This is a genomic window from Noviluteimonas gilva (genome assembly GCF_009740395.1).
Lineage (GTDB): Bacteria > Pseudomonadota > Gammaproteobacteria > Xanthomonadales > Xanthomonadaceae > Noviluteimonas > Noviluteimonas gilva.
In genome coordinates this window covers 54,663-167,906 of sequence record NZ_WOXT01000002.1, presented here as the reverse complement: position 1 = coordinate 167,906, position 113,244 = coordinate 54,663, and the positions used below count along the sequence as shown (strand labels likewise).

Genomic DNA, 113,244 nt, shown 5'->3' with positions numbered 1-113,244 from the left:
GAACAGATGGCGCGGCACGGCGCGGATCGCGTTGAGCACGCGGTCGTCGGAGATGCCGGTGGTCTGCAGGCGTTCGATCAGGCGATCGCGCACGCGCTGCGAGGTCATGCCCATGCCGATCGCTTCGGGCTGCAGGCGAATGCGCGTGGTCACGAGCGATCCTCCTGCAACGACGCCGCGAGGCCACCGACCCAACTGGCGACCTGTTCCAGCGCCTGGTAGCGCGTGAGGTCGACGTGGATCGGCGTGATCGAGATATGGCCGGTGCGCACGGCGTGGAAATCGGTGCCGGGGCCGGCGTCCTGTTCGGGGCCGGCGGCGCCGATCCACCACCACGTGCGGCCGCGCGGGTCCTTCTGCGGCACGCACGGTTCGGCGCGATGGCGGTTGCCCAGGCGCGTGACTTCGAAGCCGCGCACGTCTTCCCAGGGAAGGTCGGGCACGTTTACGTTGAGGATCGTGTCGGCCGGCAGCGGATCGGTCGCCAGGCGCGCGATGATCTCGACCGCCGCGCGCGCGGCGGTTTCGTAATGCTTGCCGTCGTGGTCGAGCGCGGCGAGCGACACCGCGACCGCGGGCAGGCCCAGGAAGCGGCCTTCCATCGCGGCGGCGACGGTGCCGGAATAAATGACGTCGTCGCCCATGTTCGCCGTGGTGTTGATGCCGGAGGCGACGATGTCGGGCTCTTGTTCGAGCATGCCGGTAATCGCGACGTGCACGCAGTCGGTGGGCGTGCCGTACACCCTCCAGCGCTCGATTGAAGCCGGTCCGTCTTCCATCTTCAGCACGCGCACGGGCCCGTCGAGGGTGAGCGAATTGCTCGCGCCGCTGCGGTCGCGGTCGGGCGCGACCACGGTGACGGCATGCCCCGCATCGCGCAGCCCCTGGGCGAGGATCCGGATGCCGGGGGCGTCGACACCATCGTCGTTGCTGACCAATACGCGCAAAGCAGTTGTCCTTCCGGTGTCGTCCGCATCATAGCCGATGACTCGCGCTAGGCTTACGGCATGGCACGCAAGCCACATCCCGAGCCGCCGCCTGAACCCGTCGACGACGCCGCGCTGTTCCGCGACGCGATCGGCCCCGTGCGCGAGTTGCCCACGGAGCCCACGCCGCCGTCGAAGCCGCGGCCCCGCCCTGCCGCGAGGATGGCCGCACGCGACGAGGCCGAGGCGATGAGCGAATTCCGCCGCGCGATGTCCGCCGACGCGCTGGAGGCGGGCGATGCGCTGTCGTATCGCCGGGAATCGGTGCCGCCGCGCACCTTGCAACGCTTGCGTCGTGGCGAGTTCGCGGCGCAGGAGGAGCTGGACCTGCACTGGACCGATGCGAAGCACGCCGAAGCGATGCTGCGCGAGTTCCTCGTGCATGCACGGCAGCACGGGCTCGGGTGCGTGAAGGTGATCCACGGCAAGGGCCTGAACAGCGACAGCAAGACGCCGGCGCTGAAGAACCTGGTCGACCGCATGCTGCGGCATCGCTCGGAAGTGGTGGCGTTCGCATCGGCGCCGACGAACCAGGGCGGCACCGGCGCAGTACTCGTGCTACTCGCCCCCAAGCGCTGACCTCCATCCCCCTTCCAAGGGGGATCGATCGCGCAAAGCGCGATCGAGGGGGATCGGTCTCGCACTGCGAGATCGGGCGCGCGCGCTACTGAATATCCCCCATCTGCCCAACCACCGTCGTCGCATAACTCCCCGGCGGCAATTCGAACATCACCCGCAACACATCATGCGCCGGCCATTCCCACGCCATCGCCTGCGGTCGCAGTCGCAAACCGCGGCGTTCCTGCTTCAACCCCGAGGCTTCCAGTCCCGCGCGCACGGCGCGTGATTCCGCGTCGTCGAGCGCGGCTTCTTCCAACGCGCGCGCCGCAGCGGCGGAACGCAAGTCCCCCGCGCCCCACAGCGGTCCGGTCGGATGAATGTCGAACGCGGCCAGGCGCGCCGCCAGCGCATCGTCGAACGGCTCCGGCCCGAACACGCTGCGCGAGCCATCGAGCATCCACACTTCGCCGTCGATCGCGCGATCCCACGTGTCGTCCGCCACGCGCCGTTCGAGCACGCGATTGAATAGCGACGAACGCGCCGCCGACAGCAACATCGTGCGCTGATCGCGTTTCACGCGACGCCCCGCGAACATCTGCAGGGCCTGCGCCACGTTGTCGCCTTCGCGGCCGAAGCGTTGTTCGCCGAAGAAGTTCGGCACGCCGCGCGCCTGGATCGCACGCAGGCGGTCTTCGATCGCGTGGCGTTCGCCTTCGACATCGCGCAAGGTCAGCACGAAGCGATTGCCCGCCAGCGCGCCGCGCGGCAACTTGCGCGAATGCCACGTCGAATGCAGCACGTGCATGTCGTCGGATTCCAGCGCCGCCAGATCCGGGGCGATCTTCTTCGGCAGGTGCACGCTGAAACGCTGCGTCGTCACCGCGTGGCGATCCTTCAGCCCCGCGTAACTCACGCCGAGTTCCGCGATGCCCGCCCATTGCGCGAGGCGCTTGGCGGCGAAGGCGGTGTTCATGCCGCGCTTCTCGATCGTCAGCAGCAGGTGTTCGCCTGCCCCGCTCGCTTCGAAGGCATCGAGTTCGTCGACGCGGAAGTCTTCGGGCGTCGCCCGCATCCGCGCCCGCAGCACGGGCGCGCCGAACGCATGCACGCTCACTCGCGCACGAGCAGGCACACCGCCTGCGCGGCGATGCCTTCCCCGCGGCCGGTGAAGCCGAGCGTTTCGGTCGTCGTCGCCTTGATCGAGATCGCATCGACCGCGACACCGAGGTCGGCGGCGATCAATCCGCGCATCGCGCCCGCGTGCGGACCGATGCGCGGGCGCTCGCAGATCACGGTGATGTCCGCATTGCCGAGCGTCCAGCGATGTTCGGCGAGCAAGGAACGGCAATGGCGGAGGAACAGGCGACTGTCCGCATCTTTCCAGCGCGGATCGCTCGGCGGGAAATGCTTGCCGATGTCGCCGAGCGCCATCGCACCGAGCATCGCGTCGCACAGCGCGTGCAGCACGACGTCGCCGTCGGAATGCGCGATCACGCCGCGATCGTGCGGCACGCGCACGCCACCGAGCATCACGTGATCGCCCGGGCCGAAGGCGTGGACGTCGAATCCGCTGCCGATGCGGCAATTCATGGGGAGTTTCCGGGCATGGTGCGTTCGCGCGCGAGGCGCAGGAGGAATTCGGCGAGCGGCAAATCGGCCGGCGTCGTGACTTTCAAATTGTCGTCGCTGCCTTCGACCAACAACGGCCGATGGCCCTGGCGTTCCATCGCCATCGATTCGTCGGTGACGACCAGGCCCGCGTTGCGCGCCGCTTCGAGCGCGCGCGTGAGTTGCAGGCGGCGGAACAACTGCGGCGTCAGCGCGCGCCACAAGCCATCGCGCGATTCGGTCGTATCGATGCCGCCATCGTTGCCCGCACGCTTGAGCGTGTCGCGCACGGGTGCGGCGAGGATCGCGCCGACGGGATCGCCGCGGCCCAGGTCGAGCAGACGTTCGAGATCGGAAGCACGCAGGTGCGGGCGCGCGGCATCGTGCACGAGGACGAAATCATCGGGGCGCACGTCGTCGGGCAATGCCGCCAACCCCGCGAGCACCGAATCGCAGCGTTCCGCACCGCCCAGGCACGTGTGCACAGGCTTGCCGTCGATCTGCGTCCAACCCGGCCACGACGTATCGTCTTCCGACAACACCACCATCGCGCCGCCGACCGACGGATGCGACAACACCGCGCTGAGCGAATACGCGATCAGCGGAACACCGGCGATGTCGAGGTATTGCTTGGGGACGGCGCCGCCGTAACGCGTGCCGCGCCCGGCGGCGGGCACGATGGCCCAGATCACCGTGCGCCCTCGTCTTGTTCGGGCACTTCGGTCGTGGCGGGCGATGCAGGCGCGCTCGACGCCGACGTCGGTTCCACCACGCGATAGAACGTTTCGCCCGGCTTGATCATGCCCAGCTCGCTGCGCGCGCGTTCTTCCACCGCGGCTTCGCCCGACTTGAGGTCTTCGACTTCCGCGGCGACTTCGGCATTGCGCTGGCGCAGGCCCGTGTTGTCGCGCGCCTGGTGTTCGACCTGCGTGGACAGCGCCTGCACCTGGCCTGCGCCGCCCTGCCCGAACCACAGCTTGTACTGCAGCCACGCGAGCAGCGCGGCCAGCAGCACGATCAGCGCCGCGATCACACGTGAGGTTGCGCCCACGCGCATCAAGGCCTCAGCGCCTCAGCGACACGAACGCGTTGCGGCCGGCGTAACGCGCGGCGCTGCCGAGCTGTTCTTCGATGCGCAGCAGCTGGTTGTACTTGGCCACGCGGTCGGAACGGCACAGCGAACCGGTCTTGATCTGCGTCGCCGTGGTGGCGACCGCGATGTCGGCGATCGTCGTGTCCTCGGTTTCGCCCGAACGATGCGAGACGATCGCCGCGTAGCGCGCGTGGTCGGCCATCGCGATCGCTTCGAGCGTTTCGGTCAGCGTGCCGATCTGGTTGACCTTGATCAGGATCGCGTTGGCGACGCCCTGCTCGATGCCGTCCTTGAAGATGCGCGGGTTGGTGACGAACAGATCGTCGCCGACCAACTGCACCTTCTCGCCCAGGCGCTGCGTGAGCTGCTTCCAGCCGGCCCAGTCGTGTTCGCCCATGCCGTCTTCGATCGTGATGATCGGGTACTGCGCGCACCAGCCGGCGAGGAAATCGACGAACTGTTCCGACGTCAGGCGCTTGCCTTCGCCGGTGAGGTTGTACTTGCCGTTCTCGAAGAACTCGCTGGACGCCACGTCCAGGCCGAGCAGCACGTCTTCGCCCGCGCGGTAACCGGCCTTGCCGATCGCTTCGAGGATGGTTTCCAGCGCTTCTTCGTTCGAACGCAGGTCGGGTGCGAACCCGCCTTCGTCGCCGACGGCCGTGCTCAGGCCGCGGCCCTTCAGCACCGACTTGAGCGCGTGGAAGATCTCGGTGCCGGCGCGCAGCGATTCGGCGAACGAATCGAAGCCGACGGGCAGCACCATGAATTCCTGCAGGTCGACGTTGTTGTCGGCATGCGCGCCGCCGTTGACGATGTTCATCATCGGCACCGGCAGTTCGACCGCATTGCCGTTCGACAACCACTTCCACAGCGGCATCTTGTGCGAGGCGGCGACCGCATGCGCGTTCGCCATCGACACGCCGAGCAGCGCATTCGCGCCCAGGCGGCCCTTGTTCTCGGTGCCGTCGAGGTCGATCAGGCGGCGATCGAGCGCTTCCTGGTCGCCGTCGAACCCGTGCAATGCGTTCGCGATCGTCGTGTTGACGTTGGCGACGGCGGTTTTCACGCCCTTGCCGAGGTAACGCGTCTTGTCGCCGTCGCGCAGTTCGACGGCTTCCTTCGTGCCGGTCGACGCGCCCGAGGGCACCATCGCGCGGCCGAAGCTGCCGTCGGTGAGCGTGACTTCCGCTTCGAGGGTGGGATTGCCGCGGCTGTCGAGGATTTCGCGCGCGTGGATCTTCGCAATGGTGGTCATTGGGTCAGGGTGTTTTCCAGGAATCCGTTCTTCTTCGTGATCCGGTCGATCTCGAGCAGCGTCTCGAGCAGCGCGCGCATCTTCGGCAGCGGCCACGCGTTGGGACCGTCGCTGAGCGCCTTGTCCGGATCGGGGTGCGTTTCCATGAAGATGCCGGCGATGCCCACGGCCATCGCGGCACGCGCGAGCACGGGCACGAACTCGCGCTGGCCGCCGCTCTTGCCGTCCGCGCCGCCGGGCAACTGCACCGAATGCGTGGCGTCGAACACCACCGGGCAATGGGTGTCGCGCATCACCGACAGCGAACGCATGTCGCTGACCAGGTTGTTGTAGCCGAAGCTCGCGCCGCGCTCGCAGACCATGATCTGCTCGTTGCCGGTTTCCTTCGCCTTGTTCGCCACGTGCTTCATTTCCCACGGCGACAGGAACTGGCCCTTCTTGATGTTCACCGGCTTGCCGGCGTTGGCGACGTTGCGGATGAAATCGGTCTGCCGGCACAGGAACGCCGGCGTCTGCAGCACGTCGACCACGCTCGCCACTTCATTCATCGGCGTGTATTCGTGCACGTCGGTGAGCGTGGGCACGCCGAGTTGGCGCTTCACTTCCGCCAATACCTTGAGGCCTTCTTCCAGGCCGGGGCCGCGGAAGCTCGTGCCGGAGGTGCGATTGGCCTTGTCGAAACTCGACTTGAAGATGAAGGGAATGCCGAGCTCGCTGGTGATTTCCTTCAGCTTGCCGGCCGTCTCCATCTGCAGTTCCATCGACTCGATGACGCAGGGACCGGCGATGAGGAAGAACGGCTTGTCGAGGCCGACCTCGAAATGCGCGAGCTTCATGCGCTCGCCTCCTTCAGCAGGCGGCCGCCGGCCTTGTGCTCACGTGCGGCGCGAATGAAGCCGACGAACAGCGGATGGCCATCGCGCGGCGTGGACAGGAATTCCGGATGCGCCTGGCACGCCAGGAACCACGGGTGCGTGGACTGCGGCAGTTCGACCATCTCGACGAGCAGGTCGTCCATCGACTTCGCGCTGATGACCAGGCCGGCGTCTTCCAGCTGCGTGCGATAGCGATTGTTGAACTCGTAACGATGGCGATGGCGCTCGCCGACGACATCCTTGCCGTACAACTTGTGCGCGAGCGTACCGGGCTTGACGCGCTGGTCCTGCAGGCCCAGGCGCATGGTGCCGCCGAGGTCGCTTTCTTCGCTGCGGCGTTCGACATCGCCGGTCGCCGTGCGCCATTCGGTGATCAGGCCGATCACCGGGTGTTCGCTGCGCTTGTCGTTTTCGGTGGAGTTGGCGTCGGGCAGGTTGAGCACGTGGCGCGCGTAATCGACCACCGCCGCCTGCATGCCGTAGCAGATGCCGAAGTACGGCACCTGGTGTTCGCGCGCGTAACGCGCGGTCATCACCTTGCCTTCGAAACCACGGTCGCCGAATCCGCCGGGCACGAGGATGCCGTCCACGCCTTCGAGCGCCTTGCCGCCGTCCTTTTCGACGTCGGAGGATTCCATCCACTTCAGGCGCACGCGCGTGCGCTGGCGCAGGCCGCCGTGCTTGAGCGCTTCGGCGAGCGACTTGTATGCGTCCTGGTGGTCGACGTACTTGCCGACGACCGCGATGGTGACGTCGTCGACCGGATGCTCGGCGGCATCGACGACGGCTTCCCATTCGGACAGGTCGGCTTCGGCCTTCGCCTTGCCCGACAGGCCCAGGCGCTCGACGACGATCTTGTCCAGGCCCTGCGCGTGCAGCCACATGGGGATCTTGTAGATGTTGTCCAGGTCGATGGCGGAGATGACCGCCTTCTCCGGCACGTTGGTGAACAACGCGATCTTGCGGCGCTCGCCGTCGGGCAGCGGCTGCTCGCTGCGGCACAGCAGGATGTCGGGCTGGATACCGATGGAGCGCAGTTCCTTCACCGAATGCTGCGTCGGCTTGGTCTTCAGCTCGCCGGCCGCGGCGATGAAGGGCACCAGGGTGAGGTGCATGAACTGTGCGTTCTCGGGGCCGCGCTCGGTGCGGATCTGGCGGATCGCTTCGAGGAAGGGCAGCGACTCGATGTCGCCCACCGTGCCGCCGATTTCGACCAGGCCCACGTCCGCGCCGGCGGTGGCATCGTCGATGCAGCGCCGGATTTCGTCCGTGATGTGCGGGATGACCTGCACGGTGCCGCCGAGGTAGTCGCCGCGGCGCTCCTTGCGGATCACGTTCTCGTAGATGCGGCCGGTGGTGACCGAGTGCCGGCGCGACAGGCGAACGCGGATGAAGCGTTCGTAGTGGCCGAGGTCGAGGTCGGTTTCGGCGCCGTCGTCGGTGACGTACACCTCACCGTGCTGGAACGGGCTCATGGTGCCCGGATCGACGTTGATGTAGGGATCGAGCTTCATCATCGTCACGCGCAGACCGCGCGCTTCGAGGATGGCGGCCAACGAGGCCGCGGCGATGCCCTTGCCGAGCGAGGACACCACGCCGCCGGTGACGAACACGAGCGGCGTCCTGGAAACTGGAGGCGTCATGGAAAAGGGGGCTTCCGGAAAGCCGTAGTCTACCGGTAGCGGGCCCCAGCCGCGACCCCGGCCTGCGCCGGGCCGTTCACGCTATCCTGCGCGCTGAACGACCCGGACGACCCCGCACGCGATGAATTCCCGCTACAACGCCGCCGACATCGAAGTCCTCTCCGGGCTCGATCCGGTCAAACGCCGCCCCGGCATGTACACCGACACGGCGCGCCCGAACCACCTCGCCCAGGAAGTGATCGACAACGCGGTCGACGAGGCCCTCGCCGGCCATGCCGACACGATCGAAGTGGTGCTCTACGCCGACGGCAGCGCCGAGGTGGCCGACAACGGCCGCGGCATGCCGGTGGACATCCACCCGGAAGAGAAGATCCCCGGCGTCGAACTCATCCTCACGCGCCTCCACGCGGGCGGCAAGTTCAACAACAAGAACTACACCTTCTCCGGCGGCCTGCACGGCGTGGGCGTGAGCGTGGTCAACGCGCTGTCGAAGAAGGTCGAAGTCTTCATCAAGCGCGAAGGCAACGAATACAAGATGGCCTTCGCCAATGGCGACCGGACTTCGAAGCTCGAAGTCGTCGGCACCGTCGGCAAGAAGAACACCGGCACGCGCCTGCGCTTCTGGCCCGACGCGAAGTATTTCGACACCAACAAGTTCAACCTGCGCTCGCTCAAGCACTTGCTGCGCGCCAAGGCGGTGCTCTGCCCCGGCTTGTCGGTCAGCCTGTTCGACGAAGCGACCGGCGAACGCGCGCAATGGCATTACGAGGATGGCCTGCGCGATTACCTGCGCGGTGAGCTCAATGCCGAAGGCCAGCGCGAAATCCTGCCGCCCGAGTTGTTCGTCGGTTCGCTGAAGAAGGACACCGAAGTCGTCGATTGGGCCGTGGCGTGGGTGCCCGAAGGCGAGCTCGTGCAGGAAAGCTACGTCAACCTGATTCCCACCGCGCAGCACGGCACGCACGTCAACGGCCTGCGCACCGGCTTCACCGATGCGCTGCGTGAATTCTGCGATTTCCGCAACCTGCTGCCGCGCGGCGTGAAGCTCGCGCCGGAAGACGTGTGGGATCGCGTGGCGTTCGTGCTGTCGGTGAAGATGACCGACCCGCAGTTCAGCGGGCAGACCAAGGAACGCCTGTCCTCGCGCCAGGCCGCCGGCTTCGTCGAAGGCGCCGCGCACGATGCGTTCTCGCTGTGGCTGAACCAGCACACCGAAATGGGCACGCGCATCGCGCAGCTCGCGATCGAACGCGCCAGCGCGCGCCTGAAGACCGAAAAGCAGATCGTCCGCAAGAAGGTCACGCAGGGCCCCGCCCTGCCCGGCAAGCTCGCCGACTGCATCTCGCAGGATCTCTCGCGCACCGAGTTGTTCCTGGTCGAAGGCGATTCGGCGGGCGGCAGCGCGCGCCAGGCCCGCGACAAGGACTTCCAGGCGATCCTCCCGCTGCGCGGCAAGATCCTCAACACCTGGGAAGTCGCGTCCGGCAGCGTGCTGGCCTCCACCGAAGTGCACGACCTCGCGGTCGCCATCGGCTGCGACCCGGGCAAGGACGACATCACGGGCCTGCGCTACGGCAAGGTCATCATCCTCGCGGATGCCGACTCCGACGGCCTGCACATCGCCACCCTGCTCACCGCGTTGTTCCTCAAGCATTTCCCGTCGCTGGTGGCGGCCGGCCACGTGTTCGTGGCGATGCCGCCGCTGTTCCGCGTCGACGTGGGCAAGCAGGTGTTCTACGCGCTGGACGAAGAGGAAAAGCGGCTGCTGCTGGAGCGCATCGAACGCGAGAAGCTCAAGGGCGCGGTGCACACCACCCGCTTCAAGGGCCTGGGCGAGATGAACCCGCAGCAGCTGCGCGAGTCGACGATCCACCCCGACACGCGCCGCCTGGTGCAGCTGACGGTCGACGACGACGGCGAAACGCGGTCGCTCATGGACATGCTGCTGGCGAAAAAGCGTGCGGGCGATCGCAAGATCTGGCTCGAAGCCAAGGGCGACCTCGCCACCCTCGAAGTCTGATCCGCCACCGGAAGCGCACAACCCGCCGCATCGGGCCAATTTCCGCCTGAAAAACGACGTCCGGCACGTGGTGCGCGGCCTGCCGCTTCTGTAACCTGCGCACGCCTCGGGGAGAGGCTCAGCACAGGAAGTCGCAATGCAATCGAACACACTCGCGCGCTGGCTCGGCGCGTTCGCCCTCGTCGCCGCGCCGGCGATGGCCCAACAGATTTCGGTCGAGGACTTCGCCAAGTACCCCGACATCGACGAAGTCACGCTCTCGCCCACGGGCGAGTACCTGGCCCTCGCCATTCCCTCGCCCGACGGCAAGGAAACCAACCTGCAGGTCGTGCGCCTGTCGGACAACTCGACGGTCAAGACGCTGCGCTTCGGCCAGAACTCGCACGTGATGGACGTGACCTGGACCGACGACGACCAGATCACCGTGCAGCGCGCCAAGCGCTTCCCGCTCGAGCAGTTCAAGAGCAACCTCGGCGAGCTGATGTCGACCAACATCACCGGCGACAAGCAGCGCACGCTGTTCGCCTACGTCCCGGACGACGGCACGCAGCGCGGTCGCAACAAGGACATGGGCTGGGCATTCATGGCCGGCCCGCTCGACAAGGAGCCGGGCAAGGCGATCGTGACGTACTACTGCTGGCCCTCCGAATGCGGCGAAGACGGCGACACCGTCGTGTTCAAGGTGGACACGCGCACCGGTTCGCGCCAGGAAATCGAACGCATCAAGGACGGCGACGTCTCCAGCTCGCTGATCTGGGACCACGACGGCATCGCCCGCGTGGCGTACTCCGAAGCCAAGGACGGAACGCCGAAGACGCTGTACCGCCCGACGCCGACCTCGCCCTGGACGCCGATTCCCAAGACGATCGCCGGTTACGAAGTCGCAGGCGGCTACATCGCCGAAGACAACAACACGCTGTATGCGCGCATCTCCGACAACCAGGAAGCCACGACGCTGTACAAGGTCGACCTGGCCGCCGGCACGCGCACGAAGGTCGTGGGCCGTGACGGCGTCAACGTCGGCACGATCATGACCGGCGGCCGCAAGGACGTGCCCTTCGGCGTGACGTTCACCACGCCGGGCCCGGCGGTGCAGTACTTCGACCCGACCAGCGAATGGGCGAAGTTGCATGCCGGCCTGATGCAGAAGTTCAAGGGCCAGATGGTCTACTTCCTGTCGTTCACGCGCGACGACCAGAAGGTGCTGTTCTGGACCTCCAGCGACCGCGTGCCGGGCAACTACTACCTGCTCGACCGTGCGAACGGAAACAAGATCGTGCAGATCGGTGCCCGCATGCCGTGGTTCGAAGGCAAGCAGGTCGCGCAGATGAAGCCGATCGAGTTCACCACGCGCGACGGCGCGAAGATCTACGGCTACTACACCGCGCCCATCGGCGCTGCACCCGGCCCGAAGCCGCTGGTGGTGATGCCGCATGGCGGCCCGTACGGCCCCTCCGATACCTGGGGTTGGGACGACGACGTGCAGTTCCTCGCCAGCCGCGGCTATGGCGTGCTGCAGGTGAACTACCGCGGTTCCGGCGGTCGTGGCGACAAGTTCACGAACCAGGCCTTCAAGCAGTGGGGCGTGATGATCCAGAACGACATCACCGACGGCGTGAAGTACGCCATCGACCAGAAGCTCGCCGATCCCGACCGCATCTGCATGTACGGCGCGTCGTTCGGCGGCTACTCGGCGCTGATGCAGCCGATCCTCAACCCCGGCATGTACAAGTGCGCGATCGGCTACGTCGGCGTGTACGACCTGCCGCTGCTCAGCAAGAGCAAGGAATCGGAGTCCGAGGAAGTCGAACGCTGGTACGAGCGTTCGCTCGGCACCGACATGGCGGCGCTGTCGCAGCAGTCGCCGGCCAAGCGCGCGAAGGAAATCAAGGTGCCGGTGATGCTGGTGCACGGCAAGGCGGACGACAACGTCGGCATGAACCAGTTCCGTGCGATGGACGGCGCGCTGAAGGACATCGGCCAGCCGCCGGAAGTGATGCTCGGCGCGGGCGAAGGCCACGGGTTCGCCAATCCGCAGAACGTCGCGGAGCTCTATCGCCGCATGCAGCAGTTCCTGGACAAGTACATCGGTCCGAACGCGAAGGTCGCGACCTCGCCGTAATTCGGTACGAACGCAACAAGAAAAAAGGGCGGCCTTCGGGCCGCCCTTTTTGTTTCAGCCGATCGCCGCTTCGAGCAATCGCCGGATCACCGCCTGCGCGCGCGGTGCTTTCACCGCGTCGTATTCGAACGAATCCTCGTCCATGTACAGGCGCTGGCTCATTTCGAGTTGCACCGCATCGATGCCGTTGTCGGGCGCCGCGTAATGGCGCGTGATGTAGCCGCCCTTGAAGCGCCCGTTCGCCACCCAGTCGAATTCGGATTGCGCGGCGAGCACGCCTTCGAGCTTCGCCTGCAATGGGGGCGAACAACTCGCGCCGCTCGATGTTCCGAGATTCAAATCCGGCAGCCGACCTTCGAACAGGAACGGCAAGTCGCTGCCGCGAATCGTGTGGCCTTCCCACAACACCACGCGACCGTGCGCATCGCGCAGGCGCTGCAATTCGCCTTGCAGCGCTGCGTGATACGGGCGCCAGTACGTGTCCACGCGTTGCGCGACTTCGTCTTCGTCGGGCGCCTGCCCTTCCAGATACACCGGCGCTCCGGTGAATTGCACGGCCGGGCACAGGCCCGTCGTGTTCTGGCCCGGATACAGCGAGGTGTCGTCGGGCGGGCGATTGAGGTCGACGACGTAGCGCGAGTAACGCGGCCGCAGGATCGACGCACCGAGTGCGCGCGCGACGTCATACAACCGCGACACGTGCCAATCGGTGTCGGGCGCGCTGCGCGCGCGTTCGACCATGCGCGCCTGGAGCGCGGCGGGAATCTCGCTGCCGTCGTGCGGAACGCTGACCAGCAACGGCGCGGTGCCGCGGTGGAGTTCGAAGATGCCGTCCATGGCGCCGAGTTTAGGCGAAGCGCGACGGCGCGTAGGGCGCCGGATCGATCGCCGGCGTACGGCCGGTGACCAGGTCTGCGATCAGTTGCCCCGTGCCGGTGCTCATGCCGATGCCCATCATTCCGTGGCCCGTGGCGAGCCAGATGCCGTCGCGGCGCGGCACCGGGCCGATGATCGGGATGTCGTCGCAGGTCATCGGGCGCCAGCCGAACCAACGCTCGCGCACGACCGGGCCGACGGGCTCATGCAGATACTCGGCCGCACCGCGTTCGAGTGCCGCGAGGCGCCGCGCATTGAGCGTGTCGTCGAAGCCTGAGAATTCCATCGTGCTGCCGAGGCGATAGCCGCTCGGCCATGCGGTCACGCAGACCTGGCGTTCGCGCAACACGAGCGGATGCTTCGGCACGCGCGACGGCGGATCGTAGGTGATCGAATAGCCCTTGCCCGGCTGCATCGCACCGCGCAAACCGGTGAGTCCGATCGCATCGGCAAGCCGCGGCGTCCAGGCGCCGAGCGCGCACACCACATCGCGCGCGCGATAGGTGCCGGTGGTCGTGCGCACGCGCCACGCATCGCCGTCGCGTTCGATCGATTGCAGCGCGCAGCCTTCGACGATCTCCCCGCCCTTTTCGCGGAACACGCGCGCGAGTTCGTCCACGTAGCGATCGGGGCGCAGCGCAGCATCGCCGGCGAAACGGATCGCGCCGGCGACACCGGGTTTCAACGCCGGTTCCAGTGCTTCGTATTCGGGGCCGTCGAATACCTCGACCTGCACGCCGAGATCGCGCAGCAACGGCGCCTCGGTGTAGTCGTGCGCCATGCGCGCCGCATCGCGGAAGACATAGTCCTCGCCGGATTCGACGAACTCGCACGACAGCGCGAGATCGCGGATCCATTCGGCCAGGCGCACGCGCGAGTCGTTGAGCAGCGCGCCTTTCGCGCGCGCGCTGTGTTCGAAGTCGCGCAGGTTGCAGCGCGCGGCGAATCGCAACAGCCATTGCCAGAGCACGGGATCGACGCGCGGACGGATGTAGAGCGGCGCATCGGGCTGCAACATCATGCGCAGCGCGGTCTGGATCATCCCCGGCTGCGCGAGCGGGCCGGCGTGGCTGGGCGTGATGGTGCCGCAGTTGCCGTGCGAGGCACCCGCGCCGACGTGCGTGGCTTCGATCACGCGGACGCTGCGGCCCGCGTCCAGCAACGCGATCGCACAGGCCAGGCCGACGGCACCGCCGCCGGCCACGAGAATGTCGTCCCGAGTCGTCCCCTGCATCGTGTCGCGTGATCCCTGCCGCGGGCCTTCGAAGGCCCCTCAGCATGCCATGCGCGGGGCGCGAGCGTCTTGTTTCAGGCGGTCGCCAGGCGCTCGGAGCGCATCGACGGCACGCGCAGGTACGTGATCCCGCGCCACGCCCATTCCAGCGGACCGTAGCGGAAGCGGTTGAGCCACAGGTTCGCCAGCACGAGCAGCAACGCGAACACCGCCACGCACCAGACCAATTGCCATGCGCGGCCCATGCCGTAGTGCCCCAGGCCATGGCCGTAGAAGAACAGCGTGCCGATGATCGACATCGTGATGTAGACCGTGAGCGCCATGCGCCCGGCCTGCGCAAAGGGCGCGACGAACGCGCGCAGGCGCGGTGAATGGAACATCAGCACGATCGCCGCGACGTACCCCAGGCAGGCGGGCAGCGACGCGATGAGCATCAACCCCTGTGCGAAGGTGAACAAGGCATCGTTGACGCCGCGCACGTGCGTGGAGGCGATCGCCGCGCCGACGATCGACAGCCCGATGCCGAAGGGAATGCCGAACATCGCCATCTTCTTGTACAGGTCCAGGTGCGCGGCCGGTTGCGTCATCAGGCCCGAGCGAATGAACCACGCGCCGAGCAGGAACATGCCGAGCACGAAGGTCAGCGAGAACGGAATGTGGCCCACCGCGTTCTTCGGCCATTCGGCCAGGCGGAACGCGACGTTTTCCGCGTAGGTTCCCGACGAATTGAGGCGGCGTTCGGTCGCGACTTTTTCGTCGTGTTCCTTGATCGCCTTCGCGCGCTCGGCGAGCGCCTTTTTCAACTCGGCGCGTTCGGCCGGCGTCTTGGCGTCGGTCATCGCCGCGCGATCGCGTTCGGCCTGCGTGGTCTGCGGCGTCACCAGCCCGCCGATCAGCAAGCCCATGCACGGCAGCAGGAACAACACGAGGCCCGCGTTGCGCAGTCCGTTCGCCGGCCACTTGCGGATCGCCCACGCAAGCAGGCCGAGCACGAGCAACGGACCGCCGATCATCAGGCCACCGATCCAGACCTTCTGCTCGTAGCCCGCGATTTGCGCGCCGCCCGAGGCCGCCGCGACCAGGAGCGCGAACACCGCGATCCACAACAACACCTTCGGCTTTGCGTGGAAGACGATCAGCAGGAAGGCGGCCGCCATCGCGTAGTCGAACAGGATGTCGCCGTTCCAGATGAACACGCAATGCAGGAAACCGAACAAGGCCAGCGCGAGCGTGCGGCGCACATACGGCGCGAGGAACGGCCGCCCCGCGGCCTGCGCGCGGCCGAGCATCACCGCGAAGCCCATGCCGAACAGCAGCGAGAACATCGTCCAGAACTTGCTGCGGATGAACACCAGGACGAACCATCCGGCCCAGTAGTCGATGCCGGTGACGCCCGCCGGCAAACCGACGTCGAGCTCGCTGATCGGCCGGTTGAAGAACTCGACGTTCATCAGGAGGATGCCGAACAGCGCGACACCACGGATGACATCGAGCGTGGTGATGCGGTCGTTGGTCGCGATCGGCGTGAAGCGTGCGTCCGTCATGGTGCCCTCCCTGGGATGCGCGCATTAATGCACGCGGCGCGGGGCGCGATGAGGGCCGGAAGTCACCGCAGGTCGGAAGTCACGGGGCCCCGGAAACGCGAACGGCCCGCGCAAGGCGGGCCGTCCGGAAGCTCTGCCGCGGCGCGACGAACTTAGTGGTGATGCCCGCCGTCGCCGTGCACGTGGCCGTGCTCCAGCTCTTCGGCCGAGGCTTCGCGCACTTCCACGATCTCGACGTCGAAGTGCAGGTCCTTGCCGGCCATCGGGTGGTTGAGGTCGACATCGACCACGCTCATGCCGACCTTCTGGATCGTCACCGCGCGCGGGCCGAAGTTGGTGTTCAGCACGACCTGCATGCCGGGGGCCAGGCGCTGGTTGCCGAAATGCTTCTTCGGCACGCGCTGGCTCAGGCCTTCCTTGACTTCGCCGTAGGCATCGACGGCGGCGACGTCGACGCCGAAGGATTCGCCGGCCTCGTGGCCTTCCATCGCCTTTTCCAGGCCCGGAATGATGTTGCCGTGGCCGATCAGGATGGCGAGCGGGTCGCGATCCTTGGAGGTTTCGATCGCCGTCTCGCCCGCTTCATGGGCGGCGCGCTCGTTGACGGAGTAATGGAAACGGACGACGCGGTCTTTTTCGATCTTCATCGGGGTTCCGGTGGCTTGCGCGACGCGCAGGCTCGATGGGGGCGCTTGCTAGCGCCGCGTGAAAGCGGCCACACTCGCCGACGATGAATGTCGAACGCAGCACGGCCCGCGGGGTCGCGCATTATCCGGGCATCCCGGCACCCGCGCCAGCGCGGGGGCGCCTTCTCCTTCTTCTTATGTCCATCGTGCTCCTAGCCTCGTGCGGCGGCGGCGACGCCGTGCGCAAGCCTGCGCCGAGCGCGCGCGTGGCGATGCCGCGCGCCTGGCCGGTGGTCGAGCCCGCGGATCCCGCACGCGCCAACGCCGTGTTGATGCGGGCCATCGGCCTGGTCGGCACGCCGTATCGCTGGGGCGGCAATACGCCGGAGAGCGGATTCGACTGCAGCGGGTTGGTGAACTACGTCTTCCGCGACATGGCGGCGGTGCAGTTGCCGCGGACCTCGCGGGACCTCGCCTCTTCGGGCGGGCCGAAGGTCGCCGTCGACCGCCTGGCCGCGGCCGACCTGGTGTTCTTTTCCAGCGGCAGCACGGTGACGCACGTGGGCATCTATGTCGGCGAAGGTCGCTTCGTGCATGCCCCGAGCAGCGGTGGCACGGTCCGCCTGGACCACCTCGACGGCCCTTACTGGGCCCAGCACTACGCCGGCGCCCGCCGCGTTCTGCAGTAAGTCGCATTCAGAAAATCAAGCGGCCGTGGGAGTCGGCTGAATACGCAGACCGGTCACGAATCTTGCATGGGTTCACGTCGCCCTAACGTTTTTTGAACCTTCACCCGGTCTTCAGCCGGTAAGGTCGGCCCCGTCCTTGATTCAGTGATGGCTTCGTGACGACAGACCTGACAACAGGCCCAGCCGCCGCCCGCTCCACCGCCCAGCGCATGCGCGCGGGCGCAATCCGTTTGCTTTGTGCCGCCGCGCTCTGCGTGGCCGCCACCAACGCCTTCGCCCAGGACGCCAACGTCGTGGCCGCCGGCACGCAATCCGCCGTCCAGCTCGACACCCCGATCAAGGCTGCCGCGCCGCTCAAGGTGCGCCCGATCTTCGGCGACCTGGCCGAGCTCGATCCCAACGCCGTCCTCGACCAGCAGCAGAAGCCCAAGCTCACCGAACGCATCTCCGGCGTCCTGAGCAAGGCGATGTCGCTGCTCGGCACGCCCTATCGCTGGGGCGGCGAGTCCACCGAAGGCTTCGATTGCAGCGGCCTGGTCGGCTACGTCTATCGCAGCGTCCTCGGCATGGAACTGCCCCGCGTCTCCCGCCAGATGGCGACGACCGGCGAAGCCGTCGAGCGTTCCGCGCTGGTGCCGGGCGACCTGGTGTTCTTCGGCAAGCGCGGGCGCGTGAGCCACGTCGGCATCTACGTCGGCGAAGGCCGCTTCCTGCACGCGCCGAGCCGCGGCAAGGACGTGCGCGTGGACAGCCTGGCGTCGGGTTACTGGTCCGGCCGCTACATGCAGGGCCGTCGCGTCGCGATGTAATCCCAAGTCGCACCGATTGTTCCGGAAGGCCGCCGCGAGGCGGCCTTCTGCATTTCCGGGGCAGTCGACGAACATCTTGCGGCGCGCGCGCGGCCATCGCATGCTGATGCGAACACGCGGAGAGACACGACGATGGGCAAGGCGATCCTGCAGTGCGTGCTCGGCGTCGTCGCCGGCCTGGCCGTGATGTACGTCGTCATCGCCGGCATCGAATACGCCAGTCATCTGATGTATCCGCCGCCGCCGGGGCTCGACCCGACGAACACCGCCAATCTCGGCCCCATCCTGGCCGCAGCCCCTGTTCCCGCGCTTGCGATGCTCGTGCTCGCCTGGATCGCGGGTGCGTTCGCCGGTGGTTGGGTCGCGGCACGGATCTCCCGCCCTTGGCCGCGCACCGCGGCGATCATCGTCGCCCTGTTCGTGCTGCTCGGCGTGGTCGGGATGATCATGATCGTGCCGGAGCATCCGACGTGGGTCGCGATCTTCGGCATTTTGTTGCCTGTCCCGATGGCGCTGCTCGGCGCGCGGCTTGCGGCTCGCAAGCGCGACATCCCCATTCTCTGATCGGACCTCCATGCAAACCCTGTTCCGCGCGACGCGCGTCGCCGTCGCCTTGCTGTCGTTCCTGACGCTTTCCTCCTTCGCCGCCGATGCGCCGCCCCGCGAGAAGCCCCTGCCGCAATCGGGTGCGTACGAAGTCCCCGACGCCTGGCGCCAACCGATCGCACCGCTGCAATTGGCCGACCACACCTGGTACATCGGGACCGAGTCGATCAGCGCCGTCCTGGTCGTCACGCCCGACGGCGCGCTGCTGATCGACGGCGGCATGCCGCAAGCGGCGAACATGCTGCTGGCGAACATGTTCAAAGTCGGCGTCGCGCCCAGCCAGTTGCGCTGGCTGCTCGTTTCGCACGCGCACGCCGACCACGCCGGCCCGGTGGCCGCGCTCAAGCGCGCGACCGGCGCGCGCATCGTCGCCAACGCCGAATCCGCCGCGATGCTCGCCAAGGGCGGCACCGACGACATCCATTTCGGCGACGACATCACCTTTCCGCCCGCGCAGGTCGATCGTTATCTGCAGGACGAGGAAGTCGTCGAGGTCGGCGCGATGCGCCTCACCGGCCACTTCACCCCGGGCCATACGCCGGGCAGCACGAGCTGGACGTGGACCGACACGAAGAACGGCAAACCGCTTCGCTTCGCCTACGTCGACAGCCTCAGTGCCCCTGGCTACAAGTTGATCGGCAACGCGCGTTTTCCGCGGATCGTGGAGACGTACAAGCGCACGTTCGATGTCGTGCGGAAACTCCCGTGCGATGTGTTGCTGACGCCGCATTCCGATGCGAGTGGATGGACGCCGAATGATGCTTCGAATCCGCATCCGAAGCCGATGACTTGCGTGGAGTACGCGGACGGCGCTGAGGCGAAGTTCGATGCCGAGCTTGCGAAGCAGCGGGCGGGGTCGCGCTAAGAGCGTCGCTCATACGGAATCAGCGCGTCGCCCGAACGTGGTGTGTTCCAAATTTTTTGGGAAAAAATTTGAAACACACCACGCTGGGGCATTGACCGTGCGGGTCGCTTCGATCAAGGGGCTTTCGCTCGCGCGTTCGTTGGTGGGTGCGAAGCAAGCTTCGCACTGGCCGATCGTTGAGAGCGGGCGCCGCGAGGACTGCCACATCACTGCTGGGGTTTCTCCCCAGTCGCTTGCAGCTTCTCCAGGACGGCGCGATAGATTTCCACCGCTTGCGTGGCTGCCATGTCGGTGTTGGTGGCCGCGGGACTTGAATGTCCCGCAGCAATCAACGATGCCGCCAACGTCGCCGCGGTGAACTTGTCGGAGTCCTCCAGGCGGTCCATTCGGTTTGATGACCATGCGTTAGGCACGATGCGTTTGCTCCTCGACCAGAGCCCGTACTGTGCGCTCTATTTTTTGCCCGATGCGGCCGATGAAAAACGTGGTTTCCACCACGTACATCATTGTGGGGCCCGCCAGCGACACCGATTGGCCACCTGCAAAGCTTGCTTTGCAGCCCCCAATGAACGCTCGAGCGAAAGCCTGTGATCGAAGCGACCCGCAAGGTGATGCCCCAGCGTTGATAGTTTCAAACTTTTTCCCAAAAAATTTGGAACTATCGACGTTCGGGCGGCGCGCCAATCGGTTTCCGAGCGCGCTCTACTACGCCTCCAAATGCCGATGGCTCTTAACGCCACCAACTTCCATCACGTACTCCATGTTCACCGCCACAGGCGCGCTCTCGACGAACCCGAACTTGGAGTACAAATACTTCGCATCGCCATCCGCCACCAAAGTCACATAGGCGCTTGGCGGCACATTGCGCAACAGCCAGGCATCGAGCGCAGCCATGATGCGCTTGCCCAACCCCTGCCCTTGCAACTCGGGCACGATCGCGATATCGACGACGGTGAAGAAACACCCGTTGTCGCCGATCACGCGCCCCATGCCGACGACCGCACCGTCGCGCTCCAAACGCACGCCGTACAACGTGTTCGGCAACGCGCGTTCGGCGGCCTCGCGCGACTTCGCGTGCATCCCGGCCGCCGCGCGCACGCGCAGATAATCATCGACGTCCGGAAACCGCTCGACCAGGACGATCTCGCTCATGCTGGCTCCTTGGCGTGCTCCACGCCGACGTTGCTCGACGCCGCCTCGTAGATCGTGCGATCCAGCAAGCCGGTTTCCTTCGCGACCAACACCGGCACCAACATCTGCCCGGTGACGTTGGTCATCGTGCGCATCATGTCGAGCACCCGATCGATCGCGTACAGATAGCCGATCGCTTCCAACGGCAAACCCGCGGCACTCAACACCACCGTCGCCATGATCACTGCAGTGCCGGGCACGCCCGCCGTGCCGAAGCTCCCGAGCACCGACGCCAACGCGATCGTGACGTACGTGCCCGCGTGCAACTCGATGCCCGAATACTGCGCGATGAACACCGCGGCCAGCGCCGGATAGATCGCGCCGCATCCATCCATCTTGATGCTCGCGCCCAGCGGCACGGCGAAGGCCGCGTAATCCTTGTCGACGCCATGATTGTGTTCGACCGCGCGCAGCGAAACCGGCATCGCCGCGAAACTGCTGGAAGCGACGAAACCCACCTGCATCGCTGGCGCGGCGCCGCGGAAGAATTTCAGCGGGTTGAGCCCGTGGATCAGCAGCAACGCGCCGTAGACCACGACGATCTGCACGATGCACGCGATGAACAACGCGATGACGAAGTTGCCCAGCGGCAGCAGCTTCTCGAAGCCGTACGCGCCGACCAGGCCCGCGATCAAACCGAACGTGCCCAGCGGCGTGAACTCCAGCACGAAGCGCGTGACCTGGATCATCGTGTCGTTGGCTTCGCGCGCTAGCGTGCGCAGGTTCGCGGCTTTCTCGCCGAGCTTCACGAACGCAAAACCGATCAGCCCTGCGAAGAAGATCACCTGCAGGATCGTCGAGTTGCTCGGAATGATGACGCTCGTGCCGTCCGCGGTCTTGCCCGCGGCCGTCGCCGACAGCGCGCGGAACGGATTCTGCGGAACGATGTTGAGCAGCACGTCGAGAGGGCCGGGGACGTTCTTCGGCGAGTAGTCCGACGCGATCGCCAACGTGCCGACGCCCACGCCCGGCTTCACGATCCAGCCCACCGCAAGGCCCACGGCGACCGCGAGCACGGCAGTGATCGCGAACCACGCGAACGTGCGCCCCGCGAGCGCCGCGATCGATTTCTGCCCGTGCAACGCACCGACCGCGTTGATCACCGCGAACAACACCAGCGGGATCGCGATCATCTTGATCAGGTTGACGTAGACATCGCCCAGCGGCTGGAACCACGTCTCGGCCGCAGGGCCCAACAACCAGCCCGCGAGCGCGCCGAGCACGAAACCGCCGAGCACGCGCTGCCAGAAAGGAATCCGCAACCACCCTGCAACCAATGCCATCGCACCATCCACCACGGGTCGAACTGCCGACCTTAGCCGAGCGGCCGTCGTGGTCGCGACAGCATGGGCAGAACACCGGCGTTCCGTATCATCCCCCTTCCCTCACCGTCGGAAGCCCCATGCGCGTCCTGCCCCTCGCCCTCGCGGCGCTCCTCACCGCCTGTGCCAGCGCACCCGCGACGCAACCCGCCGCGACCGTGGCAGCGCAGCCGCACGCCATCGATGTCCCGCAGGTGCACCATCCCGACGGCGAAACGGCCGCCTGGTGGTATCGCGCCGGCGCCGCGCGCGCAGCGGGCAACGGCGCGATGCAGGGCCACGCGCGCAACGTGATCATTTTCCTCGGCGACGGCATGAGCCTGCCGACGGTCGCCGCCGCGCGCATCCTCGCGGGCCAGCGCGCGGGCCAGCCGGGTGAGGAAACGCTGCTCGCGTTCGAACAATTCCCGAACACCGCGCTCAGCCGCACGTACAACACCGATTACCAGACGCCGGATTCGGCCGGCACGATGACCGCGATCGCGACCGGCGTGAAAACGCGCCTGGGCCTGATCGGCATCGGACCGGGCAATCCGCGCGGCGATTGCAGCGCGGTCGCGGACAACACCTTGCTCAGCATCGTCGAACTCGGCGAATCGGCCGGCCTGTCGACCGGCGTGGTGACCACCACGCGCCTGACGCATGCAACGCCTGCGTCGGTGTTCGCGCACGGGCCCGATCGCAATTGGGAAGACGACAGTTATTTGCCTGCGACGAAGGCGGCGGCGGGATGTCGCGATCTCGCCGCGCAATTCGTCGACTTCGATTTCGGCGACGGCATCGACATCGCGCTCGCCGGCGGCCGCGCGAAGTTCACGCCGAACACCTTGGCCGATGCGGGCGCGCCTTCGACGAAGGGCATGCGCAAGGACGGCCGCAATCTCGTTTCCGAGTGGCAGGCGAAGTATCCGAACGGCACCTACGTCTGGAATGCGGCGCAGCTCGCGCAGGCCGGCGATGCGCCGCGCGTGCTCGGGCTGTTCGCACCGCAGCACCTGACGTTCACCGCGGATCGAAAACCGGAGACGTCGGAGCCGACGCTCGCCGACATGACGCGCGCGGCGATCGCGCACCTGCAGCGCAACACCAAGGGCTACGTGCTGCTCGTCGAAGGCGGCCGCATCGACCACGCGCACCACGACGGCAATGCGCGCCGCGCGCTGGAAGAAACGATCGCCTTCTCCGACGCGGTGCGCGCCGCGGACGAAGCGACCGGCGACGACGATACGCTGATCCTCGTCACCGCCGACCACGCGCACACGATGTTCTTCGCCGGTTATCCCAAGCGCGGCAACCCGATCCTGGACAAGGTGCGCGGCATCAGCGGCGAGGATTCGACGGGCAGCGAGTTCGCGGTCGACAAGCTCGGCTTGCCGTACACGACGCTCGGCTACGCGAATGGTCCCGGTTACGTCGCGCCGAAACCCGGCGCCCCGCGCCCGGATCTCGATGATGTCGATACGCAGGCCGTCGACTATCTGCAGGAAGCGTTGATTCCGATGGGCGCCGAAACGCACGGCGGCGACGACGTCGGCGTGTGGGCGAAGGGCCCGGGCGCGGACGCGGTGCGCGGCAGCGTGGAGCAGAACGTGTTGTTCCACTTCCTCGTGCAGGCCACGCCCGCGTTGCGCGAACGCCTGTGTGCGGCGAACACCTGCAACGAAGATGGCGTGCCCGTCGAATTGCCGAAGCCCGCCGACTTCAAGCGCTAACCGATCTCCAGCGCCGTCGCCCGCGCCTTCAACGCGGGCGACAGCCACAGGTGCGAACCCACCTGCGCGAAGCCCAGTGCGTGGAAGCGCTTGCGATAGAACGACGCGGGCCGATCCTGGAAATCGTGTTCATCGCCGACCGCGTGGTCTTCGCGCGCGAAGGTTTCGAGGAACGCAACACCGCCACACAACTCCGCAAGGCCCGGCAGGCCGCGGTCGAGTTCGCGCGTGGCCAGGTAATGCAGCACGTCGCTGCAGACCAGCAGGTCGGCCGGCGCGCACGGGCGCAGGTGTTCGAAATCGCCGAAGCGCGCCATGTGCAGGTTGCGGCTGCGGCTGTAGCGATGCACCGCGTATTCGCTGGAGTCGAAGGCGAGGTAGCGCAGGCCCGGCCGCAGTTTCAGCAGCGGCGCGCGCCAGGCGGCTTCGCCGGCGCCGATGTCGAGCACGGTGCGGATCGGGCGTTCGAGGTGGTACTCGGCGGCCGCGACGGCCATCGCCACCTTGCGCGCCAGGCGGGCGCGGTCGCCGATGCCGCCCCGGCGGTACCAGCGGTCGAAGTATGCTTGGTCGTAATTCTTTTCCATCCTGCGATGCTAACCGCCATGGCCTACTTCTGGACCAAGACCGCCCACCTCGTGTTCGTCATGGCCTGGATGGGCGGGGTGTTCTACCTGCCGCGCATCCTGGTGAACATCGCCGAAGCCGGCGACGCGCCCGCCGTGCGCGAGCGCCTCGTGCTCATGGGCAAGCGCCTCTATCGCTTCGGGCACATGATGTTCGGGTTCGCCTTCGTGTTCGGACTGGTGTTGTGGTTCTACTTCCACATGTCCGGCGGCTGGCTGCACGCGAAGTTGGCGCTCGTCGTGTTGATGCTCGCGCACTTCACGGTGTCCGGGCGTTGGCTGAAGGGCGTCGAGAAGGGCAAGTCGCTGCCCTCCCCGACCGCATTGCGCTGGTTCAACGAAGTGCCGGTGTTCCTGCTGATCGGCATCGTGTTCCTGGTGCTCGCCAAGCCCTTCTGAGCGTCAGGCGTACTGCGCGCTCTTCACCAGCATGTGCTTGGCGAACAGGCCGTGCATCTTGCCGATGCCGCGCGCCAGGTGCAGCGTGCCGAAGAGCAGCAGGACGCCGATGACGAACACGAAGGGATACGACCACCAACCGAGCGTCGAGCCCACGTAGAAGTCGTTCAGCACGATCGGCCCGATGTCGTAGTTGTTGAGCCACCAGCCATCGAAGGCGCCGAACCCCATCAGCACGGGCGCCGCGATGCACGCCACCGCCGTGGTCAGCAAAGGCACCATCAGCGAGAAATACAGGATGCCGAGCGGCAGCATCGCGACCATGTAAAGCAGCGTCGACCACGTGCGCGGGTCGGAGAACATGTTGTTGATGCGATCGACCCAACCCTTGCCGCGCGCCGAATACAGCGGGCGGCGCGGCATGCGTTCGCCGAGCATCGTTTCCACGATGCGGCCTTCGACGAGCGACAGGATGCGCACCGAACCGAGGAACAGGATCGCGACCGGAATGCCGATGATCAGCACTGCCAGGCCGGCCGAGAGCGACAGCCCGACGACCACCCACGTGAAGTAGAAGATGCCGGTGGCGAGCGCGAGTACCGAATAGAACAGCGCGCCATAGGTGCGCGGATCGGCGGCCACGCCGAAGAACTTGCCGAGCAGCGACTCGCGCGGCGCGGGCCTGGGCTGGCGCAGCGCGGATTGCACGCGCACTTCGGTGTCGCGATAGATGTCGGCCACTTCGTGCGGCGCGCCGTAACTGCCGGCGACCGAGGCGATCACGTCGGCCTCGGGCATGCCGGGGTTTTCGGCGAGTTCCGAGCGCAGGTATTCCTCGGCGTCGTACAACGCGTCCTGCACGAGCGCGGGATCGGATCCGGCGAGCGCTTCACGCAACTGGTCGAGGTATTCGGGGATCGAATGCGGAAGGCGGGCGGTGGAGTCTGCAACGCTGTTGAAGGGCGCGTTCATGGCAGGAGTCCTTCGAGGACGGAGTCGACGGAAGTGCGGGTCGCGCGCCAGGCGGCGGCCCATTCGGAAAGCGCGGTGCGGCCGGGCGCCGTAATCGCGTAGTAACGGCGCGGCGGGCCGGCGACCGACGGTTCGACGTGGCTGGCGAGGAAGCCGGCGTTCTCGAGGTTGCGCAGCACCGGATACAGCGCACTCTGCTTGCCGCTGAGTACGCCCTCGCCGCTGCGTTCGAGGGTCTTGGCGATCTGGTAGCCGTACATCGGCCCCGGCGCCGAGGCGAGCACGGCCAGCAGGGCGAGCGAAACGGTGCCCGCGCTCAGCTCGCGCTGGAACTTGCGCAGGGCTTGGTCGAGGGCATCGCGGTCGGGGGTGTCCATCGCGGGCGGGGCATCCACTAGGTTGAAGCGCAGACTAGTGCGAGATTCAATCTAGTGAATGTGCCACTAGTCACGCTGTTCTCCCTCCCCTGCGAAGGCAGGGGAGGGCCGGGGTGGGGTTGCGTGGATTCGCTGCGACCTTGAACCCCCCGATTCGCGCTGTGCGCGAATCACCCCCCTTGCACGGGGGGTGACGAGCCGACGGTCACTTCAACATGGGCCCCAGGGTCTTCCACACGTGGTCGCGGAGCTTGGGCTGCGCGCTGGCGACGGGGTGGATGTTGTCGTCCTGGAAGTTCGCGCGGTCGCGGGCGATCGGTTCCAGGAGGAAGGGCACGAACGGCAGCGTGTACTGCTTCGCGAGCGCCGTGTAGTTGCCTTCGAAGCCCTGCGTGTACTCGCGGCCGTAGTTCGGCGGGATGCGCATGCCGACCAGCAGCACCTGCGCGCCGGCCGTCTTCGACGCTTTGATCATGCGTTCGAGGTTGGCTTTGGTTTGCGTGAGCGGCAGGCCGCGCAGTCCATCGTTGCCGCCGAGCGCGATGACCACGAGTTTCGGCTTCACGCGCTGGAGTTCGCCATCGATGCGCGCCGCGCCGCCGGCGGTGGTCTCGCCGCTGATGCTCGCGTTCACCACGCGCCACGTGGGCTTTTCCTTCGCGATGCGGCCGGCGGTCAACGCCACCCAGCCTTGCGAGGCCGCCAGACCGTAAGCGGCCGAGAGCGAATCGCCCATCACCAGGACGGTGCGCTGTGCGGTTGCGGGCGTCTTCGCGGGCGTGGCCGCATGCAGCGGCGCGAAGAGCCCCAGGCACAACGCCAACGTCGCGAAAATGAGCGCGAAGCCGCGCACGCGACCGATGGCCCATTGATTCGCGCGGGTGGCTCCCGCATAAGGTTCGAACATCCCCCCGCTCCTTCGCATGGTTCGCCCCAGCATGGCCGATTCCGTTGGACTGCGCGCTGAAAGCCGCATGCACGCCCCCGCCTCCCCTGCCATCGCCCTGGATGTCCGCGGACTCGGCAAGACCGTCGCGTTGCCCGACGGCGCGCTGACGATCCTCGAGGACGTCGCCTTCACGGTCGAACGCGGCGACGCGGTCGCCATCGTCGGTGCCTCGGGCTCCGGCAAGAGCACGCTGCTGTCGCTGCTCGCGGGTCTCGATACACCGACTTCCGGCAGTGTGCATCTCGACGGTCAGTCGCTGTCGACGCTCGACGAAGACGGCCGAGCGCGCGTGCGCGGCGAAAAAGTCGGCTTCGTGTTCCAGAGCTTCCAGTTGCTGCCGACGCTGACGGCGCTGGAGAACGTGATGCTCCCGCTGGAACTGCGCGGCGACGCCGATGCGCAGGCGCCTGCGCGTCGCATCCTCGAGAAGGTCGGCCTCGGCGCGCGTCTCGGGCATTACCCGCGGCAACTCTCCGGCGGCGAACAGCAACGCGTCGCGCTCGCGCGCGCGTTCGTCACGCATCCGGCGCTGCTGTTCGCGGACGAACCGACGGGCAACCTCGACACGCACACCGGCCAGGCGATCATCGATCTGCTGTTCGCGCTCAACGCCGATGCAGGCACGACCTTGGTGCTGGTGACGCACGACGAACACCTCGCCGCGCGCTGCCGCCACCAGATCCGCCTCGACAGCGGGCGCCTGGTCGAATGAATCCGCTCGTCCTCGCATGGCGACAATTGCGCCGCGACTTCGCATCCGGCGACGTGCGCATCCTCTTCGTCGCGCTCGTGCTTGCGGTGGTGGCGATCACGTCGGTCGGTTTCGTAACGGACCGCGCGGGCCGCGCGCTCGCGCAGGAAGCGAATCGTTTACTCGGCGGCGATGCCGTCGTGCGATCGGATTCGCCCATCACGGGCGCGGTGCGCAACGCTTCGAACGCACCGGGACTCCAGCACGCCGACACGATCGAGATGCGCAGCATGGTGCGCGTCGGCGAGCAATTGCAGCTCGGTGAATTGCGTGCGCTGGATTCGCAGTTTCCCTTGCGCGGTGTCTTCCGCCTGGTCGATCGCATCGGCGGCCCCGAACGCGATGCGCGCGGCGGTCCGGCGCCCGGCACGGCGTGGATGGGCGTCGCCGGCGCGCAGACGCTCGATGCGAATGTCGGCGACGAGCTTGCGATCGGCGATGCGAAGTTCCGGCTCGTCGCGCTGATCGCGCAGGAACCCGACGCCGCGTTCGATTACTTCAACACCGCACCGCGCGTCGCGATCAACATCGCCGACGTGCCGAAGACAGGCCTGGTGCAGGAAGGCAGCCGCGTCGGCTATCGCCTGGTCGTCGCGGGTGAAGGCCCTGCGGTCGCGCGCTTCCTCGATACGGCGCGCGCGCAGCGCGGTCGCGGGCAGCGCATCGAAACGATCGAAGACGCGCGACCGGAAATGCGTTCGGCGCTCGATCGCGCGGGGCGGTTCCTCGGGCTGGCGGCGTTGGTCTCGGTCATCCTCGCGTCGATCGCGGTCGCGATGGCCGCGCGTCGGCATAGTGCGCGGCATCTCGACGGCAGCGCGGTCATGCGCTGCCTCGGTGCGCAGCAGCGCACCCTGGTGGCCGTGCATCTGGGCGAATTGACGTGGCTTGGATTGATCGCATGCACGGTGGGCGTCGCGATCGCGTTCGCGCTGCAATGGGCGATCGGTGAATGGCTCGCACGCGTGCTCGCGATTTCCATTCCGCCGGCGGGCTGGTTGCCGGCGTTGCAGGGTTACGCGGTCGGCCTCGTCGTGTTGATCGCATTCGGCGCGCCACCCGTGCTCGCGTTGCGGCGCGTTCCTGCGCTGCGCGTGTTGCGCCGCGACCTGGATCCGACCGAACCGAGCGCATGGATCGTCGGCGTCGCCGCGTTCGCCGGCCTCGCCGCCTTGCTGTGGTGGAAGGCCGAATCGCCGACGCTCGCCACCGCGATGCTCGGCGGCGTCGCGGGCACCTTGCTCGTGCTCGCGGTCATGGCCTGGGCGCTGATCCTCGTCGTGCGAAAGGTGCGCACACGTCTGCGCGGCAGCCTGCGTTATGGACTGGCGAACGTTGGACGCCGCGCGGGCACGGCGGTCGCGCAAGTCTCGGCACTCGGCCTCGGGTTGATGGCGTTGTTGCTGCTGACGTTCGTACGCACCGATCTGCTCGATCGCTGGCAACTTTCGCTCGCCGAAAACGCGCCGAACCGTTTCATCATCAACGTGCAGCAGGATCAACTCGCGCCGGTGCGCGAATTTGTCACGTCGAACGGGCTCGGCGCACCGACGCTGTATCCGATGGTGCGCGCACGCCTGCTCGATCGAAACGGCAAGGCCGTGAGCGCGAAGGACTACCCCGACAGTCCACGCATGCAACGCCGCGCCGAGCGCGAGTTCAACCTGTCTTTCGGCAGCGAATTGCGCGACGACAATCGCCTGTCGGCCGGCAAGTTCTGGGGCAATCGCGTCCCGGCGTCGCCGGAGTTGTCGGTCGAGCAGAAGTTCGCCGATTCGCTCGATTGGAAACTGGGCGACCGCATCACCTTCGACATTGCGGGCCGTCCTCTGACCGCGACGATCACCAGCTTCCGCGAAGTCAGCTGGGACAGCTTCCGCCCGAATTTCTTCGTGCTCGTGTCCCCGGGTGCGCTCGATGGTTACCCGGCGAGTTGGATCACCGCGGTCAGCGTGCCGAAGACGCAGCCGCGCTTCACCGCGCAACTCGTCGAACGCTTCCCGAACCTGACCGTCATCGATGTCGAAGCCACGCTCGCGCAAGTGCGCGATACGGCCGACCAGGTGTCGGTGGTCGTGCAGGTCGTGTTCTGGTTCTCGCTGGCGGCCGGCATCCTCGTGTTGCTCGCCGCGATCAGCGCCAGCCAGGACGAGCGCCTGCTCGAAGGCGGCGTGATGCGCGTGCTCGGTGGGAGCCGCAGGCAGTTGCGGTTCGCGCAGACCTCGGAGTTCGCGGCGATCGGGTTGTTGTCGGGGCTCGTGGCGGCGATCGCGGCCTCGGTCCTCGCGGGCGTGATTTCCGAGCGCGTCTTCGGCCTGCCGTGGGAAGCCAATTGGGCGCTGGCCGCGGCTGGCGGCGGCATCGGGATGATCGCAGCACTGGTCACGGGCCTGGTCGCGACGCGGCGCGTGGTCGACGTGCCGCCCTCGGTCGTGTTGCGGGAACTGCAGCAGTAGCTTCAGACTCCGGCGAACACCCTTTCGCCGGAGTTCCGCATGCCGTCGCACGTCAGCTCGCTGGCCCTCGCATTGTCCGTCGCACTCGCGTCCGTCTCCGCGCTCGCCGCCGACGAGAAACCCAAGGTGCCGTCGATGCAGGAGATCCTCGATGCATCGCCGAAAACCGACTGGCGCAAGCTCGATCCGGATCGCACGCTCTACATGCGGTTGCCCGCCGGCCGCGTGATCATCGAACTCGCGCCTGACTTCGCGCCCGAGCACGTCGCCAACATCCGCACGCTCGCGAAGGAAGGTTACTGGGACGGCCTGTTCGTCATTCGTTCGCAGGACAACTACGTCGCGCAATGGGGCGACGCGGAAGAAGACGCCGCCAAGCAGCGCAAGAAGGGAACGGCGAAGGCCAAGCTGCCGGCCGAGTTCGAACGCAAGGCGACGGGCGCGCCGTTCGTGCGCCTGCCCGACAGCGATGGTTGGGCGCCGGAAGTGGGATTCTCCAACGGCTTCCCCGCCGCGCGCGATCCCAAGTCCGATACCGCCTGGCTCGCGCATTGCTACGGCATGGTCGGTGCCGGCCGTGACGTCGACGCCGACAGCAGCGACGGCACGTCGTTGTACGCAGTGACGGGACAATCGCCGCGCATGCTCGACCGCAACATCACGCTCGTGGGACGCGTCGTGCAGGGCATCGAGTTGCTGAGCGTGCTCCCGCGCGGCACGGGCCCGCTCGGCTTCTACGAAGACCCCAAGCAATACGTGCCGATCACCTCGGTGAAACTCGCCAGCCAGCTGCCGGAAGCCGAGCGCACGCAACTCGAACTGTTGCGCACCGACAGCAAGACCTTCACCACCGTCGCCGAATCGCGCCGCAACCGGAAGGACGAGTGGTACAAGCGCCCCGCCGGCCACATCGATTTGTGCAACGTGCCCCTGCCGGTGCGTCCGGCGAAGTAGCCTGGCAGCGAGGCGCGTTCGTCACGCGCCTTTAGCTTCTGGCTCCCTAGCCTCATCGGCGTCCCCACCGTCGAGAGCCCTCCGATGCCTACCTTGCGACTGCGTGTCACCGGAAGCGAAGACGACGCGCGCGCGATCATCAACCTGCTGCAAAGCCTCGACGGCATCGAGCATGTCGAGGAAGTGGCGGACCTGATGCCGCACATGGACGATGCCGACTCCAGCTCGGCCGGGCTGAGCGACTTGAACAGCGGCGGCGACGTCCACGAAGTCGAGATCGAGGCACCGAACGAGTCGACGGCACGCAAGGTGCGCGAGACGGTGGAGGCGCTGGCGTTCGACCTGGATGTCCTCGCGGAGTTCGACGAGGATGAGGATTGAGCTTCAGTCGTTGATGATGTCGAAGAGCAGCGGCGACATGGCGTCGCTCACGCTGCATTGCGCGGCGTAATCGATCTCGTCGTCGCTTGAGAAACTGCTTGCCGAGGTGGCGCGGTCGCAGGACATCGCGCAGCTGCCTTGGGCGCCCGCTTCGCTCGACGCAATCGCGTTCGGCGGCAGCAGGTTGGGAAGGAGTTCATCGGGCACGACACGCGACGCCTCGGTATCGGCTGCAATGTAGCTCCCGTTTGGTATGTCGACACCCTCCATGAGCACATTTCCCTCGATCCACAACGGCGTCCCGCTGATGATGCTGGTGGGAAGTACCCGCCTGGACACGACCGCCTGTTCACCGAGGATCGGACGGGTGTACAGCAGATATTCGAGCGCGGTCGCATGTACCGGCGCGTAGCCGGCGCGCCACTCGCGCGCGGCGTCGATCGCGCTGTAGAAGGCGCCGGGGACGCTGATGAACGTTGCATCGGCGCGAATGGCGTAGATGTAGACGGCTTGACGCGCCATCGAGCGCCGGTTTTCGAGATGTCGCTGCGCGAAGCGCAATGCTTGCCCGCGGTCGGCCGTCATGCTCACCCACGCTGTCCCGGGGACCGGAGACGTGCTGATGCACGGGGCGCCCGACGTCAGTGCAAGGAGGTTTTCATTGGTGCCGCGGGGCGCACGGAATCCACCGGCGAATGCGCTCGCGGACGATCCCACGTGAACGCGATACACGACGCGGATGGGCTCCGAGGGATTGAACTCCGGATCGATGATCTGCGCGGTGGCGGGGAACGCCGACGCGCAAAGAACGACCATCAGGAGTGGGCGAAGGATGGAAGCCACTTGCATCGCGCGATTCCTCAGTCGTTGATGATGTCGAACAACAGCGGTGTCATCGCGTCACTCGCGCTGCATTGCGTGGCGTAATCGATCTCGACCTCGATCGAGAAACTGCTCGCCGAGGTGGCGCGATCGCAGGACATCGCGCAGGTGCCTGTTGCGCCTGCTTCACTCGACAGGATCGCGTACGGCGGCAGCAGGCTTGGCAGGCGCCAATCGGGGACGACGTTCGTCGCAGACGTGACCGCGTCGTGGACGTATCGGTCATTGGAGATGGCGAAGCCCTCGACCATCGCACCGTTCTGCAACCACAGCGGCGTCGCGTTGGCGATGTTGCCTGCTTGTACCTGCGGCGCGACGACGGCCTGTTCGCCGAGGATCGGCCGCGTGTACAGCAAATATTCGAGTGCGTTCGCATGTTCCGGCGAGTAGCCGGCGCGATTCTCCCGTCCGGCACCCATGGCGCTATAGAAGGCCCCCGGCACGCTGATGTAATTCGCGTCGGCGCGGATGGTGTAGATGTAAACGGTTGGACGCACCGACCCGACTTGGGGCGTGCGCTCCAGGTACCTCTGCGCGAAGCGGGCCGCTTGTTCGCGGTCCGCCGTCGTGCTCACCCACGCTGCGCCATGGATCGGAATCGGGTTGTTGCACGAGGCACCCGACGTCAACGCGAGGAGGTCTTCGTTGATGCCGCGCGCATTGAACCCCACGAAGAAGGCATTCAATGGCGGCATGGTCTCGACGCGGTACACGATACGGATCGGCGTCGCGGGGTCGAAGCCCGGATTGATTTGCGCGGCGGCTGGCAACGCAGGCGTGCACAGGACGAGCGCCACGAGCGCGCGAAGGATGGGAGCCAGCTGCATCGGGCAACCTCAGTCGTTGATGATGTCGAACAGCAGCGGCGATATCGCATCGCTCTGGCTGCAGACGTTGGTGTAGTCCATCTCGTCGTCGGGCGCCGAAAAACTGCTTGCAGACGTGGCGCGATCGCAGGACAGGGCGCAGGTGCCCGTTGCCCCTGCTTCGCTGGACAGGATCGCGTCGTGAGGCAGCAGGGCCGGCAGTTGTGCATCGGGCACGATGTTGGTCGCAGCCGTCGCGGGATCGTGGCGGTAGCTCGGGTTGGGATAGGGCGCGTCGCCCTCGCGAAGCGCGCCGTCCTGGAGCCACAGCGTCGTCGCGTTTGCGATGTTGCGTGAAGACACACGCGGGGCAACGACAGCTCGCTCACCGAGGATCGAGCGCGTGTAAAGCAGATACTCGAGCGCGTTCGCATGTTCCGGCGTGTAACCGGCGCGCGCGGTGCGCCCGGCGTCCATCGCGCTGTAGAAGGCGCCTGGGACGCTGATGTAATTCCCATCGGCGCGAATTGAGAAAAGGTAGACGCGACTTCCCGGTCCGCTCCACGGCAAGCCTTCGAGGTACCGGCGCGCGAACCGGAGTGCTTGTTCACGGTCCGTGGTCATGGCAACCAACGCCGGGCGCTGCGGGTTCGCGTTGTTGCACGGCAGGCCCGATGTCAGGGAAAGCAGGTCGCCGACCGTGCCGCTCGGCGTGAATCCCGTGTTGAAGGCGTCGTGCGGCGGCGTAAAGTCGACGCGATACACAAGTCGGATGGGCGTCGATGGATCGAAGCCGGGATTGATCTGCGCGGCAACTGGCAACGCAGAGGCGCACAGGACGAGCGCCAGGAACGCGCGAAGGTGGGAAGCCGGGTGCATCGCGCGATCTCCTTAGTCGTTGATGATGTCGAGAAGTAGCGGCGCGATGGCGTCGCTCTGGCTGCATTGCGCTGCGTAGTCGGTGTCGTCGGGCAGCGAGAAACTGCTGGCCGACTTCGCGCGATCGCAGGACATCGCGCACGTGCCTGTCGCCCTGACTTCACTCGAAAGAATCGAGAGCTGCGGTAACAGCGTCGGCAAGCCTGAGTCGGGCACGACGTTGATCGCGGCTGTCGATGGGTCGTGGACATAGCCGGAATTGGTGATTCCCACGCCATCCTCGAAAACCTCGCCGTTCTGGAGCCACAGCGCGGCTGCATTGGCGATGTTGCGTGGACGCACGTGCGTGGCAACAACAGCCTGTTCGCCGAGGATCGGACGCGTGTAAAGCAGGTACTCCAGCGCGTTCGCATGTTCCGGCGTGTAACCGGCGCGCGCTTCGCGCCCGGCATCGATCGCGCTGTAGAACGCACCTGGAACGCTGAGGAACTCCGCGTCGGCACGAATGGCGTAGAGGTAAACGGGACGATGCGGCCCGCTCCCGGGCGTGTTTTCGAGGTATCGGCGCGCGAACCGGACAGCTTGCTCGCGGTCCGCTGTCATGCTCACCCACGCCGGGCCCTGCAGGGGGATCCAGTTGATGCACGGGTGACCCGACGTCAGCGAGATCAGATCTCGGTCAACGCCGCGCGCGGTGAAACCTGCAATGAACGCGCTGAATGGTGGCGTCAGTTCGACGCGGTACACGACGCGAATCGGCGTCGAGGGATCGAAGCCGGGATTGATCTGCGCGACGGCTGGTAACGCAGACGCGCATAGAGCGACCACCAGGAGCGCCCGGACGTGGGAAGCCAGTTGCATTTGCGCGCTTCCTCAGTCGTTGATGATGTCGAGCAACATCGGCGAGAACCCGTTGCGCACCTTGCAGTGCGCCGACCTCGGCGCCACCGCCAACGGACTGCGCGACGAGGCACTTTCCACGGAACCGTCGCACGACATCGAGCAGGAGCCTTCGCTGTCCGAGTCGCTGTCGTAGTCGTCGCGAATCGACGCCGCGGGAACGAAGGCATGCAGATCGGCAACGACGTCGCTCGCCTGCGTATCCAGCGCCCGGTAACACGGATTGGTTGCGATGGTCCCCCGGACGAGGTTGTAGCCACCCTCGTTGAAGTAGACATTCTGCGCACTGACGATGTTCGCTGGCGCCACGTAATGCGCCACCACTTCCCGCTCGCTTCCCAGCAAGGTCGAGTACAACAGGTGTGCGAGGGTGTCCCCCTGCGCGCTTGTGTAGCCCTGTTGCCCATACCAGCCTGCAAACGCGGCGCTCTGGATGACGCTGCGCACGTCGAGGTAGGTCTCGTCGGGACGGATCGTGTAGATCCACATCGAATGCTCTGGCCCGTTCTCTTCAATGCCCTCCAGGCGCCCGGTCGCGAAGCCGATCGCGGTTTCGTGCTCGGCACTCATGCTGACCCACGTGCTGGCGCGTGCGAGGTTGGTTTCCTCGCACGACCCGCCCAGCGTGTGGGCGAGGAGGTCCATGTTGCTGCCTCGTCCGAAGAATCCGCTGGCAAACATGTCTTCCGGCGGCCGCGAGTCCGCGCGATAGACGAGCTTGATGGGCTCGGGCAGCGGTTGCGCGACGGCGTCGAGGGCTGGCAGCAGGCACGCCGCTGCCAGCAGCATCGAAAGGATGCGGGACATGTGCGCGCCGCCGTCAGCGGTAGATTTCGATTTCGTCGACGTCGTCGCAGTACGGGTAGTAGTGGTCGTACGCGCGGATCTTGAAGCCGCCGGCCATCGCGGTCATCAGCATCTTGTACAACCCCTCGCCCTTTCCTCCGTCATTGAGGTTGTACGTATTGTTCAGCGGCCGCCAAGCGTTGTTGTCGAGCTTGAAGTACACGGCGTTGCCGCCATCGCTGCCCATCGGCAAGGCCACGTAGCCGATCTTGACCGCGAGGACCTTGCGATCCTCGAAACACATCTGCTGCGCCTTTGCAGCAAACAACGGCGACATCCCAAGCGCCAGCACAACCAAAAGCATGATGCGTTTCATCAATCTCTCCGTAACGATGTGTGGGGTGCACACATCGTGCGGAAGACCGCATCACTCGCTCAATTCGCACGCGTCTCGCGAATCGTGCGATTCGTCGCCTACATTCATGGCACCGCTTTCAATCCCGCGACGACCGGTGCTTCAAGCGCCTGCAGTTGCGGATCCTCGCTGCGATCGGCTTCGAGGTACAAGCCGGTGAGGAACGCCAGCAGATCGTGCCGGCGCAGCAACCATCCGTTGTCGTTGTAATCCTTCGAGTCGCCGAGCTTCGGCGCGAGCGCGACGAACCACGCGTCCCATTCGGCGGGGGTGTGCAACTCGCGCTTGGCGATGAACATCACCGGCCGCGCGAGGCGCCCAGGTTCGCCATAGACGTACGCGTGCGGCGCCGACGGAACCACCTGCGTCGCAATCGCCGCAAGCATCCGATCCAGTTGCCCACGATCGAGCGCCGGATTCAGCGCCAGCTGCATCAGCCAATCGCTGCCATGCGCGACACCGTGGCGCCAGCCTTCCTTGTCGTCGAAGCCGCGATAGTCGGTCACCGATTCGAGATAGCGCGATGCGGTCTCCACCATCGCCCCGCGTTCTTCCGGCGTCATCCACGGCTTGATGCGATCGGTGCGCGCGACTTCCGACAACACCAGCGCGGCGAACGGGCGACGGAAACCCTCCGGATCATCCGCCTGCAACGCCGCGTACAAGCGATCGCGCAACGGACGCAACCCGAGTTCATCGATCTCGCCCGCACGCATCCAATGCGCCATCGCTTCGTACGCGATGCCATCGCGCAACTTCGGATCCGCATCGCCGAGACAATCGACCAGGCCTTCGGCGAGCACCTGCCGTTCGGCCGCATCGGGCACGGTCCACTTCAACACCTTGAGCGCTTCGAGTTGCTCGCGCGTCTTGCCCTCCGGCGGACACGCCGCGCGCGCCGGCGCGACGAACAAACCCAGCAACATCACGACGGCCAGCAATGCACGCATGGAAGTCTCCCCGATGAGTGGCGCCAGCCTAGCAGGCCCATGCGCGCGGGCGCGCGGGCCTTTATGCTCGGCCCCTTCTTCCCTGCCGGCCCTTCACGATGCGCCACAGCCTGCTCGCTGCTGCCCTTCTCTCTGCAACCCTTGCCGCCTGCCAGGGCCAGGCGCCCACGGCGCCGGCCGAAGGCACCGCGGCCACGGCCGCCTCGACCGAACAGGCCGACGCGAAGTTCAACGCACTCTCCAAGCGCTGGCTCGACGAGTGGATGCGCCTGAACCCGGTGAGCGCATCGCAGATCGGCGACCACCGCTTCGACGCGACCCTCGACGACTACTCCGCCGCCGGCCGCCAGGCGCAGGTCGACTTCAACAAGAAGCTGCTCGCCGAACTCGATGCGCTCGACCAGAAGACGCTCTCGCGCGAGATGCAGGTCGACTTGCTGTTGCTGAAGAACCAGGTGCGCGGCGACCTCTTCGCACTCGAGACCCTGCAATCGTGGGCGTGGGATCCGCAGCTCTACAACAGCCTCGCCGGTGGCGCGCTGTACAACCTGATGGCGCGGGATTTCGCGCCGATGCCCGAGCGCCTGAAGTCGGCGACCGCGCGCATGGAAAAGCTGCCGGCACTGTTCGCGCAGATGCGTGAAAACCTCGACCCGGCGCGCGTGCCGAAGATCCACGCAGAAACCGTGTCGAAGCAGAACGCGGGCGTCGTCGGCCTCGTCGACCAGTTCATCGTGCCCGCTGCCGATCAATTGCAGGGCGAAGATCGCAAGCGCCTGGACGCCGCCATCGCGGGCTTGCGCAAGGCGGTCGACGAACAACAGAAGTGGCTCGACGGCACACTCGTACCCAACGCGAAGGGCGACTTCCGCATCGGCGAAAAGCTCTACGACGAGAAGCTGAAGTTCGCACTGATGTCTTCGCTCTCGCGCGCCGACATCAAGCAACGTGCGGAATCCGAGCTCAAGCGCGTGCGCGGCGAAATGTACGGCATCGCCCGCACCGTGCTGAAGGACAAGCCGAACGCACCGGAAATGCCGGACAACCCGACGGACGACCAGCAACAGAAAGCCATCGAAGCCGCACTCGAACTCGCGTACGCCGATCGCCCGAAGCGCGAGGACGTCGTCGACTTCGCCAAGCAGACGCTTGCGGACGCGACGAAGTTCACGCGCGAGAAGCAACTGGTCACCGTGCCCGACGCGCCGGTGAAGATCATCCTGATGCCGGAATTCCAGCGCGGCGTGTCGGTGGCGTATTGCGATTCGCCGGGCCCGCTCGACAAGGGCCTCGACACCTACTACGCGATCTCGCCGATTCCCGAGGACTGGTCGAAGGAACAGGTCGATTCGTTCCTGCGCGAATACAACAGCCGCATGATCCACCTGTTGTCGATCCACGAAGCGATGCCGGGCCATTACCTGGAAGGCGCGCATTCGACCGAGAGCAAGGATCTGCTGCGCGGCGTGTTGCGTTCGGGCCTGTTCGCCGAAGGCTGGGCCGTTTACACCGAAGACATGATGGCCGACGCCGGTTACATGAATAACGATCCGCTCTTCCGCCTCGTGCAACTGAAGTTCTACCTGCGCACGATCGGCAACGCGATCCTCGACCAGGGCGTGCACGTCGACAACTGGACGCGCGAGCAGGCGATGGACCTGATGACGCGCCAGACCTTCCAGCAGGAACGCGAGGCGGCGGGCAAGTGGGTGCGCGCGCAATTGACCTCGGCGCAACTGCCGACCTACTTCGTCGGTGCGCAGGAACACTTCGACCTGCGCAAGGCGTGGGAAGCGAAGGAAGGCGCGAAGTTCAACGCGAAGGCCTACCACGACCAGGTGTTGTCGTACGGCGCGCCGCCCGTGCGTTTCGTCAGCGAGTTGATGCTCGACAAGCCGATCGAGTGATCGCGCGCGATGGACTGGCGCTCACTCGAGCGCCAGTTCCATGCGCACCTTGCCCTTCTCTTCCTGCGTCGACTTGGTCGCGTCGAGGAACACGCGGACCGGATCGACCTTCCCGTTCGCGAGCAACGCTTCCTGCACGGCCGCAGCGCGCGCTTTCGCGAGTTGATCCGCGGCGCCGGCGTCGGCGCGATAACGCGGGCGCAATTGCGATTCCAGCCATGCGACTTCCGACGAACGTCGCTGCGCCTTGCGTTCGCGGCGCGTCGGGTTCGGGTTGTCGAGGACGATCTCCACCTGCACCGGCACCGATGACGAAGGCGGCACGTCCCCCGCCTGCATCGCCGTCGCGTCCGGCGGCTCGGGGCGCTTGCCGAAATCGCGCTTGTACATGTCGGCGAGCACGTCGGCCTTGTCCTTGTCGTCGAGTTCCGCATACGGCGTTTCACCGTTGCGCGTGCCCGCGCGGAATTCCGCGACAGCGGCCTGGAAACGCTGGTCGTCGAGCGCCGCCTTGTCCGTGGCGCTGATCGGACCGGCGGGAATGTCCAGACGCAGCTCGGGCCGTTCGGCGAGGCTGTCGGCCAGCTTCGGCAACGCACCCTTCGCCTTGTCCGGCAGCGCGGGCGAGCCCGGCGCGAAGTCGACGTACTGCGCGTCCTCCGCACCCTGGAACAAGCCCGCGAGCAACTTGAACGGCGCGCTAACGATCTTGACGACGATGTTCTTCACGATCTGCCAGATGATCGGCCACAGGCGGAACTTCGGATCGTCGAGCGTGCCCGTCACGGGGATGTCGAGCTTGATCGTGCCGTTGCTGTCCTTGAGCAGCGACGTCGCCAGCCGCACCGGCAAGCTCACCTTTTCCTTGCTGTCGGTCGCCTGCCCCCACTTGAGTTGATCGATGACGACGTGGTGGTCGGCGACGAGGCGACGATTGTCGATCCTGTAGTCCAGCTCCGTCGTCAGCTTGCCTTTCGCGATCGCATAGCCCGCCCACTTGCCCGAGTAGGGATTGAAGATCGGCAGCTCGATGTTGCGGAACTGCATCGCCAAGTGCGTGCGTTCGTCGTAGGCGAGCAGGTTCGCCGAGCCCTTGATCGTCACCGGCGAGTAGCGGTTGATGACGTGACCACTGAGGTCGATCTGGCTCGCGGTGCGCGGCGCGGTGGAGATGTTCGAGATGCGTCCCTGCAAGGCTTCGATCTTCGCCTGGAAGTTCGGTTGCACGGAGAAGTCGGCGAATTGCATCGTGCCCGCGGCGAGGCGGACCTCGCCGACTTTCAGCGGCGGCAGCGTCGACGCGTTCTTCGCAGGCGTCGCGCGCGCTTGCGGCGTCGTCGGCGTCGCGGCGCCGAGTGTGTTCGCGAGATTGAGCGTGCCGTCGCGCTCGATGATCACGCGCGCGACGGGACGCTGGACCTTGATCGACCGGATCGCGATGTGATCGGGCGCCGCGGCGTAATCGATGCCGCCGACATCCACGCGCCCCCACGACAGGAACGGTTGCTTGTTCGCTTTGTCGACGAGATCGAAGTCCGCGATGCTCGCGTCGCCGTCGTATTCGAGTTCGGGGCCCGGCGCTTCCGCGGGGCGCAGTACGACGCGCCCCTTGGCGCCGACGTCGCCGGAACGCAGGTCGAGCGAGGGATAGTCGGGCAAGTACGCGAGCACGTCGCGCATCGGCAGGTCGGAGACCTCGACGTTCAAGTCCGCGGAGAACGGATCCGGAATGACCTCGCCGTCCAGTTTCAACGGCGCCTTGCCGTTGACGGTGGCGGTCACGGTGATCGGCAGCGCGTGCGCCATGTCGAAGCTCAGATCGCCCGCGGTTGCGTTCACCGAGGTCAGCGCGAATCGCGCGGCCGGCTTCACCGTGCGGTCTTCCAGCGCGATCTTCGCGTTGTCGATGCGCGCCTGCCCGACGTGCACACGCCATTCCTCGCCCGGCGTCGCCTTCGCCGCTTCGATGACCTGTCCGGTGAACAGGCGCCCGAGGCTGATGTCGCCGTTCGGTTCCATCCACGCCTCGACTTCGACACCGTTGGTCTGCAACGCACCGATCGACACCTCGCGACGCGCGAGCGACAACCGCGTGTCGGTCACCGTCGCCGACGGAACGACGACCCAATCGCTGTCCACGCCCTGCGCGCGCAGGCGAAGCTCGCGCGCCTCGATCTTCGGAAGCCGCGCATCGAGCTGCATGCCGCCCTGCTTCGGCAGCGCGAAGGTGTAATCGCCGCCCAGGTCGACGCGGCCTTTCGTCAGCTGGAACGGCAGCAGGTCACCGACGAAATCCGCGATCGTCTTCGACTGCAAGCCGCGCAACGTGAACGCGCCGCGCGAAGACACCGGCGCGAGCGACACCTGCCCTTTCCACGTGATCGCTTCACCGTCGTCGCTGCGCGCCTGCAACTGCGCGCGGCCGCCTTCGGCGGTCGTGCGGAAGTTCTGCAGGTCGAAGGCGATCGGTGCGAAGGCCTTGGTCGGCGCGCGCTTGGTGCGGGCATCGGTGAAATCGACCCGGCCGCCGGCGATCGTCAGATCTTCGATCAACGCATTCGGCAGCGGTTCGTTGGGATCGGTCTTCGGCAACAGGTCGGCGAGATTGAGCGAACCATCGGCGCGCAGGATGGCGCGCGCGTACGGCCGGTCGAGCGTCACCTCGCGCAGGATATGCATGCGCTTGAACAGCGACGCGGCCTGGTAGTCAGCCAACAGATAACGCATGCCGACGAGCGGCTTGCCTTGTTCGACGATCATCGCGTCGCGCAAGGTCAGCTTGAAATTGAACGGATTGAACGTGATTTCGCCGAGCTTCAACTCGCGATGCAGCGTGTCGTGCACGTAGGCCGTCGCCTGCGAACGGACCAGCCACGGCACGCCCCAGAATCCCAGCGCCGCGTAGGCGCCCAAGGCAAGCACGAGCAGGAGCGGCACCAGCACGAGGGGTGCCAGCAACAGCTTGCGCAGCGCGGCCATGCGCTTGATTCGCGCATGGCCGGTTATGCGCGCGTGAGCGTTTCGTTCAACGTCCCCACGCGCGCCGCCGCTGCGATCTCGTCGGTTATTCCTTGACGACCGGCTTCAGGCGCAGGTCCTGGAAGTCGAAGCTGAAATCGGTCAGCGGCGACATCGGATCCATGCGCACTTCCTGGATCTTGCCGTCGGCATCCAGGTCGAAGTTGACGAAGGCATCGGCGTTCAACCAACGCTGGCGCCAGCGCACGACGAAGGTGTCGTGCTGCCACGGCTCCATGTCGCCGACCATGTCCGGCGTCTTGGTGAAACGCATGACCAGCTTGCCGCCTTCGTTCTTGATGTCGATGTCGCCGTACCACGGGTCGCGATACGTGCCGGCGTACGATGCAAGCGGCAACGACGGCTTCGCGTTCGCATCGCGCGCGGCCACGTGCTTCTGCATGTCTTCGTCGGCCTTCGACTTCGACTTCGCCACGGCCTTGCTGTACGCGTCGAGCCAATCGTGCTTCGGCGTGCCCAGCATCGCGTCGAGCGCCTGCATCGTCACCGCGTTGAACGCGGCGCCGACTTCCTGGCTCGTCAGCACGATCACGCCGATCTTCTTGTCGGGCACCAGCGTCAGGCGCGAAACCATGCCCGGCCAGCCGCCGGTGTGCCAGACGAGCTTGTTGCCGCTGTAATCGGAGAGCTGCCAGCCTTCGCCGTAACCGAGGAAGTTGGGCTTGCCCGGGCGCAGTTCGGGAACGGAGGGATCGTTCACCGGAATCGGCGTGACGATCGTCCACATGCCCTGCTGGCGCTTCTTGCTGACGAGTTGGTGTTCCTTGCCCTTCGCATCGGTGTACGTGCCACCGGCCAGGTGCATGTTCATCCACTTGCTCAGATCGTGGACGCTCGAATAGATACCGCCCGCACCCGACACGTTGTGCCAGGTCATGCGCGGCGCGGGCTCCAGCGTCTTGAAATCGGCGAGCGCGTAACCGGTGGCGACGTTGTCGCCCGACTTCAGGCGATCGCTGTTGAAGCGCGTTTCGTTCATGCCCAGCGGCGTAAAGATGCGCTGGCGCAAAAAGTCTTCGTACTTCATGCCGCTCGCTTCTTCGATCACCAGCTGCGCAACGCCGAACAGGATGTTGTCGTACGCATACTGGCCGCGGAACGAACCGCCAAGCGGAACGTCCTTCAAACGGCGCGCGACTTCTTCGGTCGTGTACGTCGTCGTCGGCCAATACAGCAGGTCGCCCGCGCCGAGCGTCAGGCCGCTGCGGTGCGCGAGCAGATCCTTGATGCGCATCTCGCGCGTGACGTACGCGTCGCTCATGCGGAACCACGGCAGGTGGTCGATCACGCGGTCGTCGAGCGACAACTTGCCTTCATCGGCCAGCATCGACAGCGCGGTGGCGGTGAAGGCCTTGGTGTTGGAGGCGATCGCGAACATCGTGTGTTCGTCGATCTGCGCCGGCTTGCCCATCTCGCGCGGGCCGAAGCCGCGTTCGTAGACGATGCGCCCGTCTTCGACGATCGCGACCGCGATGCCCGGCACTTCGAACTGCTTGCGCACCGCGTCGACGTAGGCATCGAAGCCCGCTAGGCGCGCGTCTTCGGTCTGCGCGGTGGCGGCGGGCTGCGCGAGGGCGGCCTGCGCGTGCGCCAGGGTGGGCAGCGCGAATGCGGCGGCCAGTGCCAGGCACAAGGTCGAGCGGGTCATGAGTCGGGTCATGGGAAAGGGTGGTCCGAACGGAAAGGCCGAGTTTCCCGCAGCGTGGAGGCCGCGTCGATGTCCCGGTCGTCATGTCGCGCTACCCTCATGCGCATGGCCACCCCGCGCGCGAAGGATGCCGGCCTCGGGCTTGTCGCCCCGGGCCCGATCGACGGAATCCGCGTGGGCGTGGGCGGCTGGACCTATTCCCCGTGGCGCGAAACCTTCTTTCCCGAGGGTCTGGTCCAGCGCCGCGAGCTCGAGTACGCGAGCCGGCGCCTGAGCGCCATCGAGATCAACGGCACCTATTACAGCGCGCAGAAGCCCGACACCTACGCCCGTTGGCGCGACGAAACGCCGGACACCTTCGTGTTCACCGCCAAGGCGCCGATGCGGATCGTGCAGGCCAAGGTGCTGGCGAACACGCTGGGGCAGGCCGAGGCGTTCATCGGCGGCATCGCGACGATGGGCGCCAAGCTCGGCGCGATCTCGTGGCAATTCGAACGGAAGCTGGATCGCGAGGATTTCGCGCGATTCGTCGATGGGTTGCCGGCCAGCGTCGACGGTCGGCCCGTGCGGCATGCGCTGGAAGTGCGCGACGCCGAATCGGTGGACGCCACGCTCGTGGACCTTGCGCGCAAAAAGAACGCGGCACTGGTCTTCACCGATTCCACCGAATGGCCGTCGTTCGCCGACGTCACCGCGGATTTCGTCTACGCGCGATTGATGCGCGCGCGTTCGAAGATCGTGACCGGTTACACGCAGCCCGAACTCGCCGCCTGGGCCGAGCGCGCGCGCACCTGGGCGAAGGGCGGCGACCCCGAGGACCTGCCGCGCCTGACGGGCGCATCGAAGCCGGCCACGCAGCGCGACGTGTTCGTGTTCTTCATCAACGCCGACAAGGAACGCAACCCCGCGGCGGCGACCACCCTCATCGAATTGCTGGGCACCCGCTGACCCGATTTGCCTTCCGGCCTGCACCCTGATCGAATCCGGGGGGTCATCCAGGGGAAGGGGACGTCCGTGGGAAGTCTGTTGGGTCTGGCCGCGCTCGTGCTGGCCATCATCGCGCTCACGAACAACGGCAACGCGACCAAGCGCCTGGCGGCGCTGGAACGCGAGCTGCAATGGCTGCGCGAGCTGCTCGCGCAACGTCCCGGGGCACCGCCGCCGCAAGCGCAGGCCGCGCCGCCGCCCGCCCCGGTCGCGCCGCGCGAACCCGCGCCGGCACCGCCTCCCCCGCCACCACGCCCCACTCCCGCGCCGCCCTCGCCCACGCGCGCGGTGTTCGACGTGCAGGGGCCGTCCATCGAAACGACGCCGGGCGCGCCGACTCCGCCGCCGCCATCGCAGCCCAAGCCGCGACCGATCTTCGAACGCCCCGAACCCACGCCCGACTTCGTCGGCATGGGCATCGACAAGATCAAACGCTGGTTCACCGAAGGCAACGTGCCGGTGAAGATCGGCGTGCTCGTGTTGTTCGCCGGTGTTGCCGCGTTGTTGAAGTACGCGACCGACCAGGGCTGGCTCAACGCACCGATCGAGTTGCGCCTGTCCGCCGTCGCGGGCGCCGCGATCGCCGCGCTGGTGTTCGCGTGGCGCAAGCGCGAAGCCAACCGCGTGTTCGCGCTGAGTTTGCAGGGCGGCGCGATCGGCATCCTGCTGATGGTGGTGTTCGCCGCGTTCAAGTTGTACGGGCTGATGCCCGCGAGTGTCGCCTTCGCGCTCAGCACCGTGATCATCTTCGGCGCCGGCGTGCTCGCGGTATTGCAGGATGCGAAGGCGCTGGCGTTCTTCGCGGTGCTCGCCGGTTTCCTCTCGCCCTTGTGGCTCTCGACGGGTAGCGGCAACTACGTCGCCCTGTTCGCGTACTACGCGGTGCTCAACACCGCGATCTTCGCGATCGCGTGGTGGAAGTCGTGGCGGGTGCTCAACTTGCTGGGGTTCGTGTTCACCTTCGGCATCGGCGGTGCGTGGGGCGTGCTGGATTACTCGCCCGACAAGTTCTCCACGACCGAACCCTTCCTGCTGCTGTTCTTCGCGTTCTACCTGCTGATCCCGCTCGTGCATGCGATGCGGCAACCGATGGAGCGGCGCGATTTCGTCGACGGCACGCTCGTGTTCGCAACGCCGCTGGTGTGCTTTGCCTTGCAGGCCGGATTGATGCGCGGCGCGCGGATGCCGCTGGCGTTCGATGCGCTGGCGTTGGCGGTGATCTACGCGGGCTTGTCGTGGTTCGTGTTCCGGCGTGGTGCGAATCGCGTGCTCGGCGATGCGTATGCGTTGCTCGCAGCAGGTTTTGCGACGTTGGCCGTGCCGCTCGCACTGTCGGCACGTGCGACGGCCGGTGTGTTCGCGCTCGAAGGCGCGGCGCTGGTGTGGCTCGGTGTGCGCCAGCAGCGTCTGGTTCCGCAACTGGCGGGCTTCGTGTTGCACATCATTGCCGCGGGCGCGTGCCTGTACGCGTTCGACCAGGATCACGGCGTGGTCGGCCCGGCGATCGCCAACGGGCAATTCATGGGCCTGCTGATCGTGGCGATCGGTGCGCTCGCGACGGCGTGGGTGTATCGCCGCGACGAGCAACTTCCGCAATTCGCGCTGTATTACGCGTGGGGCCTGATTTGGTGGCTCGGCGCGATCACGCGGGAAGTGATCGAATTCGCGCCGAACGATTCGGAGCCCGACCTGCTGCTCGTTGCCTACGCGGCAACCGGTTGGCTTGCAGCCGAAGCGCATCGTCGTCGCCCGACGACGTCGCTGATCGGCACGGCGTTGCTGGCGATCGCCGCTGCGGTCCCGATGTCGATCCTGCAGACGATCGCGCACGAACATCCCTTCGGCGAAATGGGCGGCCTCGCTTGGCTCGCCTATGCCGTGTTCGGCATCCGCAGCCTGCATTGCCTGCGCACGGGCGAGCACCCCCTCGCCTCGTGGGCGCAGTTGTTGTGGTGGCTGGTGTGGCCCTTCGTTGCATCGCTCACGCTGTATTGGGTGGTCGACACGCTCAACCTCGCGCAAGGCTGGGGTGTTGCGGCGCTCGCGCTGCCGTGGCTGGCGATGGCCACCATCGCGCAGTGGCGTTGGCAGTGGCTCGCGATTCCGTTGCGCGAGCGCTTCGACAACATGGCGACGCTGTTGCCGGGTCTGGTGTTCCTCGCACTCGCGATCCTGTGGGTCTGCACCCTCGTGTTGCCGGGTGGCGCCAGTCCATTGCCGTGGATCCCGGTGCTCAATCCGATGGAAGTCGTGCAGCTCGCCTCGCTCGCACTGCTGTGGCACTGGTGTGCGTACGGCACCGCGCCGGAGTGGCTGGCGCGCATGCGCGTGTTGCTGACGGCCTTCGCGGGTTTCGCGTGGATCACCTCGGTCGTGTTGCACGCGGTGCACCACTGGGGCGGCGTGCGTTGGGACGCCGACCTGGTCGGCACGAGCCTGGCGCAAACCTCGCTGACGGTAACGTGGAGCGTGCTCGGCGTGATCGCGTGGGTGCTCGGTTCCAAGCGCGGCCAGCGTTCGTTGTGGCTCGCGGGTGCGTTGTTGATGGGCGTGGTGCTGCTCAAGCTGGTGGTGGTGGATCGCCACAATCTCGGCAACGCGCTCGGCATCGGCTCGTTCATCGCCTTCGGCCTGCTCTGCACGGTCGTGGGTTACTTCGCGCCGGCGCCGCCGCGCACGCAGGCTTCGGAGGCGACGGCATGAAGCGTTGGACCTTGCTGATCGCATTGCTGCCGGTGCTCGCAGTGGCGCAGGTGCGCGGGGATTACGCGCGGCAATGGTCGATCGCGTTGCCGGAGTCGGATGCGGGTGCCTATCGCGTCGATCTCGACGCGGACGTGTATCGCGCGATCACGTCGCCGTCGTTGCGCGATGTGAACGTCGTCGATGCGCAGGGCAAGCCGGTGTCGGCGGATGTGTTCGGACCGGATGCGCCGCTCGCGTCGCCGCCGCGCTTTGCGTCTGTGCCGTGGTTCGTCGTGCGCACGCCGCGCGGCGAGGACGATGGCGGGCTTGCGTTGATCGCGCGACGCGATACGACGGGTCGCATTCTGTCGCTCGAAGCGCAGCTCACCAACGGCACCGATGCGCCGGCGCCGCGCGCGTTCCTGCTGGACCTGAGTCGCTGGCCCGATGGCGTGGAAGCGCTGGTCTTCGATTTTCCGCCGGGTGCGGACGTGCAGGCCGCCTTCCGCGTGGAAACCAGCGACGACCTGCAGGTGTGGCGCACGATGCATCCGCGCCTGCAATTCCTCGACCTGCAGCAATCGGGCAGCCGCCTGGCGAAGAACGATATTCCGCTCGGCATGGCGGCGAAGTACGTGCGCCTGGTGCCGCTCGGCGATGAAGCCTTCGCATTCACCGGCGTGCGCGCGCGCATCGCGATGCCCGCAAGCGAGCGCACGTGGGCGTGGGAGACCGTGCAAGGGCGCGAAGCGCGCGACCACGGCAAGGTCGCGTACGAATTCGAATCGCCGGGGCGTTTCCCGGTGGAGCGCGCCGACGTGATCGCCGGTGGCAACGCGGCGGTCGAGTGGCGGCTGGAAAGTCGCGACGACGACGATGCGCCATGGACGTGGCGCGCCGGGCCATGGGTGGCGTTCCGCGTCGCGGCGCGCGATGGCGCGACGACGTCGGCGCCCGCATCGATCGGGGGTGCGCCGGTGCGTGATCGGCAGTGGCGGCTCGTTGCCGAATCCGGCACGCCCTCGGCGCCGCCTGCGTTGAAACTCGGTTATCGGCCGGAAGTCGTGGTGTTCCTCGCGCAGGGCACGCCGCCGTACGCGTTGGTCGCGGGCAGCGCGCGCGCCGTGCGTGGCGATGCGCCGTTGCCGCGCCTGGTCGATGCGATGCGTGCGTCGAAGGGCGAGGATTGGCAACCGATGCCGGCGACGCTGGGCTTGCCGACGGAACTCGCAGGCAAGACGGCACTCGAGCGGCCGACGACGCCTGAAGATTGGAAGCGCTGGTTGTTGTGGGTGCTGCTGGTGGTGGGCGCGGCGATCGTCGCGGGCTTCGCGATCACGCTGTTGCGCAAACCCCCGGTGAATTAGGTCACTTGGCCTTCTGGCTGAAGGCCACGCTGCCCAGGATCAACGCGCCGGACGCCAGCATCGTTCCGGTCACCGCTTCGCCGAGCAACAACCACGCCCACAACACCGCGAACAACGGGACGAGGTACGTCGTCGTCGCCGCGCGTGCAGGACCGACGCGCGCGATGAGGCGGTAGTAGAAGACGAACGCGAACCCGGTGCACAGCACGCCCAGCGCCGCGGCCGCGCCCCACGCCTTCGCGGAGATCGCATGGTCCGGCCACTGCGCGATCGCGAAGGGCAGCACCAGCAAGGTCGACATCCCGAGCGTCGAAGCGGCCACCGCCGCCGCCGGCAAGCCGGTGACGTGGCGACGCACGAGGTTGATGCCGAAGCCGTACAACACTGCCGCAGCGGTGCCCGCGACGACGGCCCAGCCGATGCTCGCGCCTTCGGTCTTGCCGCTCGCCAGGACGACCACGCCCGCGAAGCCGACCAGCAACGCAATCGTGCGACGCAAGCTGATTTTCTCGCGGAAGAAGAGAAAGCCCACGAGTGCGGTGAACAACACGGTCATCGAGTTGCAGATCGCGCCCACGCCCGCCGGCGAACGCTGCGCCGCCCAGGCGAACAACACGAACGGCACTGCCGAATTGATCGCACCGATCAGCGCGAGCTTCGGCCAGATGCGCAACGGAAATTGCGCGCGCGCCCGCCACAGGAACGGCAGCAGCACCAACGCACCCAGCGCGAGGCGCACCTCGACCAGCGCCGCGGCGCCAAACTGCGGCGCAGCGACGCGCATGAACAAGAAGGAGGCACCCCAGACGGCACCGAGCAGCCCGATCTCCGCGGGGGTGATCCAGGACGGCGTGGTGCGCGCTTCGAAAACGGGGGAGGACGCGAGCGAGTTCATCCGGGGCAGCCTCAAAAGATGCTCTTGTCAGACGGTGCATTGTCCGGGTTCACAATGGCCGGACAAGCGCATACTTTCGGCGCCAGACACAAATCAGATTTGAGGCTCGCCATGGTCCTGCGCCCCGATTGGCTCCCCGCCCTCTCCGCCTTCGAATCGGCCGCCCGCCACCAGAACTTCGCCCACGCCGCCGAGGAGCTGAACCTCACGGCCAGCGCGGTCAGCCACCACGTCCGCAAGCTCGAAGCGCGCCTGGGCATCTCGCTGTTCCAGCGCCACGCGCGCGGCGTGACGCTCACCGCCGAAGGCCGGCGCCTGGCCGACGCCTCCGGCAGCGCGCTCGCCGACATGGAAGTCGCGCTGCGCACGCTGCGCGGCGACCGCGACGAAGAACACCGCGTCCGCATCACCACCCTGCACTCGCTCGCCTATACATGGCTGCTGCCGCGGCTGCCCGACTTCGCGGCCAAGCACCCGCGCATCCGGCTGGCGTTCGATACCGAGACCGCGCTGACGCGCTTCGACGACGGCGGCCCCGACCTCGGCATCCGCCACGGGCCCGGGAACTGGACGGGCTTGTCGTCGCATCGCCTGATGGACGAGACCCTGTTTCCCGTTGCATCGCCGCGCATGCGGGGCATCGAAGCGATCGAAACGCCGGGCGACATCGCCCACGTGCCGCTGATCCTCGACCACGCGCGCCAGGGCTGGCACGACTGGTTCCGTTTTGCCGGCGTGCACGGCGCCGCGCTCAACGAGCATTACAGCTTCAGCGATACGACCGACGCGCTGCAGGCGGCCGTCGTCGGCATCGGCGCGGCGCTCGCGCGCCAACACGTCGTCGTGCCATACCTGCGCGATGGACGCTTGGTCGAACTCCCGGGCCCACGCATGCCGGCGCGATGGGGCTACCACGTGGTCTATCCGGCGCACCGGCGTCTTCGGCCGGCGGCGCAGACGTTCGTCGACTGGTTGTTGTCGGCGCCGGTCGCCTAATTGGTCAGGAACAAGCGGCACGCGCCACGCGACACACCGGAATGCCGCCGCCGGATCATTTCGCCGCCTTCTTCTTGGCGCGCTTGCGGCCGATCGGTTTGCGCAGCGCGGCTTCGTTCGCACGCCGCGCCCATGGCAGGAAGGCCTGCGCGGAATCCATCGCCTCGGCCGGCAGCGACCAATAGGACATCGGAACCGACTTGCCCCTGGACTCGTAGACGAAGGGCGCGCACCCCGCGGCTTCGAACGCCGGCCGCGTTTGATCGTCGGCCTTCAGGTACAGCGCGTCGTCGATCACGATGCCGATGATGCGCCCTTCGAAATACACCCCGTGTCCGCCGAACATCGCGCGCGTGGAAATGGGGCCGAAGTCTTCGGACAACTCGTGCAGGTATTCGAGGAAGTCCTCGCTCATGTCGCCATAATAGCCGCATGCCCCACGCCCCCGCCCTGTCGCCCGAAGCGCGCGCCGCGCGCTCGAAGGCCTTCTTCCAGATCCACCTGTGCGTGGTGCTCTGGGGCTTCACCGCCATCCTCGGCAAGGCGATCACGCTGCCGGCGTTGCCGCTGGTGTGGTGGCGCATGTTGTTGGTCGTCGGCGCGCTGCTGCTGATCCCGCGCGTGTGGCGCGGTGTGCGCGCGATGTCGTGGCGGCTGCGCGGCGCATATGCCGGCATCGGCGTGCTGGTCGCGCTGCATTGGCTGACGTTCTACGGCTCGATCAAGTTGTCGAACGCCTCCGTGGGCGCCACGTGCATCGCGCTCGCCACGGTGTTCGTCGCGATGATCGAACCGCTGGTCGCGCGCACGCGTTTCTCCAAGCGCGATCTGTTCCTCGGCATCGCCGTGTTGCCGGGCGTGGCGCTGGTCGTCGGCGGCGTGCCAGCGGGCATGCGCGCGGGCATCGCGGTCGGTGCGTTGTCGGCGTTCTTCGTCGCGATCTTCGGCGCGCTGAACAAGCGGCTGGTCGAACATGCCGATCCGCTCACCGTCACCACGCTCGAACTCGGCGCCGGCACGATCGCGCTGACCGCGCTCATTCCGGTGTTGCCGCTGATCCCGGGCACGGCCGGCGCATTCTCGGGCGAGGTCTTCGCGTTGCCTGGCGCGCGCGACCTCGGCCTGCTGCTCACGCTGTCGCTGGTGTGCACGCTGCTGCCCTTCGCCCTCTCGCTGGCGGCGTTGCGGCACATGAGCGCATTCGCGCAGCAACTGGCGGTCAATCTCGAACCGGTCTACGCGATCGTGCTGGCGATCCTGCTGCTCGGCGAGCAGAAAGAACTCACCCCGGCCTTCTACGCGGGCGTGGCCATCATCCTGGCCGCCGTGTTCATCCATCCGCTGATGGGGACTTCCAAACCGTTGGCGCACCCCGAGGTCCTGGCGGCCTCCGAATCCAAGGGCGCGGCCGAATAGCACACCCCGCCTGGTTTCTGGCACGCTGCACGGCATGTACCTCGAGCACTGGTCACTGCGGGAACCGCCGTTCTCGATCACGCCCGACCCGCGCTTCGTGTTCCTCAGCGAGCGCCACCGGGACGCGCTCGCGCACCTGTTGTTCGGGATCGGCCAGGGCGGCGGTGGCGGCTTCGTGCAGCTCACGGGCGAAGTGGGCACCGGCAAGACCACGCTGTGCCGCCTGTTGATGGAACAACTGCCCGAGAACACGCGCGTCGCGCTGGTCCTCAATCCGCGGCTGTCGGCGATCGAATTGCTCGAAACGCTGTGCGAGGAATTGCACCTCGACATCGCGAACGCGCGCGGCAGCACCAAGGCGCTGGTCGATGCGTTGAATGCATACCTGCTCGATGCGTACGCCAAGGGCCTGCGCGTCGTGCTGATCATCGACGAAGCGCAGAACCTCTCGGTCGACGCACTCGAACAAGTGCGCTTGCTGACCAACCTGGAAACCGACACGCAGAAGCTGCTGCAGATCATCCTGCTCGGGCAGCCGGAACTGCGCGAAATCCTCGCGCGCAGCGACATGCGCCAGCTCGCGCAGCGCATCACCGCGCGCTATCACCTCATGCCGCTGGATGCGAACGAAACCGGCGCCTACGTGCGGCATCGGTTCCGCATCGCCGGGGGTTTGCATTCGCCCTACTCGGCGGGCGCGATCGCGCGCATCCACAAACATTCCGGCGGCGTGCCGCGCCTGGTGAACGTGATCGCCGAGCGCGCGCTGCTCGGCGGTTACGCGCACGACAGCCTGACGATCGAACCCGCCGACATCGATCGCGCCGCACGCGAAGCGCTGGCGCCGAAGCGTCGCGATGCACATCCGATGCGCTGGGCGGCCGCGGCGAGCCTCGTGCTCGTCGCCGCGATCGCGTGGTTCTTCTGGCCACGTACGCCGCCGGCCGAAGCGCGCGCGACGCCGGTGGCGAAGGCGGTCGTTGCGAAGCCCGCGCCCGCGAAGTCCCCGTTCAAACCCGTTCCGGTGCCGACGCTTGCGGCCGACGCACTCGCCGCGCGCGTGCAGGCGATCGATGCGAAGGATGTATCTGCGTGGCAGGCGCTGCTGACACAGTGGCAATCGAAGGCCGATGCGACGCTTGCGGCAACGTGCCCGCCCGCGATCGAACCCGGCCTGTATTGCCTGCGCGGCACGGCGAGCCTGGACAAGTTGTTCGCGCAAGGTCGACCGGCGTTGCTGCGCTTGCGCGCGAATCGTTCGTCGACTTGGGCGCTGTTGCTCGGTGCCGATGCCGTGCGCGCACGCGTCCGCTTGGGCAACGAGACCTTCGACATCGAGCGCGTCGCGCTGCAGAACGCGTGGACGGGTGAATACGCCGCGTTGTGGCGCGGACCGGAGACGCTCGTCGACGCGCCCTCGTCCGATGGTCGCGGGCCCGCGGTCGATTGGGTGCACGCACATCTGCCCGGCTACACCGGACCGGCCATGCTCGACGAAGCGATGCGCAACGCGGTCCGCGGCTTCCAGCAATCGCGCGGCCTTGCCGCCGATGGCGTCATCGGGCCGGAAACATTGCTCGCGCTCGCCGCGCGCGACCCCGGCCCCCGCCTTCGCACGACTTTGGACTGACGCCGATGTCGCTGATCCTCGAAGCGCTGCGCAAGTCCGAAGCCGAACGCCGGCGCGCGGTCGTGCCCGATCTGCTCGCCGAACCCGCGATCGCCGCGCCGGTCGCGACATCGACGCCGCAACGCTGGCCGTGGATCGCCGGCGGCCTGGCGATTGCCGCGTCGCTCGCCTGGTTCGCGATGCGCGACCGCGTGCCCGCGCCGATCAGCGTGGTGCCGGCGGCCGATGTTCCGGTCGTCGAGCAACCGGCGTCTGCGACACCTGCCGATACGCAGCGCGCCGCGCCTGCGTTGCGTCGCCCGATCGTCGTCGCCCCGCCCGCGCCTGCGAAACCCGCGCCGGCCGCCGACGTGGCAATCGCCGACGCACCGCCGCCCGCACTCCAACCGCCGCCGCGCCTCGAACCCAAACCCGCACCCGCCCCACCGCCGGTCGCGCTCGACACGACCGAACGCGTGTCGGACCTGGGCAGCGAAGACCGCAAGCAACTGCCGCCGCTCAAACTGAGCATGCACATGTGGAACGATGTTGCAGCGCAGCGTTTCGTGATCATCGATGGCACGCGCTTGCGTGTCGGCGATCGTCTCGGCGCACTCGTCGTCGCCGACATCCTGCCCGACGGCGTCCTGCTGGATTGGAACGGACGGCCGCTGAAACTGCCGTTGCGCTGATCGCGACAACGCGCCTCGTGCGCATCGCGCACTTCCGCCGCAACCGCGCACCCCGATCCCGCATCCTCCAACGGCCCCCTGCATGCGACAGCAGGCGCGCTCGGGGCTATGCTCGGACAGTCGCCGGCCCGACAGGGGCGTTGGGGCCCGGTGCTTACATTCCATCCAAGGGGGAATCGATGAACCAAAACACCCAGAACGATCTCGGGCGCCTGATCCTGCGCGTCGTGCTCGGCCTGCTGATCCTGCTGCACGGTATCGCGAAGTTGCGTGGCGGCATGGGCGGCATCGTCGGCCTCGTCGAATCGCACGGTCTGCCGGGCTTCCTCGGTTACGGCGTGCTGATCGGCGAAGTGCTCGCGCCGCTGATGCTGATCGCGGGCTTCTATGCACGCATCGGTGCGTTGCTCGTGGCCGCCAACATGCTGTTCGCCTTCGCGCTCGTGCACATGGGCGAGATCGGCCACCTCAACGGCCAGGGCGGTTGGGCGCTCGAACTGCAGGGCATGTTCCTGTTCACCGCGATCGCGCTGGCCCTGCTCGGGCCCGGGCGTTACAGCGTCAACGGCCGCTGAGGACCAACGCAATGCATCCATCGATCCGCATTCCGCGCTGGGCCGTCGGCCTGGCGCTCGCGAGCGCGTGCGTGCTCGTCGCCACCGCGCAGGTTGCACCGGCGCCGGTCGCGCCGGCCGCCGACGCCCCTGCAGTCAACGAGAATGTCGTCGACGACATTCCCTTCGCCTCGCCCAATCCCACCGCCGTCACCGTGCCGAGCGCACCGAACGCGTGGGGTGGCCCGCGCACCGGTAGCGAGGAAACGCTGTCCGATCGCGTGGCGAACTACAAGATCCAGGCCACGCTCGATCCGAAGAAGCACACCATCGACGGCAAGCAGCAACTCACCTGGCGCAATCGCAGCGACCGCCCGGTGAAAGCCGTCTACCTGCACCTGTACCTCAACGCGTTCGAGGGCCCGGGCAGCACGTTCAACACCGAGAAGCGCAACAACCGCTTCGGCTTCCGCAGCGAAGTGGAAACCGAGGAAGGCGGCTACGGCTACACGCGCCTGACCAAGGTCGCGCAGAACGGCGCCACCGTGCCGTGGTCCTACGTGCATCCCGATGGCGGCCCGTCGACCGACCGCACCGTCGTGCGCCTGGATCTGCCGGAAGCCGTCGCCGCGGGTGGCACGACCACCATCGACATGGACTTCTTCAACCAGCTGCCGCGCGTCAGCGCGCGCACCGGTTACTTCGGGACGTTCCATCTCGTCGGCCAGTGGTTCCCGAAGATCGGCGTGCTCGAACTGCCGGGCGAACGCGGCGCCACCGCACCGCGGTGGAACGTGCACGAGTTCCACCTGCACAGCGAGTTCTACGCCGACTACGGCCTGTACGACGTGTCGATCACCGCGCCGAAGGACTACACCATCGGCGCGACGGGTGAGCTGCAGGGCACGCCGGTCGAACACAAGGGCCTGTTGACGCACCGCTACGTGCAGGGCGACGTGCACGATTTCGCGTGGACCGCCGATAACCGTTACGCCAAGCCGCTCGACGGCGTCTACAACGGCGCGAACGGCCCGGTGAAAGTGCGCGTGCTCTACCACCCGGAATACACGAGCAACGCAAAGCCCGTCCTCGACGCCACGATCGAATCGCTGACGTACTTCTCCAAGACGCTCGGCGACTACCCGTACAAGACCGTCACCGCCGTCATTCCGCCGTACAACGCGGGCGAAGCCGGCGGCATGGAATATCCGACGTTCTTCACTTCGGAAAGCTACAAGGACGTGCGCGAAGGCCGGCTTGAACGCTACGCGCTCGACTTCGTGACCATCCACGAATTCGGCCACGGTTACTTCTACGGCATCCTGGGTTCGAACGAATTCGAAGAGCCGATGCTCGACGAAGGCCTGAACGAATATTGGGACCACCGCCAGATCGTCGCCGCCAACGACCGCGCGACCGCGCAGACGTGGTTGACGAAGCTGATCGGCGTCGACATCGCGCTCGGTGAATTCGAACAACAACGCCTGGGTGCGATGTTGTCCGACCCGGCCGATCCGGTCGGCAACAGCTCGTGGGATCGCATGTCGAGCAACAGCTACGGCACGGTCTACGCGCGCACCGCCACCGTGATGCACGACCTCGAACAACAGGTCGGCAAGCAGGCGCTGGAACGCGCGTTCAAGCAGTACTACGCCGCGTGGAAGTTCCGTCATCCCTCGATCGCCGATTTCCGGGAATCGATGGCCGAAGGCACCGGGCAGCGCGCGCTCGTCGAGAAGGTGTTCGCCGAGCAGGTCTACAACGTGCGCAAGGTCGACGACCGCATCGCCGAGTTCGAAAGCGACGAGATCCTGCCGGAGCCGGGCCTGGTCGAGGTCAAGGGCGCGGTGGTCGAGCGCAAGGCGACGGAGATCGACAAGTCCATCGACGACGCACGCGCTGCGTGGGAGAAGGCGCATCCGAAGGCGAAGAAGGGCGAAGGCCCGTTCGAATACGCCACGCGGATCGTCGTGCGTCGCGCCGGTGCGGTCGTGCCGCAAAACGTGCTCGTGCGCTTCGCCGACGGCTCGTCGCAGACGCTGCGCCTGCCCGGCACCGGCGACAAACGCTGGGCGCGCTGGCGCCTGGTGAGCAAGAGCCAGGCGGTGTCGGTCGAATTGGATCCGGAGCGCCGCGTGTTCCTCGACAAGGACAAGATCGACGACAGCCGCACGCTGGAAGCCGACGGTACGGCGGCGCGCCGCTGGTCGGCGGACATCGCCGCGTTCTTCCAGTCCCTCTTCGCCCTCCTGGTGACCGCATGAACACGAACGATCGCAAGTTGGGCGCAGTCGGCGCCCTGATCGGCGGCCTGGGCCGCGCGTTCCAATGGCGCCTGCTGGTGCTGTGGGCCGCGGGCCTGTTGCTGCCGACGCTGGTGGCGGTGCTGCCGATTTCGATGGCACTCACCGAGCGTCTGGAGTACTCGGTGCACGCGAAGGACATCGCGCAGCGGTTCGACCTGGCGACGATCCTCGAGGTGTTCCAGCCGCTCGTGAAGGAACAGAGCGCCGCGCTCAATGCCGCGGGCTTGATGGGCCTGGTGATCGCGCTGCTGCTCTCGCCGTGGTTGACGGGCATGGTGGTGGCGTCGATTCGCGCGGGGCAGTCCTTGCGCTTCGGCAACCTCATGCAGTTCGGCCTGCGCGAGTACGGGCGCATGGCGCGCATGTTGGCCTGGGCCATCGTGCCGCTGGGCATCGCGTTCGGCCTGAGCGCGCCGGTGAGCACGTGGGCGCAACACCAGGGCGAGACGGCGATCCTGCAGTCCAACGCGGACAACGCGTCGTTGATCGCCACCCTCGTGATGGCGGTGTTGGTGTTGTTCGCGCACGTCACCATCGAATCGGGCCGCGCGATGTTGGCGATAGATCCGTCGCGTCGTTCGGCCGTCAAGGCATGGTGGCGCGGGGTGAAGTTGTTCTTCCGTCGGCCGTTGGCCGTGTCGGTGGTGTATCTCGGCACCATCCTGGTCGGCGAAGGTTTGGCGATCGCGCTCGGGCTGGCACGCACGCGCGTGAGTGCGGCGTCGGTCGGTGGGTTGCTGCTTGGGTTCCTCCTCATGCAGTTGGTCGTGATGGCGATCGCGTGGGGACGCATCGCGCGCCTGTACGGCTTGTCTGCGCTGGCGCGCGATACGCAGGAGCGCACGGTGCGCAAGGTGCCGAAGGAAGCACCACCTCCCGTCGTGACGGCGGAAGCCGCGAACGAATCGATGGCGGTTGCCTGAGAACGGTGGGATGAGTCCACCTCCCCTCCAGGGGAGGTCAAAAAGAAGCCCGCCACATGGCGGGTTTCTTTTTGGGTGGGGTAACGCCGAGGTGCAGTACGTAGAACCATTCGTCATGTTGCGCGTGCGCCGACACCAGATGGGCGCATCGGCACGCCGTACTGGATGTCCTTTTGCTACACGAAGAGCGAGCCACGCTCCGCAAAAGGACATCCAGCACGACGCACCGCTGCGCGCAGCGTCTGATCTTTTCGCGACAGCATTTGGTGAATGGGTGCGTCGCTGGTTGCGCGCTGCGCGCCTACAGCCAGCACACCAGACGGACGGAACGTCGCCCACCTCGGCGCGCGCACCGTCGTGACTTCGTCGCCTCTGGCAGGCGACGTTCCTCGCGGCGATCGGATGGGCGAAGCGGTGCTTCTCTCCCTTTGGGAGAGAAAGCGGGACCTCAGCGCAACCGCTCTGCCATCAACTCGCCGCGAAGGCGCCGATGCCCGAGAGAGGACATCGAGGAGAACGCGCGACCGGAGCTCGGCTACAAGATGTCCTCGACGGGCAAGGCGTCCGCCCGTCTGGTGTGCTGGCTGTAGGCGCGCATCCATCAACAAGCGACGCACCCATCACCACCAAGCTGTCGAGCAACTCAGAGCGGAGTGCGCAGCGGACGTCGCGTTGAAGGCCACATTGCGGAGCTTGAGCTCTTGCGGAGCAATGTGCCCTTCAATGCGGCGCGCCGCTGCGCCCCTCTGGTGGCGGCGCACGACAACCAACGACGATGCTTCCGCGCACCAGCTAAACAGATCCATGAATGATTCAGTGGAAGGGCAGTGAATGGTCACGGTGACGTTCGTCACTTCGCGGCCCCCACACATTCGCCCCACCCTCGCCTCACCCCGTCGCGCAACGCTTGCCGGGTCCCGCATCCAACAACCCGCCCATGCAACTGACCCTCCGCGACATCTGCAAGACCTATCCCAACGGCGTGCAGGCGCTGAACAAGGTCAGCCTGACCATCCCCGTCGGCATGTACGGATTGCTCGGCCCCAACGGCGCTGGCAAGTCGACGCTGATGCGTATCCTGGCGACGTTGCAGGAAGCCGACAGCGGCAGCGCCATGCTCGGCGAACTCGACGTGTTGCAGCGCAAGGAAGAGGTGCGCAAGACGCTGGGATACCTGCCGCAGGAATTCGGTGTGTATCCGCATGCGAGCGCGCATTCGCTGCTCGATTATTTCGCGGCGTTGAAAGGCATCGCTGCGCGGGGTGAGCGGCGTGACGTGGTCGAGTCGCTGTTGCGCCAGGTGAATCTGTGGGACGTGCGCAATCAAAAGCTGGGCGGCTTCTCGGGCGGCATGAAGCAGCGCTTCGGCGTCGCTGTCGGACTGCTGGGCAACCCGAAGTTGTTGATCGTCGATGAACCCACCGCCGGCCTCGATCCGGCCGAGCGCGTGCGTTTCCTCAATCTGCTCAGCGAGCTCGGCGAAACCAGCGTGGTCATTCTCTCCACGCACATCGTCGAAGATGTCTCGGAGTTGTGCACGCGGATGGCGATCATCAATCGCGGCCGCATCCTGCTCGAGGCGCAGCCGATGCAGGCGATGGAAGGCATTCGCGGCCGAATCTGGCGTCGCGTAGTGGCCCGGGATGAACTCCCGGCGATCCAGCGCGACCACGGCGTGATTTCGACGACGCTGCTGGGCGGACGCACCGTCGTGCATGTGTACGACGAGACATCGCCGGGCGCCGGCTTCGAGGCGACCGAGCCCGACCTCACGGATGTGTACTTCAGCACGATGGCCGGGCACATCGGCCAACACGTGGCGAGCGCGCAGCCGGTCGCCGAAGCATGAAGCTCGGCACGATCTTCCGGTTCGAGTTCGCTTACCAGGCGCGCCGGGTTTCCACGTGGCTGTATGTTCTCGCGGTGTTCCTCGTGGCCTGGAGCATCATCCAGGGCAACTACGCCGACGACGCACGCAACGGGTGGATGTTCATCAACTCGCCGCTGGTGATCGCCTCCACCACCGTGGTCGCGGGGATGCTGTGGTTGTTCGTCGCCGCGTCGATCGCGGGGGATGCTGCGTCGCGCGATGTCGAGTCGGGCCTGCATCCACTCAGCTACACCGCGCCGGTCACCAAGTTTCAATACCTCGCCGGGCGCTTCCTCGCGGCCTATGCGCTCAACGCGCTGATCCTGCTGGCGGTGCCGGCGGGCATGTTGCTCGGCATGCACTGGCCCGACGTCGAACCGGAAATCGTCGGCGAATGGCACCCTTCCGCCTTCGTGCTGGCCTGGTTGATGATCGCCTTGCCGAACGCGTTCATCGCCAACGCGGTGCAATTCGCGTTCGCGGCGTTGAGCCGCCGCGCGATCGTCGCCTACTTCGGCAGCGTGGTGTTGTTCTTCGCCTCGATGGGCCTGGCCGCGTTCGTCATGCAGGTGCTGCACCAGCAGGACCTGGCGCGATTGCTCGATCCGATCGGCATGATCGCCATCGTCAGCAACCTGTCGGACACGTTGACGCCGACCGAACGGAATACGCAGATCGTCGGCTTGCAGCCCTTGCTGATCGCCAATCGCCTGCTGTGGTTTGCCGTGGGCGGCGCGGTGCTGGCGTTCACCTATCGGCGCTTTCGACTCGCGCATCCGGCCGAACGCGGTCGCCGCGCGCGGCGTCGCAAGGGACTCGCTGCGTTGCAGGAAGCGAACGCCGCATCGGTCGCGCCGCAACCGGCGATCGTCGTAGCGCCGGTCGCCGAACGCCGCTTCGGCGGCGCGACGCAACTGCGACAACTGCGCGCCGTCACGTCGCGATCGCTGCGCAGCCTCGCGAAAGGCTGGACCGTGTTCGCGCCGCTGGGCGCCGTCGCCTTCCTCGCCTGCGTCGCGGTGCCGGCGCGCATGGAATGGATCGGCGTGCCCTTGCTGCCGCGCACCGAGCATGTGTTGACCTATCTCACGGCCGCGCTCGCCAGCCCCGGCAACCGCGTGTGGATGATCATTCCGTTGCTGACCATCTTCTACGCCGGCGAACTGGTATGGGGCGACCGCGACGCGCGGATGGGCGAAATCAGCGGCGCCGCGCCGGTGCCTGACTGGGTGTTCTTCGTCGGCAAGTTCCTCGCGCTGGCGATGGTGCTGATCGCGTGGATGCTGGTGTTGATCGTTGTCGGCGTGCTCGGCCAGGCCGTGCTGGGGTATTCGCATTTCGAGATTGGCGTGTACGCCAAGGTGTTGCTTGGATTGCAGTTGACCGATTACTTGTTGTTCGCGCTGCTCGCGTTGACCGTGCACACGGTGGTGAACCACAAACACCTCGGCACGCTGGCGGCGCTCGTGGTTTATGGACTGATCGCCTTCGCACCGATGTTGGGCATCGAGCACAAGCTGTTGGTGTTCGGCGCCAGTCCGGGTTGGTCGTATTCGGACATTCGCGGATTCGGCGCATCGCTGCCGCCGTGGTTCGCGTTCAAGGCCTACTGGATCGCGTGGGCGTTGTTGCTCGCCGTGCTGGCGCGGCTCGCGTGGGTGCGCGGACGCGAATCGGACGTGCGTGCGCGGCTGAAGCTGGCACATGCGCGCTTCACGCGCCCCACGGCGATCGCCGCCGCGTTGGCCGGCCTCGCGATGCTGGGCCTGGGCGCGTACGTCTTCTACAACACGAACGTGCTCAATCGCTATCAGTCACAAGGCGCGCGTCTCGCGAACATGGCGGCGTACGAACGTCTCTATGCGCGCTACGCCGACGTGCCGCAACCGCGCGTGACCACATCGAACATGCGCGTCGAAATCCATCCGGACAAACGCGCCGCGGAGTTCAGCGGCCGCTATCGATTGGTCAATCCGACGACGCACGCGATCGACACTGTGCACGTCGCCACGGCGACCGACGACGGGATCGACACGCGCAGCCTGCGCTTCGATCGCCCGTCGACGCTCGTGCTGGACGACGCCCTCCTCGGCCATCGCATCTACAAACTCAGCACGCCGCTACGCCCGGGCGAGTCGATGCAACTCGACTACGACGTGCGCTTCGCGCCGCGCGGCTTCGGCAATCGTGGCGCGAACGACAGCATCGTCGACAACGGCACCTGGCTCACCACGGCCGGCATCCTGCCGACTATCGGCTATCAACCCGCGCGCGAACTGCGCGAGGCCGGCGATCGCCTCACGCAGGGCTTGCCCGCGCGCCCGCTGGTGCCGGCGCTGGAAGACGTGAAGGAACGCCAGGCGGTGCCCGGCGATGTCGGCGTCCAGTTCGAAGCGATCGTCGGCACCACCGACGACCAGGTTGCGATCGCACCGGGCGTGTTGCGTCGCAGCTGGCGCGAACACGGCCGCCGCTACTTCCAGTACGCCAGCCCCGCGCCGATCCGCGAGGGCGTGCAGTTCTTCTCGGGCCACTACGCGGTGAATCGCACGCAGTGCCATGGCGTGGAGGTCGAAGTGTTCCATCACCCCACGCACGACAGCATCGTCCATTCTATGGCGCGCAGTGCGTGCGCAGCGCTCGCGCTGTATCCGCAACTGTTCGGACCTTATCCACACCGCACGATGCGCATCGTCGAGAACGCCTCGCGCGACATCGGCGCGCATTCCGAGCCCAGCCTGGTCGATTACGGCGACGGCTTCGCGCTGTTGAACGCAGGCAGCGCGCCCGAGGACCTCGACCTGGTGTTCGCCGTCACCGCGCACGAGGTCGCACACCAGTGGTGGGGCGGCGGGCGGTTCTCGCCTGCGCGCGTGGAAGGCGCCGGGTTGCTCATCGAAAGCATGGCCACGTTCTCGGCCACGCAGGTGGTGGAGCAGACGCTGGGCCCCGATCAGTTGCAGGCCTACCTGGACATGATGCGTCGCGAGTACCAGGTACCGCGCTCGCGCGCGTCGCCACCGTTGCTGCGTGCGACCGAGCAATTCCTCAACTATCGCAAGGGCCCGTTGGCGATGTACGCGCTGAGCCAGTACATCGGCCGCGATCAGGTCAATCTCGCGCTGCGCCGACTGCGCGATGCGCATCCGCCGGGTAGCGTGCCGTTGGCGACTACGTTGGATTTGTATCGCGAGTTGAAAGCGGTCACGCCGGTGCAGTATCAGCCTCTGCTGCACGATCTGTTCGCAGCCAATACGTATTGGGAGCTCTCGGCGTCGCAAGCGCGGGCGACGAAAACCAGCGACGGTCGCTGGCAAGTCACGATGGACTTGCGTGCGCGCAAGTTGGTGGTCGACGACGCTGGCGCGGAAATCGAGCGGCCGCTCGACGAATGGGTGGAGATCGGCGTCTTCCCTGGTCCGTCGCGCAAGGCGGAGAACGGCGAGGTGATCCTCGGCAAACCGATGTATCTGAAGAAGCATCGGATCGACAAGGCGACGCAGACGATCACCGTGGTGGTGCCGAGCGAGCCTGGCCATGTCGGCGTCGATCCACGCGCGCTGCTGGTGGATGTGCGGCCGCGGGATAATTTCGTGGATGTGGGGAGTGACGTGGGTGCGCAGAAGCATCCGTAGGTGTTGATGTGCGCCGCCACCAGAGCGGCGCATCGGCGCGCCGCATTGAAGGCCACATTGCTCCGCAAGAGCTCAAGCTCCGCAATGTGGCCTTCAACACGACGTCCGCTGCGCACCAGGGCGGATTGATTCGCGACAGCTTTGTTGAATGAGTGCGCCGCTTGTTGATGGATGCGCGCCTACAGCCAGCACACCCGACGGGCGGACGCCTTGCCCGTCGAGGACATCTCGGAGCCGAGCTCCGGTCGCGCGCTCTCCTCGATGTCCTCTCTCGGGCATCGGCGCCTTCGCGGTGATCTGATGGGGGGGGCGCGGCGCCCCTCTCCCCTGCGCGAGGGGTTTGAGAGAGAGCCCGGCGTTTTAGCGCGCACCCCTCCTGTATTTCAAAGGAGTTCGGAGGCTTGCGCTAGAGTCTCCGAGGGCAACAATGCTGCATGCCGAACAGACCTGCTGGGGGTAGCGTGAGTTCGAAGCGACAGATCAGCTACATCGTGGCGAGCGACGTGAACCACAGAGATGGCATCGGCCTGGAGACATACGTTGACGGCGAGCTCGTCATGGAAATTTTCAGGGACGACTCCGAGCAGAGAACGTACGTGACCTTGTTCGCTGACGCGATCGACTTTGGCGTCCTCGAGGCCTCCATTGAGGAGTTCAAGACACGCATCGATCAGAGCTACATCGAGCAACCCAACGGGTCGTCGACGTGCCAATGATCAAAACGATCCGCTCCGTCCTGCTTGGATTCTTCATGGGCGACCCCGTCAAGATTCTCGAAGCGCGCGAGAGCGTCGGCTTCGACGCGATCTTTGATCGCTACTACGCGAATTCCGGCCTGAATCCGGAATCGGTGCACGTCTTCCTGAAATACATGGCCACGGAAATGTACTTGCCGATGGACAAGTTGCGCCCGACGGATCGGTTCGACGTCGAGCTCTCGCAACGAACATCCGAGTGGGATTCCGGCTTCGGCCTGGTGCTTGACGAAGTGATGCGAAGTGCCAGGGAGGCCGGCGTCGAGATCACCGGCAAGATCGAGTCCATCGACGACTACATCCGATGGATGTGCGCAATTGAAGCCGCCAGCGGCAAGCCTCTGCGATAGACAACGCCCTCACCCCAACCCCTCTCCCGCAGGGAGAGGGGCACCGCGCCACCCATCAAATCGCCGCGAAGGCGCCGATGCCCGAGAGAGGACATCGAGGAGAGCGCGCGACCGGAGCTCGGCTCCGAGATGTCCTCGACGGGCAAGGCGCCGCCCCTCTGGTGTGCTGGCTGTCGGCACGCATCCATCAGCGCTCAACGCACCCATTCAACAAGTGCTGTCGAGCAACCCAACCCGTGGTGCGCAGCGGACGTCGCGTTGAAGGCCACATTGCGGAGCTTGAGCTCTTGCGGAGCAATGTGGCCTTCAATGCGGCGTGCCGATGCGCCCAACTGGTGGCGGCGCACAAACAACAAAGACGCATGGTTCTACGTACTGAACCTCAAGATTTACCCCACCCAAAAAGAAACCCGCCATGCGGCGGGCTTCTTTTTGACCTCCCCTGGAGGGGAGGTGGACTCAGCGACGTGGCGGCGGCCCCTTGCGATGCGGTCGGGGCGCGGGACGATGCGCCGGCAACGGCGAATCCCCCGCACGACTCAACCGCAACGGCTGCCCCGCGACCCGCACCTTCTGCAGATGCGACATCAACTCCGGCGGCATCCCTTCCGGCAAATCCAACAACGAAAAATCATCGTGGATGTCGATCCGCCCGATGAACTTGCTCTCCAGGTCCGCCTCGTTCGCGATCGCACCGACGATGTTGCCGGGCTTCACCCCGTGGCGATGACCGACCTCGATCCGATACGTCTCCATGCCCTCGGACGGCGCCTGCCGCGGACCCACGTCGCGCTTCTCGCGCGGCGGCCCACGCTCCGGACGATCCCCGCGCTCGAACGACGGACGCGGCGGACGCTCACCGCGCTCCGGACGCTCGAACGCCGCACGCTCCACGCGCGGCTTGGGCTTCTCCGGCGCGAGCAACAAGGGCGAACGCCCCTGCACCATCTTCGCCAGCGCCGCCGCGATATCGCCGACCGGAATGTCGTGCTCGCGCTGATACTTCAGGATCAGATCGCGGAACAGATCGAGCTCGTTGCCCTCGACCTTCAACGCATCGGTGATGCGATCGAGGAACTTCGCGACACGCTTGTCGTTCACCGCCTCGACGCTCGGCAACTGCATCTCTTCGATCGGCTGGCGCGTGGCGCGCTCGATCGAACGCAACATGCCCTTCTCGCGCGGCGTCACGAACAGGATCGCCTCACCACTGCGCCCCGCACGCCCGGTGCGGCCGATGCGGTGCACGTAGCTTTCGGTGTCGTACGGAATGTCGTAATTCAACACGTGGCTGATGCGCTCGACGTCCAGGCCGCGCGCGGCGACGTCGGTCGCGACGAGCACATCGAGATCGCCGTCCTTCAAGCGCTGGATCGTGCGCTCGCGGATCTTCTGGTCCACGTCGCCGTTGATCGCGGCGGCGGCCAGGCCACGCGCGGCCAACTTCTCCGCGAGTTCCTCGGTCGCCATCTTGGTGCGCGCGAACACGATCATCGCGTCGTACTTCTCGGCTTCCAGGATGCGCGTCAACGCATCGAGCTTGTGCATGCCGGCGACGAACCAATAACGCTGGCGGATGTTGGCCGCGGTGCTGGTCTTCGACGCGATGGTGACTTCGACCGGATCGCGCAGGTAGGTCTGCGCGATGCGACGCACCTGCGAGGGCATCGTCGCGGAGAACAGCGCGATGCGGCGGCCCGGCGGCGTCTTCTTCAGCACGGCCTCGACATCGTCGATGAAGCCCATGCGCAGCATTTCGTCGGCTTCGTCGAGCACGAGCGACTTGAGGTTCGACAGGTCCAGCGTGCCCTTGTCCAGATGGTCGATCACGCGGCCCGGCGTGCCGACGACGACATGCACGCCACGGCGCAATGCCGACAACTGCGGCCCGTAGCTCTGGCCGCCGTAGATCGGCAGGACGTGGAAGCCCGGCAGTTTGGCGGCGTATTTCTGGAAGGCCTCGGCGACCTGGATGGCCAGCTCGCGCGTAGGCGCCAGCACCAGGGCCTGCGGCTTGGTCTGCGTCAGGTCCACCTGCGCCAGGATCGGCAGCGCGAAGGCGGCCGTCTTGCCGGTGCCGGTCTGGGCCTGGCCCAGCACGTCGCGGCCTTGCAGCAGCGCGGGGATGGTGGCCGCCTGGATGGGCGACGGGGATTCGTAACCGACCGCATCCACGGCCGCCATCACGGCAGGAGGCAGGCCGAGATCGGCGAATCGCAGGGACGGGGCGGTTTCGCCGGCGGGGGTCGACATGGGCACTCCGGCCTCTTGGGGGGCGCTATTGTGCGCCCTTGGCCGTGACAGCGCCTTCCTTGCCTCCAGGACCCCGATGCAACGCCTTCAATTCGCCCTCGACGGGCACGATTACGTCGAACTCCACCAATTGCTGAAGCTCGTCGGGGTCGTCGACAGCGGCGGTGCGGGCAAGCACCTGGTCGCCGATGGGGCCGTGGAGGTCGATGGCGTCGTGGAGTTGCGAAAGAGCTGCAAGATCCGCGCGGGGTCGCACGTGGTCGTCGGCGACGTCGCGATCGACGTCGTCGCCTGATTACTGGATCAGGGTGGCCCGCAGGAATGCTTCGCGCGTGATGCGGTAGTCCGCGAATCCACCCGGCATGCGCGCACGCACGTGCGCTTCGTTGGCGTCGACCGAAATCAACATCGCCGTGCGCGGCGCGTTGTGCATGGTGAACACCTGCAGCATGTGGCCCTGCATCGCAGGCAGGTCGTCCCAATCCAGGCGGCCGCCCGGCGCCATCGCGGGCGTGGCGCTCGGCAAGGACGAGGCGTATTGCGGCTTCGCGGGCGCGGTGGCATCGCTGGCCACGGGCGATGCCGGAATCGCGGACTTCGGCGCCGAGACGTTGCCGACCGACGGCATCGTGCCGCCGTTTTCCTTCGTCATCGCGGCGAACGTCGCGCCGTCCGCGGTGGCGAGCGGGCGCGGCGTCGTGCCGCTGAATTGCACGTCGCCCTGCTGGCTGCCGTGTTCGAGCCGGGCCGCCATGCGCAACAACGCACTGCCGTTGAGGCGCGCTTGCGCACGTTCGCTGCTGTGGAGCGGCGTGGCGTAGGTGCCGCCGAAGGCGAGCTGCCCGCCATTCGTGGCGAAATCACGATACGCCGCGACCGTCTGCGCATCGGCCTGCAGGCCGCGCGTTTCGAGCAGGCGTTGCACCGACATCACGTGCCGCGCGACGAATGTCGGCTCGTCGATCTGGTCCTGCTTGGCGCAGAACGCATTGCGCGCGCGCACGAAGCCCTGGTCGCTGATGTCCCAACGTTCCGACACCGTGGACGTCGCGGCCTTGTCGATCTGCAACAGGCTCGTCGGCGCGGCCAGCGTTTCCACGCGGTCGTACTGCAGGCGCGAGGCACCGGGCGTGTTGAGCACCATGCGCGTTTCCACGCGGCTGTCGGCTTCGCGCAGGGTCAGTTCGAATTGCGCGGGACCGGCGTCCAGCCCCATCGCGCTGAGTTCTTCGCGCACGAAGAACGCATGGCGCGAACAGCCTTCGGCCTCGAAGGGCGAGGCGCTCATCGCGCCGATCGGCCCGAGCGTGCCGAGCGAAGGGTCGAAGCCGGCGCGCGTGGTGAAGCCTTCGAAGGCGATGTGCCATTCGAGGAGCTGCGCGTTGGCGAGCTTGGTGTCGAGCAGGTTGCGCAGATAGAACGCCCAGCCGCCGGGGGCGCGCACGCGCATGCGTTCGAAGCGCAGCGTGTTGGTGTCGCCGGCGAAGCTCGCCGATGTCGCGTCGGGCGCGAGGGTGGGCGTGCTCAGGTAAACGAGGATGTCGCTGACGACGATGTCGCCGTTCGGATCGAACCACACGCGGCCCATCGTCGTATCGCGGGCGCCGGTGAAGACATGCGACAGGCTGCGCGCCGCGAACCGCTGCGCCTGCGCGTACACGAACCACGCGGTGCCACCGATCGCGAGCACGCCGGCCAGCACGATCCAGCGCAGGCGTCCGCCAGCACTCCTTGTTGCCTTCCGCCCCATCGATTTTCCCCAGTTCCCCCCGGAACGGGGAACACGCTAGCACTTATTCGCGGTGCTTGGCGGGCTTGGCATCGCGCTCGGCCGCATCCTCAGGCTTGGTGGCGACGTTGGCCTTGGCGACCTCGTTCTTGGCCACATCCGCGGCGGCCTTCGCCTCCGCGTCGTCCGCAGGGGGTTCCACGGGCTTGGCATCGAGCGTCGCGAGCGGGCTGTCGGCCGGGCACTTGTCGTCGGGGAAGCCGAACTCCGGACGCAGCGCGCGCCCGCACTCGTTGATCGCGTCCACGCCGGTTTCGAGCGTCGCGCACTTCTGCTCGTACGTGCGATAGAAGCCATCCAGGCGGCGCGCGAAGTCCAACCCGCAACGGCGCACCAGGCGGATGCGGTCGAGGTCTTCCTGCGCCGCGTTGCGACCGGTGAGGCCGTACTCGGAGAGTTCTTCCGGCGTCAGCAGGCGCAGGCTGCGATTGGGCACCGTCATCATGAAATCTGCGACTGCCACGCCCGCGCCGTTGCGCTGCAGGTAATCCTTCATCGCCTCGTGCACTTCGTGCAGCTCGGCGCTCAACTCGGCGCGCGAAGAGGCTTCGGATTGGATGCGGATGATGCGATGGATGCCGACCGCGCCGGAGATCACGCGATCGTCGCCACCGGCGAGCAGCAACACGCACGCGCTGTGGCACACCGCGTTCTCGCGCACCCAGATGGTCCAGCCGGCTTCGGCCATGATGTCGCCGGCGCGGATCGCGTCTTCGACCTGGCCGCCGCTGGAATCGATGTCGAGGATGCGCTGCTTGATGTCCATGCGCGCGGCCATGTTGCCGACGCGTTCGATCAGGGTGGTGAAGTCGCCCGCGACGCGGCCGCGATAACGCAGGCGCACAAGGCCGGCGTCCTTGCACGGCAGCATCGCGTCGAGCACGGCGAAGAACGACAGGTCGGTGAACGTCTTGCCGTCACCCTGTCCGACGTAATCGGTGCTGCAACTGATCGACGCGGTGCCCGACTCGAGCGTCGCCTCGGGCCATTCGGTCGTGCTGGCGATGTTCGCCTTCTTCTTCGGCGGCGGCGGGACATCGACGGAAACCGCGCCGAAATCCTGCGTGTTGTCGGCGCTGGTCTGCGTGTTCGGCGTCTTCGGCGGCCCGGCCTGCTCGGCCGTGCACGCCGCCGCAAGCAGGGCTGCGGCGAGGACGGCGGAAAACACGGGAAGACGGCACGGGCGCATGGAAATTCGGAGCGAGGAATGTTGCGGCCCAGTGTAGGCGCTGGGCACGGCCGTGGATCGAATCCCGAGTGAACCGAAAGGAGGATTGTCCGTTCCAGCACGAAGGAAACGTTGCCCCGGAGGTCATCCCGCGACCGGAGCGCGTTCATGGACCTCACCCGCCGCCGTTTCCTCGCCGCCGCGCCCGTCGCCTTCACGGGCACGCTGGGCGCGGGCTCGCTGCTCGCGGCGCTGGAAGCGCACAGCCGCGCCCTGCCCGACCTGTCGTCCTGGGATGCGGTGCGCGCGCAGTTCGCGCTCGATCCGGCGTGGGCGCACTTCGCGAGTTTCTTCATCGCCAGCCATCCGGCGCCGGTGCGCGATGCCATCGAAGCGTGGCGCAGCGCGATGGATCGCGATCCGTTCCAGGTCATCGAAGCCGGCATGTTCGAAGAAGAGTCGAAGAACGTGCCGCTCAAGGTGCAGGGTGCGATCGCGAAGTACATCGGCGGGCGCGCGGAGGATGTCGCGCTCACGCGCTCGACGACCGAAGGTCTCGCGTTGATCTACCACGGCCTGCCGCTGCGCGCGGGCGACGAAATCGTCGTGACCACGCACGATCATTACTCGCACCACGAATCGATCCGCCTGGCCAACGAACGCAGCGGCGCGACCGAGCGACGGATCAAGTTGTACGACGATGCGAAGGACGCGACGCTCGACAGTCTCGTGTCGAATCTGCTCGCCGGCATCGGGCCGAAGACGCGCGTGGTCGGATTGACGTGGGTGCATTCGAGCACCGGCATGCGTTTGCCGATCCGCGAGATGGCGAAGGCGTTGAAGGACCAGCATCCCGACGTGCTGCTGGTGCTGGACGGCGTGCACGGCATCGGCGCGGTCGACGAAACGATCGCGACGATGGGCCCCGACTACATCGCCGCGGGCACGCACAAATGGATGTTCGCGCCACGCGGCACCGGCATGTTGTGGTCGAACGCCGACGGTTGGGCGCGCCTGCGCCCGACGGTGCCCAACTTCACCGACTGGGAGTCGTACAACGCGTGGGCCGAAGAACGGCCGGTGAAAGGGCCGAACATCGCCGCGCGTGTCGCGCCCGGCGGCTTCCATGCGTTCGAGCATCAGTGGGCGATGTCGGCGGCCTTCGAAATGCACGAAGCGATGGGCCGCGCGCGCGTGGCCAATCGCATCGCCGAACTCAACACGCGCATCAAGCAGCAGTTGGCCGGGCATCCGAAGATCCGCGTGCATACGCCGGAATCGCCCGCGTTGTCCGCGGGCCTGGTGGCGTTCGAAATCGACGGGGTGAAGCCGGAGGACATCGTCAAACGGTTGCGCGAGCAGAAGATCGTCGCGAGCACGAGCCCGTATGCGGTGACTTACGCGAGGCTCGCGGGGAGCCTCGTCAACACGCCGGAGGAAGTGGACCGCGCGGCGCAGGCGGTGGTGCGGCTCGCCGGATAAGCCTCACGCTACCCAGCGGCCGGTGCGCAATCCCGCGAGCAGCGTCATCGCATCGGGCTCGGTCTGCGCTTCGATGGGCGGCGCGGGCTTGATGCGCGTGGGCGGCGACAACAACCAGTCGAGCGCTTCGGTCGTCGCCGTGAATCGGCGGAAGCGGAAATCGCGCGCTTCGGCCAAACGCTCGACGGCAAGATTGATGCGCGCGCCATCGGGATACAGATAGGCGATGCGGCAGCCCTTGAGCTTGCGTTCGGTGGCCAGGCGCTGCGCGAAGGCGGCGCTGGTCGCGAGCGAATCGTTCGCGCAACTGGCGCCGATCATGTCGACGAGGATGCGATACGGCCGCCCCTCTTCCATCTCGGCGAGGATTTCATCGAGCGCGGTCTGGCGTTCTTCCACCCAGACCAGGCCCCACAAGGTGCAGACGGTCAGTCCCAGATACTGGTTGACCTCGACTTCATACGGCATACGGAACACCCCTGCGTGCGCATCGCCCACCCCCTGCAGGCGCTGGCGCTACGCAAGTCTCCCGTTGCGTTGGCGTGAATGCCTGAAGCGTGTCCGACGCCTTTGTACATCCGTGCACTGGCGCACGCTTTGAAGCCGCAACTGTGCGCGGCCGCACGCTTTGAGCTGAACGGATTTAATGTCCTGGCGGTAGCGGCGCGTTGAGCGCCGGTGGCGCTGCGCAAAACGGCTTACTCAGTGCGCGGGGTCGCCTTCTTTCTCGGCGACTTGTTGCATCAGGGACTCGCCTGCCGGCGTGAGGCAGATGCCTTCGGCGCTGACATCGACCAGCCCCGACTCCGACAACGCCTGCACGATGAACGGGAAGATGGGTTCCTTCCGTTCCAGGGCGTCGAGGATGAACAGGTATTCGTACTCGGTCGGGGACATGCAAAAAGGGATCGGCGGCTGCTTGTTGGGCAGGAATGTTAGGAACCGCGCGGTGACAGCGAAGTGAGAAAAAAGCGGCGTAACCCCATGAAATTCAGCCTGAACGCGCGATTTCGCAAACTGTCACGCCGACTGAACGAGACGGGCGATGCGTCAACTGCGACGAGCGGCAGGCGTTATCCGGACCACGCGCGGCGCCCCAGCCGCGACGACGACGGAGTCCCCATGAAAGTCCAAGCCCTCGCCGCGGCGCTGCTGCTCCTGCCGGCACTGTCCTTCGCGCAGGCGCCCGCCGGTGCCGCGCAGCCCCACCGTGGCATGCACCACGGTGGCCTCGAACGCCTCGACACCGACAACGACGGCCGCATCAGCCGCACCGAGTTCGATGCCGGCCAGGCGCAACGCGACGCGTGGCGCGCCCAACATCCCGAGCGTGCCGAACGCGCGGACAGGCGCAGGCACGACGCGCCGACCTTCGCCGTGCTCGACACCAACCGCGACGGCTACATCGTGCGTTCGGAAGTGTCGGCGTACCACGACCGCGTGCGTCCGCAGCGCGATGCGGAGCGCGCGGCGAAGTTCGACGCACGCTTCAAGGAAGCCGACCTCAACCGCGACGGCAAGCTCGGCCGCGTCGAAGTGCAGGAAAAGATGCCGCGCATGGCCGATCGCTTCGCGTGGCTCGACGACAACAAGGATGGCTTCCTGACGCGCGCCGAACTCGAAGCGGGCCACAAGCGCCGCTGACGCGTGTCACCGCAGCGCGGGCGTGAACACGTCCGCGCTGCCGTCGTGTTCGCCGGGCGGCACGTCAATCAGGCGTGCGAGCAGCGGATACACGTCGACGTTGTCGAACAGCGGCAAGCGCACGCCCGGCACGAACGCCGGGCCCTGCGCGATGAACAACGCGCGCATCGAAGGCAAGTCCGGATCGAAGCCGTGCGAACCACGCGGATGTGCGGGCCGTCTGGCCACCGCGTCGCGAAGGATCGCATCCCACCCTTCGTCCATCTGGCACGTGATCGGCGGCACGCGCGGGTGCGTGCCGTAGTGCCAGCGTTGCGGGAGTTCGGATTTCCGCCAGCATTCGTAATGCGCATGGCGACCGAGGAGCTGTCGTTCCGCAGCCGCCGCGTGCCCGCGTTTCGGCGCGAAGCCGACCACCTGTCCGGTCGATACAACCTCCGCATCGTGCGCATCGACCATGTCTTCGATCGCGACCACGTGGCCGGGCGACACGTCCGCCATGCCGTGATCCGAAACGATCACGAGGTTGATGCGATCGCGCAGGCCACGCGCCTGCAATTGATCGAGCAAGTGGCCGATCGACGCGTCGATCTGCGCGATCGAACGCTGCATTTCGGGCGAATCGGGGCCGAAATCGTGGCCCGTCTTGTCGAGCAGCTCGAAGTACAAGGTCGCGAAGCGAATGCGCGGTTCGCTGAGCCACTCGACGACCTGGTCGACGCGCGCATCATCGGGAACGGCGCTGTCATAGGCGCGCCAATGCGTCGGCCGCACGCCGCGAATCGGCGCCTGCGAACCGGGCCAGAACATCGTCGCCGTCGCAAGCCCTTGCTTCTGCGCGGTGACCCACAGCGGTTCGGCGCCATTCCACCAGCGCGCATCGCTCGCCTGCGCTTCGTTGTTCGCCTTGAACGCACCGAGTTGCGCATCGCGCATCGTGTTGTGCACGACGCCATGCCGATCCGGGCGCAAGCCGGTGACCAGCGTGTAGTGATTCGGGAATGTCAGCGAGGGATACGACGGACGCATGCCGTCGGCGCGGACGCCTGCATTCGCGATGCGCGACAGGTTCGGCGTGATGCCGCGATCCAGGTAATCGGCGCGGAAGCCGTCGATCGAGACGAGCAGCACCGGCGGCGCATCCCCCGGTCGGGGGGTGGAGGCGCACGCGGCGAGCGCGATGCTCAGCAGCAGGGCCAGCGCGGCCCGGAACAGGATCCCCATGGCGCGATGATACGGCGGGCCTTGCGTCGGCCTCATGACTGCACGCGCATGACTTCCGTCGCTGGCCGTACACCCGATGCGGGCGCAGTCTGGCCGCTTCGCCCACCACGGAGTCGGTCATGCGCCTTGCCCTCGTCGTTGCAGCCCTTGCGGTTTCGTCGTCGGCCTTCGCACAGGAGCCGGCGACGCCCGCGCCCGACCCGACCTTCAGCAAGGACGAGTGCGCCGTGTGGGCGCGCGAGCAGTCCTTCGCCGACAGCGTGGCCGCGCACGATGCGAAGGCCTTCGCCGAGCACGTGCATCCGGGTGCGGTGTTCGCCGCGAATACGCCGCGCCCGACGCGCGGCCGCGAGGCGATCATCCAGGAGTGGGCGGGGATCGTCGACGGCTCGGCGATCGGCCTGACGTGGTATCCCGCCGTCGTCGTGATCGGCGGCGAATCGGACATCGCACTGTCGAGCGGACCGGCGCTGATCGAATCCCGCGACCCGAAGGCCGCGCAGAAGTACTTGCTGGCCAATTTCACCTCGACTTGGCACCACGACAGCGACGGCACCTGGCGCGTCCTGCTCGACGGCGGCACCCCGCCCAGGCCCGCCAGCGACGCCGACGTCGCCGCATTCCGCGCGGGCCGCAAGACCTGTCCGCAGGGCTGAGGGATAATCGCGGGCTCCCCACGCGCCGGAGCGCTCGATGTCGACCCGCAAGGATTCCAGCCGCACGATCCGCGCCCCGCGCGGCAGCCAGTTGTCCTGCCCGTCCTGGCTGTCCGAGGCGCCGTTCCGCATGTTGCAGAACAACCTCGACCCCGAAGTGGCCGAGAACCCTGCGGAGCTGGTGGTCTATGGCGGCATCGGCCGTGCGGCGCGCGACTGGGAATGCTTCGACGCCATCCTCGCCTCGCTGAAAACCTTGCGCGACGACGAAACCCTGCTGATCCAGTCGGGTAAACCGGTTGGCGTGTTCCCCACGCACGCCGACGCACCGCGCGTGCTGCTCGCCAACTCCAACCTCGTGCCGCATTGGGCGACGTGGGAACACTTCAACGAGCTCGATAAGAAGGGCTTGATGATGTACGGCCAGATGACGGCCGGCTCGTGGATCTACATCGGCTCGCAGGGCATCGTGCAGGGCACGTACGAAACCTTCGTCGAAATGGGCCGCCAGCATTACGGCGGCGACCTCACCGGCAAGTGGATCCTCACCGCGGGCCTGGGCGGCATGGGCGGCGCGCAGCCGCTGGCCGCGTCGCTCGCCGGTGCGAGCTCGCTCAACATCGAATGCCAGCAGTCGCGCATCGACATGCGCCTGCGCACGCGTTACGTGGACGAACAGGCGACCGACCTCGACGACGCGCTCGCGCGCATCGAGAAGTACACGGCCGCCGGCGAAGCGAAGTCGATCGCGCTGCTCGGCAACGCCGCGGAAATCCTGCCGCAGCTCGTGCAGCGCGGCGTGCGCCCGGATGCGGTGACCGACCAGACCTCCGCGCACGATCCCGTGCACGGCTATCTGCCGATCGGTTGGTCGGTCGATCAATGGCTGCGCATGCAGACCGAAGATCCGGGCCGCGTGCGCGATGCGGCGAAGAAGTCGATGCGCGTGCACGTCGAAGCGATGCTCGCGTTCGAAGACATGGGCATCCCCGTGTTCGACTACGGCAACAACATCCGCCAGATGGCGAAGGACGAAGGCTGCACGAACGCGTTCGACTTCCCGGGCTTCGTGCCGGCCTACGTGCGTCCCTTGTTCTGCCGCGGCGTCGGCCCGTTCCGCTGGGTCGCGCTGTCCGGCGATCCGGAAGACATTTACAAGACCGACGCGAAGGTGAAGGAACTCATTCCCGACGACGCGCACCTGCACCGCTGGCTCGACATGGCCAGGGAACGCATCAGCTTCCAGGGCTTGCCGGCGCGCATCTGCTGGGTCGGTCTCGGCCTGCGTCACAAGCTCGGCCTGGCGTTCAACGAGATGGTGCGCAACGGTGAACTGAGTGCGCCGATCGTGATCGGCCGCGATCACCTGGACAGCGGCAGCGTCGCCTCGCCCAATCGCGAAACCGAAGCGATGAAGGACGGCAGCGATGCGGTCAGCGATTGGCCCTTGCTCAACGCGATGCTCAACGTGGCCGGTGGTGCGACGTGGGTCTCGCTGCACCACGGCGGCGGCGTGGGCATGGGTTATTCGCAGCACTCGGGCGTCGTGATCGTCTGCGACGGCACCGCCGAAGCCGACAAGCGCATCGCGCGCGTGCTGTGGAACGACCCGGCCACGGGCGTGATGCGCCACGCCGACGCCGGCTACGACATCGCCAAGCAATGCGCGAAGGAACAGGGGCTCAAGTTGCCGATGGTTTGAACGCGCCCTGCGCGCGAGGAGTTCGACATGGCTGACGTCGCAACCACACCCGTGACCCTCGCCGAAGGCGAGGTCATGGCCCATTCCGACAACACGAGCTTCGTCACGACACTCGACGTCGCCGGGCACCCGATGGTGTCGGACGAACCGGTCTCCGTCGGCGGCACCGACAAGGGCCCCTCGCCTTACGGCCTGCTGTCCGCCGCGCTCGCCTCGTGCACGACGATGACCTTGCACACCTACGCGAAGTCGAAGCGTTACGACGTCACCGACATCCGCGTGCGCGTCAAGCACGAGAAGGTGCACGAAACCGACTGCGAGAACTGCGAGCGCGACCCGGGCGCGAAGGTCGACACGCTCACGCGCACGATCTGGATCGAAGGCGCGCTCGACGACAAGGCGCGCGAACGCATGATGCAGATCGCCGAGAAGTGCCCGGTGCATCGCACCCTGGGCGGGCCGATCCGGATCGTCACGCAGGCGGGCTGAGGGGCGAGGACGCTACTTCCGGTCACTCCCCTGCGCGGCACCGCGCCGATGCTAGAGTGCGGCCCACCATCGGGGCGCGCAGGGGTCGGCGGATGAAGGGCACGGGACGTGGTTTGGCGGCGTTGTTCGCCCTGGTGATCGCGAGCGCCGCCATGGCCGACGACAAATCGGCCGAGAAAGACATCCTCCGCGTCGAAGCGGAACTCCTGCACGCGTGGGAAACCGGCGACGCCGCCACGGTGCGGCGCGACCTGGACCCGTCGTTCACGCTGGTCGACTCGAAAGGCGCCATCACCGACTACGCCGCCAACGTCGCCGAAGTCGAAAAACGCGACCCCGCCTACACCGTGTTCCGCAACCGCGACCAGGCCGTGCGCGTGTACGGCGACAGCGCGGTGGTCATCGGCATCACGCGCGTCGAGGGGACTTCGGGTGGCGCGAATTTCACCGCCGAGTTTCGATTCACCGATACGTGGGTGAAGCGCGACGGGCAGTGGAAACTGGCGGCGAGCCACGCTTCTAGATTGCCGGAATGAGACGCGCGCTCATGGCATCGGTGCTTGCGGCCATGTCGCTGGCGCCCACGGCACGCGCCGGCGATGCCGAGCATTCGATTCCACCCTCCTGCAGCCCCGAGACTCGGAGGGCGTTCACGCCCGAGCGCGAAGTGGTCGACGCGCATCGACAGTTCGACCTGCCCGTCCCGCGCTACGCAGCCGGTACGCGGCCCGAGGGCACGGGCATCGCCGTGCATGTCCACGTGGACGCCACGGGCAAAGTCACGTGTGTCGATCTTCTCGACGGTTTTTCGCTCCGCAGGCGCCCGCCGGTCACGCCCGAGCGTTTGGCCGCGTTGCGATCGATCGCGGCGGGTCGTTACGCACCCTTCAACGACGACGGCGGCCCGCCGGTGGCCGCAGACTTCTTCGAGCGAATTTCGGAAGAAGACATTCCGAGCGTGCATCGCCCCATGCCCGACGTGCCGCTCAAGGCGACGCGCATCCGCCTGGAACGCACGGCGTGTTTCGGCATTTGCCCCAGGTACGCGATCGAAGTCGATGGCGAAGGCAGGGTGACCTACGTCGGCGAGGGCTACGTGGATGTCGCGGGGAGGCACGAAGACCGCATCGCGCCCGAACGCGTTGCGCAGTTGGTCGAACAGGCGCGCGCGGCGGACTTCTGGTCGCTGCGCGAGAACTACATGACGCGGGTCAGCGACATGTCCGCAACGACGGTGACGTTTCGGAGGGGCCGTGCATCGCACACCGTCGAGGACTACGTCGGCGAATGGGATGGCATGCCGCGTGCCATGTCGGCATTGGAAGTCGCGATCGAAGACGCCGCCGAATCGGCGAAGTGGATCAATCTGTCCTCGGAGACAGTCGACGCGCTGGTGCGCGAACGGTTCGTGTTCGATTCGCCCGAAGGCGCGCAGATCCTCATGCGTGCGATCGCCAACGAATACACGCACGACGAGGCCGCGATCGCGCGCCTCGTTGCGCTGGGCGCGCCCATCGGGCCGATCGACCGCGAAAGCGTGGGCTGGGGCTATTTTTTCGCCACGCCGCTGGAAGGCGCCCTGGCGCGCAGGCGTCCGGAAGTCGTGAAGGCATTGCTGGCGCGCGGCGCGCTGGGAACGGCGGAGCACCCGGATGTCGCCCTCCTGAATGCGGCCTTTCGTGCCGCCATCGAAGGGGGCGAACTTGCTTCCGTGCAACACATCTGGAACGTCGCGGCGACACACCCTTCGCTCAGTTTCGAATCACGATCCGAGGCCAGCATCGACGACGAGCACGCGCGCGCAACGAAACGCGCCCCGGTGACGCTGCTGCTGCGCGATGAGAACAGCGAGTCGAAGGCGTGGGAGGGTTTCGCGATCGCGCGTTGGCTGGTGGAACAAGGCTGCGACCTCCACGCATCCGACGCCGACGGCAAGACGTTGCTGCACATCGCCGCGCGCGATGGCGATCTCGCGATGACGCGCTGGCTGCTTGCGAACGGCGCAGATCCGAGCGCGAAGGAAGCCGACGGAGACACGCCGCTCGACGAAGCGCTCGACGAAGACGTCGCCCTTGCGCTCCTCGACGCCGGGGCGAAGGCGCACGTCCCCGACTTGATCCGTTGGGCGCGGCAATTCGGATGGACTCGCCTCCAGGCCCGCCTGGCGAACGGGTCGTAACCCCGCGCCTCCGGGCCGACCGTTGGCCGATTGCGCCATCGCGGCAAAAAACACGCAACACACTCACCCAGGGGAACATCGAATGCGCAGCATCAGCCGGATCGGATGGACGTGCCTCACCGTCGTTGTGTTGGCGGCTTGCGCGAAACAGGACATGCAAGCGCCCGCCGCCGCGGAGGCGGACTCGGCGGTGGCACTGCCGCAAGCGAACCGGGGAAACCCGGCGCCGCGCGCACCGGCCGGCACGTCGCTCGCCTACGAAACCGACATCAGCATCCAGATGGCGGGCAAGGACATCGACGCGCGCGTGGCGGCCGTGCAGTCGGCGTGCTTCTCGCAGGCGGTGGGCGATTGCGCGGTGCTCGACGTCAAGCAGCAAGGCGGCGACAACCCCTTTGCATCGATCATGGTCCGTGTCGCGCCCGAGGGCGTCGAGAAGTTGATCGGCAGCGCGTCGCAAGGCGGCGAGATCACCTCGCGCGCAACCAGCGCCGAGGATCTCGCGCAAGCGGTCGCCGACAACGACCTGCGTCGCGCGCGCCTGCAGAACGAACACAAGCGCTTGCTGGAATTCCAGGACAAGCCGAACGTCAAGCTCGACGAGATGCTGCGCCTGTCCGAGCGCATGGCCGAAGTGGAGGCGCAGTTGGATCTCGCGCAGCAGTCGCAGGCGCAGATGAAGCGCCGCATCGACACGAACCTGCTGACGCTGCGCTTCTCCCCCACCGGCGTGGAAGAAGGCGGCTCGGCGATCGGCGATGCACTCCGCGATTCCGGCGGCATTCTCGCGGGCGTGACCGCGGGCCTGATCCGCGCGGCCGCGGGCCTGATTCCGATCGCGCTGGTGGTCTTCCTGATGTGGCTGATCGTCCGGCGCGTGCTTCGCCTGCGCCGGCGGGCGAAGTCATCGACGTAATCCTCAGCCTTCGTCGTGCCCCACGTACTCCGAATACGTACGCTTGGGGCCGAGCGGCATCAGGGTTTGCGCCCAGAAGCCTTCCGGCACGGTCTCCAGCTTCATCACGCCGTACTCCGCCGGCCATTCGCCGCGCGGAGCACGCTTGAACGTGCCCATCAGCATGTCGACCAGCGGCAGGTGGATGGCGTAGTTCACGTCGATGTACTCGGCCTGCCGCGCGTGGTGCCAGTGGTGGTAGCGCGGCGTGACCAGCACGTATTCGAGCCAGCCGAAGTTGATGCGCAGGTTCGCGTGCGCCAGCACCGCTTGCACGCCGACGAGGATGACGTACGCATTGATCGCCTGCGCCGAGAAGCCGAGCACGACCAAGGGCAGCAAGACCGCCGAGCGCGTCATCAGGATTTCGACGACGTGGATGCGCGAGCCCGCCAGCCAATCCATGCGGCGGCTGGAGTGATGCACCGCGTGGAAGCGCCACAGTCGCGGCACGTTGTGGTACGCGCGATGCAGCAGGGCTTGCGCAAGATCGGCGACGAACACGGCGATCAGGAACTGCGCCCATACCGGAAGCGACTGGATCGCCGCCTTGAGCGCCGGAAATGCGGCGAAGGCCGCGACCGTCGACGTCGATGCGGTCACCGCGATCAGCACGAACTGCACGAGCACATGGCTCATGAAGAAATACGCCAGGTCCGTGCGCCACCCGTGGCGCAGCGGCGACATCGGCCGCACGGCGAGCATGCGTTCGATCGGAATGAACACCAGCGCCGAGAAGAACAGCGAGATCACGAACCAATCCAGGCCGAGCGAATACGGCGTGGATTCGATGCGATTGAAATGCACCGTCGCCCCGCCCAACAGGACCGCGATCGCGGCCGATCCCACGCCGAGCAGCGCCACGCCCCGGCTGCGATTGCGCAGGATGGACACCGTGCCCAGCACGAAGGCCGCGATGAGCCCGATCAACAGCAGGTTGCGCGCGAAATCCTCGGTGTAGGCGGCGCGGAATTCGCGCGAGGTGAGCAACTGCGGAAAGTGGAAGCACAACACGCCCACCAGCGCGCTGAGCCCGAGGCCGGCGGAAATGTGGGCCAGCCAGGATTTGTCCGATCGCATTGCGTGTGTTCCCCCTGTTGAACGCGGGCAGCTTACCTGCGGCCGTGGATGACCGCTCGTCGTTTCATGCCCAACGGCACATGGCGGGCCCTCCGGACCGGCATAGCGTGAGGTGCACGTTCCGCGTGCCGGAGGGCGTCATGCCCCGCGATCGCATCGACCCCGAAGGCCTGCGGCTGCCGATCAAGCTCGACAGCACCAGCAATGGCGAATTCGAGCCGGTGCCGCTGGATCCGATCCACCACCACGCACGCAACCTCGCCTTCGCCAACGCCACGCTTCATGCGCGTCGTCTCGGCATCGCACGACGCGATTTCCTCGTCTCGCTGTGCGGTGCCGCGTCGACGTTGCTGGCGATGAACGCCGCATTCCTCGCCGGCTGCAAGCGCGGCGCGTCGTATGCGATTCCGGCCGAAGCGGCCCTGGAACCGGCCGCGGCGGAGAGCGCGATCGCGGGCAACGAGTTCATCTTCGACGTGCAGGGCCACTTCGTGAATCCGACGGGCAAGTGGACGCACGACCTGCCGCCCGACGCACGGCCGCTGTCGTTCGTGAGCACCGAAGGTTGCGCGGCCGCCGACGAACCGGGCTTGGCTTACCTGCGTTGCGTGGGGCGCGATGAATTCGTCAAGGACATCTTCCTCGACTCCGATACCGATCTCACCGTTCTCAGCTTCGTGCCCTCCACGCGCGAAGGCGAGCCGCTGACGATCGAGGAAGCCACGGCCACGGCGGCACTCGTCGAGAAGATGGAAGGCACGCATCGGCTCTATCTGCACGGACGCGTGAATCCGAACCAGCCGGGCGATGTCGAGGACATGGAACGCCTCGCGAAGAACTTCAAGATCGCGGCGTGGAAGACGTATACGCAGTGGGGGCCCGATGGCGTGGGCTTCTTCATGGACGACGCACCCGGCCTGCGCATGATCGAAGAAGCGCGGCGCCTGGGCGTGCGCAACATCGCGATCCATAAAGGCCTGCCCTTCGGCCCGCGCTCCTACGAACACAGCACGTGCGTGGATATCGGCCGCGTCGCGAAGCGCTACCCCGACGTCAACTTCCTGATCTATCACTCGGGTTTCGTGACCGGCGAAGGCGAAGGCGCGTACGACCCCAAGCGCACCGACGGCATCGACGCGTTGATCACCAGCCTGCGCGACAACGGCATCGGCAAAGGCGGCAACGTGTATGCCGAGCTCGGGTCCACCTGGCGTTACCTGATGCGCGATCCCGACATGGCCGCGCACGCGATGGGCAAGCTGCTCGCGCACGTGGGCGAAGACAACGTGCTGTGGGGCACCGATTCGATCTGGTACGGCAGCCCGCAGGATCAGATCCAGGCCTTCCGTGCGTTTCAGATTTCGTCCGAGTTCCGCGACAGGTACGGCTATGCGGAGATCACGCCGGCGGTGCGCGCGAAGATCTTCGGGCGCAATGCGCTGAAGCTGTATCCGGTGCCGGAAGACGTGCTGTCGAAGCATCTGGCGAAAGATGCGGTGGCGCGCGAACGCGAAAACTATCGCAACGCGCCGGATCCGCGCTTCGTCACGTATGGGCCGAAGACGCGGCGGGAGTTCCTCAACCTCAAGCAATGGGGCGCGTGATCAGGCGAGCACGATGTCCCAACCGAAGTGCATCTCGCTCGATGCCATGTCCCCGGTCGGCGGGAGCAGACGCGCGATCGTCGTGGCGCCGTTTTCGCCCATTGCGCTGAAGATGCGATCGCTCGCGTTGAGTTTTTCGCCGGGGAAATACATCTGCGTCACCAGGTGCGTGCGCTTGCCGGCGATGTCGAAATGGATGTGCGGCGTGCGCACCGCGTTGGGATTCATCGGGTTGATCGGATACGCGCCGGGCTTGACGGTCTTGAAGCGATAGCGACCGTCGTCGTCGGTGAGCACGCGTGCGTAGCCCTGGAAGTTCGGGTCCAGCGGTTCGGGATTGACGTCGCGCGGATGGTTGTAGCGTCCACGCGCGTTGGCTTGCCAGAGTTCGACCGCGGCCCCCCGGATGGGCTTGCCGTCGACATCGAGCACGCGACCGGTGACCTGGATGATCTGGCCGTCGGCGTGCGCCTTCGCGCCCTTGACCATCGTGAGATCCGCATCGCTCTCCAAGGGACGCAGGGGCCGGAACGGGCCTGCCGTCTGCTCAGGCGTCGGGATCAACGCGGCGAGCGCTTGGTGCCAGGGCGACGCCAGCGCGAGCACGCCGACGCCGCTGAGTTGCCGAAGCAGACGTCGGCGCGATTGGATCGGGGTCATGGCGCCTCCGCGAGCGCGAACTCCACCTGGATCAACGCGGGCGAGCGACCGTGTCGGACGCCCGTCGGTCAGTCCGGCTTCTGGGTCGACTCCACGGCTTCCTCCACCGCGGCCTGCGTGAGCGTGGGGCGCGCGGCGTCCTTGTGCACTTCGGCGACGATGGTCGGAATCGCCGCAGGAGCGATCAATCCGATCGACGCTGCATGTTCGGCGATCGCGACGCTGTCCTTTGCGCGCAGCATCGGCACCTTCGTGCCGGCGACCTTCTCGATCCAACCGTCCACGCCGACGTCCAGCGGACTGTCTGCATCGGGATCGACATCGCGAATGTAGATCGCAGCAAGCCGATCGCCGAATTCGCGCGCGGCCTCCGCATACAACTCGGCGTCCGCCTGCCCCGAATCGCCCAGCAACACCCAGCGCAATTGCGGATTGCGCGCGATCAGCATGCGCGCGCGTTCGAGCTTGTGACCGTGGCCCTGCGTCTTGATGAACTTGCCGGTGTCGGTGCCGATGTCGCGCAGGAAGATCGGGCCGGCGGGGATCGCGTTGAGTTCCAGGAAATCCTCGAGCAGGTCGTACAGATTCCACGGCGAGCTGGAGACGTAGAACAAGGGGTTCGTCGCCGCCTGCAACGCGGCGTACAACTTCGCGACACCGAGCAGCGGCTTGCGCGTGCGCGCGTTGCCGAGGAACGTGAGCTGAGCGGCGATCTTCCAATCGGTGATGCTGCTCTGCAGGATGGTGTCGTCGATGTCGGAGATGATGCCGAAGGGCGCGCTCGGCAGCACTTGCAGGACGGGTTGCGCGGTGTCGAGCGTGCCGTCGTGCAGCGCGATGCGCGCGTCGGCCCAGAGCGTGTCGGTTGCGGGGACCGTCGGCGCGAAGCTCGCGGCGTAGTACCCCTCGTGGTCCGTCACCGTGTCCTGCCGCATCCCGCGGAACGTGGCGACGAGCGGGACGCGCGGCACTTCATCGGTATCGAATCGCCGATACGTGTTGAGCAGGTTGTCCCACCAATCGTCGTGCTCACCCGGCCCGCCGAGGGGCTTCTGCGCGAGCACGCGGCCGAGGAGTTCAACGCCTTGCGCATCGGCATAGCCGCGATAGGCGGCGATGTGTTGCGGACGATTGCGACCGAATCGCGTGTTGAGGCGATCGAACGCCGCATCGACCCAGTCGTCGCTGCGGATGATGGCGCGTTCGAAGATGCGTCGTGTTCGGCCAGGCTTGCGCTCGGTCATGCGTGCTCCAGCACGAAGCGCATGCGATCCCAGTCCATGCGGTCGTGGCGTATTCCGCCGTGGGCGTGGCCCTGCGCACGCGCCATGCGATTGAGCAGGCGCGCACGCGTCGCGTCGTCCAGCGGAAGCATGCTGCGTGACTCGTTGCGCAGCCAGTCGAGCAAGTGCAGGCCGATCAACTTGCGATCCATGGGCTTGGTGTCGACCAGCCAGGCCAGAAGCAGGTCAAGGTGCGCCCACTTGCCGGGCAGATGCGCGACGCTGAGCAGCCGCGTCCTCGCGATTTCGCTCGTTGCCTCCGAATGCAGGCGTTCGAGGAGTTCGGTCGAAGGCGACCACCCCATGCGCCTCGCCAGCCGAACGGCGAGGCGCGCGACCCGCGATGCCGGATCCATCAGCGCAGCGGGGAGCCAGTCGTCCAGCGCTTCCGGCGCGACGGATGCGATGCCCGCCAATCCGGCCGTGCGGTGGCGAGCGTCGCCGGATCGCAAGGCCGCAACGAAGCGTGGCAGATCCGCCGCGTCGCCTTGGGAATTCAGCGCGCGCAATGCGACACCGGCAGCAGGCTCCGCGCCCGCGTCGACCGCTGCGCGCCAGAGGTCGCGAGGCTCGATGTGCAATGTGTTGCGCGCGATCCATGCCGCCGTCGTGCGCGGTGCATTGGCGCGATCAAACAAGGCGCTTGTGACGGCATCGCGGGCGTCGGCCGCGCCTTCGCGCACTTTCGCGCGCAACACTTCGGCACGCACCGCCGCATTGGGGTTGCGTGCTGCAGCGGCGAGTACGCGTTCGCGCGTTTCGCCGGTTGCGCGCGCAACGGCGCGCAACGCGATGGCCGCATTGGGATCGCGCGCGGCGCGGAGCCACAATGCTTCGAGGTTCTGCGGGTCGCTGTCTTCGATCAGTTCAAAGGCGAGGCGCCGCACATGGGGAGACGCAGGCGAAGGCGTGTTCCACCGGACATCGGCATCGCGCGGTTCACGCAGCGCGCGATCCAGCCAGGACATCGTCGTCGCGGTGAATCGCTCGCGTTTGCGCAACTGGACGATCAGGTCGAGATGGCCATGGAGGCCTGGCGCGCGGACTTCAATGAGATGGTGTGCAAGTTGCGTCGCCTCCTCGCGCACCTGCGCCACCCAATCGTCGCAACGGATCAACGCGGTCGCCCACGTGATCGGACTTGGAAAGTCGCGCAGCGCGCGCAGCGCGGCCTGCCGGCGATAGCCATCGAATCCGCACGCCACGGCGAACAAAGCGATGTCGGCATCCGGTGTCGACCGCCAGAATGCAATCGCTTCCTCGGCCGTCGATTGCGCCTCGTTCACGCTCCACTGCGAATGGGAGCGCAGGCGCTCGTCGATTCGAAGCCAATCGCTGCCGTCGATCGACGCCAATGCTGCACGCGTGTCATGCGATCCAAGGAGCTCGATCAAACGCCTTTCGAGCGCCGTTGTCGGCGCAGGCACAGTCGATGCTGGCGTGGCCGCCTTCTGCAAAAGCCGCGAAAACAGTTGGCGAATCATGCGAGCAACGTATGCATCGCCGCCTTGAACCGCGTGAAGATCGCCTCGCGTTCGCGATGCCGGCCTTCGTGTACGACGCGTTTGCCGGCGACGCTCACTTCGCGGATGTGCGGCGCGTTGCCGGCGAACAACCAGCGGTCGATCGCATCGTCGGTCGTGGCGCCGATGAACTGCGGCGCGTCGCGATCGAGCACGAGCCAATCGGCACACGCACCGTTGTAGAAGCAGCCGATCGCATGGCCCGTCGATGGCTCCGCGCTCGCCAACGCATCGTGCAGCAGCGATTCCCCGGCGCTGTTCGTCGCCGTGCCGACCGAAACGTTGCGGTGGTGCGTGACCAGGCGCTGCCCGTATTCGAGCCAGCGCAGTTCTTCCACCGGCGAAACCGACACGTGCGAATCCGAGCCGATGCCCCACGAACCGCCGGCTTCCAGGAAGGCGCGCAGCGGGAACAGGCCGTCGCCGAGGTTGGCTTCCGTCGTCGGGCAGATCGCCACCGTGGCGCCGCTGCGTGCGACGCCCGCGATTTCCGCCTGGTCCATGTGCGTGGCGTGGACGAGGGTCCAGTTGCGGTCGACATTCGCATTCGCGAGCAGCCATTCGACGGGGCGCGCGCCGCGCAGCGCCACGCAGTCGACGACTTCGGGCAATTGCTCGGCGATGTGGATGTGCACGGGCGTTTCGGCGGGCAGTTGCGCCAGCACCGCTTGCATCGCATTGGGCGGCACGGCGCGCAGGCTGTGCAGCGCGATGCCGACGCGCAGCGTTTCGTCCTGCTCGCCATGCAGCGTTTCGAACAGGCGCACGAAGCCATCGAGATCGTGGCCGAAGCGTTTCTGGCGTTCGGTGAGCGCGCGACCGTCGAAACCGCCGGTCATGTACAGCACGGGCAGCAAGGTCAGGCGAATGCCGGTTTCGCGCGCGGCCTCGACCAGGGCGTGCGACATCGCGGCCGCATCGGTGTACGGGCGGCCGTCGGGCGAGTGGTGCAGGTAGTGGAACTCGCAAACCGTCGTGTAACCGGCTTCGAGCATTTCGACGTAGAGCTGCGCGGCGACGGCCTGCAGCGTGTCGGGGCCGAAGCGCGCGGCGAAGCGGTACATCGTCTCGCGCCAGGTCCAGAACGAATCCTGCGGATGGGTCTGGCGCTCGGCCTGGCCCGCCATCGCGCGCTGGAACGCGTGCGAATGCAGGTTCGCGATGCCGGGCACCACCCACGCCGCGCCTTCGCTGGGCTGCGCGCCGGTGCATTCGACGATGCGCCCGCCGTCGTGGGTGAAGCCGGCGTCGATCCGCCAGCCGCCGGGGGTCCAGAGGCGTTCCGCGTGCAGGGTCTCCATGCCGGCATTCTCGCCCCCGGGCCGTGACCCTACAATCCACACGCATGTCCGCCTCCACCCTCCCCTTCGATGGCCTGCTGATCGGGTCTTCGCTAGCCACGCTGGCCGAGCCCACCGGCTATGGCGAGATCACCGATGGCGCGCTTGCGTGGAAGGACGGCGTGCTCGCCTACGTCGGGCCGCGCGCGGACCTGCCGGGTTCGCCCGAGACGCTCGCACGTGAAGTGATCGAGGCGAGCGGTTGGGTCACGCCTGCGTTGGTCGATGCGCACACGCACCTGGTGTTCGCGGGCGATCGTGCGCGCGAATTCGAGATGCGGTTGCAGGGGGCGACGTACGAGGAGATCGCACGCGCGGGCGGCGGCATCCTCTCGACCGTGCGCGCCGTGCGCGACGCCGATGAAGACGCGTTGTTCGAACAATCGCTGCCGCGCGCGCAAGCCTTGCTGCGCGACGGCGTGACGACGCTGGAAATCAAATCCGGTTACGGGCTCGACTTCGAAAGCGAACGCCGGATGTTGCGTGTCGCGCGCAAGCTCGGGCAGACGCTGGGCATCACGGTGCGCACCACGTATCTGGCGGCGCATGCGCTGCCGCCGGAGTTCAAGGGCAACGCGGACGGCTACGTCGAAGCGCTGTGCGCCTGGCTGCCGGACCTGCATGCCGAGGGGCTCGTCGATGCGGTCGATGCGTTCTGCGAAAGCATTGCGTTCACGCCCACGCAGACGCGGCGCGTGTTCGAAACCGCGCGCGCACTGGGGCTTCCGGTGAAGTTGCACGCCGATCAGTTGAGCGACCTGGGGGGCGCGGGGCTGTCGGCGGAATTCGAAGGCTTGTCTGCCGACCACGTCGAACACACCAACGAAGCCGGCGTGCGCGCGATGGCCGCGAGCGGCACCGTCGCCGTGCTGTTGCCCGGTGCGTTCCATGTGTTGCGCGACACCAAGCTGCCGCCGCTGGATCTGTTCCGCGCGCACGGCGTGCCGATGGCGGTGGCGACCGATTGCAATCCGGGCACGTCGCCGTTGTTGTCGCTGCGCCAGGCGATGCAATTGGCCTGTACGCATTTCCGCCTCACGCCGGAAGAAGCGCTGCGCGGTGCGACGACGCACGGTGCGCGCGCACTCGGCTTCCACGATCGTGGCCAGTTGCGCGTCGGGATGCGCGCCGACTTCGTCGTCTGGCACGTGCGTCATCCCGCGGAGCTGTGCTATTGGCTCGGCGGTGATCTGGTCCATTCCGTCCACGCAGGCGGTGTCCGCGCTGCGTGACCTTTCGTTCCACCGGGGAGTGCGTTGCATGCGTCGTTACGTTTTGGCTCTTCTTCCGTTGTGCCTGGTCGGCGTGGTGCACGCCGCCGAACCTTCCGCCGCCGCGCGGAAGCTCGCGCAGGACGCGCTCATCGTCGACACCCACATCGATGCGCCGGAGAACCTGATCGGCGACTGGAATGACCTCACCGTGCTGACGCCCAAGCGCGAGTTCGACTATCCGCGCGCGAAGGAAGGCGGCCTGGACGCACCGTGGATGTCGATCTTCACCTCGGCCGAAGAAGACAAGGACGGCAAGGCGTGGACGATCGCGAACCTGCAGATCGACGCCGTGCGTTCGCTCGCCGCGCGCGCGCCGGAGAAGTTCGCGCTGCTGCTTTCGCCGAAGGATGTCGAGAAGAACGTCGGCAAGGTGATGCTGCCGATGGGCATGGAGAACGGTGCGCCGATCGGCGATGACCTGGGCAAGGTGCAGTTCTTCTTCGACCGCGGCATCCGCTACATCACGCTGTGCCACGGCGAAGACAATCGCATCGCGGACTCGTCGTACGTCGAAACCCACACCTGGGGCGGGCTGAGCCCGTTCGGCGAGAAGGTCGTGGCCGAAATGAATCGCCTCGGCATCATCGTCGACGTCTCGCACGTCTCCGACGACGCGGTGCGCGACGTGCTGCGCCTCACCGACGTCCCGGTGATCGCGAGCCACTCGGGCCTGCGCCATTTCACGCCGACCTGGAACCGCAACCTGCCCGACGACCTCGCGGTCGCGATCGCGAAGGAAGGCGGCGTGATCCAGCTGTCCTTCGGCACGGTGTTCCTGTCGGACAAGCAGTCGCGGGAATGGTCGGACAAGCGCGCGCAGATGGCGGCGATGAAGAAGGCCGGCAAGTCGTCGGGCGAAATCGACGCCTTCGAGAAGCAGTTCACCAAGGCGCACCCGGCGCCGGTGCTGCACGTGGATTCGGTGCTCGACCAGGTCGACTACGGCGTCAAGCTGGTGGGCGTGGACCACATCGGCATCGGGTCTGACTTCGATGGCGTGTCGGGTGAGTTGCCGGTCGACCTGAAGTCGGTGAAGGACTATCCGGTGCTCGTCGAAGGGTTGATGCAGCGCGGATATTCGGAAGCCGACATCCGCAAGATCCTCGGCGGAAACCTGCTGCGCGTGTGGGGCGAGATCGAGGCGAAGGCCGGGAAGAAGTAGGAAGGGAACCGGGAACCGCCGGGGCAAAAGAAAAGCCGCGCTTCGCAGCGCGGCTTTTTGCTTTTCCGGTTCCCGGTTTCCCGGTTCCCTGCTTCGCTTATTCCTTCGAAGCGGTCTTCTTCGCCACGACCTTCTTCGCCGGGGCCTTGGCGGCCGCCGTCGTCTTGGTGGCGGTCTTCTTCACCGCCGGCGCGCTGGCCGTGCCCGCCGCCTTGGTGGAAGCGCTGGAACGCGCGTTGCCGTAGCTCGCGTTGTAGCGCTTGCCCTTGGCGGTCTTGCGGTCGCCCTTGCCCATCGTGATGCTCCTGGTATCCGGTATCGAAATCTGCGCGCAGGTTGCGCGCGAGGGCGCAAAGCCTAGCAGATCAATGGGCGCAACTGGCGTTGTGGACGTGGACCAGCCGCAGGTTGGCCATGTGCGCCAGGCCCACGAGCGTGCCGCCCGCGGTCATCACCAGCGCATGCAACACCAGGTTGTGATGCAGCGGCGGGAAGAGAATGCCCGACCAAAGCGCGACCAGGCCCGGGATCAACAGGCCCAGCGCGCGCACGGCGCCGTGGCGGCGGTAGCCCCAGAACACACTGAAGCAGCCGACCAGCGTCGCGAAAGCCACGAACGCGCGCTCGAAACCATCGTATTTGGCCGACGCCAGACCCAGCGCGGGCAGCGCCGCGATCGCGATCGGCAGCAACGCGCAATGCACGGCGCACACCAGCGAACCGGCGGCACCGAGGCGATCGAGCAAGCGATGGGAGCGTTGGGCGGGCGACATTCGATGAATGTTGGGCGGGTATGACTTTCGGGCCACGTCGAGGCTGCGTTGAAACAATATAACATTCCTCGTCAACGGAAGTTCACTCCCTCGGATCCTCATGCCCCGTCTGCATCCCCTCGCCTGCGCCCTGCTGTTCAGCCTGTCGTTCCCCGCCTTGGCGACGGACCCGCCGGTCGCCCCGGACCAGGATCGCCACACCACCGAGCTCAAGGCCGTCGAGATCCAGGGCGCGGTCCTGCCCACCACCGCCGACGAGATGACGCGGCCGGTGGAGGTGCTTTCCGGCGAGCGGCTCGATGAGGCGAAGGCGAGCACGCTCGGGGAGACGGTCGGCAAGCTGCCGGGCGTGCAGTCCTCGTATTTCGGGCCGGGCGTGGGCCGGCCGATCGTGCGCGGCTTCGACGGCGCGCGCGTGCAGGTGCTCAGCGATGGTCTGGGCTCCGGCGACGTCTCGACCGTCAGCGCCGACCACGCGGTGTCGATCGAACCCTTCCTCGCCGACCAGATCGAAGTGCTGAAAGGCCCGGCGACGCTGCTCTACGGCAGCGGCGCGATCGGTGGCGCGGTCAACGTCGTCGATGGGCGCGTGCCCGAAACGCTGACCGACGAACCGCTCGAAGGCCGCGCCGAGTTGCGCGCGGGCACGGTGAACGACGAACGCACGGGCATGGTGCGCGTGGATGGCAGCACGGCGAACTTCGCGATCCACGCCGACGCGGTGCATCGCGAAACGGGCGACACCGACACGCCGATCGGCACCCTGGCCGGCACGGCGATCCGCACCGACAGCGCCGCGCTCGGTGGCTCGTGGATCGGTTCGCGCGGTTACTTCGGCGCAAGCGCGAGCCTGTATTCCACGCTCTACGGCATTCCGGGCACGCAGGACGAAGGCGGCGTGCGCATCGACATGGACCAGCGCCGCACCGAAGTGCGCGCGGGCATCGACGACATCGGCCCCTTCGCCAGCCTGCGGCTCAAGATGGGCCACACCGAATACGAACATGCCGAGCTCGAAGGCAACGAAGTCGGCACGCGCTTCGAAAACACCAGCGACGAAGGCCGCCTGGAACTCGTGCACCAGCCGATCGCAGGATGGAACGGCGCGTTCGGCGTGCAGTGGGGCGTGCGTGATTTCTCGGCGGTCGGCGAAGAAGCCTTCGTGCCGAGTACGCATGGGCGCGACGCGGGCCTGTTCTGGATCGGCAATCGCGAATTCGGGGATGCGTGGCGTCTCGAACTCGGCGCACGCGGCGACCGCAACGAAATCGATGCGGACGCGGCGACGGCGATCGGGCCGGATCGCACGTTCACCACGTCCAGTTTCTCCGCGGGCCTGCGCTTCAATGCGAGCGAAGACCTGCACTTCGACCTCGGCCTGGATCGCGCGCAACGCGCGCCGACCGCCGAAGAGTTGTATTCCAACGGCACGCACGTGGCGACGCAGAGCGTCGAACACGGGCAGCCGTTGCTCGATGCGGAAACCGCGAATCGCGCCGAACTCGGCGTGCATTGGCACACCGGTCCGGTGGAACTCGCCGCGTCGATCTATCACGTGCGCTACGACGATTTCATCTATCTCAACGACACCGGGCTGATCGAAGAAGACCTGCCCGTGCGCCAGTGGACGCAGGGCGACGCGCGCTTCAACGGCGCCGAAGGCGAAGCGACCTGGCACATCGCCGACAACGCGACCGGTGCGTGGGATTGGCGCGTTTACGGCGACCTGGTGCGTGCCTCGCTCGTCGACGGCGGCGATTTGCCGCGCATCGCGCCGGCGCGCATCGGGTCGGAATGGCGTTGGGAAAAAGGCGGCTGGCGCGCGTCGGTGAATGCCTTGCGCGTGCAGCGACAGGATCGCGTGGCGGCGTTCGAAACGGCGACGCCGGGCTACACGCTCGTCGATGCGCACCTGGCGTGGCACGTGGATACGAAACACGCGAATGCCTTCGAGTTCTTCCTGGACGGCACGAACCTGCTGGACGAAACGGCGCGTGCGCACACGTCGTTCCTCAAGGACGTCGCGCCGCTCGCGGGACGCGGGTTCGCGTTCGGCGTGCGGACGTTCTTCTGATGACGGCGCGCTGATGACAGCGCGCTGATTACTGCTGCGCGGCGCAGTCCGCGCAGATGCCGTGCACTTCAAGCGTCTGCGCCTGCGGGGCGAAGCCCAGCGCGCGGGCGGAGGCATCGAGCGACGACACGATGCTGTCGTCCTCCAGCTCCATCGCCGAGTGGCATTCATCGCAGATCAGGAACGGCACCGCATGCGCTTCGCCACCCGGATGGTGGCAGCCGACGAATGCGTTGATCGACGCGAGCTTGTGCACGAAGCCATTCTCGACGAGGAAATCGAGCGCGCGATACACCGTCGGCGGCGCGGCGCCTTCGTGCGTCGCCTTCATGCGATCCAGCAATTCGTAAGCCTTCAACGGACGGCCCGCATCGGCGATCAGGCGCATCGCGGTCGCGCGGATCGGCGTGAGGTTCAGCCCGCGCGCTTCGCACGACCGCTCGACCTCGAGCACGAAGGCATCGCCATCGTGGACGTGGTGCTTGGGGTCGGTGCAGGAAGCGTGGTGGCCCATGTCCTTGAATTAGTCCCCGGCAGGCAGTTTTGCAAGGGCCGCGTCGATGCGGGCGAGCGCCTGGTCGCGCCCGGCGAGGTACACCGTGTGCGAGATGTCCGGGCTCACCTGCGTGCCGGTGATCGCCACGCGCATCGGCTGCGCGACCTTGCCCATGCCGATGCCGAGCGCTTCCGCGCTCGCGTGTAGCGCCTGGCTCACGCTGTCGGCCGACCATTCCTGCAATGCCGCGAGGCGATCGCGCGCATCGGCGAGCGGCGCGCGCGCACCGGCGGTGAGGTGCTTGGCGACGGCGGCGTCGTCGTACGTCGTCAACGGACCGAACCACACGGCCGCGCGCTCGGCCATGTCCTTCAACGTCTGCACGCGGTCGCGCAGCGCGATCACGATGTCGGCGGGCGTCGGGCCCTGCGCGAGGTCGTAACCGGCATTGCGCAGGTGCCATTCCAGGTGCTTGCCGACTTCGACCGGATCGTCGGACTTCAGGTACTGCTGGTTGAGCCAGCCGAGCTTCTGCGAGTCCAGGCGCGAGGCCTTCGCGTTGACGTCCTTCAGGTCGAACAGCGACACCAGTTCGGCGATCGAGAAGATCTCCTGGTCGCCATGCGACCAACCCAGTCGCGCGAGATAGTTCAGCAGCGCGTGCGGCAGGTAGCCGGCGTCGCGATATTGCATGACGTCGGCCGCGCCCGTGCGCTTGGAGAGCTTGGCGCCCTGCTCGTCCAGGATCATCGGCAGGTGCGCGAAATGCGGCACCGGCTTGCCGAGCGCGCGATAGATGTTGATCTGCCGCGGCGTGTTGTTGACGTGGTCGTCGCCCCGCACGACGTCGCTGATCCGCATGTCGATGTCATCGACCACGACCGCGAAGTTGTACGTCGGGTAGCCGTCGGAGCGGAAGATCACCAGGTCGTCGAGTTCGCTGTTGGCGATCTCGATGCGGCCCTTCACCTTGTCTTCCCACACGACGGTGCCGTCGACGGGATTCTTGAAACGGATGACGCGATTGGGCACGTCGCGGAAGCCCGCGTTCGCATCGCGATACGCGCCGTTGTAACGCGGCTTCTCGTTGGCGGCCATCGCGGCCTCGCGCATCGCCTCGAGTTCTTCCTTCGTCTCGTAGGCGTAATACGCCGTGCCGTCGCGCACCATCTGCTCGGCGACTTCGCGATAGCGGTCCAGGCGCTGCGTCTGGTAGATCGGACCTTCGTCGTAGGACAGGTTCAGCCACTGCATCGCTTCGAGGATCGCGTCGATGGCCGCCTGCGTGCTGCGCTCCTGGTCGGTGTCTTCCACGCGCAGGATGAAGGCGCCGCCGTGGCGGCGCGCCTCCAGCCAGCAGTACAGCGCGGTGCGCGCGCCGCCGATGTGGAGGTAGCCGGTGGGGCTCGGGGCGAAACGGGTACGGACGGCCATGGGTCGCGGCAACTGGGCGAAAGACCGGCGATTTTACGCCTGCGCCGCTTAGAATGCCCGCGATGACGACCTTGTTCATTTCCGACCTTCACCTCGACGCCGAACGGCCCGCGATCACCGAGTTGTTCGGCAAGTTCGTGGAAGGGGAAGCCCGTGGCGCGGACGCGCTGTACATCCTGGGCGATCTGTTCGAAGCGTGGGTCGGCGACGACGACCCGTCCGAGGTCGGCGCGTTCGTGGCCGATCGCCTTGCAGCGCTCGATCGCGCGGGCACGCCCTCGTATTTCATTCGCGGCAACCGCGACTTCCTGCTCGGCGAGGCCTATGGGCAGCGCGCGCGCATGCGCATCCTGCCGGACCCGGCGGTGATCGTCCTCGAAGGCGCGCCCGCGGTGTTGATGCACGGCGACACGCTGTGCACCGACGATAAGGCGTACCAAGCCTTCCGCACGCAGACGCGCGATCCGAAGTGGCAGGCGCAGTTCCTCGCGCAGCCGTTGGCCAATCGCATCGCCTTCGCGAAGCAGGCGCGCGCGGCGAGCCAGGCGCATCAATCAGGTTTGAAGCGCGACGGTTTGATGGAAGCGATCACCGATGTCTCGCAGGCGACCGTCGACGCGACGATGGCGCGCTTCGGGATTCCGCGGCTGATCCACGGGCACACGCATCGGCCCAAGGTGCACGACGAAGCGCACGGCACGCGCATCGTGCTGGGCGATTGGTACGAACAGGGGTCGGTGTTGCGCGTGGATCGCGAAGGCGCGAAATTGTCCGCGCTGGTCTGAGTCAGCGCTTGGATTCCGCGTCGAGCTGCTGCAGCGACGCCAATTCTTCGTCGTCGAAGCCCGCCGCCCTACGCGCGGCCAGGTTGAACGGGCCGTGCAACACCGGGCGCGCGTATTCGGCGAGCAGGTCGCGGAACATCGCGCGCGGTTCGATGTCGTGCACTTCGCAACACCAGCGATACCAGCGCGATCCCGCGGCGACGTGCGCCACTTCTTCGCGCAGGATCACGACGAGGATGTCGGCGGTCGCGTCGTCCCCCAGCGCGCGGAGTTTGTCGATCATCGCGGGCGTGACATCCAGGCCGCGCGCTTCGAGCACGCGCGGGACGAGCGCCATGCGCGCGAGTGCGTCGTGCGCGGTCTTCTCCGCCATTTCCCACAGGCCGTTGTGCGCGTCGAAGTCGCCGTAGTCGTGGCCGAAGTCCTGCAAGCGTTTGCGCAGCATCGCGAAGTGACGGGCTTCGTCGGCGGCGACGCCGACCCAATCGCGGTAGTAATCGGCCGGAAAACTGCGGAAGCGATACACCGCGTCCCACGCCAGGTCGATCGCGTTGAACTCGATGTGCGCGACGGCATGGATGAACGCCGCGCGCCCTTCGTTGCTTCCGAAGCCACGTCGCGGCAATGCGCGCGGATGCACCAGGTGCGGGCGCGGCGGGCGGCCGGGCATGCGGATGGGATCGGGTTCGCGCTCGTCTTCGAGCGTCGCGAACATGCCCTGCGCGAAATCCGCCGCGGCCTGCGCGGTCAATGCGAGCTTGGCCTCGGGCGTGTCCGCGTCGAGGCACGCGCGCGCTGCATCGAACAGCGAGGCCATGGCGTCAGGAGGCGATGCGGCGTTTCTTTTTCGCGTCGTCCGAACGCAGCTTGCTGATGCGCTCGAAGTAATCGGGATCGATGCCGGTCACGTACTCGCCGCTGAAGCACGAGCTGTCGAACTTGCGGCCCGGATGCTTCGGGCCGGCGACGGCGGTTTCGAGATCCGCGAGGTCCTGGTAGATCAGCCAGTCGCAGCCGAGGAGCTGTTCGATTTCCGCTTCGGTGCGGCCGTGCGCGATGAGCTCGTCGGTCGACGGCATGTCGATGCCGTAGACGTTCGGATAGCGCACGGGCGGCGCGGCGGAGGCGAGATACACCTTCTTGGCGCCGGCGTCGCGCGCCATCTGCACGATCTGGCGCGAAGTGGTGCCGCGCACGATGGAGTCGTCGACCAGCAACACGTTGCGGCCGCGGAATTCCAGCGGGATCGGGTTGAGCTTGCGACGCACCGACTTCGTGCGCTCGCCCTGCCCCGGCATGATGAAGGTGCGGCCGACGTAACGGTTCTTGATGAAGCCCTCGCGGTACTTCACGTTGAGCGTGTTGGCGATCTCGAGCGCGGAATCGCGCGAGGTGTCGGGGATCGGGATCACGACGTCGATGTCGTGGTCCGGGCGCAGGCGCAGGATCTTTTCGCCGAGCGTCACGCCCATGCGCATGCGCGCCTTGTGCACCGAGATGTCGTCGATCATCGAGTCGGGACGCGCGAAGTACACGTACTCGAAGATGCACGGCGTGAGCTGCGCCGGCGCGGTCTGCTGCGCGAACAACTCGCCGCGCGCGGTGATCACGATCGCTTCGCCGGGCGCGACGTCGCGCACGCGTTCGAAGCCGAGCACGTCGAGGGCGACCGATTCGGACGCGATGCAGAACTCGTCGCCGCCGGGCGAGGAACGCTTGCCGAGCACGAGCGGGCGAATGCCGTGCGGATCGCGGAAGGCGACCAGGCCGAGGCCGAGCACTGCGCAGACGACGGCGTAGCCGCCCTTCGCGCGACGGTTCACGCCTTCGACGGCGCGGAACACGGAGTCGGGTGTGAGCGCCTTTTGCGTATCGAGCTCATGCGCGAACACGTTGAGCAGGACTTCGGAATCCGATTCGGTGTTGACGTTGCGGCGATCCTGTTCGAACACCTCGCGACGCAGCGCGTCGGTGTTCACCAGGTTGCCGTTGTGCGCCAGCGCGATGCCGTAGGGCGAGTTGACGTAGAAGGGTTGCGACTCGTCGGCGCCTTCGGAGCCGGCGGTGGGATAGCGGCAATGCGCGATGCCCACGCGGCCTTCGAGCAGCGCCATGGATTCTGCGTTGAACACGTCGCGCACCAGGCCGTTGCCCTTCTGCACGCGCAGCCTGTGGCGATCGGTGGTGGCGATGCCCGCAGCGTCCTGGCCGCGGTGTTGCAGCACGGTGAGGCCGTCGTAGAGCTGCGCTGCGACTTCCGAGGTTCCGACGATTCCGACGATGCCGCACATGGATTGGGGATTCCTGACGCTTAGGGATGCGGACGGACGACGCCGTCCAGGCCGACTTTGCTCTTGACCTGCGCTTTGAGTTGGTCCGCTTCGCCGCGATTCAACACCGGGCCCACCCGAACACGGGTGAGGGTTCCCTTGTCGGTGGCCACCGCTTCGGTGAAAGCGCTGAATCCGGCGGCGCGGAGCTTGTCGCGCAGGGCGTTGGCATCGGCCGACTTGCTGAACGCGGCGAGCTGGACGGCGAACCCGGTGCCGGAAGCGGCCGGCACGGAGGCGACAGCGGCGGGCTTGGCGGCGACGGTGCGCGGCGCGGCGGGCTTCGTCACGGGCTTGGTGGCGGTCGCGACGGGCTTGGGCGGCGTGGCGGCGGCGACGTCGGCATCGAGTGCGACGACGCGCGGGGTCGCGGTCCCCTTGACCTTGGCCGCGCGCAAACGGGCGTCTTCGGCCTGCGGGCGCGTGGCGAACGGACCGACGCGCACGCGCTGCACGGTCTTGCCGTCGACGCTGCCCGCTTCGCGGAACGCGGCCAGGCCGGCGGTGCGCATGGAAGCAACGAGCGTGTCGGCGGAGGCGGCGGTGCTGAAACTCCCCACGTTCACGGCGTAGTTGCCGCCCGCGGTCGGCGCGGGGTAGATCGCGGCCGGCGCTTGCGGGGCCGCGGCTTCTTCAGGAAGGGGTTGCGTCGTCGTGGCCGTCGCGTCTTTCAGCGGCGCGCTCACGATCGTGGCCGGCGATGCGGGCCTGACGGTCGTTGCGCTCGCGATCGCGGGCGTCTGCGGTGCGCTTTGCATTCCGAGTGCGCCGTCCGCCGGCGCGCCTTCGGGCGCCACCAGGGGCAGATCGCGGGTTTCGAACTCGCCCTGCGGTGCAGCCGGGGCTTCGAGCGGAACATCGGCCACGCCGCTTTCGGGCGCGGGGCCCTGGATCAGCATGGGAAGGAAAATCACGGCCAGCGCGACGAGGACGGCCGCGCCGACGAGGCGCTGTTTCAGTGCGGGTTCCATCGAGTGGGCTTTGACCGCGGCGACGGGCGATGTTGCCGGCGGCAATTATAGCCTTCGCCCTTGGCCGCCTTCTGAACCCAGGGCACGCATTGCGTCGGCCACGGTGTGGAAAGAACCGAAGACGAGCACCCGATCGCCCGCCTTCGCCTGTGCCAGCGCGGCGGCGATCGCCTCGGAAACCGTTGCGTGGCGCGCGCCGTCCGCGGCCGCGGTGCCCGTAAGGCGCGCGGCGAACGCATCGACATCGGTGCTGCGCGGGCCTGCGTCGCCGATCCCGGCGAGCCACCAGGCATCGATGCGCGGGGCCAATGCCGCGACCACCCCCGCCGAATCCTTGTCCGCGAGCGCGGCGTAGACCGCGAGCGTGCGGCCCGTCACCGGCGCCGACGCGAGCCATTGCGCCAACGCGCCCGCGGCCTGCGGGTTGTGGCCGACGTCCAGGAGGATCTCGACACCGCCCTTCATCACGCGCTGCAGGCGACCGGCCAGGTGCGCCCCCGCGACGCCTTCGGCGATCGCTTCGCGCGTCATCGGGATATCGAGCGCCCGCAACGCCGCGATCGCGGTCGCCGCGTTGCGCATCTGCACGGGCGCGGCGAGCGCGGGCATCGGCAGGTCGAGCGCGAAGTTCACCTCGCGCCAGCGCCATGTCCCGTCGTCGTTGGGTTCGAAGAAGAAATCGCAATTCGCGCGGATCGCCGAAGCGCCGATGCGATACGCGTGGCCGAGCGCGCTCGACGGCGGATCATCGTCGCCCAGCACCAGCGGCTTCCAGCCGCGCGCGATGCCGGCCTTTTCCTTGCCGATCGTTTCGCGGTCGTCGCCGAGCCAATCCTGGTGATCGAGGTCGACCGTCGTGATCACCGCGACATCCGCATCGACGATGTTCACCGCATCCAGGCGCCCGCCGAGGCCGACTTCGAGGATCGCCAGATCCAGGCGTTCGCGATCGAACAACCACAACGCAGCGAGCGTGCCGTACTCGAAGTAGGTCAGCGGCGTGTCGCCGCGCGCGGCTTCGACGGCTTCGAACGCATCGACCAGATGCGCGTCGTCCGCTTGCGCACCGTCGATGCGCACGCGTTCGTTGTAACGCAGCAAGTGCGGCGAGGTGTAGGTGCCGACGCGCAAACCCGAGGCGCGCGCGATCGCTTCGAGGAACGCGACCGTCGAGCCCTTGCCGTTCGTCCCCGCGACGAGGATCGATTTCTCCGCCGGTGCGACGAGTTCCATGCGATCGGCGACTTCGCGCACGCGGTCCAGGCCGAGTTCGATGGATTTCGGATGCTGGCGTTCGATGTACTCGAGCCAGTCGGCGAGCGTGCGTTGCGTCGACATCACAGCGCCCGATGCACGGCTTCGCCGAACAGTGCGGTGTGATGCGTCGCGTCGTTCATGCGCACGATGTCGAGGTGATCGACGTCGTCGCCTTCGAGCAGGTTGAGCGTGGTCGGCGCCTGGCGGAAGGTCCACAGGCGCGACAGCGGCAGGCCCATCACCTTGCACAACAGCACGCGATTGACCGCGTCGTGCGCGACGACCAGCAGGGTGTCGTGTTCGCCCAGGCCTTCGGTCGCGCGTTGCAGCGCGGGCCATGCGCGATCGATGACGTGCTGCAGCGATTCGCCTTCGGGCATCAGCACTTCGTGCGGTGCGTGGCGCCATGCGTGCAGGCGATCGGGGTCGCGTTCGCGGATCTCCGCGGCGAGCAGGCCTTCCCACGTGCCGTGCGCGATTTCCATCAGGCCGGCGTCGGTCGTGAGTTTCGCGACGCGGTCTTCGCCCAGCGCGAGTTCGGCGGTGCGCAGCGCACGCTTGAGCGGCGACGCCACCGCGCGATCGATGTGCACGTGGCGCAGGCGTTCGCCGAGCGAACGCGCCTGCGCTTCGCCGACCTCGGACAAGGGAATGTCTTCCTGTCCTTGATAACGGCCTTCGGCATTCCACGCGGTTTCGCCGTGACGGGCGAGGAGGATTTTCATTGCTCAGACCTGTTGCAGCGAAAGCACGCCGGGCGTGGCGCGCAGGGTGGACAGTTGCGCATCGTCGAGCGGCTGGTCGACGGTGATCGCGGCACGCGCCTGTCCGTCGCCGGCCGCGCCGAGCGCGAAGTTCACGATGTTGATGCCGGCCGCGCCGAGCTGCGAACCGACCATGCCGATCATGCCCGGCCGGTCTTCATTGCGCAGCAGCAACACATGGGCTTGCGGGTCGAATTCGATCTCGACGCCGTCGAGCCGCACGACGCGCGGGCCGCGATGCAGCGTCGCTTCGATCTCGCGCACGCGGTCGGCGCCTTCCACGCGGATGCGCAGCAGGCGGTCGAAACCGTCGCCGTCGCCGCCGATCGTTTCGGCCACCACCAGGCCGCGCGCATGGGCTTCCTGCAGCGCGTTGACGGGCGTGACGCGGCCCGAATGCTGGCCGAGCAGCGCGGCCACGAGCAGGCGCGTGAGCGGGCGCGTGTCGAGCGCTTCGGTACGTCCGGCGTAGGTGACGGTCAACTGCGTCGGCGCGCGCACCAGGCGCGCTGCGAGGCGGCCCAGCGCGGACATCAGCGGCATCCAGGGGCCGACTTCGCGCGCGGCCTCCGCGGTCAGCGGCGGCAGGTTGACGCAACCGGCGACGGCGCCGGTCGCGACGAAGTCGATCACCTGCCGCGCGAGGATCGTGCTCACCGCCTGTTGGGCTTCGCTGGTCGATGCGCCCAGATGCGGCGTCAGGATGAGCTTGGGATGCGGACGCAGCGGCGAATCGGCCGGCAGCGGTTCGGTCGCGAAGGTGTCGAGCGCCGCGCCGGCGATGTGGCCTTCGTCGAGCAAACGCAGCAGCGCCGCTTCGTCGACCAAGCCACCACGCGCGGCATTGATGAGGTACGCGCCCGGCTTCATCGCGCGCAGGCGCGCTTCCGACAACAGGTGCGTGGTTTCCTTCGTGCGCGGGATGTGCAGCGTGACGATGTCGGCCCATGCGAGAAGATCGTCGAGCGTCTTGAGCGGCACGCTGCCCTTCCCCGCCGCCGAGGCTGGCAGGAACGGATCGTAGGCCGCGACTTCCATCCCGATACCCTGCGCCTTGCGCGCGACCGTGCCGCCGATGCGGCCCAGGCCGATGACGCCGAGGCGCTTGCCTTCGAGTTCGAATCCGGTGAGGCCCGCCTTCGGCCAGTGCCCGGCCTTCATGCCCGCATCGGCACGCGGGATGTGGCGCGCGAGTGCGAACAGCAGCGACAGCGCGTGTTCGGCGGCGGCGAGCGTGTTGCCGTCGGGCGCGTTCATCACGGCGATGCCTTTCGCCGTGGCGGCGTCGACGTCGATCGTGTCCACGCCCGCGCCGGCGCGGCCGATCACGCGCAGGCGGCGCGCATGTTCGAGCGCGGCGGCGGGCACGGGGGTGGCGGAACGCACGAGCAAGGCGTCGACGTCGGCCAGGGCCGCGGCGAGATCGTCGGGATTCTTGATGGGATCGGCCACCGCCACGTCCCAGCCGGCAAGGCGGAACAGCGCGAGACCGTCTTCATGGATGCCATCGCAGGCCAGCACTTTCATTCGCACGCTCCGGTTGGGGAAGGAGCGCGGACAACCTTGCGAGCCGGCGGGACGGAATGCGACATCGTCGGGCGGTGTGCCCGGTGGTACCAATTTCACTGCTGCGTGTCGGAAAACGGGGCCGGCTGGCATGGGAATCCGCGACCACCGCAGCCTACCATGCGCTTCCCTCCACGGAGCAACCCCCATGACGCGACAGGCGAAAGGTACGTTCGAAGTGAAGCGCGGCGCCGAACCGGCCGTCGACATGGGCGATGGCGTGGAAGCCGGCCACTTCCGTTTCGACAAGACATTCGAGGGCCCGCTCGACGCCACCAGCGTCGTGCACATGATGGCGGCGATGACCGCTACGCCGGGTTCGGGCTGTTACGTCGCGATCGAACGCGTCGTCGCCACGCTCGAAGGCCGCAGCGGCACGTTCTTCTTCCGTCACCTCGGTGAAATGGAACGCGGCACGCCGGCGCTCGACCTGGCCGTGGTGCCCGACTCGGGCACCGACGGCCTGGAAGGATTGCGCGGGCGCATGGCCATCGACATCGTCGACGGCCAGCATTTCTACACGTTCGACTACACGCTGCCCGACGCTTGACCGTGCGCGTTCAATCGTGCTCGTTCAATCGGCTTCGTTGAACGAGGGCATCGCCGACGAGTGATGGTTGGCGATCAGCCAACGCTTGCCGTCGTACACGTAGACGAAGGTGTAACGCGCTTTGACATGCGTGCCCTGCGCGAGGGTGAGCGTGTAGACGCCCGAATCGATCACGGCGTTGCAGCCGATTTGCACATGGTGTTCGTCGACGCGGCCGACGGCGCGCTTCTGGTCGAACTTCGAGAAGAACGCGATGCGCTCGGCTTTCGTGTAACGCGGCTTGTTCGAGACCGCCGGCAGCAACACGGCGTTGTCGGTGTACAACGCGGCCAGTTGTGCGGGCGTGCCCGTCATCGCCGTCGTGTTCCAGGTGTCGAACAACCGGGCGACCTGCGCTTCAGTGATCTTCGCGCAGGTCGTCTGGCCCGCGGCCTGCGCCGCGAGCGGAAGCAGCAGGCCGAGGGCTGCTGCGATTCGTAGCTTGCGCATGAGCGCTTCCTCGTCGTGAGCCGGATGGCCCGCGGCGAGAAGACTGGAGGCGCCGCGGGGGCGCGCTCCAGTGGAAAGTTCCCGGATGCCTTACTCGGCCGGGAGGTGCATTTCCTGCAGCAAATGCGGCGCGGGATAGACCTTCGCCAGCAGCCAGCGCAAATAGCGCATGTCCACGTGGATCGCGCGCTTGAAGCGCGGGTCGTAATACCAGCTCGCGCTCACCGCTTCCCAGTTGCTGTCGAAGTTCAGGCCGATGAGCTTTCCGTCCGCGTCCAGCACCGGGGACCCGGAATTGCCGCCCGTGGTGTCGAGGTTGGTCATCAGGTCGACCGTCTGCGTCTTCAGCACCGGATCGGCGGTCGTGCCGAAATCGCCCTTCGCGATCGCATCGAGCAAGGGCTTGGGTGCATCGAACGGCGCCTGCCCCGTGTGCTTCTCGACGATGCCCTGCACGGTGGTCAGCGGGCGATAGTCGATGCCATCGCGCGGCGACATCGGCGTGATCTTGCCGTAGCTGACGCGCAGCGTGGAGTTCGCGTCCGGATACACCGCGCGACCCTGCGACTTGCTGTACGCATTCAGCGCGCGCATGTAGGCCGGACGCAGGCGCAGCAGGTCGCCGTCGCGCTGCTTGCTCTCTTCTTCCAGGCGCAGGTACGCCGGCAACAGCGTCTTCGCGGCGACGAGCATCGGGTCGGTGCTGGCGGCGACGTTCGCATCCTGCAAGGTCGCAAGACGCACGGTCTCATCGCCGAGCTTCGTGCCGGCGTAGAGCGCGTCGAGCTTCGCCGTCGCATCGGCCTCGGTCGTGCCGAACACCGCGTCGATTTCCGGCAGGTGCTGCGCAGTCGGCAACGCGCGGTACTGCGCGAGCAGGTGCGCGAGGATCGCCTTCTCCACCTTCGGGTCGTAGCGGCGCTGCACCTGCTTGAACGAACCGACGATCAAGGCTTCGTCGCGTTCCTGGTAGCCGGACTCGCGCTGCGCATCGGGCTTGGTACGTTCGATCGCGCGGCGCTGCACGGTGAGCGCGGCTTTCAATAATTGCGTCGAACCGCGGATCGAGGAAACGAGCTGATCGCGGTCGCGCGTGGTCATCGCACCGGACAGCAGCGCCTGCGCGGCGTCGATGTCCTTGCGCGTGGCGGCGCCGTCGGGCTGCTTGTCCAGCCACGCGAGCAGCGCGGCTTCTTCGGTGTTGCGGATGCGCACCGCGTCGCTGCGACGCAGGCCGTCGAGTTCGCCCTGCGCGCGCTTGAGGTTGTTCTTCATCGACTGCACTTGCGAGGCGTACGCGACCTGCGCGGCCTTGTCGCCCTTCGCGGCGCCTTCGACCGTATCGATGATCCCGTCGAACAGCGCCACGCGCGACGGCAGTTGCCATTCGATCTGGTTCTTGAACTCCGAGGCCATGCGATGGCGATAGGTCACGCCCGGGTAGCCGGCGAGCATCGCGAAGTCGCCCTGCTGCACGTTGCGCGTGGAAATCTGCAGGTGCGCGGGCGGCGCGTACGGCACGTTGTCCGGCGCGAAGTCGGCCGGCTTGCCGTCCTTGCCCACATAGGCGCGCAGCAGCGTGAAGTCGCCGGTGTGGCGCGGCCACATGAAGTTGTCGATCTCGTCGCCGTAGTTGCCGATGGATTCGGGCGGTGCGTAGACCAGGCGAACGTCGCGCAGTTCGAGCTGGCGGATCAGGTAGAAGTCGCTGCCGTAATCCATGTTCGCGACGCTGCAGCGCGTGCCGGCTTCGCGTTCGCAATCGGCGACGACGGCCTTGGTGGCGGCGTCGATGGCGTCGAAATACGCACGGCCCTGTTTGCCGCGCGCATCGTTGAGGATGCGGTCGGTGATGCGGTCGAAGCCGGTGGTCACCAACACGCGGAAGTCGGGGTTGGCCGGCAGTTCGCCGGCGCGGTCGGCCGCGACGAAGCCGTCGTGGATCAGGTCGCGGTCGGCCTTGGAGTTGTACTGGATCACGCCGAAGGCGACGTGGTGGTTGGTCAGCACCAGCCCGTCCTTCGAAACGAAGGCGCCGGTGGCGCCGCCCACCTTCACCACCGCGTTCATCGGCGCGCGGGTGAGGTCGGCCAGTTGCCTGGGGTCGCCCTTGTAGCCGGCAGCCTTGAGCTGCGTGGCGATGTCGGGCAGTTGCGAGGGCATCCACATGCCTTCGTCGGCCTGGGCGGTGGCTGCGCAGAGCAGCAGGGGTGCGAGCAAGCGACGACGCATCGGGCAGGCGATCCTGGGTGGGTGAACGGCCCGCGAGTATAAGCGGCCGTCCGGCGGCCTATAATTCCGGCCTTCTTCCGTACGGTTTCGGGCACGACATGACGATGATGAAGGCGCTGGTGAAGCGCGAGGCGGGCAAGGGCATCTGGATGGAACAGGTGCCGGTGCCGACCCCGGGCCCGAACGAGGTGCTGATCCGCCTGGAGAAGACGGCGATCTGCGGCACCGACCTGCACATCTACCTGTGGGACGAGTGGAGCCAGCGCACGATCAAGCCGGGCCTGGTGATCGGCCATGAGTTCGTCGGCCGCATCGTCGACCTCGGCCCCGGCGTCACCGGTTACAAGATCGGCCAGCGCGTGTCGGCCGAAGGCCACATCGTGTGCGGCCATTGCCGCAACTGTCGCGCCGGCCGCCAGCACCTGTGCCCGAACACCGTCGGCATCGGCGTCAACCGCGACGGCGCGTTCGCCGAGTTCATCGTGATGCCGGCCAGCAACCTGTGGCCGATCCCCGACCAGATCCCGGGCGAGCTCGCCGCGTTCTTCGATCCCTACGGCAACGCCGCGCATTGCGCGCTGGAGTTCGATGTCGTCGGCGAAGACGTGCTGATCACCGGCGCGGGCCCGATCGGCATCATCGCCGCGGGCATCTGCAAGCACATCGGCGCGCGCAACGTGGTGGTCACCGACGTCAACGACTATCGCCTCAAGCTCGCCGCCGACATGGGCGCCACGCGCGTGGTCAACGTGTCGAACACGAGCCTGAAGGACGTGATGGCCGACCTGCACATGGAAGGCTTCGACGTGGGCCTGGAAATGAGCGGCAATCCGCGCGCGTTCAACGACATGCTCGATTGCATGTACCACGGCGGCAAGATCGCGATGCTCGGCATCATGCCCAAGGGCGCGGGTGCCGACTGGGACAAGATCATCTTCAAGGGCTTGGTGCTGCACGGCATCTACGGCCGTCGCATGTACGAGACCTGGTACAAGATGACGCAGCTCGTGCTCGGCGGCTTCCCGCTCGGCAAGGTGCTCACGCACCAGTTGCCGATCGATTCGTTCCAGGAAGGGTTCGAACTGATGGAATCGGGCAAGGCCGGCAAGGTCGTGCTGAGCTGGAATTGACCATGACCCTGACCAAGCGCTACGCCGACACCCTCGACGAGATCCGCGACGCCGGCCTGTTCAAGTCCGAGCGCATCATCACCAGCCCGCAGTCGGCGGAAATCACGCTGGCCGACGGCCGCACGGTGCTGAACTTCTGCGCAAACAACTACCTCGGGCTGGCCGACCATCCCGACGTGATCGCGGCGGCCAAGCAGGCGCTCGACACGCACGGCTTCGGCATGGCCAGCGTGCGTTTCATCTGCGGCACGCAGGACCTGCACAAGCAGCTCGAAAAGACGATCGCGGATTTCTTCGGTACCGAAGACACGATCCTCTACGCCGCATGCTTCGACGCGAACGGTGGCTTGTTCGAACCCCTGCTGGACGAGAACGACGCGATCATTTCCGACGCGCTCAACCACGCTTCGATCATCGACGGCGTGCGCCTGTGCAAGGCCAAGCGTTACCGCTACGCCAACAGCGACATGGCCGACCTGGAAAAGCAGCTCCAGCAGGCGAAGGCCGACGGCGCGCGCACGATCATGATCACCTCCGACGGCGTGTTCTCGATGGACGGCTTTATCGCGCCGCTCGATGAAATCACGGCGCTCGCGCAGAAGTACGGTGCGCTCGTGCACATCGACGAATGCCACGCGACCGGTTTCCTCGGCAAGACGGGCCGCGGCTCGGCCGAGGTCAAGGGCGTGATGGACAAGATCGACATCTTCACCGGCACGCTCGGCAAGGCGATGGGCGGCGCGCTCGGCGGTTTCACGACCGCGAAGCGCGAAGTGATCGAACTGCTGCGCCAGCGCTCGCGTCCGTATCTGTTCTCGAATTCGCTGCCGCCGCATGTGGTGGCCGCGGGGATCAAGGCGTTCGAGATGCTGTCGTCGGCGGGCGATTTGCGCGAGAAGCTGGCGGAGAACACGCGCCATTTCCGCGAAGCGATGACCAAGGCCGGTTTCGACATCAAGCCGGGCGTGCATCCGATCGCACCGGTGATGTTGTACGACGCACCGCTGGCGCAGAAGTTCGCGGCGCGGTTGCTCGAGGAAGGCATCTACGCGATCGGCTTCTTCTTCCCGGTGGTGCCGAAGGGCCAGGCGCGCATCCGCACGCAGATGAGCGCGGCACACACGCGCGAACACCTGGATCGTGCGATCGATGCGTTCAAGCGCATCGGTGTCGAACTCGGCGTCATCAAAGCCTGATCGAACTGCCCCCTCCCCTGCTTGCAGGGGAGGGCCGGGGTGGGGTTACGCGAGCGATCCGATCTCGTCGGAATTCAGTTCCCGCCAAACCCCCTTCGCAAGATCACCAAGCTCCAACGGCCCGATCGCCACGCGCACCAGCCGCAACACGTCGATCCCCAACACCGACAACATCCGGCGGATCTGCCGGTTGCGCCCTTCGTCGAGCACGATCTCCAGCCACGCGGTGCGTTCGCCCGTGCGCAGGATCGTCGCGGTTTTCGCGCGCAGTGTTTCGCCTTCGTCGTCGATGCCGGCATTGAGTGCAGCGAGCAATGCGTCGTCGGGAAGCGCATCGATCTGCACGTGGTAGCGCTTGTCCGGTCCTGTTTCGGGATCCGTGACGCGCGCCGCCCACGCGGGATCATTGGTGAACAACAGCAGCCCTTCGCTCGCCTTGTCGAGCCGGCCGACAGGCGCGAGCCACGGCAACCCTGCCCCGTCGAAACACCGGTAGACCGTGTCGCGGCCGCGCTCGTCGCGCGCCGTGGTCACCAGGCCGCGCGGTTTGTTGAGCAGGATGACGCGGCGTTCGGGTGCGTCGTCGAGGGAACGGCCGTCGAGTGCGATGCGATGGCGGCCGGCGATCGTCGGGAACTCCGGATCACGCACGATGCGCCCGTCGACGCTGACGCGGCCGGCACGGATCCACTCGGCGGCTTGCGTGCGCGAACACACGCCGCGCTTGGAAAGCGCGCGTGCGAGTCCGTGTCGTGGTGTCGCGGGGTTGGCCAGCGGGGTGTCAGCCGCTGTGGATCAGGGCTTCGTCGGCGTCGCGGGCGGCGAGGTCGTCGCGGGCGCCTGCGTGCCGGGCGGTGCGCCTTCGGGCGTGGCGTTCGGCGCCGTGGGTGTCGTGGTGGTAGCGGGCGCCGCCGTCGAGGAAGCAGGTGCCGGCGCAGCAGCCGCCGCGCCGCCGCCCTTCGCGACGCGCACGCCGCGCGCCTTCATCCACTGGTCGAATTCTTCGGCCGTCATGCGCTTGCCGTTCTGGTTCATGTCGAACCGCCACGGCGTGTTGTCGAACTGCGTCTGCGGCTTGTAGGTCGACGGATCGATCACGCCGTTGGCCGGCGACGCGGCAGGCGCGGCGTTGGCGATGCTGCGGCAACCTTCGAGCTTGAGGCGGAACAGGACGTTGTCGACGGTCTGCGACTCGTCGAACGCCTGCGCGAGGACGCCGGTCGGCGCGCCGAGTTGATGGCTGGGAACGGCGAGTTCAGGCGAAAGTGCGGGCAGCACGGTCGGTTGGATCGGCAGCGCGCGGGGCGCGGTGGCCAGGCTGCAGTTGGCTTGCGCGTGGGCCATGCCCGACATCGCCAACAGTCCGAGTGCAACGAGTGCGTATCGCATGGCCAATCTCCCGAGTTCCGTTGGAGTGTAGGCACCCTGCCGTTGGCTAACAACCGGATCACCGTCGATCGCGTGTGATCCGCGTAGAAAAAAAAGAAGCCCGGCGTTAGCCGGGCTTCTTCGTGTTGCGTGAAACGTCGAGTCGAACTTAGTTCTGGACGTTCAGCTCGGTGCGGCGGTTGCGCGCACGGCCTTCCGGATTGTCCGAACCGTCGTCGTTCGTGTTCGGCGCGATCGGGCGGCTCTCGCCGTAACCAACCGGACCGATCAGGCGAGCGGCGTCGACGCCGTTGCTGGTCAGGTACTCGTACACGGCCTTGGCGCGACGCTCCGACAGCTTCTGGTTGTATTCGTCGGAACCGACGGAGTCGGTGTGACCGGCGACTTCAACCTTCAGCTCGGGGTAACGCTTCAGGATTTCGGTGGCTTCGCCGAGGATCGCGACCGCGTCCGGACGCAGCGTCGACTTGTCGAAGTCGAAGTTGACGCCCTTCAGGTCGATCGTGACCGGCACCGGGCAGCCGTCCGGACCGATGGTCTGGCCAGCCTGCGAACCGGGGCACTTGTCGTCGCAGTTGTTGACGCCGTCGCCGTCATCGTCCGCATCGGCGCACGACGGGGCCGCCGGGGCCGGGGCAACCGGCGCCGCCGGCTCCGGACCGAGGGCCACGGTCAGGCCGACCGAAGCGAGGATGTCGGTGAAGTAGTCTTCCTGGTCCTGGGCCGGACGGGCCTGGACGTCGTCGAAGTCGACGCGCGTACCGAGCTCCGTGCGGAGGTCGACGCGGCCGAAATCGAACTGCAGGCCGGCGCCGAGGTTCAGCGCGGCGTTGTTGTCCGAATGCTGGGCCGGGAAGCCGCCGTCCGGCGTACCGAAGGCCGGGTCACGGACGAACTCTTCCTCATGACGCTGCCAGCCCAGGCCCATGCGGACGTAGGGCCACCACTTCGCGTCAGCGCTGCGGAAATGGTAGCGAGCGTCGGCCGAGGCGCCGTACTGGCTCCACCAGAGGTTCGGATTCGACTGCTTGTCCGGGTTCTGGTAGTTCAGTTCGAAGTCGACCGACCAATTCGGGTTCAGGAACTTGCCGAAGCCGAGGGTGCCGAAGATGGAATCTTCGGTATCACGGTCCGTGTCCTGGAAGTTCACGCCAGTGGAACCAGCGACGTACCAACGGTCGTCGAAGGTCTGCGCGGCGGCCGCCTGCGCGACGCCAAGCCCGCAAAGCAGCGCGGCGCAGAGGAGTTTCTTGTTCATGTTCAGCTCCTTGATCAGGGTAAAGAAACCAATCGCATTTTCAATTTCAGACGGCCGCGATCCGCACGGCATCCAGGCCAACTTAATTCGGGGCGCATGAAGGCCTTGTTAACGCTAGCATAACAGTTGGGAGGTGCCAACCCTCGCGGGGCGGGCAAATCTTACACCCGGTAAAGGTTCAGGAAGTCCGAGATGGACATGGCTTCCAGTTCCGCCGGCTTGCCCGCCAGTGCCATCAGGCGGTCGGCCGACGCCGCCGGGAGGTGGGCCCGGATGGCGGCCTGGAACTTTGCCATCAACACGGGGATGCCTTCTGCACGACGTTTCCGGTGGCCGATCGGAAAATCGATCGACACCTTCTCCGTGCTCGTGCCGTCCTTGAAGAACACCTGGACCGAATTGCCGATGTAGCGCTTGTCCGGGTCGAAGTAGTCCTTGGTGAACTGCGGGTTCTCCTTCACCACCATCTTGGCGCGCAACGCGTCGATGCGCGGGTCGGAAGCGATGTCGTCGTTGTAGTCGTCCGCGGTCAGGCGGCCGAAGATCAGCGGGACGGCGACCATGTACTGCAGGCAGTGGTCGCGGTCGGCGTAATTGGCCAGCGGGCCGGTCTTGTCGATGATCCGGACGCCGGCTTCCTGCGTTTCCATCTCGATGCGGTCGATGTCATCGATGCGGCCCCGCACCTGCGGATGCAGCTGCATGGCGCATTCCACCGCGGTCTGCGCGTGGAATTCGGCCGGGAACGAGATCTTGAACAGCACGTTCTCCATCACGTAGCTGCCGAAGGGACGCTCGAACTCGAACGGCTTGCCCTTGAAGGCGACGTCGTAGAAGCCCCAGGTCTTCGCGCTCAGCGCGCTCGGATAGCCCACGACCTTCTTGTCCACCGCATTCAGCGCGTGCGTGACGGCGCGGCGGCAGGCATCGCCCGCGGCCCAGCTCTTGCGCGGGCCGGTGTTCGGCGCGTGGCGGTAGGTGCGCAGCACGCCGTTGTCGATCCACGAATGGGAGACGGCCGTGATGATTTCGTCCTTCGTGCCGCCCAGCATCGCGGTGGCCACGGCGGTCGAGGCCAGGCGCACGAGGATCACGTGGTCCAGGCCGACGCGGTTGAAGGAGTTCTGCAGCGCGTAGACGCCCTGGATCTCGTGGGCCTTGATCGCCCAGCCCAGCACGTCGCGCACGGTGATCGTCTTGCCCGAATCCTCACGCAGGGCCTTGCGGTTCAGCCAGTCGGCCACGGCGAGGATGGCGCCCAGATTGTCCGACGGATGGCCCCATTCGGCGGCGAGCCAGGTGTCGTTGAAGTCGAGCCAGCGCACCAGCGTGCCGATGTTGAAGGCGGCCTGGACCGGATCGAGCTCGTAGCCGGTGCCCGGCACGACGGCGCCGCCGGGGAGCGTCGCGCCCGGCACGATCGGCCCGAGGTGCTTCACGCAGCCCTCGAACTTCATCGCGAGCATCGCGCAGGCGAGCGAGTCGAGCAGCATGTGGCGCGCGGTGTCGTACGCCTCCTGTGAGTCGAGCTTGTAGTCGACGACGTAGTCGGCGATGTCGACCATCGGCTGGTCGGGATTCGGGCGAACGGCGGAACGGACGTCGAAGTGGCTCATGCGTAGGCGGTCGGCGGAGGGAAGCCGCGCATTTTGCCAGACGTCGGCGCGTTTCACGGCCCGACCATCGGTCGGATGACGGTTCAGGCGCTGCGCGCGTTGCACGCATGCAACGCACCAACGTGGCCGAACGGCTTGGTTGGAGGCGGCGCCACGCGCATCTTGACGGCATGGACAAGCCACTTCCCACCCTCTTTCTTTCCCACGGCTCGCCGATGCTCGCCGTGCAGGATTCCGCTGCCGGCCGCTTCCTCGACGGCCTGGGCAAGCAACTGCCGACGCCGCGCGCGATCGTCGTCGCTTCGGCGCACTTCACCGGCGCGCCCACGCATGTCGGTGCAGCCGCGCTGCCGCACACCATCCACGACTTCGGCGGCTTTCCGCCGGCGCTGTACGAATTGCGCTACCCCGCGCCCGGCCTGCCGGCGCTCGCGCACGAGATCGCGCGGACGATCGACGCCGCCGGCATCCCCGCGCGCATCGCACCCGAACACGGCCTCGATCACGGCGTGTGGGTGCCGCTGCTGCGCATGTATCCGGAGGCCGACATCCCGGTCGTTTCGCTTTCGGTGGATCCGCGCGGCGATGCGCGGGCGCACGTCGCGCTCGGCCGCGCGTTGGGCGAGTTGCGCAACGACGGCGTGCTCGTCATCGGCTCCGGCGGTTTCGTGCACAACCTCGGCGACCTGGACTGGCGCCACCCCGACGCATCG

At 66.8% G+C, this 113,244-nt stretch carries 105 protein-coding genes (2 of these 105 running past the window's edge); 47 read left to right on the top strand and 58 right to left on the bottom strand.

Features of this window, described 5'->3' with window-relative positions; genetic code table 11:
• Positions 1-153, bottom strand: partial view of a protein-L-isoaspartate(D-aspartate) O-methyltransferase gene (locus tag GN331_RS07685; protein ID WP_331713409.1) — the 5' portion only. Its footprint begins 543 nt before the window's first position; only the first 153 of its 696 coding nucleotides appear in the window; its start codon is at positions 151-153; its stop codon lies beyond the left edge, outside the window.
• Positions 150-947: a 5'/3'-nucleotidase SurE gene (surE, locus tag GN331_RS07680; RefSeq protein ID WP_156641415.1), complete on the bottom strand. Its 798-nt coding sequence runs from the start codon at positions 945-947 to the stop codon at positions 150-152. Before surE ends, GN331_RS07685 begins: the two co-directional genes overlap by 4 nt.
• Positions 948-1,007: 60 nt before the next feature.
• Between surE and GN331_RS07675 the strand changes: the two genes are divergently transcribed.
• Entirely contained in the window at positions 1,008-1,565 is a 558-nt protein-coding gene (locus tag GN331_RS07675; protein ID WP_156641414.1) for a Smr/MutS family protein, read from the top strand.
• An 85-nt stretch (positions 1,566-1,650) separates the two neighbouring features.
• On the opposite strand, the gene truD is transcribed toward GN331_RS07675, so the two are convergent.
• Genes truD through pyrG form a run of 7 tightly spaced genes read right to left on the bottom strand, consistent with a single transcriptional unit; the run spans position 1,651 to position 8,021 of the window.
• Complete coding sequence (truD, locus tag GN331_RS07670) at positions 1,651-2,661, bottom strand: tRNA pseudouridine(13) synthase TruD (protein WP_331713408.1); 1,011 nt, start codon at positions 2,659-2,661, stop codon at positions 1,651-1,653.
• Positions 2,658-3,137, bottom strand: coding sequence for a 2-C-methyl-D-erythritol 2,4-cyclodiphosphate synthase (gene ispF / locus GN331_RS07665; protein ID WP_156641413.1), 480 nt, complete (start codon positions 3,135-3,137; stop codon positions 2,658-2,660). Before ispF ends, truD begins: the two co-directional genes overlap by 4 nt.
• Positions 3,134-3,847, bottom strand: coding sequence for a 2-C-methyl-D-erythritol 4-phosphate cytidylyltransferase (gene ispD / locus GN331_RS07660; RefSeq protein ID WP_331713407.1), 714 nt, complete (start codon positions 3,845-3,847; stop codon positions 3,134-3,136). The genes ispF and ispD overlap by 4 nt, the downstream gene beginning before the upstream one ends.
• Positions 3,844-4,212 carry a cell division protein FtsB gene (ftsB, locus tag GN331_RS07655; protein WP_156641412.1) on the bottom strand — a complete coding sequence of 123 codons (369 nt, stop codon included), beginning with the start codon at positions 4,210-4,212 and terminating at the stop codon, positions 3,844-3,846. The genes ispD and ftsB overlap by 4 nt, the downstream gene beginning before the upstream one ends.
• A gap of 7 nt (positions 4,213-4,219) precedes the next feature.
• Entirely contained in the window at positions 4,220-5,503 is a 1,284-nt protein-coding gene (gene eno, locus GN331_RS07650; RefSeq protein ID WP_156641411.1) for a phosphopyruvate hydratase, read from the bottom strand.
• Positions 5,500-6,339 carry a 3-deoxy-8-phosphooctulonate synthase gene (kdsA, locus tag GN331_RS07645; RefSeq protein WP_156641410.1) on the bottom strand — a complete coding sequence of 280 codons (840 nt, stop codon included), beginning with the start codon at positions 6,337-6,339 and terminating at the stop codon, positions 5,500-5,502. The genes eno and kdsA overlap by 4 nt, the downstream gene beginning before the upstream one ends.
• On the bottom strand, positions 6,336-8,021 hold the full coding sequence (gene pyrG / locus GN331_RS07640) for a CTP synthase (protein WP_156641409.1): 1,686 nt from the start codon (positions 8,019-8,021) through the stop codon (positions 6,336-6,338). The genes kdsA and pyrG overlap by 4 nt, the downstream gene beginning before the upstream one ends.
• 121 nt (positions 8,022-8,142) lie before the next feature.
• Between pyrG and parE the strand changes: the two genes are divergently transcribed.
• Both parE and GN331_RS07630 read left to right on the top strand, forming a co-directional pair.
• Positions 8,143-10,041, top strand: a complete 1,899-nt coding sequence (parE, locus tag GN331_RS07635; RefSeq protein ID WP_156641408.1) for a DNA topoisomerase IV subunit B — start codon at positions 8,143-8,145, stop codon at positions 10,039-10,041.
• 136 nt (positions 10,042-10,177) lie between these two features.
• Entirely contained in the window at positions 10,178-12,163 is a 1,986-nt protein-coding gene (locus GN331_RS07630; protein ID WP_156641407.1) for an alpha/beta hydrolase family protein, read from the top strand.
• A gap of 54 nt (positions 12,164-12,217) precedes the next feature.
• Here the strand turns inward: GN331_RS07630 and hutG are convergent, their stop codons facing one another.
• The 4 genes from hutG to GN331_RS07610 form a co-directional block, all read right to left on the bottom strand.
• Positions 12,218-13,000: an N-formylglutamate deformylase gene (gene hutG, locus GN331_RS07625; protein ID WP_156641406.1), complete on the bottom strand. Its 783-nt coding sequence runs from the start codon at positions 12,998-13,000 to the stop codon at positions 12,218-12,220.
• A gap of 10 nt (positions 13,001-13,010) precedes the next feature.
• Positions 13,011-14,273 carry an NAD(P)/FAD-dependent oxidoreductase gene (locus GN331_RS07620; RefSeq protein WP_156641405.1) on the bottom strand — a complete coding sequence of 421 codons (1,263 nt, stop codon included), beginning with the start codon at positions 14,271-14,273 and terminating at the stop codon, positions 13,011-13,013.
• A gap of 74 nt (positions 14,274-14,347) precedes the next feature.
• A complete protein-coding gene (locus tag GN331_RS07615; protein WP_156641404.1) occupies positions 14,348-15,817 on the bottom strand; it encodes a DUF418 domain-containing protein in 1,470 nt (489 codons plus the stop codon).
• Between the two features lie 152 nt (positions 15,818-15,969).
• Positions 15,970-16,464 (bottom strand): FKBP-type peptidyl-prolyl cis-trans isomerase, encoded by a 495-nt coding sequence (locus GN331_RS07610; RefSeq protein WP_156641403.1) that lies wholly within the window; start codon positions 16,462-16,464, stop codon positions 15,970-15,972.
• Between the two features lie 83 nt (positions 16,465-16,547).
• Here GN331_RS07610 and GN331_RS07605 point away from each other — a divergent pair, with 83 nt between their 5' ends.
• The 4 genes from GN331_RS07605 to bla all read left to right on the top strand — a co-directional run bounded on the left by GN331_RS07605 (position 16,548) and on the right by bla (position 19,412).
• The gene (locus GN331_RS07605) at positions 16,548-17,132 is read left to right on the top strand and encodes a C40 family peptidase (RefSeq protein ID WP_156641402.1); all 585 of its coding nucleotides are present in this window, start codon (positions 16,548-16,550) and stop codon (positions 17,130-17,132) included.
• Positions 17,133-17,287: 155 nt separating this feature from the next.
• The gene (locus GN331_RS07600) at positions 17,288-17,941 is read left to right on the top strand and encodes a C40 family peptidase (RefSeq protein ID WP_425489275.1); all 654 of its coding nucleotides are present in this window, start codon (positions 17,288-17,290) and stop codon (positions 17,939-17,941) included.
• A gap of 132 nt (positions 17,942-18,073) precedes the next feature.
• Positions 18,074-18,505: a hypothetical protein gene (locus GN331_RS07595; RefSeq protein WP_156641400.1), complete on the top strand. Its 432-nt coding sequence runs from the start codon at positions 18,074-18,076 to the stop codon at positions 18,503-18,505.
• Positions 18,506-18,515: 10 nt separating this feature from the next.
• The gene (bla, locus tag GN331_RS07590; RefSeq protein ID WP_156641399.1) at positions 18,516-19,412 is read left to right on the top strand and encodes a subclass B3 metallo-beta-lactamase; all 897 of its coding nucleotides are present in this window, start codon (positions 18,516-18,518) and stop codon (positions 19,410-19,412) included.
• Between the two features lie 206 nt (positions 19,413-19,618).
• Here the strand turns inward: bla and GN331_RS07585 are convergent, their stop codons facing one another.
• From GN331_RS07585 to GN331_RS07575, 3 genes are all read right to left on the bottom strand, one after another.
• The gene (locus GN331_RS07585; protein WP_156641398.1) at positions 19,619-19,798 is read right to left on the bottom strand and encodes a hypothetical protein; all 180 of its coding nucleotides are present in this window, start codon (positions 19,796-19,798) and stop codon (positions 19,619-19,621) included.
• A 319-nt stretch (positions 19,799-20,117) separates the two neighbouring features.
• On the bottom strand, positions 20,118-20,564 hold the full coding sequence (locus GN331_RS07580; RefSeq protein WP_156641397.1) for a GNAT family N-acetyltransferase: 447 nt from the start codon (positions 20,562-20,564) through the stop codon (positions 20,118-20,120).
• Positions 20,561-21,886, bottom strand: a complete 1,326-nt coding sequence (locus tag GN331_RS07575) for a dicarboxylate/amino acid:cation symporter (RefSeq protein WP_156641396.1) — start codon at positions 21,884-21,886, stop codon at positions 20,561-20,563. Before GN331_RS07575 ends, GN331_RS07580 begins: the two co-directional genes overlap by 4 nt.
• A gap of 119 nt (positions 21,887-22,005) precedes the next feature.
• Here GN331_RS07575 and GN331_RS07570 point away from each other — a divergent pair, with 119 nt between their 5' ends.
• Positions 22,006-23,637, top strand: a complete 1,632-nt coding sequence (locus tag GN331_RS07570) for an alkaline phosphatase (protein WP_156641395.1) — start codon at positions 22,006-22,008, stop codon at positions 23,635-23,637.
• Here the strand turns inward: GN331_RS07570 and GN331_RS07565 are convergent.
• On the bottom strand, positions 23,634-24,224 hold the full coding sequence (locus GN331_RS07565) for a methyltransferase (protein ID WP_156641394.1): 591 nt from the start codon (positions 24,222-24,224) through the stop codon (positions 23,634-23,636). The genes GN331_RS07570 and GN331_RS07565 overlap by 4 nt on opposite strands.
• A gap of 18 nt (positions 24,225-24,242) precedes the next feature.
• Here GN331_RS07565 and GN331_RS07560 point away from each other — a divergent pair, with 18 nt between their 5' ends.
• Positions 24,243-24,662 (top strand): CopD family protein, encoded by a 420-nt coding sequence (locus GN331_RS07560; RefSeq protein WP_156641393.1) that lies wholly within the window; start codon positions 24,243-24,245, stop codon positions 24,660-24,662.
• Between the two features lie 3 nt (positions 24,663-24,665).
• Here GN331_RS07560 and GN331_RS07555 read toward each other — a convergent pair whose 3' ends face one another.
• The 3 genes from GN331_RS07555 to GN331_RS07545 form a co-directional block, all read right to left on the bottom strand.
• Positions 24,666-25,634, bottom strand: a complete 969-nt coding sequence (locus GN331_RS07555) for a sensor domain-containing protein (RefSeq protein ID WP_156641392.1) — start codon at positions 25,632-25,634, stop codon at positions 24,666-24,668.
• A complete protein-coding gene (locus GN331_RS07550; RefSeq protein ID WP_156641391.1) occupies positions 25,631-26,011 on the bottom strand; it encodes a PadR family transcriptional regulator in 381 nt (126 codons plus the stop codon). The genes GN331_RS07555 and GN331_RS07550 overlap by 4 nt, the downstream gene beginning before the upstream one ends.
• Positions 26,012-26,216: 205 nt before the next feature.
• Positions 26,217-26,918, bottom strand: a complete 702-nt coding sequence (locus tag GN331_RS07545; protein WP_197427048.1) for an arylesterase — start codon at positions 26,916-26,918, stop codon at positions 26,217-26,219.
• A gap of 67 nt (positions 26,919-26,985) precedes the next feature.
• Here GN331_RS07545 and GN331_RS07540 point away from each other — a divergent pair, with 67 nt between their 5' ends.
• From GN331_RS07540 to GN331_RS07525, 4 genes are all read left to right on the top strand, one after another.
• Positions 26,986-27,672, top strand: a complete 687-nt coding sequence (locus GN331_RS07540; protein ID WP_231734424.1) for an ABC transporter ATP-binding protein — start codon at positions 26,986-26,988, stop codon at positions 27,670-27,672.
• Positions 27,669-30,167 carry an ABC transporter permease gene (locus tag GN331_RS07535; protein WP_156641389.1) on the top strand — a complete coding sequence of 833 codons (2,499 nt, stop codon included), beginning with the start codon at positions 27,669-27,671 and terminating at the stop codon, positions 30,165-30,167. The genes GN331_RS07540 and GN331_RS07535 overlap by 4 nt, the downstream gene beginning before the upstream one ends.
• 39 nt (positions 30,168-30,206) lie before the next feature.
• Positions 30,207-31,121, top strand: coding sequence for a peptidylprolyl isomerase (locus GN331_RS07530; protein ID WP_156641388.1), 915 nt, complete (start codon positions 30,207-30,209; stop codon positions 31,119-31,121).
• A gap of 84 nt (positions 31,122-31,205) precedes the next feature.
• Positions 31,206-31,502, top strand: coding sequence for a hypothetical protein (locus GN331_RS07525; RefSeq protein ID WP_156641387.1), 297 nt, complete (start codon positions 31,206-31,208; stop codon positions 31,500-31,502).
• Positions 31,503-31,505: 3 nt separating this feature from the next.
• On the opposite strand, the gene GN331_RS07520 is transcribed toward GN331_RS07525, so the two are convergent.
• The 7 genes from GN331_RS07520 to GN331_RS07490 all read right to left on the bottom strand — a co-directional run bounded on the left by GN331_RS07520 (position 31,506) and on the right by GN331_RS07490 (position 37,120).
• The gene (locus GN331_RS07520; protein ID WP_156641386.1) at positions 31,506-32,351 is read right to left on the bottom strand and encodes a hypothetical protein; all 846 of its coding nucleotides are present in this window, start codon (positions 32,349-32,351) and stop codon (positions 31,506-31,508) included.
• Between the two features lie 11 nt (positions 32,352-32,362).
• On the bottom strand, positions 32,363-33,211 hold the full coding sequence (locus GN331_RS07515) for a hypothetical protein (protein WP_156641385.1): 849 nt from the start codon (positions 33,209-33,211) through the stop codon (positions 32,363-32,365).
• Between the two features lie 9 nt (positions 33,212-33,220).
• Entirely contained in the window at positions 33,221-33,955 is a 735-nt protein-coding gene (locus GN331_RS07510) for a hypothetical protein (RefSeq protein WP_197427046.1), read from the bottom strand.
• 126 nt (positions 33,956-34,081) lie between these two features.
• Positions 34,082-34,930, bottom strand: a complete 849-nt coding sequence (locus GN331_RS07505) for a hypothetical protein (RefSeq protein ID WP_156641383.1) — start codon at positions 34,928-34,930, stop codon at positions 34,082-34,084.
• Between the two features lie 12 nt (positions 34,931-34,942).
• A complete protein-coding gene (locus tag GN331_RS07500; RefSeq protein WP_156641382.1) occupies positions 34,943-35,776 on the bottom strand; it encodes a hypothetical protein in 834 nt (277 codons plus the stop codon).
• A 13-nt stretch (positions 35,777-35,789) separates the two neighbouring features.
• Positions 35,790-36,131, bottom strand: coding sequence for a hypothetical protein (locus GN331_RS07495; RefSeq protein ID WP_156641381.1), 342 nt, complete (start codon positions 36,129-36,131; stop codon positions 35,790-35,792).
• A gap of 104 nt (positions 36,132-36,235) precedes the next feature.
• Positions 36,236-37,120 (bottom strand): DUF2785 domain-containing protein, encoded by an 885-nt coding sequence (locus GN331_RS07490; RefSeq protein WP_156641380.1) that lies wholly within the window; start codon positions 37,118-37,120, stop codon positions 36,236-36,238.
• Positions 37,121-37,218: 98 nt separating this feature from the next.
• Between GN331_RS07490 and GN331_RS07485 the strand changes: the two genes are divergently transcribed.
• Entirely contained in the window at positions 37,219-39,027 is a 1,809-nt protein-coding gene (locus GN331_RS07485) for a DUF885 domain-containing protein (protein WP_156641379.1), read from the top strand.
• Between the two features lie 21 nt (positions 39,028-39,048).
• Here GN331_RS07485 and GN331_RS07480 read toward each other — a convergent pair whose 3' ends face one another.
• On the bottom strand, positions 39,049-42,006 hold the full coding sequence (locus tag GN331_RS07480) for a DUF748 domain-containing protein (protein ID WP_156641378.1): 2,958 nt from the start codon (positions 42,004-42,006) through the stop codon (positions 39,049-39,051).
• 85 nt (positions 42,007-42,091) lie between these two features.
• Positions 42,092-43,714, bottom strand: coding sequence for a serine hydrolase (locus GN331_RS07475; RefSeq protein WP_156641377.1), 1,623 nt, complete (start codon positions 43,712-43,714; stop codon positions 42,092-42,094).
• 105 nt (positions 43,715-43,819) lie between these two features.
• Here GN331_RS07475 and GN331_RS07470 point away from each other — a divergent pair, with 105 nt between their 5' ends.
• The 3 genes from GN331_RS07470 (at position 43,820) to GN331_RS07460 (ending at position 48,753) form a co-directional block, all read left to right on the top strand.
• A complete protein-coding gene (locus tag GN331_RS07470; RefSeq protein WP_156641376.1) occupies positions 43,820-44,662 on the top strand; it encodes a DUF72 domain-containing protein in 843 nt (280 codons plus the stop codon).
• Positions 44,663-44,728: 66 nt separating this feature from the next.
• Positions 44,729-47,404 carry a DUF2339 domain-containing protein gene (locus tag GN331_RS07465; protein ID WP_331713406.1) on the top strand — a complete coding sequence of 892 codons (2,676 nt, stop codon included), beginning with the start codon at positions 44,729-44,731 and terminating at the stop codon, positions 47,402-47,404.
• A complete protein-coding gene (locus GN331_RS07460) occupies positions 47,401-48,753 on the top strand; it encodes a DUF3999 domain-containing protein (RefSeq protein WP_156641375.1) in 1,353 nt (450 codons plus the stop codon). The genes GN331_RS07465 and GN331_RS07460 overlap by 4 nt, the downstream gene beginning before the upstream one ends.
• A 1-nt stretch (position 48,754) precedes the next feature.
• On the opposite strand, the gene GN331_RS07455 is transcribed toward GN331_RS07460, so the two are convergent.
• Positions 48,755-49,648, bottom strand: coding sequence for a DMT family transporter (locus GN331_RS07455; protein ID WP_156641374.1), 894 nt, complete (start codon positions 49,646-49,648; stop codon positions 48,755-48,757).
• 111 nt (positions 49,649-49,759) lie between these two features.
• Here GN331_RS07455 and GN331_RS07450 point away from each other — a divergent pair, with 111 nt between their 5' ends.
• Positions 49,760-50,644, top strand: coding sequence for a LysR substrate-binding domain-containing protein (locus GN331_RS07450; RefSeq protein ID WP_156641373.1), 885 nt, complete (start codon positions 49,760-49,762; stop codon positions 50,642-50,644).
• Positions 50,645-50,699: 55 nt separating this feature from the next.
• Here GN331_RS07450 and GN331_RS07445 read toward each other — a convergent pair whose 3' ends face one another.
• Positions 50,700-51,059, bottom strand: coding sequence for a TfoX/Sxy family protein (locus tag GN331_RS07445; RefSeq protein ID WP_156641372.1), 360 nt, complete (start codon positions 51,057-51,059; stop codon positions 50,700-50,702).
• 17 nt (positions 51,060-51,076) lie between these two features.
• Here GN331_RS07445 and GN331_RS07440 point away from each other — a divergent pair, with 17 nt between their 5' ends.
• The 11 genes from GN331_RS07440 to GN331_RS07390 all read left to right on the top strand — a co-directional run bounded on the left by GN331_RS07440 (position 51,077) and on the right by GN331_RS07390 (position 64,754).
• The gene (locus GN331_RS07440; protein WP_156641371.1) at positions 51,077-52,060 is read left to right on the top strand and encodes an EamA family transporter; all 984 of its coding nucleotides are present in this window, start codon (positions 51,077-51,079) and stop codon (positions 52,058-52,060) included.
• 34 nt (positions 52,061-52,094) lie between these two features.
• Complete coding sequence (locus GN331_RS07435; RefSeq protein ID WP_156641370.1) at positions 52,095-53,690, top strand: ExeA family protein; 1,596 nt, start codon at positions 52,095-52,097, stop codon at positions 53,688-53,690.
• A 5-nt stretch (positions 53,691-53,695) separates the two neighbouring features.
• On the top strand, positions 53,696-54,361 hold the full coding sequence (locus tag GN331_RS07430) for a general secretion pathway protein GspB (RefSeq protein ID WP_156641369.1): 666 nt from the start codon (positions 53,696-53,698) through the stop codon (positions 54,359-54,361).
• A 179-nt stretch (positions 54,362-54,540) separates the two neighbouring features.
• The gene (locus GN331_RS07425; protein ID WP_156641368.1) at positions 54,541-54,936 is read left to right on the top strand and encodes a DoxX family protein; all 396 of its coding nucleotides are present in this window, start codon (positions 54,541-54,543) and stop codon (positions 54,934-54,936) included.
• Between the two features lie 11 nt (positions 54,937-54,947).
• Positions 54,948-57,179, top strand: a complete 2,232-nt coding sequence (locus tag GN331_RS07420; RefSeq protein ID WP_156641367.1) for a M1 family metallopeptidase — start codon at positions 54,948-54,950, stop codon at positions 57,177-57,179.
• A complete protein-coding gene (locus tag GN331_RS07415) occupies positions 57,176-58,144 on the top strand; it encodes a hypothetical protein (RefSeq protein WP_156641366.1) in 969 nt (322 codons plus the stop codon). Before GN331_RS07420 ends, GN331_RS07415 begins: the two co-directional genes overlap by 4 nt.
• A gap of 937 nt (positions 58,145-59,081) precedes the next feature.
• Positions 59,082-59,993: an ABC transporter ATP-binding protein gene (locus tag GN331_RS07410; RefSeq protein ID WP_156641365.1), complete on the top strand. Its 912-nt coding sequence runs from the start codon at positions 59,082-59,084 to the stop codon at positions 59,991-59,993.
• Positions 59,990-63,649: an ABC transporter permease/M1 family aminopeptidase gene (locus GN331_RS07405; RefSeq protein ID WP_156641364.1), complete on the top strand. Its 3,660-nt coding sequence runs from the start codon at positions 59,990-59,992 to the stop codon at positions 63,647-63,649. Before GN331_RS07410 ends, GN331_RS07405 begins: the two co-directional genes overlap by 4 nt.
• Positions 63,650-63,657: 8 nt before the next feature.
• On the top strand, positions 63,658-63,801 hold the full coding sequence (locus tag GN331_RS07400) for a hypothetical protein (RefSeq protein ID WP_156641363.1): 144 nt from the start codon (positions 63,658-63,660) through the stop codon (positions 63,799-63,801).
• Positions 63,802-64,083: 282 nt separating this feature from the next.
• Entirely contained in the window at positions 64,084-64,365 is a 282-nt protein-coding gene (locus GN331_RS07395; RefSeq protein ID WP_156641362.1) for a hypothetical protein, read from the top strand.
• Between the two features lie 35 nt (positions 64,366-64,400).
• Positions 64,401-64,754: a hypothetical protein gene (locus GN331_RS07390; RefSeq protein ID WP_156641361.1), complete on the top strand. Its 354-nt coding sequence runs from the start codon at positions 64,401-64,403 to the stop codon at positions 64,752-64,754.
• Between the two features lie 459 nt (positions 64,755-65,213).
• Here GN331_RS07390 and GN331_RS07385 read toward each other — a convergent pair whose 3' ends face one another.
• The gene (locus tag GN331_RS07385) at positions 65,214-67,007 is read right to left on the bottom strand and encodes a DEAD/DEAH box helicase (protein ID WP_156641360.1); all 1,794 of its coding nucleotides are present in this window, start codon (positions 67,005-67,007) and stop codon (positions 65,214-65,216) included.
• 76 nt (positions 67,008-67,083) lie between these two features.
• Here GN331_RS07385 and GN331_RS07380 point away from each other — a divergent pair, with 76 nt between their 5' ends.
• Positions 67,084-67,302, top strand: a complete 219-nt coding sequence (locus GN331_RS07380) for an RNA-binding S4 domain-containing protein (RefSeq protein ID WP_156641359.1) — start codon at positions 67,084-67,086, stop codon at positions 67,300-67,302.
• On the opposite strand, the gene GN331_RS07375 is transcribed toward GN331_RS07380, so the two are convergent.
• Positions 67,303-68,757 (bottom strand): hypothetical protein, encoded by a 1,455-nt coding sequence (locus GN331_RS07375; protein ID WP_156641358.1) that lies wholly within the window; start codon positions 68,755-68,757, stop codon positions 67,303-67,305. It abuts the gene before it with no gap.
• A 43-nt stretch (positions 68,758-68,800) separates the two neighbouring features.
• Positions 68,801-69,964, bottom strand: coding sequence for a COG3904 family protein (locus tag GN331_RS07370; protein ID WP_156641357.1), 1,164 nt, complete (start codon positions 69,962-69,964; stop codon positions 68,801-68,803).
• A gap of 168 nt (positions 69,965-70,132) precedes the next feature.
• Here GN331_RS07370 and GN331_RS07365 point away from each other — a divergent pair, with 168 nt between their 5' ends.
• A complete protein-coding gene (locus GN331_RS07365; RefSeq protein ID WP_156641356.1) occupies positions 70,133-71,446 on the top strand; it encodes an aminotransferase class V-fold PLP-dependent enzyme in 1,314 nt (437 codons plus the stop codon).
• Positions 71,447-71,449: 3 nt separating this feature from the next.
• Here the strand turns inward: GN331_RS07365 and GN331_RS07360 are convergent, their stop codons facing one another.
• Both GN331_RS07360 and GN331_RS07355 read right to left on the bottom strand, forming a co-directional pair.
• Positions 71,450-71,914, bottom strand: a complete 465-nt coding sequence (locus GN331_RS07360) for a hypothetical protein (RefSeq protein WP_156641355.1) — start codon at positions 71,912-71,914, stop codon at positions 71,450-71,452.
• A 234-nt stretch (positions 71,915-72,148) separates the two neighbouring features.
• Positions 72,149-72,343: a hypothetical protein gene (locus GN331_RS07355; protein WP_156641354.1), complete on the bottom strand. Its 195-nt coding sequence runs from the start codon at positions 72,341-72,343 to the stop codon at positions 72,149-72,151.
• Between the two features lie 225 nt (positions 72,344-72,568).
• Here GN331_RS07355 and GN331_RS07350 point away from each other — a divergent pair, with 225 nt between their 5' ends.
• Positions 72,569-73,090, top strand: coding sequence for an EF-hand domain-containing protein (locus tag GN331_RS07350; protein ID WP_197427045.1), 522 nt, complete (start codon positions 72,569-72,571; stop codon positions 73,088-73,090).
• Positions 73,091-73,096: 6 nt separating this feature from the next.
• On the opposite strand, the gene GN331_RS07345 is transcribed toward GN331_RS07350, so the two are convergent.
• A complete protein-coding gene (locus GN331_RS07345) occupies positions 73,097-74,314 on the bottom strand; it encodes an alkaline phosphatase family protein (protein ID WP_156641352.1) in 1,218 nt (405 codons plus the stop codon).
• Positions 74,315-74,433: 119 nt separating this feature from the next.
• On the opposite strand from GN331_RS07345, the gene GN331_RS07340 reads away from it, so the two are divergent.
• The 6 genes from GN331_RS07340 to GN331_RS07315 all read left to right on the top strand — a co-directional run bounded on the left by GN331_RS07340 (position 74,434) and on the right by GN331_RS07315 (position 80,256).
• Positions 74,434-74,970: a YybH family protein gene (locus GN331_RS07340; protein WP_156641351.1), complete on the top strand. Its 537-nt coding sequence runs from the start codon at positions 74,434-74,436 to the stop codon at positions 74,968-74,970.
• Between the two features lie 37 nt (positions 74,971-75,007).
• The gene (gene hutU, locus GN331_RS07335) at positions 75,008-76,672 is read left to right on the top strand and encodes a urocanate hydratase (protein WP_156641350.1); all 1,665 of its coding nucleotides are present in this window, start codon (positions 75,008-75,010) and stop codon (positions 76,670-76,672) included.
• 27 nt (positions 76,673-76,699) lie between these two features.
• Positions 76,700-77,161, top strand: a complete 462-nt coding sequence (locus GN331_RS07330; protein WP_156641349.1) for an OsmC family protein — start codon at positions 76,700-76,702, stop codon at positions 77,159-77,161.
• 92 nt (positions 77,162-77,253) lie between these two features.
• Complete coding sequence (locus tag GN331_RS07325) at positions 77,254-77,697, top strand: nuclear transport factor 2 family protein (RefSeq protein ID WP_197427044.1); 444 nt, start codon at positions 77,254-77,256, stop codon at positions 77,695-77,697.
• The gene (locus tag GN331_RS07320; protein ID WP_156641348.1) at positions 77,694-79,340 is read left to right on the top strand and encodes a DUF6438 domain-containing protein; all 1,647 of its coding nucleotides are present in this window, start codon (positions 77,694-77,696) and stop codon (positions 79,338-79,340) included. Before GN331_RS07325 ends, GN331_RS07320 begins: the two co-directional genes overlap by 4 nt.
• Before the next feature lie 82 nt (positions 79,341-79,422).
• Entirely contained in the window at positions 79,423-80,256 is an 834-nt protein-coding gene (locus tag GN331_RS07315; protein ID WP_156641347.1) for a DUF4349 domain-containing protein, read from the top strand.
• Positions 80,257-80,259: 3 nt separating this feature from the next.
• Here GN331_RS07315 and GN331_RS07310 read toward each other — a convergent pair whose 3' ends face one another.
• Positions 80,260-81,375, bottom strand: a complete 1,116-nt coding sequence (locus GN331_RS07310) for a sterol desaturase family protein (protein WP_156641346.1) — start codon at positions 81,373-81,375, stop codon at positions 80,260-80,262.
• Positions 81,376-81,515: 140 nt separating this feature from the next.
• Here GN331_RS07310 and GN331_RS07305 point away from each other — a divergent pair, with 140 nt between their 5' ends.
• Entirely contained in the window at positions 81,516-82,979 is a 1,464-nt protein-coding gene (locus GN331_RS07305) for an amidohydrolase family protein (protein WP_156641345.1), read from the top strand.
• Here the strand turns inward: GN331_RS07305 and GN331_RS07300 are convergent, their stop codons facing one another.
• The 4 genes from GN331_RS07300 to GN331_RS07285 all read right to left on the bottom strand — a co-directional run bounded on the left by GN331_RS07300 (position 82,980) and on the right by GN331_RS07285 (position 87,746).
• Positions 82,980-83,639 carry a dioxygenase family protein gene (locus GN331_RS07300; RefSeq protein WP_156641344.1) on the bottom strand — a complete coding sequence of 220 codons (660 nt, stop codon included), beginning with the start codon at positions 83,637-83,639 and terminating at the stop codon, positions 82,980-82,982.
• Positions 83,640-83,707: 68 nt separating this feature from the next.
• Positions 83,708-84,883 carry an App1 family protein phosphatidate phosphatase gene (locus GN331_RS07295; protein ID WP_156641343.1) on the bottom strand — a complete coding sequence of 392 codons (1,176 nt, stop codon included), beginning with the start codon at positions 84,881-84,883 and terminating at the stop codon, positions 83,708-83,710.
• A complete protein-coding gene (locus GN331_RS07290; RefSeq protein ID WP_156641342.1) occupies positions 84,880-86,277 on the bottom strand; it encodes a hypothetical protein in 1,398 nt (465 codons plus the stop codon). The genes GN331_RS07295 and GN331_RS07290 overlap by 4 nt, the downstream gene beginning before the upstream one ends.
• A 125-nt stretch (positions 86,278-86,402) precedes the next feature.
• On the bottom strand, positions 86,403-87,746 hold the full coding sequence (locus tag GN331_RS07285; protein WP_156641341.1) for a formimidoylglutamate deiminase: 1,344 nt from the start codon (positions 87,744-87,746) through the stop codon (positions 86,403-86,405).
• A gap of 44 nt (positions 87,747-87,790) precedes the next feature.
• Between GN331_RS07285 and hutI the strand changes: the two genes are divergently transcribed.
• Together hutI and GN331_RS07275 are read left to right on the top strand one after the other, a co-directional pair.
• Complete coding sequence (gene hutI, locus GN331_RS07280; RefSeq protein WP_156641340.1) at positions 87,791-89,017, top strand: imidazolonepropionase; 1,227 nt, start codon at positions 87,791-87,793, stop codon at positions 89,015-89,017.
• A gap of 28 nt (positions 89,018-89,045) precedes the next feature.
• Complete coding sequence (locus GN331_RS07275; RefSeq protein ID WP_156641339.1) at positions 89,046-90,221, top strand: dipeptidase; 1,176 nt, start codon at positions 89,046-89,048, stop codon at positions 90,219-90,221.
• A gap of 97 nt (positions 90,222-90,318) precedes the next feature.
• Here GN331_RS07275 and GN331_RS07270 read toward each other — a convergent pair whose 3' ends face one another.
• Together GN331_RS07270 and GN331_RS07265 are read right to left on the bottom strand one after the other, a co-directional pair.
• Complete coding sequence (locus GN331_RS07270; RefSeq protein ID WP_231734449.1) at positions 90,319-90,585, bottom strand: 30S ribosomal protein THX; 267 nt, start codon at positions 90,583-90,585, stop codon at positions 90,319-90,321.
• A 1-nt stretch (position 90,586) separates the two neighbouring features.
• Positions 90,587-90,994 (bottom strand): MerC domain-containing protein, encoded by a 408-nt coding sequence (locus GN331_RS07265; protein ID WP_156641338.1) that lies wholly within the window; start codon positions 90,992-90,994, stop codon positions 90,587-90,589.
• 100 nt (positions 90,995-91,094) lie between these two features.
• On the opposite strand from GN331_RS07265, the gene GN331_RS07260 reads away from it, so the two are divergent.
• The gene (locus tag GN331_RS07260) at positions 91,095-93,068 is read left to right on the top strand and encodes a TonB-dependent receptor (protein WP_156641337.1); all 1,974 of its coding nucleotides are present in this window, start codon (positions 91,095-91,097) and stop codon (positions 93,066-93,068) included.
• Positions 93,069-93,096: 28 nt separating this feature from the next.
• On the opposite strand, the gene GN331_RS07255 is transcribed toward GN331_RS07260, so the two are convergent.
• Positions 93,097-93,582 (bottom strand): Fur family transcriptional regulator, encoded by a 486-nt coding sequence (locus GN331_RS07255; RefSeq protein ID WP_156641336.1) that lies wholly within the window; start codon positions 93,580-93,582, stop codon positions 93,097-93,099.
• A gap of 9 nt (positions 93,583-93,591) precedes the next feature.
• Complete coding sequence (gltX, locus tag GN331_RS07250) at positions 93,592-94,998, bottom strand: glutamate--tRNA ligase (protein WP_156641335.1); 1,407 nt, start codon at positions 94,996-94,998, stop codon at positions 93,592-93,594.
• Positions 94,999-95,060: 62 nt separating this feature from the next.
• Between gltX and GN331_RS07245 the strand changes: the two genes are divergently transcribed.
• Positions 95,061-95,783: a UDP-2,3-diacylglucosamine diphosphatase gene (locus GN331_RS07245; protein ID WP_156641334.1), complete on the top strand. Its 723-nt coding sequence runs from the start codon at positions 95,061-95,063 to the stop codon at positions 95,781-95,783.
• Between the two features lies 1 nt (position 95,784).
• Here GN331_RS07245 and GN331_RS07240 read toward each other — a convergent pair whose 3' ends face one another.
• The 6 genes from GN331_RS07240 to serA are packed head-to-tail and all read right to left on the bottom strand — an operon-like array spanning position 95,785 to position 102,632.
• Positions 95,785-96,600 (bottom strand): ferritin-like domain-containing protein, encoded by an 816-nt coding sequence (locus GN331_RS07240; protein WP_156641333.1) that lies wholly within the window; start codon positions 96,598-96,600, stop codon positions 95,785-95,787.
• A gap of 4 nt (positions 96,601-96,604) precedes the next feature.
• Positions 96,605-98,074, bottom strand: a complete 1,470-nt coding sequence (purF, locus tag GN331_RS07235) for an amidophosphoribosyltransferase (protein ID WP_156641332.1) — start codon at positions 98,072-98,074, stop codon at positions 96,605-96,607.
• Between the two features lie 20 nt (positions 98,075-98,094).
• Positions 98,095-99,084: an SPOR domain-containing protein gene (locus tag GN331_RS07230; protein WP_156641331.1), complete on the bottom strand. Its 990-nt coding sequence runs from the start codon at positions 99,082-99,084 to the stop codon at positions 98,095-98,097.
• A 45-nt stretch (positions 99,085-99,129) separates the two neighbouring features.
• Entirely contained in the window at positions 99,130-100,422 is a 1,293-nt protein-coding gene (gene folC / locus GN331_RS07225; protein ID WP_156641330.1) for a bifunctional tetrahydrofolate synthase/dihydrofolate synthase, read from the bottom strand.
• Positions 100,422-101,066 (bottom strand): histidine phosphatase family protein, encoded by a 645-nt coding sequence (locus GN331_RS07220; RefSeq protein ID WP_156641329.1) that lies wholly within the window; start codon positions 101,064-101,066, stop codon positions 100,422-100,424. The genes folC and GN331_RS07220 overlap by 1 nt, the downstream gene beginning before the upstream one ends.
• A 3-nt stretch (positions 101,067-101,069) precedes the next feature.
• Positions 101,070-102,632: a phosphoglycerate dehydrogenase gene (gene serA, locus GN331_RS07215; RefSeq protein WP_197427043.1), complete on the bottom strand. Its 1,563-nt coding sequence runs from the start codon at positions 102,630-102,632 to the stop codon at positions 101,070-101,072.
• 187 nt (positions 102,633-102,819) lie between these two features.
• Here serA and GN331_RS07210 point away from each other — a divergent pair, with 187 nt between their 5' ends.
• Positions 102,820-103,221: a DUF3224 domain-containing protein gene (locus GN331_RS07210; protein ID WP_156641327.1), complete on the top strand. Its 402-nt coding sequence runs from the start codon at positions 102,820-102,822 to the stop codon at positions 103,219-103,221.
• 24 nt (positions 103,222-103,245) lie between these two features.
• Here GN331_RS07210 and GN331_RS07205 read toward each other — a convergent pair whose 3' ends face one another.
• Together GN331_RS07205 and GN331_RS07200 are read right to left on the bottom strand one after the other, a co-directional pair.
• Entirely contained in the window at positions 103,246-103,710 is a 465-nt protein-coding gene (locus tag GN331_RS07205; protein ID WP_156641326.1) for an SgcJ/EcaC family oxidoreductase, read from the bottom strand.
• 90 nt (positions 103,711-103,800) lie between these two features.
• A complete protein-coding gene (locus tag GN331_RS07200; protein ID WP_231734423.1) occupies positions 103,801-105,942 on the bottom strand; it encodes a S46 family peptidase in 2,142 nt (713 codons plus the stop codon).
• 107 nt (positions 105,943-106,049) lie between these two features.
• Between GN331_RS07200 and tdh the strand changes: the two genes are divergently transcribed.
• A complete protein-coding gene (gene tdh / locus GN331_RS07195; protein WP_156641999.1) occupies positions 106,050-107,072 on the top strand; it encodes an L-threonine 3-dehydrogenase in 1,023 nt (340 codons plus the stop codon).
• Between the two features lie 2 nt (positions 107,073-107,074).
• Entirely contained in the window at positions 107,075-108,268 is a 1,194-nt protein-coding gene (gene kbl, locus GN331_RS07190) for a glycine C-acetyltransferase (protein ID WP_156641325.1), read from the top strand.
• A 45-nt stretch (positions 108,269-108,313) separates the two neighbouring features.
• Here the strand turns inward: kbl and GN331_RS07185 are convergent, their stop codons facing one another.
• The 4 genes from GN331_RS07185 to GN331_RS07170 all read right to left on the bottom strand — a co-directional run bounded on the left by GN331_RS07185 (position 108,314) and on the right by GN331_RS07170 (position 112,531).
• Entirely contained in the window at positions 108,314-109,042 is a 729-nt protein-coding gene (locus GN331_RS07185) for a pseudouridine synthase (RefSeq protein ID WP_156641324.1), read from the bottom strand.
• A 21-nt stretch (positions 109,043-109,063) separates the two neighbouring features.
• Positions 109,064-109,657, bottom strand: coding sequence for a hypothetical protein (locus tag GN331_RS07180; protein ID WP_231734422.1), 594 nt, complete (start codon positions 109,655-109,657; stop codon positions 109,064-109,066).
• A 148-nt stretch (positions 109,658-109,805) separates the two neighbouring features.
• Positions 109,806-110,915 (bottom strand): OmpA family protein, encoded by a 1,110-nt coding sequence (locus tag GN331_RS07175; RefSeq protein WP_156641998.1) that lies wholly within the window; start codon positions 110,913-110,915, stop codon positions 109,806-109,808.
• A 161-nt stretch (positions 110,916-111,076) separates the two neighbouring features.
• Complete coding sequence (locus tag GN331_RS07170; RefSeq protein ID WP_156641323.1) at positions 111,077-112,531, bottom strand: bifunctional 2-methylcitrate dehydratase/aconitate hydratase; 1,455 nt, start codon at positions 112,529-112,531, stop codon at positions 111,077-111,079.
• 170 nt (positions 112,532-112,701) lie between these two features.
• Here GN331_RS07170 and GN331_RS07165 point away from each other — a divergent pair, with 170 nt between their 5' ends.
• Positions 112,702-113,244, top strand: partial view of a DODA-type extradiol aromatic ring-opening family dioxygenase gene (locus tag GN331_RS07165; RefSeq protein WP_156641322.1) — the 5' portion only. 243 nt of this gene lie beyond the right edge of the window; the window shows 543 of its 786 coding nt (coding positions 1-543); its start codon is at positions 112,702-112,704; the stop codon falls past the right edge of the window.

Bases quoted from the DNA above. Each gene is read 5' to 3' on its own strand.
- GN331_RS07675 (WP_156641414.1), top strand. From the start codon at position 1,008: ATGGCACGCAAGCCACATCCCGAGCCGCCGCCTGAACCCGTCGACGAC.
- ispF (WP_156641413.1), bottom strand. From the start codon at position 3,137: ATGAATTGCCGCATCGGCAGCGGATTCGACGTCCACGCCTTCGGCCCG.
- ftsB (WP_156641412.1), bottom strand. From the start codon at position 4,212: ATGCGCGTGGGCGCAACCTCACGTGTGATCGCGGCGCTGATCGTGCTG.
- eno (WP_156641411.1), bottom strand. From the start codon at position 5,503: ATGACCACCATTGCGAAGATCCACGCGCGCGAAATCCTCGACAGCCGC.
- kdsA (WP_156641410.1), bottom strand. From the start codon at position 6,339: ATGAAGCTCGCGCATTTCGAGGTCGGCCTCGACAAGCCGTTCTTCCTC.
- pyrG (WP_156641409.1), bottom strand. From the start codon at position 8,021: ATGACGCCTCCAGTTTCCAGGACGCCGCTCGTGTTCGTCACCGGCGGC.
- parE (WP_156641408.1), top strand. From the start codon at position 8,143: ATGAATTCCCGCTACAACGCCGCCGACATCGAAGTCCTCTCCGGGCTC.
- GN331_RS07630 (WP_156641407.1), top strand. From the start codon at position 10,178: ATGCAATCGAACACACTCGCGCGCTGGCTCGGCGCGTTCGCCCTCGTC.
- hutG (WP_156641406.1), bottom strand. From the start codon at position 13,000: ATGGACGGCATCTTCGAACTCCACCGCGGCACCGCGCCGTTGCTGGTC.
- GN331_RS07620 (WP_156641405.1), bottom strand. From the start codon at position 14,273: ATGCAGGGGACGACTCGGGACGACATTCTCGTGGCCGGCGGCGGTGCC.
- GN331_RS07615 (WP_156641404.1), bottom strand. From the start codon at position 15,817: ATGACGGACGCACGCTTCACGCCGATCGCGACCAACGACCGCATCACC.
- GN331_RS07610 (WP_156641403.1), bottom strand. From the start codon at position 16,464: ATGAAGATCGAAAAAGACCGCGTCGTCCGTTTCCATTACTCCGTCAAC.
- GN331_RS07605 (WP_156641402.1), top strand. From the start codon at position 16,548: ATGAATGTCGAACGCAGCACGGCCCGCGGGGTCGCGCATTATCCGGGC.
- GN331_RS07595 (WP_156641400.1), top strand. From the start codon at position 18,074: ATGGGCAAGGCGATCCTGCAGTGCGTGCTCGGCGTCGTCGCCGGCCTG.
- bla (WP_156641399.1), top strand. From the start codon at position 18,516: ATGCAAACCCTGTTCCGCGCGACGCGCGTCGCCGTCGCCTTGCTGTCG.
- GN331_RS07585 (WP_156641398.1), bottom strand. From the start codon at position 19,798: ATGGACCGCCTGGAGGACTCCGACAAGTTCACCGCGGCGACGTTGGCG.
- GN331_RS07580 (WP_156641397.1), bottom strand. From the start codon at position 20,564: ATGAGCGAGATCGTCCTGGTCGAGCGGTTTCCGGACGTCGATGATTAT.
- GN331_RS07575 (WP_156641396.1), bottom strand. From the start codon at position 21,886: ATGGCATTGGTTGCAGGGTGGTTGCGGATTCCTTTCTGGCAGCGCGTG.
- GN331_RS07570 (WP_156641395.1), top strand. From the start codon at position 22,006: ATGCGCGTCCTGCCCCTCGCCCTCGCGGCGCTCCTCACCGCCTGTGCC.
- GN331_RS07565 (WP_156641394.1), bottom strand. From the start codon at position 24,224: ATGGAAAAGAATTACGACCAAGCATACTTCGACCGCTGGTACCGCCGG.
- GN331_RS07560 (WP_156641393.1), top strand. From the start codon at position 24,243: ATGGCCTACTTCTGGACCAAGACCGCCCACCTCGTGTTCGTCATGGCC.
- GN331_RS07555 (WP_156641392.1), bottom strand. From the start codon at position 25,634: ATGAACGCGCCCTTCAACAGCGTTGCAGACTCCACCGCCCGCCTTCCG.
- GN331_RS07550 (WP_156641391.1), bottom strand. From the start codon at position 26,011: ATGGACACCCCCGACCGCGATGCCCTCGACCAAGCCCTGCGCAAGTTC.
- GN331_RS07545 (WP_197427048.1), bottom strand. From the start codon at position 26,918: ATGTTCGAACCTTATGCGGGAGCCACCCGCGCGAATCAATGGGCCATC.
- GN331_RS07540 (WP_231734424.1), top strand. From the start codon at position 26,986: ATGCACGCCCCCGCCTCCCCTGCCATCGCCCTGGATGTCCGCGGACTC.
- GN331_RS07535 (WP_156641389.1), top strand. From the start codon at position 27,669: ATGAATCCGCTCGTCCTCGCATGGCGACAATTGCGCCGCGACTTCGCA.
- GN331_RS07530 (WP_156641388.1), top strand. From the start codon at position 30,207: ATGCCGTCGCACGTCAGCTCGCTGGCCCTCGCATTGTCCGTCGCACTC.
- GN331_RS07525 (WP_156641387.1), top strand. From the start codon at position 31,206: ATGCCTACCTTGCGACTGCGTGTCACCGGAAGCGAAGACGACGCGCGC.
- GN331_RS07520 (WP_156641386.1), bottom strand. From the start codon at position 32,351: ATGCAAGTGGCTTCCATCCTTCGCCCACTCCTGATGGTCGTTCTTTGC.
- GN331_RS07515 (WP_156641385.1), bottom strand. From the start codon at position 33,211: ATGCAGCTGGCTCCCATCCTTCGCGCGCTCGTGGCGCTCGTCCTGTGC.
- GN331_RS07505 (WP_156641383.1), bottom strand. From the start codon at position 34,930: ATGCAACTGGCTTCCCACGTCCGGGCGCTCCTGGTGGTCGCTCTATGC.
- GN331_RS07500 (WP_156641382.1), bottom strand. From the start codon at position 35,776: ATGTCCCGCATCCTTTCGATGCTGCTGGCAGCGGCGTGCCTGCTGCCA.
- GN331_RS07495 (WP_156641381.1), bottom strand. From the start codon at position 36,131: ATGAAACGCATCATGCTTTTGGTTGTGCTGGCGCTTGGGATGTCGCCG.
- GN331_RS07490 (WP_156641380.1), bottom strand. From the start codon at position 37,120: ATGCGTGCATTGCTGGCCGTCGTGATGTTGCTGGGTTTGTTCGTCGCG.
- GN331_RS07485 (WP_156641379.1), top strand. From the start codon at position 37,219: ATGCGCCACAGCCTGCTCGCTGCTGCCCTTCTCTCTGCAACCCTTGCC.
- GN331_RS07480 (WP_156641378.1), bottom strand. From the start codon at position 42,006: ATGGCCGCGCTGCGCAAGCTGTTGCTGGCACCCCTCGTGCTGGTGCCG.
- GN331_RS07475 (WP_156641377.1), bottom strand. From the start codon at position 43,714: ATGACCCGCTCGACCTTGTGCCTGGCACTGGCCGCCGCATTCGCGCTG.
- GN331_RS07470 (WP_156641376.1), top strand. From the start codon at position 43,820: ATGGCCACCCCGCGCGCGAAGGATGCCGGCCTCGGGCTTGTCGCCCCG.
- GN331_RS07460 (WP_156641375.1), top strand. From the start codon at position 47,401: ATGAAGCGTTGGACCTTGCTGATCGCATTGCTGCCGGTGCTCGCAGTG.
- GN331_RS07455 (WP_156641374.1), bottom strand. From the start codon at position 49,648: ATGAACTCGCTCGCGTCCTCCCCCGTTTTCGAAGCGCGCACCACGCCG.
- GN331_RS07450 (WP_156641373.1), top strand. From the start codon at position 49,760: ATGGTCCTGCGCCCCGATTGGCTCCCCGCCCTCTCCGCCTTCGAATCG.
- GN331_RS07445 (WP_156641372.1), bottom strand. From the start codon at position 51,059: ATGAGCGAGGACTTCCTCGAATACCTGCACGAGTTGTCCGAAGACTTC.
- GN331_RS07440 (WP_156641371.1), top strand. From the start codon at position 51,077: ATGCCCCACGCCCCCGCCCTGTCGCCCGAAGCGCGCGCCGCGCGCTCG.
- GN331_RS07435 (WP_156641370.1), top strand. From the start codon at position 52,095: ATGTACCTCGAGCACTGGTCACTGCGGGAACCGCCGTTCTCGATCACG.
- GN331_RS07430 (WP_156641369.1), top strand. From the start codon at position 53,696: ATGTCGCTGATCCTCGAAGCGCTGCGCAAGTCCGAAGCCGAACGCCGG.
- GN331_RS07425 (WP_156641368.1), top strand. From the start codon at position 54,541: ATGAACCAAAACACCCAGAACGATCTCGGGCGCCTGATCCTGCGCGTC.
- GN331_RS07420 (WP_156641367.1), top strand. From the start codon at position 54,948: ATGCATCCATCGATCCGCATTCCGCGCTGGGCCGTCGGCCTGGCGCTC.
- GN331_RS07415 (WP_156641366.1), top strand. From the start codon at position 57,176: ATGAACACGAACGATCGCAAGTTGGGCGCAGTCGGCGCCCTGATCGGC.
- GN331_RS07410 (WP_156641365.1), top strand. From the start codon at position 59,082: ATGCAACTGACCCTCCGCGACATCTGCAAGACCTATCCCAACGGCGTG.
- GN331_RS07405 (WP_156641364.1), top strand. From the start codon at position 59,990: ATGAAGCTCGGCACGATCTTCCGGTTCGAGTTCGCTTACCAGGCGCGC.
- GN331_RS07395 (WP_156641362.1), top strand. From the start codon at position 64,084: ATGCCGAACAGACCTGCTGGGGGTAGCGTGAGTTCGAAGCGACAGATC.
- GN331_RS07390 (WP_156641361.1), top strand. From the start codon at position 64,401: ATGGGCGACCCCGTCAAGATTCTCGAAGCGCGCGAGAGCGTCGGCTTC.
- GN331_RS07385 (WP_156641360.1), bottom strand. From the start codon at position 67,007: ATGTCGACCCCCGCCGGCGAAACCGCCCCGTCCCTGCGATTCGCCGAT.
- GN331_RS07380 (WP_156641359.1), top strand. From the start codon at position 67,084: ATGCAACGCCTTCAATTCGCCCTCGACGGGCACGATTACGTCGAACTC.
- GN331_RS07375 (WP_156641358.1), bottom strand. From the start codon at position 68,757: ATGGGGCGGAAGGCAACAAGGAGTGCTGGCGGACGCCTGCGCTGGATC.
- GN331_RS07365 (WP_156641356.1), top strand. From the start codon at position 70,133: ATGGACCTCACCCGCCGCCGTTTCCTCGCCGCCGCGCCCGTCGCCTTC.
- GN331_RS07360 (WP_156641355.1), bottom strand. From the start codon at position 71,914: ATGCCGTATGAAGTCGAGGTCAACCAGTATCTGGGACTGACCGTCTGC.
- GN331_RS07355 (WP_156641354.1), bottom strand. From the start codon at position 72,343: ATGTCCCCGACCGAGTACGAATACCTGTTCATCCTCGACGCCCTGGAA.
- GN331_RS07350 (WP_197427045.1), top strand. From the start codon at position 72,569: ATGAAAGTCCAAGCCCTCGCCGCGGCGCTGCTGCTCCTGCCGGCACTG.
- GN331_RS07345 (WP_156641352.1), bottom strand. From the start codon at position 74,314: ATGGGGATCCTGTTCCGGGCCGCGCTGGCCCTGCTGCTGAGCATCGCG.
- GN331_RS07340 (WP_156641351.1), top strand. From the start codon at position 74,434: ATGCGCCTTGCCCTCGTCGTTGCAGCCCTTGCGGTTTCGTCGTCGGCC.
- hutU (WP_156641350.1), top strand. From the start codon at position 75,008: ATGTCGACCCGCAAGGATTCCAGCCGCACGATCCGCGCCCCGCGCGGC.
- GN331_RS07330 (WP_156641349.1), top strand. From the start codon at position 76,700: ATGGCTGACGTCGCAACCACACCCGTGACCCTCGCCGAAGGCGAGGTC.
- GN331_RS07325 (WP_197427044.1), top strand. From the start codon at position 77,254: ATGAAGGGCACGGGACGTGGTTTGGCGGCGTTGTTCGCCCTGGTGATC.
- GN331_RS07320 (WP_156641348.1), top strand. From the start codon at position 77,694: ATGAGACGCGCGCTCATGGCATCGGTGCTTGCGGCCATGTCGCTGGCG.
- GN331_RS07315 (WP_156641347.1), top strand. From the start codon at position 79,423: ATGCGCAGCATCAGCCGGATCGGATGGACGTGCCTCACCGTCGTTGTG.
- GN331_RS07310 (WP_156641346.1), bottom strand. From the start codon at position 81,375: ATGCGATCGGACAAATCCTGGCTGGCCCACATTTCCGCCGGCCTCGGG.
- GN331_RS07305 (WP_156641345.1), top strand. From the start codon at position 81,516: ATGCCCCGCGATCGCATCGACCCCGAAGGCCTGCGGCTGCCGATCAAG.
- GN331_RS07300 (WP_156641344.1), bottom strand. From the start codon at position 83,639: ATGACCCCGATCCAATCGCGCCGACGTCTGCTTCGGCAACTCAGCGGC.
- GN331_RS07295 (WP_156641343.1), bottom strand. From the start codon at position 84,883: ATGACCGAGCGCAAGCCTGGCCGAACACGACGCATCTTCGAACGCGCC.
- GN331_RS07285 (WP_156641341.1), bottom strand. From the start codon at position 87,746: ATGGAGACCCTGCACGCGGAACGCCTCTGGACCCCCGGCGGCTGGCGG.
- hutI (WP_156641340.1), top strand. From the start codon at position 87,791: ATGTCCGCCTCCACCCTCCCCTTCGATGGCCTGCTGATCGGGTCTTCG.
- GN331_RS07275 (WP_156641339.1), top strand. From the start codon at position 89,046: ATGCGTCGTTACGTTTTGGCTCTTCTTCCGTTGTGCCTGGTCGGCGTG.
- GN331_RS07265 (WP_156641338.1), bottom strand. From the start codon at position 90,994: ATGTCGCCCGCCCAACGCTCCCATCGCTTGCTCGATCGCCTCGGTGCC.
- GN331_RS07260 (WP_156641337.1), top strand. From the start codon at position 91,095: ATGCCCCGTCTGCATCCCCTCGCCTGCGCCCTGCTGTTCAGCCTGTCG.
- GN331_RS07255 (WP_156641336.1), bottom strand. From the start codon at position 93,582: ATGGGCCACCACGCTTCCTGCACCGACCCCAAGCACCACGTCCACGAT.
- gltX (WP_156641335.1), bottom strand. From the start codon at position 94,998: ATGGCCGTCCGTACCCGTTTCGCCCCGAGCCCCACCGGCTACCTCCAC.
- GN331_RS07245 (WP_156641334.1), top strand. From the start codon at position 95,061: ATGACGACCTTGTTCATTTCCGACCTTCACCTCGACGCCGAACGGCCC.
- GN331_RS07240 (WP_156641333.1), bottom strand. From the start codon at position 96,600: ATGGCCTCGCTGTTCGATGCAGCGCGCGCGTGCCTCGACGCGGACACG.
- purF (WP_156641332.1), bottom strand. From the start codon at position 98,074: ATGTGCGGCATCGTCGGAATCGTCGGAACCTCGGAAGTCGCAGCGCAG.
- GN331_RS07230 (WP_156641331.1), bottom strand. From the start codon at position 99,084: ATGGAACCCGCACTGAAACAGCGCCTCGTCGGCGCGGCCGTCCTCGTC.
- folC (WP_156641330.1), bottom strand. From the start codon at position 100,422: ATGTCGACGCAACGCACGCTCGCCGACTGGCTCGAGTACATCGAACGC.
- GN331_RS07220 (WP_156641329.1), bottom strand. From the start codon at position 101,066: ATGAAAATCCTCCTCGCCCGTCACGGCGAAACCGCGTGGAATGCCGAA.
- serA (WP_197427043.1), bottom strand. From the start codon at position 102,632: ATGAAAGTGCTGGCCTGCGATGGCATCCATGAAGACGGTCTCGCGCTG.
- GN331_RS07210 (WP_156641327.1), top strand. From the start codon at position 102,820: ATGACGCGACAGGCGAAAGGTACGTTCGAAGTGAAGCGCGGCGCCGAA.
- GN331_RS07205 (WP_156641326.1), bottom strand. From the start codon at position 103,710: ATGCGCAAGCTACGAATCGCAGCAGCCCTCGGCCTGCTGCTTCCGCTC.
- GN331_RS07200 (WP_231734423.1), bottom strand. From the start codon at position 105,942: ATGCGTCGTCGCTTGCTCGCACCCCTGCTGCTCTGCGCAGCCACCGCC.
- tdh (WP_156641999.1), top strand. From the start codon at position 106,050: ATGAAGGCGCTGGTGAAGCGCGAGGCGGGCAAGGGCATCTGGATGGAA.
- kbl (WP_156641325.1), top strand. From the start codon at position 107,075: ATGACCCTGACCAAGCGCTACGCCGACACCCTCGACGAGATCCGCGAC.
- GN331_RS07180 (WP_231734422.1), bottom strand. From the start codon at position 109,657: ATGCGATACGCACTCGTTGCACTCGGACTGTTGGCGATGTCGGGCATG.
- GN331_RS07175 (WP_156641998.1), bottom strand. From the start codon at position 110,915: ATGAACAAGAAACTCCTCTGCGCCGCGCTGCTTTGCGGGCTTGGCGTC.
- GN331_RS07170 (WP_156641323.1), bottom strand. From the start codon at position 112,531: ATGAGCCACTTCGACGTCCGTTCCGCCGTTCGCCCGAATCCCGACCAG.